Raw genomic sequence first — 111,503 nt, 5'->3', positions numbered from 1 at the left:
CCGCAGGATGGCGGGCCAAGTGGGGCCAGGACCTCGAGACCGGCTGGCGCACCGACGTCAACATCACCTACGCCGACGAGATCTGGGGGTGACGAGCGGGCCGGGTGCGTCCCGGCCGGGGCTGCCCGCGCTCGACCACGAGTCGGCCCCGGTGGGGCGCGTCGTCACCATCGCCGTCCTCGTCGGCGCGGCGTACATGTTTCCGCTCTATCTCGTCGGCGCACTCGGCCCGCAGGTGCGCCGGGACCTCGACCTGGGTCCCACCCAGCTGGGGTCGCTCGTCTCCGTGTTCTTCGGCACGTCCGCGGTCCTGCTCGTCGCCGGTGGTGGCCGCCTCGTCGACCGGATGGGCCCACGCCGGTCCGTGCGCGTGTCGGTCGTCGCCGCGGCGACGTGCCTGATGGCGGTCGCGGTGCTCGGCGGGTCCTATCCCGGCCTGCTCGTCGCCATGGTCCTCGGCGGGGTGGCCTCGATGGTGGCCGCGCCGGTCGGCGGGATGGTCATCAGCCGCGTCGTGCCGACGGCCCGCCGCTCGATGGCGTTCGCGGTCGAGCGCTCGTCGATCCCGGCAGCCACGCTCGTGGCCGGACTCTGCGTGCCGACCCTGGCCGTCGTGATGCCGTGGCGCGCGGTCTTCGCGCTCGCGGCGGTACTCGCCCTCTCGATCCTCTTGGTGCCCGTGCCGGACCTCGCAGAACCGGCCTCGGCCGCCTACGACGGCCGGCTCCGTCCGCTCCTGCCGATCCTTCTCGTCACCTCGATGTTCGTGCTGGGCTCGGCGGCGGCCATCTCGATGAGCACCTTCCTCGTCGACTACGGCGTGAGCACAGGAATCTCTGCGGGGGCCGCCGGACTGTTGCTCGCGCTGACCAGTGCGGCGACGATCGGCGTACGGCTGGCGCTCGGTGTGATTGGTCAGCGTGCACCCGGACGTGCCACGGGCGCAGTGCTGCTCATCGGCGGCGTTGCCGGGTTCCTGCTCCTGGCGGTGCCGGGCCACACGACGACCATCGTCGGCGCGGTGCTCGCAGGTGCCGCCGGATGGGGCTGGACCGGGATCATCGGGGTCGCGGTGGTGCAGTCGCACCCCACGGCGCCCGGGGCGGCGACCGCGCTCGTCCAGGCCGGCGGATGCGTCGGGGGCATCGTGGGGCCACTCACCTTCGGGTTGCTCGTCGAGGGCCCGGGCTTCCGTGCCGCGTGGTGGTGCATGGCGGGGCTCGTGGCCGTGGCGGCTGCGGTGGCCATCGTCAACCGCGGCATCTGGGCGTGGCTGGACGTGGAGGGTGTTGACCCTCGCGCCTCGGCGGAACTATCCTCTGAGCGGACCGCCGTTACGGACAGCGGAACGCAAACTGAAGGGCGGTGGCGCAGCGCATGACCGACGGACCTCTCGCGGGCATCCGGGTCCTGGACGTCTCGACGATCCTGGCGGGGCCCCTGGCCTGCCGGATCCTGGGCGATCACGGGGCGGATGTGGTCAAGATCGAGCACCCGGAGGCCGGTGACGGCATGCGGGGACACGGCGCTGCCAAGGACGGCCAGGGACTGTGGTGGAAGGAGATCTCGCGCAACAAGCGCACGGTCGCGCTCAAGCTCTCCGCGCCCGACGGCGCCGCAGTGCTGCTCAGGCTCGCGGCGACCGCTGACGTGATGGTCGAGAACTTCCGTCCCGGCACCCTCGAGCGCTGGGGCGTCGGGCCCGAGCAGCTGCACGCCGTCAACCCCGGCCTCGTCCTCGTCCGCGTGACAGGCTTCGGCCAGACCGGGCCGTACGCCTCGCGTGCCGGGTTCGGCACACTGGCCGAGGCGATGAGCGGCTTCGCGCACCTGACCGGCGACGCCGACCGCCCGCCCACGCTCCCAGCGTTCGGCCTCGCCGACAGCATCGCCGGGATCGCCGCCGCGTCGGCGGCGTCGATGGCACTGTTCGCCCGGGAGCGCAACGGCGGTCGGGGCGAGGTGATCGACCTCAACCTCCTCGAGCCGATCATGACGGCCGTGGGACCGGGGCCGATGACCTACGACCAGCTCGGGATCGTCGGCACCCGGCACGGCAACCGATCCACCAACAACGCGCCGCGGAACACCTACCAGACCTCGGACGGGCGCTGGCTCGCCGTCTCCACGAGCGCGCAACGGATCGCCGAGCGCGTGATGCACCTGGTCGGGCACCCCGAGGTGGTCGACGAGACCTGGTTCGCGGCCGGCTCCACCCGCGCCGAGCACGCCGACGAGCTCGACGCCCACGTGGGTGGCTGGATCGCCGCACGCACGGCCGACGAGGTCACCCGCGCCTTCGAGGAGGCCGGGGCCGCGATCGCACCCGTCTACGACGCGCGGGACCTCGTCGAGGACCAGCACGTCCGCGAGACCGGGATCCTCACCACGGCGGAGGACGTGGACTTCGGCGACCTCCTGATGCACAACGTGATGTGGCGCGCACAGCACGCGCCCGGGCGGATCCGGTTCACCGGCCGTCCGCTGGGAGCCGACACCGACGTCGTGCTCGCCGAGCTGGGACTCGACGATGACGAACGAGCGCGGCTGCGCGCCGAGGGGGTAGTGGCATGAGCACGACCGATGCATTGCTGAGCGTGGTGCGTGACGGGGTCGAGGTCTTTGACCTCGGCCGCGAGCTGCGGGTGGGCATGCCACAGTCGCCCAACCACCCGGCGTACTGGCACGCGATGCCCCGTCGGCACGGCGACATGGTGCGGGCCGACGGAGGCTCGGCCGCCAACGACATGATCTCGATGGGCACGCACGTCGGCACGCACGTCGACGCCCTGGCCCACGTCTCGCAGGACGGGGTCCTGCACGGTGGCGTCGACGCGGTCGAGGCCGGTCGTGGTGGCAGGTTCGTCGAGCATGGCGTGCACACGATCGAGCCCGTGGTGCGACCGGGAGTCCTGCTCGACGTGCCCACCGCCCTCGGCGTGCCCGAGGGCCTCGCCCCTGGCTACGAGATCACCCCCGACGACCTCGACCGGACGGTCGAGGCCCAGGGCATCGCGATCACCGCGGACAGCGTGCTGCTCATCAGGAGCGGCTGGGGACGGCACTTCGACGACCCCGACCGCACCGTCTACCAGGGCAAGGACAGCGGAGTTCCCGGAGTCGGCGAGGCTGGTGCGCGGTGGCTCGCCGAGCGCACGCCGCACGCCGTCGGTGCGGACACCATCGCGTTCGAGTGCCTCAGGCCCGGCGCCGGGCACGGTCTGCTCCCGGCACACCGGGTGCTGCTGGTCGAGCGCGGGGTCTACATCATCGAGGCGATGGACCTCGACGGCCTCGCCGCGGCCGGCGCGCACGAGTTCACCTTCGTCATGTCGCCCCTCAAGCTCTTCGGCGCCACCGGCTCGCCGGTCCGACCGCTCGCGGTGGTGGCCCGTGGCTGAGCACTCCCTCTCACGCGCGATCGCCGAGCTCGCCGCGGACGTGACGGCCGACCGGCTGCCGGCCGCGGTCGTCTCCAGCACCCGGATGCGGGTCCTCGACACCCTCGGCCTGGCCCTGCGAGCCCGCGACCTGGACACGAGCCAGGCTGTGATCGGCTACGTCGCCGACCAGGGCGGTCGTCCGGAAGCCACCGGGATCGGGCTGCAGCAGCGGGTCCCGGCCGCCCTCGCCGGACTGGTCAACGGCACCCTCGCGCACTCCCTCGACTATGACGACACCCACCTGCCCTCCGTGCTGCACCCCAGCGCGGCTGTCGTCCCAGCCGCCCTGGCAGCGGCCGAAGCAGCCGGCTCCTCGGGGGCTGAGCTGGTGGCGGCGGTCGCGGTCGGACTCGAGACCTGCGTCCGCATCGGCATGGCGGGCTACGACGAGGAGGCGGGCAACTCCACCTATTTCGAGCACGGCCAGCACGCCACCTCCATCTGCGGCGCCCTCGGCGGAGCCGTGTCCGCAGCCATGCTGCTGGGCCTCGACACAGACGGTATCCAGTCCTCGCTCGGCGTGGCGGCCTCCATGGCGTCGGGCATCATCGAGGCCAACCGCACGGGTGGCACCGTCAAGCGCGTGCACTGTGGTTGGGCAGCGCACAGTGCGGTAACCGCGGCCCACCTGGTGCACCGCGGCATCACCGGGCCTCCGACAGCGCTCGAAGGTCGTTTCGGCTTCTTCCAGGCGTTCCTCCACGGGACCTTCGACGGCGAGCAGGTCACGCGCGGGCTCGGGGAGGAGTGGGCAGTTCCGGGCATCTTCTTCAAGCCCTACCCGGCGAACCACTTCACCCACACCACGGTCGACGCCGCCGCCGAGCTGCGCCGGCAGGGCGTCGCGCCGGCCGACGTGGAGTCGATCGTCGTGGGTGTGCCGGCGCCGGTGATCCGGACGATCGGTGAGCCCATCGAGGTCAAGCGCTCGCCCGAGACGGGGTACCAGGCCCAGTTCTCCGCACCCTACGCCGTCACGGTCGGCCTGCTCGGCGGTGGCGGGCTGGGCGCCGGCCTGGATGACTACACCGACGAGCTGGCGCGAGACCCTGGCCGGCGCGACCTGATGGCCAAGGTGAGCGTCGTCCCTGATGACACCTGCACCGGCATCTTCCCCTACCAGTTTCCCGCCGTGCTGACTGCACGACTGCACGACGGCCGCACCCTGACCGTCGACGTCCTCACCAACCGTGGTGGCAACGAGCGGCCGTTGACCGACGACGAAGTGGGCAGCAAGTTCGCCGACAACGCCGGCGCCGTGATCCCGGCGGAGGACGTCGCCGCGTTGCGTTCCGCGGTTCTCGACCTCGATCACCTTGACGACGTCCGCACTCTCCTGGCTCCGCTCGGCGGCAGCTGAGTCCTCCCCGCTCGATCCACTGAATTCCCGCTCGACACAGAAAGCAGGACCATGACGCACTACGACCTGATCGTCCGCAACGTCCGGGTGGCCTCGCACGACTCTCCCGAGCCGGTCCCCGCCGACATCGGCATCGTCGGCGGGCGGATCGTCGCCGTCGGGGAGGGACTCGGCACCACAGATGCGGCGGAGGTCGTCGACGGCGGCGGCAAGGTCGCCTTTCCCGGCGTGGTGGACGCCCACCAGCACTGGGGCATCTACAACCCGCTCGACGTGGACACCGATGTCGAGAGCCGCGCCGCCGCACAGGGCGGCGTCACGACCGGCCTCAACTACATGCGCACGGGGCAGTACTACCTCAACAAGGGAGGTCCGTACGCTCAGGTGTTCCCCGAGGTCCTCGAGCTGTCGGGTGGCAAGGCGTTCATCGACTACGCCTTCCACCTGGCTCCGATGAGCAAGGAGCACATCGAGGAGATCCCGGCGCTCGTCGACGAGCACGGCGTGACGTCGTTCAAGATCTTCATGTTCTACGGCAGCCACGGCCTGCACGGCCGGTCCTCGGACCAGTCGAAGTTCCTGATGACCCCGGAGGGCGAGCGCTACGACATCGCGCACTTCGAGTTCGTGATGCGTGGCATCCAGAAGGCTCGCGAGCTCTACCCCGAGAAGGCCGAGGCGATCTCGCTCAGCCTGCACTGCGAGACCGCCGAGATCATGGCGGCCTACACCCAGCTCGTCGAGGACGAAGGCACCCTGACCGGCCTCGAGGCGTACTCCGCCTCCCGGCCACCGCACTCCGAGGGCCTGGCGATCTCGATCGCCTCCTACCTCGCCCACGAGACCGGTCTGCCCAAGATCAACCTGCTGCACCTGAGCTCGGCCAAGGCGGTGGAGGCGGCCCTTCTGATGGCGAAGACCTTCCCGCACATCGACTTCCGCCGCGAGGTGACCATCGGCCACCTGGTCGCCGACATCCACACCGCATCCGGGATCGGTGGCAAGGTCAACCCGCCGCTGCGACCGCGCGAGGACGTCGAGGCACTGTGGGAGCACCTGCTCGCGGACGAGCTCGACTGGGTGGTCTCCGACCACGCGTGCTGCCGCGACGAGCAGAAGTTCGGCTCGGATCGTGAGGACGTGTTCCTGGCGAAGTCGGGCTTCGGCGGCGCGGAGTACCTGCTGCCCGCACTCGTCACGGAGGGCCAGAAGCGTGGCCTCGGGTGGGACCAGATCGTCCGGCTCACGTCGTGGAACCCGGCCCAGCGCTACGGGCTGCCCAGCAAGGGTGCGATCAAGGAGGGCTACGACGCCGACATCGCGCTCGTCGACCTCGACCACGCGTGGACGATCCGTGCTGCTGACTCCCTCTCCGCGCAGGAGTACACGCCGTTCGAGGGCTTCGACATGACCGCCGCGGTGACCGACACCTTCGTGCGCGGCATGCGCGTGCTCGAGGCCGGACAGGTCGTCGGCGAGCCGCGAGGACAGTACCTCCACCGTCCGACGGGTCGCGCGGAGGCGTGAACGACCGACCGCGCGGCGCGCCCGACCTCGTCGCGCTCTACGTCCCGGGCAACCGGCCGGCGCTCTTCGAGAAGGCGTTGGTCGGCCCGGACGTGGTGATCCTGGACCTCGAGGACGCGGTCCCGCTGGCTGCGAAGGACGACGCGCGCCGCGCCGTCCGCTCCTGGGTCGACGGGCTGGACCAGGCATCCAGGGCACGGATCTCGGTGCGGGTGAACGCCGTCGGGACCCCCCAGCACTCACAGGACCTCGCCGCGGTGGCTGATCTGGGCGGACTCCACTCGGTGCGGGTGCCCAAGGTCGAGTCGCGTGAGGACGTCGCGGCGGTGTCGGCGGTGGTCGGCGACCTCCCGGTCCACGCCCTGCTCGAGACAGCCCGCGGGATCGAGGCCGCAGCCACGGTCGCGGCTTCCCCGGGGGTCGGTGCGCTCGCGATCGGGGAGGCGGACCTCCGCAGCGACCTCGGCGTGACCGCCGAGGACGGCCTGGCCTGGGCGCGTTCCCGGGTGGTCGTGGCGGCTCGTGCCGCCGGCCTGCCCGCGCCGATGATGTCGGCGTGGACCGACCTTGAGGACGACCAGGGTCTGCTCGCGTCATGTCGAGCGGGACGCGGGATGGGCTTCCTGGGCCGCACCGCGGTGCACCCCCGGCAGGTCCCGACGATCCGGGCCGGCTTCGCCCCGAGCGAGGAGGAGGTCGCGCACGCCAGGGCTCTGTTGCGGCACCTCGGCGACGACCACGACGAGCGAGGCATCGCGGTGACCGAGAGCGGCCACATGGTCGACCGGGCGATGGTGCGCAACGCCGAGCAGGTCCTCGCGCTCCACGACGCGTCCCGCTGACCCACGCCCGGCCGCAGCGCCGGGATCCGACATCGACGCTGCGGCGCGGCGGACCGTCGCGACGTCACCGGACAGGGACCGGCGCGCTCAGACGTTGGGTCGTCAGCAGATGAGGGAGCGGACGGGGACGGGTTGGCCGGCTGCATCGAGGTCGACCACACGGGCGGACCAGGCCGACAGGCGCAGGCAGGTCGCTTCAAGTGGTCCGTATCCCCACGAGCCGTTCACGACGTTGAGGTCACGGACGGTTCCTTGGACCCCGAGGCGGAAGGGGTAGCCGCCCCCGTCGACGATCAGTCCATCGATGTCGACGCTCGTGTTTCCCTGCCCGTCTGGGACGAAGAAGGCCGCGGTGCCGCGACATCCGGCGCGCTCGTCGAGGACGAGGACGGAGTTGCGCACCGTGATCTCCGCACCCCAGTACCCCTGTAGTCCGTCGCCGTGCCAGTCGGCGCAGCTGTCCGGCGCGACCACGTTGGCGTACGAGTCGATGATGGTGACGGGCCCGCAGCTCGGCCGTCCACCGGCGCGGAAGCCCTCCGCCGCACCGTCGATGAGGACGTTGCGCGCGGTGTAGCCGCCGTCGCCGAGAGCGGGCGTGCCGCTGTCCGACGTGCGAGGGCCACGGCGGATCGTCGAGTCTTTCACGGTGAGGCCGTTGTGGCACGTCTGTCCCGGCCAGTTGTTGATCTCGCCACCGACCACCTCGACCCTGCGCACGGTGACGTCGGGCGCATCGATGACCAGGCTGCCGTTGATGCGGAGGTCGGACACGGTCGCGCCCGGGGTGCTCACCCGGTAGTCACCATTGATGGTGCGTGCGGGGGACCACCCTGCAGGCAGGCCCGCGGTGGCGATTGTCGGGAAGCCCGTGATGGGGCTGGGAGTCGGCGTCGGGGTCTCGGTGGGGGTCGGGGTCTCCGTCGGGGTCTCCGTGGGCGTCGGCGTGTCGGTGGGGGTCGGGGTCTCCGTCGGGGTCTCCGTGGGCGTCGGCGTGTCGGTGGGGGTCGGGGTCTCCGTCGGGGTGGGGGTCCCGGTGGGGGTGGGCGTGGCGGTGGGGGCCTGCTCCTCGAGTGCGCTCACCCGTCGCTCGAGCTCGCTCACGCGGGTCTCGAGGGTGGGAGCGGTGCCGGGGTCCGACTGCGCGTTGACGGCGACACCGAGGGTGAGGACGACGCCCAGAGCGAGCCCGGCGGGCCCGTATCGGCGTAGGGGGGAGTTCATGGGCGGGGGTCTCCTGGGGGGTGGGGGACGCGCGTCGACGCAGGTCGGATCGGGGGGATCCGTCGAGGACGCGCAGGTCGTGGAGAGGGGCGCCGGACAGCGCGCCTGGTCGCATCTCCTCGACCCTGACCCGCGGGGCGATGCCCTGGCTAGTGCCCAAATTGGTGATCTGGGGAGCCGTGGCCGCTCAACGAGAGAAGGAGAGCGCCCGCCACTCACCCTCGGACACGACCTCGACCCGGTCGCCGTCGACCACGACGGCGGACTGCTCGTCGAGGGCGTACGCCGGGTTGCCGAGGTCGGCGGCCCACTCCTCGGCGGCCTCGAAGGTGTTGGTGGGGAATGCCCCGACGTGCGGGAAGATCGAGAAGTCGACGACGCCGAGCGTGCGGTCGCCCTGCTCGGGCTGCCACTCGACGAAGAGGTCGCCGATCCGCGGGGTCAGCACCATGCTGCCGGCACTGACGCCGACCCAGACGGTGTCGGTCAGGGAGGGCAGCAGCTCTCCGAGCCCGGACTCCTCGATCCAGTGGGCGAGGTACGTCGCCTCGCCGCCGTCGACGAGGAGCACGTCGGCCGCCTGCACCCACGGCACCCAGCGCTCCGGGTCGATCGTCGGGAGGGCGGTGAGCTCGAGCAGGCCGACGGACTGCCAGCCCAGGCCGGTCATGGTCGCGGGGGACCGGTCGGTGGCGAACCGACGCAGCGACTCGGGGCCGCACATCGGATGACCCCACTGCGCCGTGGGGATGGCGAGCGCGGTCGACTCCTCGATCGGCTTGCCGAGCAGCTCGACCAGCGCGGCGCGGATGCTGTCGTTGGTCACGCCGCCGGACGTCAGCAAGAGCCTCATGATCGGCATCGTCGCAGATGCCCTACCGTCGTCTGGTGACCGACTTCCAGCGGATCTTCGTGGTCAGCACGCGGGCCAGTGAGTCGGACGTCGCGCGGCTGCGGGCACGCCTGGGCAGGTCCGCGGTCGTGGCCACCGCCCCGACCGGCGAGGCCAAGCGGGTGGTGACCGGCCTGGGGCTGCCGGCGAGCCCCGAGACGACGCTGGCGCCGGTGCGCTTCCCCGACGTGGACCGTGGCCACCGTCTCGACGAGGTGGTGCGACGCCACGCGGTCGAGGACCGGTTCCGCGACGTCGTCGTGGTGGCCGACTCCGCCACGCTCACCCTCCTGCTCCGCGTGCTCGCCCCCGACCAGCTGCCCGAGCAGGGGCCGGTGACGGAGGTCGGGCTGCGCCGCGGGACCCGGCCAGTGCCGCTCGGCCACGCGGTCGCCGGCGGGGTGGCGCTGGGAGCCGTCTCGGGCCTGCTGTCGGCAGTCCTGCCCGTGTGGGTGCTGCCGGCGCTCGTCGTCCTCGCCGGACTGGTCCTCCTCGTCCCGCCCCGGCACCGCCACCTCGGCCAGACCCTGCTGATCGCGACCGCGGTCGCCGTGCTGGTCGTGTTCTGGGCGATCGCCGGGTCGGCGCGGTTCCCCGGCTCGTGGTGAACGACTGCTGGGGTGAGCGTCAGGACGCCGGTGCGAGCGCGGGCGTGCGCCGCAGCACCACGACCATCGCGCAGGCGGTGAGCAGCAGCGCCGAGGCCAGTCCCACCACTCCGGCCCAACCCGCATGCGTCCAGGCCACGGTGCCGAGGTTGCCGAACACGGACGCGCCGACGTAGTAGGCGAAGAGGTAGAACGACGCGGCCTGCCCGGTGCTGACCCCGGCGAGGTGGGCGCGCGCGGTCACCCACCCGCTGGCCAGGCCGTGGAGGCAGAAGAATCCGATGGTCAGTGCGGCCATGCCGAGGACGACGAAGACCAGGGAGCCGCTGAGCGTCAGCCACACGCCGCCCAGTGCGAAGCCGCAGCCCACGGGGACGGTGGCCCGGCGACCGATGCGGTCCGCGACCCGTCCTGACACCGCCGAGCTGACGCTGCCCAGGGCGTAGACGAGGTAGACCAGGCTGACCGTGCCGGCCGAGAGGCCGTACGGCGCCTCGCTCAGGCGGAAGCCCAGCGCGTTGAAGACCGCGACCATCGTCCCGATGCCGCAGGCGCCGAGGACGTAGAGGGCGAGGAGGGCGCCGTCGCGCACGGCACCCCGGACGCCGTCGACCACGCTGCCGACGCCGGAGGGCCGGGGGACGAAGTGGCGCGACGCCGGCAGCAGCCAGGCGACGAGGGCGGCGCAGGCCAGGGCGAAGCCGGCGGCCGCGGCCAGGCCCCACCGCCACCCGGCGAGGTCGGCGAGCGGCGCCGTCACGAGGCGACCGGCCATCCCGCCCAGGGCGGTGCCGCCGACGTACAGCCCGAACGCCCGGCCGTGAGCGGAGTGGTGCAGCTCCTCGCGCAGGTACGCCGTCGCGACCGCGGGCAGGCCGGCCAGGGTGATGCCCTGGAGCGTCCGCAGCGCCAGCAGCCACTCCCAGCTCGGCGCGACCGCGCAGGCCAGCGCCACGACGGACGACGACCAGAGGGACAGGTGGATCAGGCGCGTGCGCCCGACCACCTCCGACACCGGCCCGGCGACGAGGAGGGCGATCGCGAGCGCACCGGTGGTGAGCGACAGCGCGAGCGTCGCGCGCGCCGGTGTCACGTCGTAGGCCCGGGCCAGGTCCGGGAGCAGCGCCTGGACGTCGTAGAGCACGACGAACGTGGACATGCCCGCGAGGAAGACCGCCACCATGACGCGGCGATAGCCGGCCGATCCCGGCAGGTGGGTCTCCGCGGTGCGCGGCTCGACGGTGGTGCTCACCCCTTCATCGTGGGGTGGTCCGGAACGATACGTCCAATGTCGACATCATCGCCCAGCCATGCGCGAGACGTATGATCGACAGGTGATGATGCGCGACCTCCAGTGGCTCGTGCAGCTCGGCGAGCTCGGCCACGTGACCGAGACGGCGTCGTTCCTCGGCACGAGCCAACCCACGCTGTCCCGGGCGCTCGCCCGGCTCGAGGACGAGCTCGGGGTGCGCATCTTCGAGCGGGTGCCGACCGGGCTCGAGCCGACCGCCGACGGCCGGGTCGTCCTGCGCGCGGCCCGTGAGCTGGTCGACAGGCACGACCTGCTCCGCGCGGAGCTCGCCAACCGGCTCGACCCCGACACCGGGCTGATCCGGCTGGCCTTCCTCGACTCGATGGCGACCACGCTGGTGCCGAGGCTGCTGCGTGCCTTCCATGCGTACGCACCTGGCCTCAAGGTCGCGCTGAGCCAGGAGCCGGACCACGACATCCGCCGAGACCTGGCGCGGGGCACGGTCGAGCTGGGCCTCACCATGGAGCGCTCCGACGACCTGGCCTGGCTGCCGGTCCGGCGCGAGCGACTGGTCGTCGTGGTGCCGCCCTCCCACCGGTTGCGGCACCGCAAGCGGGTCGACCTGGCCGATCTCGCCGACGACGAGCTGGTGACCACGCCCGCCGGCTTCGGGCACAGCGCCATCGTGCAGGGTCTGCTGTCCGAGGCCGGGATCAGCCCGCGCATCTCCTTCGAGAGTGCCGACCTCGCCACGATCGAGGGACTGGTGGCGGCCGGCCTCGGCGTGGCCGTCGTACCGGAGGCGTTCGCCGGCCAGTCCGGCTCGGTCGGGCTCGCGCTCAGCTCGCCGGGCGCGACCCGGACGATCGGGCTGACCTGGCGGACCGACCGTCCGCTGGCGCCGCCGGCAGCGCGCCTCCTCGCCTTCGTGCGCGAGCGCAGCTGGGACGACGACTGACCTGCTCGGCCCCGGCTATGACACAGCCCCGTCCGGTATGGGGCCGGGCGGAGCCGTGTCGGATCGTGGGCGCGGGGTCAGCTGCCCGTGCGTGGGCCGAAGAGCAGGCCCTTGCGCACGATGCGCCTGCGGGGCTGCGGGAGGGCCGGAGCCGGCCACCACTCGAGGGTGAGCCCGCCACCGCGGTTGAAGCCCTCGCGGTAGACGAAGTTGGCCCCGCACGAGCAGATCCAGCGCTCACCTGCCGCGTGCTGGCTCTCGGCGGCGGGCGCCCCCTCGGTCTCCAGACACACGTGGATCATCGTCCCCATGGCGCTACCCCTCTTGTGTCGGCGCTCGACCCCACATCGAGCTGACGCCATGGTGCGTCGCGTCGCGGACGAATGCCATGCCCGACCCGGGAATTGCGGGCGTTCTTGACCAAAACTCGAGGATTCGTGCTAGTGGAGACGAAGTACCGCTGTTCCTTTGCTCGACGCTAATTTCCGCGGGATCCGGCACGTTCGTGCAGTTGCGGTCGCGCTCCGTGAGACGCTGCGTGTGGCTCACTGGAGCACTGGCCCGGTCAGCTTGTCTGTCCCGTGCCCCGACGCCCCGTCGCCTGCTGGCGCGTCTCTTCCGAGGTGGTGATCGGTGCAGCGCACACGCAGAGGCCCCGACCCGGGAAGGGTCGGGGCCGCGTCCGGGCCGCGACTACGCGCAGATGGCGAAGGCGTAGACCTGGACTGCGATCGGGTTGTCGCTGTTGTTGATGACCGTGCGCCACCCGGTCGTGGGAGACGGAGCTGCCGGACCGCTGGACGCCGGGACGGCGATGCTGGCGAAGAAGCCACCGCCGGTGACCTTCTTGCCCGGTGCGCAGTAGGCATCGGCATACCCGATGTCACCGGCAGCGACCGTCACGGTCGGGCCCTGGACGATGGCGTGGGTGGCGTTCGCGCTGGCGCCGGCCGGACCTGTCAGCCCGGTCAGTCCGGCGGGGCCCTGCGGACCCTGGGGACCCTGGGGACCCTGCGGGCCCATCAACTTGCTGCGCTCACTGGCCTTGAAGTCCTTCAGGGTCAGCGTCCCGTTCTTCACCTTGTCGGTGGTGATCGCGTTGTCTGCGATCTGCTTCGTGGTGATGAGCCCAGCCGCGACAGCGGTGCCAGTGCTGGAGAGCGCCGCGACCACTACCACTGCGCCTACGGTGCCCACGATCTTCTTGCTGATGGTCATTGAAGCGTGTCCTCACGTTTCGGCGACATGGATTGCGCCGGTGGCCACAGCGTGGCAGGACGTCGGGGCGCTTGAGGCCGAATTGCAAAGGTTGCCCTGACGGACATTCGGATGCGCTAGATCCAGCGACGGAACCAGATCCGGGCGTCCCACTCCGACTTGGTCAGCAGGACGTCGGTCCAGATCGGCCAGAACCAGGCGAAGGCGACCAGCGCCAGCACGGTGTAGCTGCCGGCGACCACCACCCCGAACGTACGCCGGGGAGTGGGCACGTCGGAGGTGCCGATCAGGTGCCCCATCGCGAGCGCGATCGAGAGCACCATGAAGGGCAGGCAGGCGATCGCGTAGAAGTAGAAGATCGGCCGGTCGTCGTAGAGGAACCACGGCAGCCACGTGCTGGCGATGCCTGCGACCACCACGCCGTGGCGCCAGTCGCGTGCGCCGATCCAGAGCAGCAGGGACGCGATCATCGCCAGGCAGCCGCCCCACCAGATGACGGGGTTGCCCAGGAGCAGGACCTGCCGGATGCAGTCCGAGCCGCTCGGCGCGTCGCACCCCTGCGAGCCGGGCTGGATCTCGGTCTGCGCGTCCACGCCCACCGGCCGCCCCATCACCAGCCAGGTCGTCGGCTTGGAGGCGTAGATGTGGGTCGAGTCGTTGAGGAAGTGGCTGTGGAAGGTGTAGACGTCCTGGTGGTAGTACCAGAGCGATCGCAGCGACTGGGTGACCTCGCCGAGGCCCGTCGCGTCGGGCTCGGTCGCGGTGGGCCACTGCTTCCCGCCGTCGTACGTCGTGTACTGGGTGTTGCTGAGGGTCTCCTCGTAGGAGTCGGCGTGGACGAGCCAGCCGGTCCACGAGGCGACGTAGGTCGCGAACGCGACACCGACCAGGGCGAGGAACGCGGGGACGCCGTCGAGGAAGACCGAGCGGAGCAGCGCTCGCCTCTGGCCGAACGCGCGGCGCGCACCGGCGCTCCAGATCCACGCGAGCAGGCCGAAGACGGCCAGGACGTAGGCCCCTGACCACTTGGTGCCGCACGCCAGCCCGAAGCTGACTCCACCGAGGAGCAGCCAGGGTCGCCACAGGCCCAGTGCGCGGGAGTGCCGTCCCGACGCGAGCCGGTCGCGCAACCACTGCCGGTCGGCGACCACGCAGTGCACGCCGCACAGGACGAAGAAGGCCAGGAAGATGTCGAGCAGCGCCAGCCGGGAGAGCACCAGCTGGAGGCCGTCGACCGCGAGCAGCAGCCCCGCGACCAGGCCGAGCACCGTCGAGCCGGTGACGCGGCGCACGAACCGGCACATCAGCAGCACCATCAGCGATCCGACGATCGCCGAGGCCATGCGCCACCCGGTGGGGTCCATCCCGAAGACCTTGATGCCCAGCGCGATCAGCCACTTGCCGACCTCGGGGTGCACGACCATCGACGGGGTGTCCTGCCACAGGCCGGTGAGGTTGCCGTTGAGGATCGTCTTGTCGGCGTCCTCGACGTAGGTCAGGACGTAGCCGTGGTTGAGCAGCGACCAGGCGTCCTTGGCGTAGTAGGTCTCGTCGAAGGAGAAGGCGTGCGGCGTGCCGAGGTGCCAGCGCCGGAGGAAGAACGCCAGCGACGCCAGGCAGATGGCGCCGACCCAGCCGAGGAGCGGGTCCTCCGAGCGCCAGCGCGGACGGTTCCGCTCGGCGGCAGTCGGAGTCACGCGGGAACTCTAACCAGCGGCCCCCGGCCTCCAGCGCCTCCGCGGGACGACCTCGTGTCCGAGAGCGCGGCGACGACCTTGACGTGACGGTGGCCACAGCCGAGACTGGTCGGGTTGGTTCAGACATGCGAACTGTGTTCGACATGTTGCCCTGAGGGAAAGGTCGTCATGCTCCGATCCGCGTCCGCCGTACGTCCCGCGTCGAGGTGGCAGGTCGTCCTCGCCACCCTCGTGATGGTCGGCTCCGTGCTCACGGGAGTGCTCGTCGCGTCGTCGCCGACCGTGGCGGCTGCCGAGGGACGTACGTGGGTGGTCGACGCGGTCGACGACTCCACCAGCAACCGGTGGGAGTCGGTCGACACCGGCCGCAACGTGGTGACCATCGCGGTGGGTGACACCGTCGTGTGGCGGTTCGACCGGGCCAACCAGGCGCACGACCTGAAGTCCAAGGCTCCCGTCGACCACTGGGACCGGGCGTGGGAGATGCACGAGTCGTGGGCGCCGGGCGACGGTGACAAGACGCTGAGCCACACCTTCACCGAGGCCGGCACCTACAACTACGAGTGCACGCTGCACGCGGGGATGATGGACGGCATCGTGGTGGTCGCCGACGACCCGACCAACACCCCACCCACCGCGAACCCCGTGGTCGAGCTGGACCCCGTCACCACCAACGTCCTGCACGCCACGGCGAACGCGAGCGACGTCGACGATGACCCGCTGAGCATCTCGTGGGACTTCGGCGCCGGTGGTGCCAGGTCGAGCGCGAACCACGCGATGCACGACTACAGCACCCCGGGGCCGTACGTCGTGCGGCTGCGCGTGAGCGACGGCCGCGGCGGGCTGTACGCCCGGGACTTCCCGATCACGGTGACGGGCGGGGACACCACCGAGCCGCCGTCGGACGACGCGCTCCCCGAGATCGACGCGCTCGCCTCGACGGACGCCTCGCTGACCGCGTCCTTCTCCACCGAGGTCACGACCCGAGGCGTGTTCACGCCCTTCGCCGCCTGGACGCCGGCGGACGGCGACCTGGCCGGGAACGCGACGATGGTGCGCCGCCGCGGCCAGACGGTCACCTCTATCAGCGTCACCGGCGCGAAGCCCGCCACCTCCTATGACGAGGTCCACGTCCACGAGCAGCCGTGCACGGTGGGCAACGCAGGTGTGCACTTCCGGTTCGACACCGCTCGCCCCTTCGCCGAGCCCAACGAGATCTGGCCGCTCTTCACCACGGACGCCGGCGGGGCGAGCGGCCCGGTCGAGGTCGTCAAGGCGATGCGCGCTGGTCCGAAGGCCGTCTCCGTCGTCGTCCACGACCCGGAGGACGTCGGCCGTCGCCTCGCCTGCGCCGATCTCACACCGAGGACCGGTGACCTCATCCACGTGTGGAGCTTCGGCGACGGCGCGACCGCCGTGGGCGCCGACCCCGACCACACCTACGCCGCACCCGGCACCTACACCGCCACGGTCACCGTGACGCAGGGGACCGGCGCGCACGCCGGGCACCTGTCGGTGAGCGACAGCGTCCGGGTCGTCGTCGGCGCAGGCGCGCCGACGACGCCCGCGCCGACCGACTCGCCCGCGCCGACCCCCACGCCCGTGCCGCCCGTGCCACCGGTGCAGCCCGTGCCGCCGGTGCCGCCTGTGCCGCCCGTGCCGGTCGTTCCTGTCGTGGACCGCACGCCGCCGCGGGTCTCGCAGGTCGGTCCGGTCCGGACGATCCGGGCCAGGCGACCCTTGATCAGGGCGCGGGTGGTCGACCGGCACTCGTCGGTGCGCAGGAAGTCGATCGTGCTGCGCGTCGACGGTCGCAAGGTCCGGGGACTCACCTACCGCGCGAGGAGCGGGCAGGTGACCTGGCGGCCGGCGAAGGCGCTCGCGCCCGGGCGGCACGTCGTCCGTCTCGTCGCCCGCGACACCGCCGGCAACAAGACGACCAGGACCTGGCGGTTCACCGTCCGGCGCTGAGGTGACGCGGGAGGTCGCCTACGTCCTGGTCGCGACGAGAACGTGGGGGACCATCCCCGGCCGGGCTGCGGCTGCTGACATGATCGGCCGCATGTCTGGCGTCCTGGTCCTCGCGGGCACCCCGATCGGACAGGCCGGCGACGCACCCCCGCGCCTCGCGGCCGAGCTCTCCGGGGCGGACGTGGTCGCGGCGGAGGACACCCGCCGGCTCAAGCGGCTGTGCTCCGACCTCGACATCACCCTGTCCGGCCGGGTCGTCTCCTACTTCGAGGGCAACGAGCAGGCGCGCACGCCCGCGCTCCTCGAGGCGCTCCTCGCCGGTGACCGCGTCGTGCTGGTCACCGACGCCGGGATGCCGAGCGTCTCCGACCCGGGCTACCGCCTCGTCGCCGCGGCGGTCGAGCACGACGTGCGCGTCACCGCCGTGCCCGGCCCGAGCGCCGTCCTCACCGCGCTCGCGGTGAGCGGGCTGCCGGTCGACCGGTTCTGCTTCGAGGGCTTCCTGCCGCGCAAGGCGGGGGAGCGCGGGCGCCGGCTCGCCGCGCTCGCCACCGAGGAGCGCACGATGGTGTTCTTCGAGGCGCCGCACCGCACCGAGGCCGCGCTCGCCGCGATGGCCGAGGCGCTGGGGGACGACCGTCCCGCCGCGGTCTGTCGCGAGCTCACCAAGACCCACGAGGAGGTACGCCGCGGCCCGCTCGTCGAGCTCGTCGCCTGGGCCGCGGACGGCGTACGCGGTGAGGTGACCATCGTCGTCGAGGGCTCCAGCGGCGGGCCCGCGGTGGCCACCGACCCCGGTTCGCTGCGTGCCGCCGTCGCCGAGCTCGAGGCCTCGGGGTCCACGCGCAAGGAGGCGATCGCCGAGGTCGCCAAGCGTGCCGGCCTGCCCAAGCGGGAGGTGTACGACGTTGTCCACCGCTGACCCCGGCTCGGGTCCGACCCGCAGCCGCGCCGCGACCGAGGAGACGTCGGGCGCCCGACGTGACCGCGAGCGCCCGCCGGCGCCCGAGCCCCTCCCGCACCCCGTGGTCGACAACCACTGCCACCTCGACATCGCCGACGGCGACTGGGTCTCCACCGCCGACGCGATCGCCGCGGCGGCCGCGGTCGGCGTACCCCGCATCGTGCAGATCGGGTGCGACCTGCCCGGCGCGCGGTGGGCGGTGCAGGCGGCCGCCGAGCACGACGCCCTGGTCGCCGGGGTGGCGCTGCACCCCAACGAGGCGCCCCGGCTGGCCGAGGTCGGGCGGCTCGACGAGGCGCTCGACGAGATCGAGCAGCTCGCCGCCGCCCACGACAAGGTCCGCGCCGTCGGGGAGACCGGCCTGGACCACTTCCGCACGGGCGAGGACGGGCGCGCGGCGCAGGAGGAGAGCTTCCGGCGCCACATCGACATCGCCAAGCGACTCGGCAAGACCCTGGTGATCCACGACCGCGACGCCCACGACGACGTGCTGCGGATCATCGACGAGGAGGGGGCGCCCGAGCGCTGGGTGATGCACTGCTTCTCCGGCGACGACCGCTTCGCCCGGCAGTGCCTGGACCGCGGCGCGCACCTCAGCTTCGCCGGCACGGTCACGTTCAAGAACGCCGCGCCCCTGCGCAACGCGCTCGCGGTCACCCCGATGGACCGGATGCTCGTCGAGACCGACGCACCCTTCCTGACCCCCACTCCCTACCGCGGCCGACCCAACGCGTCCTACCTCGTCCCGCTCACCGTGCGGGCGATGGCCGAGGTGCTCCGGGCCGATCTCGAGACCCTGTGCCGGGCGATCGATGCCAACACCGAGGCCGCCTTCGGAGGCGTCTGGTAAGCAAAACCGCCCACCAAATTCGGCGTTCGAGTTTGCGTCACCCCCACTCGTCGTTATGGTCGTGTGATTGTCAGCCGGGATCGGGAGCGATTCACGGCAGCGCAGAGGACCGGATCGGGCCGGTCCTGCGAGACCCCCGCTCGCACGTCGTACGGCTCCAGCATGCTTCGTGGCTGCCGTGCACGCCGGTCGGAGGGGTGCTGCCACCCGAGGCCCGGGGAGTACGACGTTCGGAGAATCGTGCGCTCTCGTCTCGCACACCTCAGCAGGTCCAAGGCGGTCCTCGCGACCCTCGCAGCAGTGGTCGTGGCCTCCGTCGCCGGCACGACGGTCGGTTACGCCGCGCTCAGCAAGGACGTGACCCTCACGCTCGACGGCCGGACCACGCAGGTCAGCGCCTTCGGCTCGACCGTCGGTGACGTGCTGGCCGCCGAGGGCATCGAGGTGACCGACAAGGACCTGGTCGCGCCCGGGGTCGAGGAGTCCGTCAAGGACGGGTCGGCGATCGCCGTCCAGTTCGGTCGCCCGCTCGAGCTCTCCGTCGACGGCGACACCGACACCTACTGGGTCAACTCCACCAGCGTCGCGAGCGCGCTCGGCGAGATCGGCCGCCGCTTCGACGGCGCCGACCTCTCCGCCAGCCGCAGCTCCTCGATCGGCCGCAGCGGCCTCACGCTCGAGGTGGTGACACCCAAGGTCCTGAAGATCAAGCTCGGTGCCCAGCAGCTCGAGAAGCACGAGGTCGCCGCCACGACCGTCGCCGACGTCCTCGAGTCGATGGACGTCCAGGTCGGCAAGCGCGACAAGGTCTCACCCTCGCTCGACACCGAGATCTCCGACGGCGACAAGGTCGTCGTCACCAAGATCCGCATCCAGAACAAGCGGGTCGAGCGCGAGGTCATCGACGCCCCGGTCATCGAGCGCGAGGACGGCTCGATGTTCGAGGGTGACGAGGAGGTCGTCCAGCAGGGCAAGGACGGCGTCCGCAACGTCACCTACCGCCTGCGCTTCGTCAACGGCGAGCTCAAGGCCCGCAAGGTCGTGCAGGCGTCGGTGAAGGTCAAGCCCGTCCCCACGATCGTCAAGGTCGGCACCAAGGAGGAGCCCACCTCCAACTTCGCCGACGGCAACACCGTCTGGGACGCCCTGGCGCAGTGCGAGTCCGGCGGCAACTGGGCCATCAACACCGGCAACGGCTACTACGGCGGCCTCCAGTTCAACCTCGGCACCTGGCGCGCCTACGGTGGCACCGGCTACCCGCACCAGGCCTCCCGCGAGACCCAGATCGCCGTGGCCACCCGCCTCCGCGACGCTCGCGGCGGCTACGGCGCCTGGCCCGGCTGCGCGGCGAAGCTCGGCCTGCCCCGCTGACCCGCTCCAGGTGGTCCCCGACGTCCTCGTCGGCGTCCGGATGCCGTCCAGGGCGTGCGGGACCAGCCCACTAGGGTGGCGCCCATGACCACGAACCCGGCCGGCCCGAGGCTCCTCGGGCCGGCCGAGGTGCGCCAGCTCGCGGCCGAGCTCGACCTCCGGCCGACCAAGCAGCGCGGCCAGAACTTCGTCATCGACGCCAACACCGTGCGCCGCATCGTGCGCGAGTCCGCGATCACCGGCGACGACGTGGTCGTCGAGGTCGGCCCCGGGCTCGGATCCCTCACGCTCGCGCTGCTCGAGGTCGCCGATCGCGTCATCGCGATCGAGGTCGACCCGCTCCTCGCCGGGCGGCTGCCGGCCACCATCACGTCGTACGCCCCGGGACAGGCCGACCGCTTCGAGGTCGTGCTCGCCGACGCGATGCGCGTCGAGTCGCTGCCGGGCCCGGCCCCCACCGCCCTCGTGGCCAACCTCCCCTACAACGTCTCGGTCCCGGTCCTGATCCACCTGCTCACCCTGCTGCCGTCCCTCGAGCGCGGGCTGGTGATGGTGCAGGCCGAGGTCGCCGACCGGCTCGCGGCGCCGCCCGGGTCGAAGACCTACGGCGTGCCCAGCGTGAAGGCCGCCTGGTTCGCCGACGTACGCCGGGCCGGTGCCATCGGGCGCAACGTCTTCTGGCCCGCCCCCAACGTCGACTCCGGGCTCGTCGCCTGGACCCGCCAGGACCCACCGGACACCACCGCGACCCGCGAGCAGGTCTTCGCCGTGGTGGACGCCGCGTTCGCCCAGCGTCGCAAGCAGGTGAGGGCCGCGCTGCGGGGTCTCGCCGGGTCGGCCGAGGCCGCGACCGCGGCGTTGGAGCACGCGGGAGTCGACCCGACGGCGCGCGGTGAGGTGCTCGCCGTCGAGGACTTCGCGCGGATCGCCGAAGGGCTCTTCGCGTGACCCACGACCTCACGGTGCGGGCGCCGGCCAAGATCAACCTGCACCTCGGCGTCGGCCGCGTGCGCGACGACGGCTTCCACCCGCTCGACACCGTCTACCAGGCGCTCTCCATCTACGACGACCTCTCCGTCGGGTCCGCCGCCGAGGTCCGGCTGAGCATCAGCGTCGCCGACTACATCGACCGTGCCGGAGTGCCCGACGGCGAGGACAACCTCGTCAGCCGGGCGGTCGCGGCGATGGCGCGCCACCACGGCCGCGAGCTGCCCGTCGACCTGGTGCTTGACAAGTCGATCCCGCTCGCCGGGGGCATGGCCGGCGGGTCCGCCGACGCGGCCGCGGCGCTCCTCGCCGTCGACCGCTGGCACGACCTGCGCACCAGCGACGACGCCCTGCTGGCCCTCGCCGCCGGGCTGGGCAGCGACGTGCCGTTCTCGCTGGTCGGCGGTACGGCGCGGGGCGTGGGTCGTGGTGAGGTCGTGGTCCCGGTCGAGGACACCGGGGCCTGGTGGTGGGTGGCGGTCCCGTCGACCGAGGGCCTGTCCACGCCGACGGTCTATCGCCACTTCGACACGATGCGCCCCGACGCCCCCGAGGTGCCGGCCTCTGCCGAGCCACTGCTGGAGGCGCTCGCGAGCGGGGAGCCGGTGCGGCTGGCCCGGGCCCTGCACAACGACCTGCAGGAGCCCGCGATCGACCTGCGACCCGAGCTCGGCGACCTCATCGTGCGCGGGGAGGCCGAGGGTGCGCTGCGCGGCATCGTCAGCGGCTCCGGGCCGACCGTCGTCTTCCTGTGCGACTCCGCCGACGGCGCCACCGCGACGGGGCGGGCGCTCGCCGGCGCCGGCCACGACGTCGTCCTCACCGCCACGGGGCCCGTGGCCGGGGTGCACGTGGTCTCCTGACCCGTCCCGCGGGATGGGGTGCGCACCCGGTGGCATGAAACACCTCGATCGGGGAAGCATGTGGCAGTGTTCGGCGCGACATCCGCGTCGGGGGACGACGTGTCGATCGGGGGATGACGTGGGGGAGGCATCGTGACCGTGTTCCTGGTGCTCGGCGCCGCCGGCGTCGTGCTGCTGATCGTCGCGCTGATCCTCGGTGACGTGCTCGACGGTGCCTTCGAGGGCCTGAGCGCCGGCTTCTTCTCCACCGAGGCGCTGGCCGGCTTCCTCGGCGCGCTCGGCTTCGGCGGCGCCATCGCCCTGTCCGCGACCGGGTCGACGTCGGTCGCCGTCGTCGTCGGACTCGTGCTCGGCGTGCTGCTCGGCTGGCTCGCGGCCCGGGCCTCGAAGTTCCTCCACGGCGACGGCGAGACCGACACCGTCCGCACCTCCGACATGGTCGAGAAGATCGGGTCGGTCGTCAGCGCCATCCCCGAGGGCGGCTTCGGCGTCGTGTCGATCAGCGTCTCGGGACACCTCACCCGGCTCAACGCCCGCTCCAGCGTGGCCGTGCCCGCCGGCACGCAGGTGAGCGTCACCCAGGTCATCTCGCCCACGGCCGTCCAGGTCGAACCACTCTTCCTTCCCTGAACCCGCCCGCCCCACAAGGAGCACTGCCCATGTTCGATCTGTCCCCGGTCGTCACCTCCGTGATCGGCCTCGTCGTCCTGCTGGTGCTCCTCGCGCTGCTGGTCACCACGCGCTACAAGGTGGCCGGGCCCAACGAGTCGTTCATCGTCACCGGCCGCAAGGGCAAGGGAGAGGTACGCAACCCGGAGACGGGCGAGATCTCCACCGACCTGTCGGGCCAGAAGGTTGTCATGGGCGGCGGCGTGTTCGTCATCCCGTTCGTGCAGCGGCTCGCGACGCTCGACCTGTCCTCGCGCCGGATCTCGGTGCAGATCCGCGGCGCGGTCTCCGGTCAGGGCATCAAGCTCAACCTCGACGGCGTCGCCCTGGTCAAGGTCGGCGGCAACGAGGACTCGATCCGCGCGGCCGGTCAGCGGTTCCTGAGCCAGCAGAGCGAGATCGAGACCTTCACCCAGGAGGTCCTCGCCGGTGCGCTCCGCTCGATCGTCGGCTCGATGTCGGTGGAGCAGATCATCCGCGACCGCGCCGCCTTCGCCCAGCGCGTCGCCGAGGAGTCCGAGTCCTCGCTGACCGGGCAGGGCCTGGTGCTCGACACCTTCCAGATCCAGGACATCACCGACGACGGCTCCTACCTCGCCGACCTCGGTCGGCCCGAGGCCGCCAAGCTCAACCAGCTCGCCTCCATCGCCGAGGCCAACGCCCGCCAGGCCGCCGAGCAGGCTCGCATCGCCGCCGAGCAGGAGATCGCCGTCACCCAGCGCGCGCTGGCGCTCAAGAACGCCGAGATCAAGGCCGAGACCGACGCCGCCAACGCGCAGGCCGCGGCCTCCGGGCCGCTCGCCCAGGCCGACCGCGACCAGGCCGTCCTCCTCGAGCAGGAGAAGGTCGCCGTCCGCCAGGCCGCGCTCAAGGAGCGCCAGCTCGACACCGAGGTCCGCAAGCCGGCCGACGCCGAGCGCTACCGCGTCGAGACCGAGGCCCAGGGCCGCCGCAGCTCGGAGATCCTCGAGGCCGAGGCCCGCAAGGCCTCCTCCATCGCCAACGCCGAGGCGGAGGCCGAGAAGGCGCGCCTGACCGGTGAGGGTGAGAAGTCCCGCCGCTCCGCGCTCGCCGAGGCCGAGGCCATCGAGGGCGCGAAGCGCGGTGAGGCCGAGAAGGCCCGCCGTGTCGCGGAGGCCGACGCGCTCCGTGCCGAGGGTGAGGCGCAGGCCGCCGCGATCCTGGCCGCCGGCCAGGCCGAGGCCGAGGCGATGGACAAGAAGGCTGCGGCCTTCGCGGGCTACAACGAGGCCGCCGTGCTGCAGATGCTCATCGAGGTGATGCCCAAGGTGGCCGCCGAGCTCGCCCGCCCGATGGGCAGCATCGACAAGCTGACCGTGATCTCGGCCGACGGTGCCGGCGAGCTGCCCAAGCAGGTCACCAACAACATGGTCCAGACGATGGAGCTGCTCAAGACCACGACCGGCCTCGACGTCGAGACGCTGATCAAGAAGTACTCCGGCACCACCGGCACCGCGGCGCTCGACGCCAGCACGCCGGCCCCGGCCGAGGAGCAGCCGCTCAGCTGAGTCGTCGTACGAGCGGTGAGTGAGCCACGTTCCGAGGGCTCGGAACGTGTCTCACTCACCGCCACGCCATCCCTCCGAGCCCTGGCGGTGAGTGACGCAGGTTTCGCGCGGCCGGAACGTGTCTCACGCACCGCTCACGGGCACGACGTACGCCGACACGCGACCGCTGGGGCGCACCTGAGAGGATCGGCCGGTCATGGCGAACCTCATCAACCTCGAGCGGGTCTCGAAGTCCTACGGCGTTCGACCGCTGCTCGACGACGTCTCCCTCGGCATCGCGGTCGGCGAGCGGGTCGGGATCGTCGGGCGCAACGGCGACGGCAAGACCACGCTGCTCGAGGTGATGACCGGCATCGAGCAGCCCGACGCCGGCCGCGTCTCGCGCACCCGCGGCATCGAGATCGGCTACCTCCACCAGGGCGACGAGCTGGTCGACAGCCACACGGTCCGCGAGGCCGTGCTCGGAGGCCGGCAGGACCACGAGTGGGCGGCCGACCCGACCACCCGCCAGGTCGTCGAGGAGCTGCTCGCCGGGGTCGCCCTCGACCGGGCGGTCGTCGGGCTCTCCGGTGGCGAGCGGCGCCGCTGTGCCCTCGCCGCGCTGCTCCTCTCGCGCCACGACCTGGTGATCCTCGACGAGCCGACCAACCACCTCGACGTCGAGGCCGTCGCCTGGCTCGCCTCGCACCTGGTCGCGCTGCCGAGCGCGCTGATCGTGGTCACCCACGACCGGTGGTTCCTGGACGCGGTCTGCCAGACCACGTGGGAGGTGCACGACGGTGCGGTCGACTCCTACGAGGGCGGCTACGCGGCGTTCGTGCTGGCGAAGGCCGAGCGGCAGCGCCAGGCCAGCGCCAGCGAGACGCGGCGGCAGAACCTCGCCCGCAAGGAGCTGGCGTGGCTGCGGCGCGGTCCGCCGGCGCGTACGTCGAAGCCGAAGTTCCGCATCGACGCGGCCAACGCCCTCATCGACGACGTACCCCCGCCGCGCGACCGGATGGAGCTCCAGCGCTTCGCCAGCCAGCGTCTCGGCAAGGACGTCATCGACATCGAGGACGTCGACCTCGCGCGCGGCGAGCGGGTGCTGCTCGACCACGCGACGTGGCGGATCGGTCCGGGCGACCGCGTCGGGATCGTCGGCGTCAACGGTGCCGGCAAGACCTCGTTGCTGTCGTTGATCGCCGGCACGCTGGCGCCCGACGTCGGTCGGGTCAAGCAGGGGCGGACCGTCGAGATGCAGCACCTCACGCAGGCGCTCGACGAGATCGACCCGCTCGCCCGGGTGCTGCCGACGGTCGAGTCGATCCGGCGGGTGACCAAGACGCTCGACGGCCAGGAGCTGACCGCCACCTCGATGCTGGAGCGGTTCGGCTTCACCGGCGACCGGCTCACCGCGCGGCTGGGGGACCTGTCCGGTGGCGAGCGGCGACGGTTCCAGCTGCTGAAGCTGCTCCTCCTCGAGCCCAACGTGCTGCTCCTCGACGAGCCCACCAACGATCTCGACATCGACACCCTCACCGTGCTCGAGGACTTCCTGGACTCGTGGCCCGGCACGCTGATCGTGGTCTCGCACGACCGCTACTTCCTCGAGCGGGTCACCGACTCCGTGTGGGCGCTGCTCGGCGACGGCCAGGTCTCGATGCTGCCGCGGGGTGTGGACGAGTACCTCGAGAGGAGGTCGGCGTCCGCCGCCTCCGGATCGCTCGGTGCCGGTCCGTCATCCGGATCGTCACCCATCAGCTCGGCTTCGCATGACGCACCCTCGGCCGCGGTAGATCCGTCATCCCCGTCGGCACCGATGGCGTCGGCTCCGGTTGACGGACCGGGCGCCGGGGGAGGGCCGCCCAAGGCCCGCCCCGGATCCGCGGAGGACCGCGCCGCCCGCAAGGTGCTGGCCCGGGTGGAGAAGCAGCTCGAGCGCATCGCCACCCGTGAGGCCGAGCTGCAGGCCGAGATGGAGGCCAACCTCACCGACTACGACCTGCTCGCGCGAGTCGGCGGCCAGCTCGGTGAGCTCGCCGCCGAGAAGGACGACCTCGAGCTGGAGTGGCTGGAGGCGTCCGAGCTCGTCGAGTAGGTCCCTCGCAGGGTCCCCGCCCGTGCGGGGGTTCCGTCACCTGGAGGCGGTGGCAACCCCCACCAGGTGTCGGTTTCGCCCACCCACCTCAGCTGAAGGGCGCGAGCAGCGAGCGGAGCAGCCCGGCCAGCTGGGTGCGCTGCCGGTCCGGGAGGTCGGCGAGCAGGTCGGCCTCGGCCGCGAGCAGGGCCTCGAACGCCCCGTCGACGGCGGCCTTGCCCTCGACGGTGAGGCGGACGAGCACGCCGCGGCGGTCGTGCGGGTCGGGCAGCCGCTCGACCAGGCCCCGACCGGTGAGCCGGTCGACCCGGTTGGTCATCGTCCCGCTGGTCACGAGGGTCTCGCGGAGCAACCGGCCAGGGGAGAGCTCGTAGGGCTGTCCTGCGCGGCGCAGCGCAGCCAGCACGTCGAACTCCCACGACTCGATGCCGTGCGCGGTGAAGGCGTCGCGGCGGGCGAGGTCGAGGTGGCGGGCCAGTCGGCTGATGCGTGAGAAGACCTCGACCGGAGCCAGGTCCAGGTCGCCGCGCTGACGGCCCCAGGCCTCGACCAGGTCGTCCACCTCGTCACGCATGGCGTCATCCTGCCAGACGACGACCCCGGTCGAGAATCTTGACATCAAGATGAAAGGGGGGCAGGGTGGGAAATGTCTCGACATCAAGATAAATCGTCCGGTAGTCCCCTACGTTTTCGGCAGCGCCAGAACGTAGGGGACTACCCGCCGAGCCGGAGGAGCCGAATCCGATGACCAGCAGCCACACCCCCCACGCCTGGGACCCCGAGCGCTACCTGGCGTACGCCGACGAGCGCGGGCGGCCGTTCGTCGACCTGGTCGCCCGGATCGAGGCCGCCGCGCCCGCGCGGGTGGTCGACCTCGGGTGCGGCCCGGGCAACCTCACGACCCTGCTCAAGGAGCGGTGGCCCGACGCCGACGTCGCGGGCGTCGACAGCAGCCCCGAGATGATCGAGAGGGCCAGTGCCATCGACGGCATCGCCTGGGAGGTCGGCGACCTGCGTGCCTGGGCCACCCCGGACCCGCTCGCCCTGCCCGCGCGCGTCGACGTGCTCGTCTCGAACGCCACCCTCCAGTGGGTGCCCGAGCACCTCGAGCTGCTGCCCGGCCTCCTCGACCGCGTCGCCCCCGGCGGCTGGTTCGCCTTCCAGGTCCCCGGCAACTTCGACGAGCCGAGCCACACCCTGCGCACCGGGCTCGCGGCGCAGGAGCCGTACGCCGAGCACGCCCGCGACGCCCGCGTGCCGAGCAGCCACGGCCCCGCCGACTACGCGCGAGTGCTGCTCGACCTCGGCTGCGAGGTCGACGCGTGGGAGACGACCTACCTCCACGTGCTCACTGGCGACGACCCGGTCTTCGCCTGGGTCTCCGGCACCGGCGCGCGCCCGACGTTGCAGGCGCTGCCCGACGACCTGCGCCCGCGGTTCGAGGAGGAGTTCAAGGCGTCCCTGCGCGAGGCCTACCCCGCCGACGCCGCCGGCCGCGTGGTCCTCCCGTTCCGCCGGATCTTCGTCGTCGCGCGCAAGGGGGCGTGATGCGCCTCCACCACGTCCAGGTCGCCTGCCCGCCCGGCGGCGAGGACGTCGCGCGCCGGTTCTACGCCGACGGGCTCGGCATGACCGAGGTCGACAAGCCCGCCGACCTCGTCGCCCGCGGCGGTTGCTGGTTCCGGGCGTACGACGACTCGGGTGCCGTCGGCGCCGAGCTGCACGTCGGCGTCGAGGACCCGTTCGCGCCGGCCCGCAAGGCGCACCCCGCCTTCGTGGTCGAGCGGCTCGAGGAGACCGCCGATCGTCTGCGCGGGCTCGGCTTCGAGGTCGACGACAGCCAGCGCGACACGTTCCCGGGGTTCGTCCGGTTCCACACCTTCGACGGCCACGGCAACCGGGTCGAGGTCCTGGCCGACATCTGAGGACGTCATGGACGAGATCGCAGGCAGATCACCTCCGTCACGTCCTCAGATAACGAGGTGCGGGAAAGCACGGGCAGCGGCGAGGATCACGGCATGCGCCTGCTGCTGATCCTCGGACCGCCGGCCGTCGGCAAGATGACCGTCGGCCGCGCCGTCGCGGAGCGGTCGTCGTACCGGCTCTTCCACAACCACCACTCGATCGAGATGCTGCTCGACGTCTTCGACTACGGCACGCCGCCCTTCCGGACCCTCAACACCGAGATCCGCACCCGGGTCATCGAGGAGGCCGCCGCCTCAGGGGCCGACCTGGTCTTCACTTTCGTGATGGGGATGGACGAGGACGACGAGGCCGCCTACCTCGAGCGCCTCGCCGCGCCGTACGGCGACCGGGTCGCGGTGGTCGAGCTGGTCGCCGACCTCGACACCCGGCTGGTCCGCAACCGCACCGAGCACCGGCTGGCGGAGAAGAGGTCCAAGCGCGACGTCGAGTGGTCGGACGCCAACGTCCGCGAGCTGGAGGCCGACTACCGGATGACCTCCGAGCCCGGCCGGGACGCCCCCGGGGAGCGGCTGCTCGCGCGATGGCCGCACCTGGTCGTGGACAACACCGACCTCGACGCCGAGGAGGTGGCGGACCGCATCGGCCGCTGGTTGGTTACTCTCGGGTAACCTTCCGGCATGCCTGCCGTCCTCGATCTCTGGAAGAAGGCCTCCGCCCTCCCGCTGGGTGACCGGGTCTTCTCGATCGCCTTCAGCCGGAAGGCGCCCTACTTCGCCAGCATCCGCCCGCGGTTCACCGTCGTCGAGCCGAACCGTGCCGAGCTGGTGATCCGCAAGCGGCGCCGGGTGCACAACCACCTCGGCACCGTCCACGCGATCGCGGTGTGCAACGGTCTCGAGGCGGCGATGGGCGCGCTCGCCGAGTCGAGCGTCCCGCGCGAGCGGCGCTGGATCCCGAAGGGCATGGAGGTGGCCTACACGGCCAAGGCCGACTCCGACATCACGTGCATCGCCGAGACCGACCCCGCACAGTGGACGTCCGACGACCCCGAGCTGCCGGTGCGCGTGCGAGGGGTGCGAATCGACGGCACGGTCGTCGTCGAGGGCGTCATCCGCCTCCACGTGACGGAGCGGCCGACGACCTAGACCGCCCCGGTGCTGCGCTCGGACTGGGCCTCGCCGACCATCGCCACCTGGAGCTGCTTCCTCTCGCCCACGAACCGCTTCTGCACGAACGTCGCGACCGCAGTGAGGAGTAGGTTGATCGCGATGTAGATGGCGGCGAGCACGAGGTAGACCGGGACGTGGTTCTGGAACTCGAGGTAGAGCGGGCGCGCCACCGCGGTCAGGCCGGGCGCCGCGATCGCGTAGCCGAGGCTGGTGTCCTTCAGCGTCACGACCATCTGGCTGATGATGGCCGGGATCATGATCTTGACCGCCTGCGGCAGCAGGATGATCCACACGACCTGGCTCTTGCGCATGCCGATGGCGTACGCCGCCTCCGCCTGCCCCTTCGGCACCGCGAGGATGCCGGCGCGGAAGACCTCGGCGAGGACGGCGCCGTTGTAGAGGCTCAGCGCCCACACCACGCACCAGAACGGGCCGGACGTGCCGTGGTAGATGCCGTAGATCGAGAAGAAGAAGATCATCAGCATCAGCACCGGGATGGCGCGGAAGAGCTCGACGATCGCCCAGCACGGGCGACGTACCCACTGGTGCTCGGAGATCTTGCCGATGCCCAGGACCAGGCCCAGGACGATCGCGCCGAGGATGCCGCAGGCGGCCATCTTCAGCGTCGGGACGACGCCCTTGAAGAAGATGAAGTCGAGGTAGCGCGGGGTCGTGAAGACCTCCCACTTGTCGCCGGCGAACTGGTTGCGGTCGGCCAGGCGCATCACCACGAGCGCCAGCAGCGCCAGCAGCACCAGCACGGTCACGACGGTGTAGACGCGGTGGCGCCGGACGGTCTTCGGGCCGGGGGCGTCGAACAGCACGCTGGTAGCCATCAGGCGATCCTCCATCGACGCTCGAACCGGCTGCTGATGAAGGACAGCAGCTCCACCAGGATCACGAAGATGCCCGCGAAGGCGACCAGCAGCCACCAGCGGTCACCGGGGTTGGCGTCCAGCAGCTGCTTGAGGGCGTACGCCGCCTCCAGCACGAGGACGCTCAGCGCGACCGTCGTGTTCTTGAGCAGCGCGATCTGGGTGCTCGCCAGGGGCGGCAGCCCGGCCCGGATGGCCTGGGGGAGCACCACGTGGCGCATCACCCCGCCGAAGGGGAGGCCGATCGCCCGGGCGGCCTCGGCCTGGCCGAGCGGCACGGCGTTGACGCCGGAGCGCAGCGCCTCGCAGACGAAGCAGGCGGTGTAGAGGGTGAGGCCGACGACGGCGCCGGCGAAGGCGTTGGTCATCCGGATGTCGCCCCAGCCGGTGGGGATGACGATCCTCACGAACTGGAAGTTGACGCCGATCTTGGGTGCGGCGATCGAGAAGAACAGCAGGATCAGCAGCAGCGGGGTGTTGCGCACGACGGTCACGTAGACCGCCGCCGTGCGCCGCATGACCGCGACCGGGCCGACGCGCATCGCCACGAGCAGGGTGCCGAGGAGGAGCGAGCCGATCGAGGCGAAGAGGAAGAGCAGGATGGTGGTGGCGAAGCTGATGGCGATCAGCTGGTAGTTGTCAGCGATGGCGTCCATGCGGCTCCTCTCGGGTGGTCGGCACGCGATGTCTCGGGTGGTGCGGGTGTCTCGGGCGGTGCTGCGCAGTCCGCCGGGGCGAGGCTGGTGCCTCGCCCCGGCGGGTCACTGCGTGGTGCGGTGGCTCAGGCGCAGGCGTCGAGCTCCGGGGGCTCCGGCGTGTCGCTGCCGGAGGCACCGAGGGTCGACTCGAACGATTCGGCCCACGTGCCGTCGTCGAACGACTTCTGGAGCACGTCGCTGATCCACTGGCACATCTCCGGGGCGTCGGGGCTGTAGCCGATGCCGATGCGCTCCTCGGAGAACTCGTCGCCGACGACCTTCAGCTCGCCGTCGTACTGGGCGGCGAGGCCCAGCAGGATCGAGCCGTCGGTCGACATGGCCGGCACGGAGCCGTCCGAGACCTGCTCGGCGCAGATGCTGTAGGTGTCGGCCGGGACGCCGACGGCACCTGCCTTGTTGACGTTCTCCAGGGAGGTCGAGCCCGACGCGGAGCAGACCTCCTCGCCCTTGAGGTCGTCGATCGACTCCACGTCGCTGTCGCTCTTCACCAGGACCTGCTGGCCGGTGATGAAGTAGGGGCCCGCCTGGCCGACCAGCGCGCGGCGCTCGTCGGTGATGGAGTACGACGCCGCGACCAGGTCGACGCGACCGGTCTCGAGGTAGGGCTCGCGGTTGTCGGAGATGGTCTCCTCGTAGTTGACCGCGTCGGTGTCGTTGGGGTCGATGCAGAGGTCGGCGACGAGCAGCTTGGCCATCTCGACGTCGAAGCCCGACGGCATGTCGTCTGTGCCGCCCTTGAAGCCGAGCCCGGGCTGGTCGAAGCGGACGCCCACGTTGATCTTGCCGGCGTCGGCCAGCTCGGCCATGCGCGAGCCGTCCTCGAACTTGCCGTCGCAGTCGCTGGCGGCCTCGACGTCGGAGCCGCCGCCGCTCGCCTCGTCGTTGCCGGCGTCACCGCAGGCGGCGAGTGACAGGGCCAGTCCCGCCGTCGCGATGACCGCCTTGGTCCTGATGAATCTCATCCTTGCTCTCCTTCGTTGGACGACCCGAGGCCGTCATGGGGGTGTCTGGGGATGGTCAGTGCTTGAGGATCTTGCCGAGGAAGTCCTTGGCCCGGTCCGAGCTGGGGTTGGTGAAGAACTCCTCCGGGGTGTTCTCCTCGACGATCGCTCCGTCGGCCATGAACACCACGCGGTGGGCGGCCGTGCGGGCGAAGCCCATCTCGTGCGTCACCACGACCATGGTCATGCCCTGCTCGGCGAGGGAGACCATGACGTCGAGGACCTCCTTGATCATCTCCGGGTCGAGCGCGGAGGTGGGCTCGTCGAAGAGCATCACCTTCGGCTCCATGGCCAGGGCGCGGGCGATGGCCACACGCTGCTGCTGGCCGCCGGAGAGCTGGGCGGGGTACTTGTCGGCCTGATGGCCCACGCCGACGCGGTCGAGGAGCTCGCGCGCCTTCTTCTCCGCCTCGGCCCTGCCGACACCGCGGACCTTGATCGGGCCGAGGGTGACGTTCTCCAGGATCGTCTTGTGGGCGAAGAGGTTGAAGCTCTGGAAGACCATGCCGACCTCGGCGCGGAGCGAGGCGAGCGCCTTGCCCTCCTGCGGCAGCGGCTGGCCGTCGAGGGTGATCGAGCCCTCGTCGATGGTCTCGAGGCGGTTGATCGTGCGGCACAGCGTCGACTTGCCCGACCCGGACGGGCCGATCACCACCACGACCTCGCCGCGCTTGACGGTGAGCTCGATGTCCTTGAGGGCGTGCAGTGCTCCGAAGTGCTTCTGGACGCCGTCCAGCACGACGAGGGGTTCGCCCCGGCCGGCGCTGACGGGGGCCGTTTCCTGCGCGGTCATAGGCGCAACCTATCCGCAGGTGGTCCCCTCGAGCCATGGAGCCTGGCCCCCATGGGCTATTACAAAGTGGTGACGATCTGGGCCTGGGGGTCCCAGCGCCGCAGCGAGGTGACGCTCACCACCACGTCCTCGTGGCCGACCACCTCGAGCGCCCGGCCCACGTCCTCACGCGGGAGCCGTCGCGCGAGCGTGAGGTGCGGCAGCCAGCCGAGGTGCTGCGCGTCGGGCAGCCCGGAGCGGAGCTCGAGCACGGCTCGCACCAGCTCGTCGGGCACGTCGAGCAGCCGCACGAGCGACACCTTCGCGCCACCGAGCAGCGCGAGCCCGGAGGCGCGGAGCTCGACCGGCAGCAGCGGCTCGAGCAGTCCCGCCGCCCGTCGCTCGTCGTCCCGGCTCAGCGCCGGAGCGGCGACCACGGTGACGTGCGGGCTGTTGGTGGCGCCGCGGTGGTCGAGCTGGGAGGGGAGGCCGGCGTCTCGCAGCGCCTGCCAGTCGCGGCGTACGACGTCGCAGCCGGCCTCGTCGGGCAACAGCTCGAGGGCGTGCATGCGGGGCATGCCGCGAGCCTAGGCTCCGCTCGGGCGCCGCGCGGGTCGGCTCAGGCGGCCCGGCGCCCGGAGGAGACCTTCGAGGCCTGGCGCGAGGTGGCGTCGAAGACCCGGACCCAGTCGACCTGGGCGGCGTCGCCGAACTTGTCCGCGGTGAGGTTCTTGAGCTCGTAGTCCGAGGTGAGGTTCGAGAGCACGAGGTACTGCGGGACCTGCGAGACGGCCTTGGCCTCGCGGTAGTACTCGCGCCCGTCGATGCGGAAGATGTACTCGTGGGCGGTCCACTCCACGGAGTAGACGTGGAACTCGTCCCACCAGTTCTTGCCCTCGCCCAGCGAGCGGCGGGCCTCGGGGAAGGTGCTGCCGAGGGTGACCTTCTTCCAGTTCGCCTCGTAGTAGTGCACGTGCGAGCCGATGGTCTCGGTGCCGCGGCCGTTCTCGCCGAAGAACTCCATGACGTCGATCTCGGTGCCGCCCTGGGGGTCGCCGTCGACGTACTTCGTGCCGGTGGGCAGCATCCAGAAGCCGGAGTGCATGCCCTTCGAGCGCTGCGGCTTGATGCGCGCGGCGACGATGCCGTGCCGGAAGGAGCGGGTGTACTCGGTCGCGACCTGGCTGTTGAGCATGTAGGTGCTGGTGCCGGCGACGCCCTTGTTGACGTAGCTGCAGGCCTGGCCGGCGTAGTCGGGGTCGGCGGCGACGCCGAGGTGCAGGACGCCGTCCTGGACGCGCCGGGCGGCCGGCGAGGTGCGGGCGCAGGTGCGGGGGGCGTAGACGCTCTCGTGCTCGCGCTTCTGGTCGTTCCACACGGTGGTGTTGAGCTCGGTGCCGGAGAAGGTGTCCTCGAAGTCGGCGTGCCAGCGCTCGGTGGTGACCGTGCCGGTGACCCACATGCGCTTGTCCGAGGTGGTGAACGCGCGGTAGGTGCCCCGCTTCGGGGCGAAGGCCGCCGAGCCCCAGGCGTCCTCGCGGGCGGTGGCGTACTTGGTCCAGCCGCGCGGGGTCCTCCGCTCCAGGGTCACCTTCTGGCCGGGGTTGGCCGGGGTGAAGGTGGCGAGCAGGCTGCCGGTGTTCTGCGGGTCCGCGGCGGCCGCGCCGGGCTGCACGATCGGCGGCAGCGCGGCCAGGGTGCCGCGGACGACGGTCGGGCGAGCCTTGCCACCGCTCTTGCCACCGTTCTTCCCGCTGTTCTGGCCCGCCTTCGGGCCGCCCGGCTTGCCGGCGGCATGGGCAGTGGTCGGGACCAGCGAGAGCAACAGGACGGTGACGACCAGGACGCACGTGCCCACGAAGACGGCGCGGGTGGCCTTGGAACGATCGATCACGCTGACGAGCTGCACGGAACTTCCCCCACGTTGTGTGTCGCCCCCGAGCGACTGTTGATCCGTAGCCGGTGTGTTGTTACCGGTTTGTTGCTGACGGAGGAGAGTTTGTGTCCTAAACCTAAAGTTTGAGGAACTACTGAGCAGTAACCACCCGAATGGTCTAGTCGGCTACGCCATCCGGACCATGGGGAAGGTCTGTCCACTGTTCCGTTCGTCGTAGCGGGCGCGCTGCGCAGCGGGTCGCGGCGTGCCGTTCGATTGCCGGGGCGCCCGCGCACCGCCGTAGGCTTGACACGTCATGAGCACTGCATCCGACGCCCCCGTGCGCACCTACGAGGTCAAGACCCACGGGTGCCAGATGAACGTCCACGACTCCGAGCGGCTCAGCGGGCTGCTCGAGGACGCGGGCTACGTCAAGGCCCCGGTCGACCAGCAGGCCGACGTCGTGGTCTTCAACACCTGCGCGGTGCGGGAGAACGCGGACAACAAGCTCTACGGCAACCTCGGGCAGCTGGCGTCGGTCAAGGCGGTCACGCCCGGCATGCAGATCGCCGTCGGCGGCTGCCTGGCCCAGAAGGACCGCGACACCGTCACCACGCGCGCTCCGTGGGTCGACGTCGTCTTCGGCACCCACAACATCGGCTCGCTGCCGGTGCTGCTCGAGCGGGCTCGCGTGCAGGAGGAGGCCCAGGTCGAGATCCTGGAGTCCCTCTCGGTGTTCCCCTCGACGCTGCCGACCAAGCGCGAGTCGGCGTACGCCGCCTGGGTGTCGATCTCGGTCGGGTGCAACAACACCTGCACGTTCTGCATCGTGCCGGCGCTGCGCGGCAAGGAGAAGGACCGCCGACCCGGCGACATCCTCGCCGAGGTCGAGGCGCTGGTCGCCGAGGGCGTCACCGAGATCACCCTGCTGGGGCAGAACGTCAACGCCTACGGCGTGGAGTTCGGTGACCGCCAGGCGTTCTCGAAGCTGCTCCGCGCGTGCGGCGCGATCAAGGGCCTCGAGCGGGTCCGCTTCACCTCACCCCACCCGGCGGAGTTCACCGACGACGTGATCGAGGCGATGGCCGAGACGCCCAACGTGATGCCGTCGCTGCACATGCCGCTGCAGTCGGGGTCCGACAAGGTGCTGCGCGACATGCGCCGCTCCTACCGCCAGGCGAAGTACCTCGGGATCATCGAGCGCGTGCGCGCCGCGATCCCCGACGCCGCGATCACCACCGACATCATCGTCGGCTTCCCGGGCGAGACCGAGGAGGACTTCCAGGCCACCCTCGACGTCGTCCGCGCCGCGCGCTTCTCCTCCGCCTTCACCTTCCAGTACTCCAAGCGCCCCGGCACGCCCGCCGCGGTCCTCGAGGACCAGGTCGCGCCGGAGGTCGTCAAGGACCGCTACCTGCGCCTGGTCGAGGTGCTCGACGAGATCTCGTGGTCGGAGAACAAGGCCCTGGTCGGGCGCACCGTCGAGCTGATGGTCGCCGAGGGCCAGGGTCGCAAGGACACCGCCACCCAGCGCCTGTCCGGACGGGCCCCGGACAACCGGCTCGTCCACTTCGCGGCCGACTTCTCCGCCGTCGGTGCCGACTCCGTGCGACCCGGCGACATGGTGGCCGTCGAGATCACCTACGCCGCGCCCCACCACCTCGTCGCGGACGGCGCGATCCGGTCCGTGCGCCGCACCCGCGCCGGCGACGCCTGGGAGCGACGTACGTCGGCTCCCTCCGCCCCTGCCGCGGTCGGCCTCGGCATGCCCGCTGTCGGCGTACCCGCTCCGCTGCCCCCGGCGCCCGCCTGCGGCTGAGGGTCCACCCGCTCGGCTGGAGTCACCGGATATCCGGTGACTCTTCCGACAGCGTGGAATCCCTGATGCACCTGACGGCTCGAGGTCTCCACGATCACGTTGTCCACAGGCCGCCCGGAACGTCTCGCGTGCCCGCACCGCGGTGCGGCATCGTCGAGCCATGGATCGCCTCGCCCCTCTGCTGTCCGCTCAGGGCGGCGTCGTCTCGCGCAGGCAGGCGCTGGAGGTCGGGCTCCTGCCGCACGACCTGCGGAGGCTCGTACGTCGCCGAGAGTTGGCCCCGATCCACCCCGGAGTCTTCGTCGACCACACCGGCAGCCCGACATGGCTCCAGCATGCGTGGGCGGCGGTGCTGTTCTGCGCCGCCAGGGGCGAGGAGCAGGGAGTAGCGGCTGCGCTCGGCGGCGCGTCGGCCATGCGGGCAGCCGACGGACCGGGGCGTGGCAACCACGACGGACCCATCGTGGTCGCGATCCCGCGCGAGCGACGGGTGGTCGCCCCGGTGGGGATCCGGGTCGTCCGGACCTTCGCCCTCGACGAGCGCGTGCTGTGGAACCTCCGCCCACCGCGGATGACGTACGACGAGGCGGCACTCGACGTGGCGCTGGAGACCGTCGGTGAGCTCGACGCCGTCGGGGCAGTGGCCCGGGCCGTCCAGGGGCGGCACACCACGGCGGCGAGGATGCTCACCGCGCTCGGGCGGCGGTCGAGAGCGCCGCGCCGCGACTTCCTGGTGGGCGTGCTGTCGGACGTCGCGTCGGGCGCGTGCTCGGTGCTCGAGCGGGAGTACCTCGAACGGGTCGAGCGACCGCACTTCCTACCGGCTGGTCGACGCCAGCTCAGGGTGGGGACGATCAGCGGGGTGGTCTACCGCGACAACGCGCTCGAGGAGCTGCTGATCGAGCTTGACGGTCGGTTGTTCCACGACACCGCCGAGCAGCGGGACGCCGACCACGAGCGCGACCTCGACGCCGCCGTCACCGGACAGGACTCGGTGCGCCTGACGTGGGGTCAGGTGGTCGGTCGTCCGTGCTCGACCGCCGCGAAGGTGTCGGCGATCCTCGAGTCGCGCGGCCTGCGTGGTGGCCGCCGGTGCGGGCCGGGGTGCGGCTGGGTCGTCGCAGCCTGACGGGATCGTGGAATCCGCGTTCCCTCTGATGACTCAGGAGTTCCACGATCCCGCTGGAGTCGCCGGATATCCGGTGACTCCAGCCGTGGGGCGTCCGGTCAGGCGGGCGGCTCGGGCGACCCGTCCTCGGCCTCCTGGCCGGACGACTGGTCGGTGGTGTCGGACTCCTCGTCGTCCGAGCCGTCGGGCTCCTGCTGCTTGTCGTCGGCCTCGGAGACCTCGTCGGGCAGGACGTCGTCCACGGCCGGGTTGGAGTCGGGATCGAGGTCCCGGGCCAGGCCGTTGTCGGCCTCGTCGGTGTGCAGGGCGTCCGCGTCGACACCGCCGGGCAGCAGCTGCGGGTCCTCGGTCGTCGGCTCCGGGATCGGGCCGAGCTTCTCGTCGCTCATCGTCCGATCCTGACGTGCCGGGCCAAGCCTGACCACCCCCGCGGGGCGGTCCGTGGCTCAGGAGGACCCCGGCGGCCACCCGAACGTGAGGTAGCGGGCGCCCGACGTGAGCTCGGACAGCGCGTACGCCTCGTGCGGCACCATCGGCGTCGGCAGCCCGGAGAGCGCGAACCAGCCCAGGTCGGTCGCCTTGGTGGTCTCGACGATCGTCGGCGTGCCACTCCACGAGCGTGCGGTGAAGAAGAAGTCGACCCGCTCCTCGACGGCCGGCCCGAACTGGCTGCGCTGCATGGTGAACGCGAGCTCCAGGTCGAGGTCGCCGATCGCGAGCTCCTCGACGGCCTCGCGGCGCGCGGCGTCGTACGCCGTCTCGCCGGGCTCGACGTGCCCGGCAGCCGCGGCGGCCCAGTGCCCCGCCATGTAGGGGACGTCGCCGCGTCGCTGGAGCAGCACCTCGGTCCTCGTCCCGGACCCCCGCAGCAGGTAGACGTAGGAGGCCGGGACGAGGGCGAAGTGCGGAGCCGTCACGCCTGGTGGGTCGGCGGTGCCGGCGGGATGTCGTCGTCCTTGCCGTCGAGCTTGTCGAGCGCGTCGCGCGCCTTGCCCGTGGCCTGGTCGATCTTGTCGGCGTGCTTGCCGCCGGTCTTCTCGTTGGCGAAAGCGCCGGCCTTGTCGATGCCCTCGGCGATCTTGTCGCCGTGGTCGTCGACCGCCTTGGTCAGCTTGTCCTTGGCCTTGTCCAGGAACGACATGAGCTCCTCCTCCGAACCGAACCGGTCCGCCCCCACGGGGCGGTGACTCCGGCGAGTCGAAATCCTAGTCCCGCATGGACAATGGCGACATGCCGCAGCCGATCGTCGCCCTCGTCGGCGCCACCGCGTCGGGCAAGACCGGGCTCAGCCTCGACCTCGCCGAGCGGCTGGGCGGAGAGGTGGTCAACACCGACGCGATGCAGGTCTACCGCGGCATGGACGTCGGCACCGCCAAGCTCCCGCCTGATGGTCGTCGCGGCATCCCGCACCACCTGCTCGACCTGATGGAGGTCACCGAGCCCGCGACGGTCGCCCTCTTCCAGCGGTGGGCGCGCGAGGCGGTCGCCGACATCCGCGACCGCGACGCGACCCCGGTCCTCGTCGGTGGCTCCGCGCTCTACACCCGCGCCATCGTGGACCGCTTCGAGTTCCCCGGCACCGACGAGTCGCTGCGACGCGAGCTGGAGGCCGAGCTGGACCGGGTCGGCGCCCACGCCCTCCACGAGCGCCTCCGGGGCGTCGATCCCGAGGCGGCGCGATCGATCGTGCCCGACAACGGCCGCCGGGTCGTCCGCGCGCTGGAGGTGGTCGCCCTCACCGGCCGGCCCTACAGCGCCAGCCTCCCGCGGCTGGAGTACGCCGACTCGCTGACCGTGCAGGTCGGCGTCGACATCGACCGGCCGACACTCGACGCCCGCATCGAGCAGCGGGTCGAGGACATGTTCGCCGGTGGCCTCGTCGAGGAGGTCGAGGCGCTGCTGCGGTCCGGGCTCGCCGACGGGCGTACGGCCGGGCACGCCATCGGCTACCGCGAGGTGATGGGCTTCCTCGCCGGTGACCGCTCGCTGGCCGAGGCGATCGAGCAGACCAAGACGGCCACGCGCCGCTTCGCCCGACGGCAGGACTCCTGGTTCCGCAAGGATCCCCGCATCGTGTGGGTGGCCCACGACGACCCCGACCGCGTCGAACGGGCGGTCGCCGCGATCGAGGCCCTGGCGCCGAGGTAGGGCAATTTCGGTCAAGCGGCCGACCACGGTGCGGTGCGAGGCTGACGGCATGGCGACGCTCTACTACACCGGCTCCACCCTCGACGGCTTCATCGCGACCGACGACCACTCCCTCGACTGGCTGACCTCCCGCGACCTCGACATGGAGGGCCCGATGGCCTATCCCGTGTTCCGCGAGCGGCTCGGCGCCTGCGTCATGGGCGCGACCACCTGGCAGTGGATCCTCGACCACGACGAGGAGCCGTGGGGTCCGCTCCCGACCTGGGTGATGACGCACCGCACCTTCCCCGACGCGCCCGCCAACGTCCGCTTCGACCGCGACGACGTAGGCCGGGTGCATGCCGAGATCACCGAGGTCGCGGACGGCAAGGACATCTGGATCGTGGGCGGGGGAGAGCTGGTCGGCCAGTTCCACGACGCCGGGCTGCTGGACGAGGTGTGGGTGCAGTACGCCCCGGTCACGATCGGCAGCGGCGCTCCGGTGCTTCCGCGCCACGTCGAGCTGAGGCTCGAGGAGGTCGCGCGCAACCGCGACTTCATGTGCGGTCGCTACACGGTGGTGCGCTGACGCGCGGCGGTCATGGACAGCGGGGCCGGTTCGCGGCAGGGTGGGCGGACCATCGCTCTCGGAGGCCCCCATGCTCTCTCGCACGCACCTGCGCACGTCCCTCGCCGCTGTCACCGTGACCGGCGTCCTGGCCGGCCTCGTGGCCGCCACCCCTCTCGCCCAGGGGGCTCCGGCGCCGAGTGGCGTCGACCTCAGGCCGACCGCCAAGAAGCCCACCGCGATCGGCAAGGGTGGCGCCGTCACCACCGTCGACCCCGAGGCCACGGCGGCCGGGCTCAAGGTCCTCAAGGCCGGCGGCAACGCCGTCGACGCCGCGGTCGCCGCGGCCGCCACGCTGGGCGTGACCGAGCCCTACAGCGCCGGCATCGGCGGTGGTGGCTACTTCGTCTACTACAACGCCAAGACCGGCAAGGTCCGCACGATCGACGGTCGCGAGACCGCGCCGCGCAGGATGCCGCAGGACGCGTTCATCGACCCGGCCACCGGCGCGCCCTACAACTTCACGCCCGAGCTGGTGACCAGCGGCGTCAGCGTCGGCACCCCCGGGACGCTCGCGACCTGGGACAAGGCGCTGGGCAACTGGGGCACGCTGTCCCTGGGCGAGGCGCTCGCGCCGGCCACCAAGGTCGCCCGACGCGGCTTCAAGGTCGACGAGACCTTCCGCCAGCAGACGCTCGACAACGTGCAGCGCTTCATGGCGTTCAAGGACACCAAGAAGCTGTTCCTGCCCAAGGGCGACGCCCCGAAGGTCGGCTCGATCTTCCGCAACCCCGAGCTCGCCGACACCTACGACCTGATCGCGCAGAAGGGCACCCGCGCCTTCTACCGCGGGCCGCTCGCCCGGTTGATGGCCGACGTGGTCCGCAAGCCGCGCACCACGAAGAAGACCAAGCTCCCGGTGCCGAAGGGCTACCTCACGCCGCGCGACCTGCGCGACTACAAGGTGCGCTCGCAGAAGGCGACGAGGTCGACCTACCGCGGTCACGACGTCTACGGCATGGCGCCGTCGTCGTCGGGCGGCACCACGATCGGCGAGGCGCTCAACATCCTCGAGCGCTACGACCTGTCGGCGATGACCGTGCCGCAGGCGCTGCACCACTACCTCGAGGCCAGCGCGCTGGCGTTCGCCGACCGCGGCACCTACGTCGGCGACCCGGCGTTCGTCGACGTGCCGGTCAAGCGACTGCTGGACAAGAAGTTCGCGGCCGAGCGCGCCTGCTCGCTCAACCCCGACGCGGCGGCCGCGAAGCCGGTCGCCGCCGGTGACGTGACGTCGTACGACGGCGTGTGCAGCCCGACGAAGGAGCAGGGCGTCACCGACCCCGACACCGAGAACATCTCGACCACCAACCTCACCGTCGCCGACAAGTGGGGCAACGTCGTCGAGTACACCCTCACGATCGAGCAGACCGGTGGTTCGGGCATCACCGTGCCCGGCCACGGCTTCCTGCTCAACAACGAGCTGACCGACTTCTCGACCGTGTACGACGCCGCCGACCCGAATCGCATCCAGCCGGGCAAGCGCCCGCGCAGCTCCATGTCGCCGACGATCGTGCTCAAGGACGGCAAGCCGTTCCTCGCGCTCGGCTCGCCCGGTGGCTCCACGATCATCACGACCGTGCTGCAGATGCTGGTCAACCGGATCGACCTCGGCATGACCATCGAGGAGGCCATCGCCGCCCCGCGCGCCTCGCAGCGCAACACCGCGAGCGTGTCGGCGGAGCCGGCCTTCATCGACGCCTACGGCGTCGCCCTCACCGCGCTGGGCCACACCCTCGCGCCGGCCGGCGACGCGTTCACCAGCGCCGCGGAGATCGGCGCCGCGACAGCGATCGAGTTCGGTCCCAACAAGCTGCTGACCGCGGTGGCCGAGCCCAGCCGCCGGGGCAAGGGGTCGGCCGCGGTGGTCGACAAGAAGTAGTCCCCTGCCTGACACACTGGGACGCGTGAGCTACCCCTTCCTCAAGGGCCACGGCACCGAGAACGACTTCGTGGTCCTGCCCGACCCCGACGGCACGGTTCACGGCGACCTCTCCACCGAGCGGGTGCGGGCGCTGTGCGACCGAAGAGCGGGCCTGGGCGCCGACGGCGTGCTGCGCGCGGTCCGGCGGGCCGAGGGCTGGTTCATGGACTACCGCAACGCCGACGGCTCGGTCAGCGAGATGTGCGGCAACGGCGTCCGGGTCTTCGCTCGCTACCTCCACGACCACCAGGGCGAGCCGTTCCCGATGCGGATCGAGACCCGCGACGGCGTCAAGGTGCTCGACCTGGCCGGCGACGAGCTCACCGCCGACATGGGTACGCCAGTGGTGCTGGGCGAGACCACGGTGTCGGTCGACGGACGCAGCTGGGCCGCGCAGCACGTGTCGATGGGCAACCCGCACGCCGTGGCCTTCGTCGACGACCTCGCCGACGCCGGCACCCTGCGTGAGGCGCCCGACCACGACCCGTCGGTCTACCCCGACGGCGTCAACGTCGAGTTCGTCGTGCGTCGCGGTGAGCACCACGTCGCGATGCGGGTGCACGAGCGGGGTGCGGGCGAGACCCGCTCCTGCGGCACCGGCGCCTGCGCGGTGGCCGTGGCGGCTGCGCTCGCCGACGGCGCGCCCCGCGGGACGGCGTACCGCGTCGACGTCCTCGGCGGCACGCTCACGATCGTGTGGACCGACGACGACCGCATCCTGATGACCGGCCCTGCGGTCCTGGTCGCCGACGGCGTCACCGACCTGTAGTCGACCGACAGCTCGGACGTCCTAGTATCGCGGCCATGGACATCACCGGATCCTCTGCCATCGTCACCGGCGGCGCCAGCGGCATCGGTGCCGCGGTCGCCCGAGCCCTCGCCGCGAGGGGCGCCGTGGTCATGGTCGCCGACCTCAACGACGAGCTGGGCGAGGCCCTCGCCCAGGAGGTCGGGGGAGTCTTCGCCTCCGTCGACGTCACGAAGACCGACCAGGTCGCCGGCGCCGTCGAGGCAGCAGCGGAGATCGCGCCGCTGCGCGCCTGCGTGAACTCCGCCGGCATCGGCTGGGCCCAGCGCACCATCGGCCGCGACGGGCTCCTCGAGCAGGCCCACGACCTCGACGCCTTCCGCAAGGTCGTGGAGATCAACCTGATCGGCACCTTCGACATGACCCGCCAGGCCGCGACCGTGATGAGTCGCAACGAGCCCGACGCCGACGGCCAGCGCGGCGCGATCGTCAACCTCGCCTCGGTCGCCGCCTTCGACGGCCAGATCGGCCAGGCGTCGTACTCCGCCTCCAAGGGCGGCGTGGTCGGCATGACGCTCCCGGTCGCGCGCGACCTCTCCGCCGCCGGCATCCGGCTCAACACCGTGGCGCCGGGGCTGATCGACACCCCGATCTACGACGCGTTCCCCGACCCCGACGAGTTCAAGGCCAACCTCGGCGCCAACGTGCTCTTCCCCAAGCGCCTCGGCCAGGCCGCCGAGCTGGCCAGCATGGTCGTGGAGTGCCTGACCAACTCCTACATGAACGGCGAGACCATCCGCGTCGACGGCGGCATCCGGATGCCTCCCAAGTGACCCGCGACCGGCGCATGGACCGCCGCGCGGTGGTCTAGCCCGACGCGGTCAGTTCTGCCGATTCCGGCGTGTTCGCTATACGAACGCGGCATGGTCATCCTGGGGAGTGCTGAGGAATCAGCCAGGAAGTGGGGATGATCGACATGATGCAGTCGCGTGGGGCGACTCTGGACAACGATTCAGGTGACGGGTCCGGCACAGGCGGCGAGAGCGAGCTGACCGCGCTCGTGCGCCGCTGGATGTCCGTCGGCCGCCACCAGGAGCGCCTGCGTCGCGACAGCGTGCTGCAGGTCGCGCCGCGCGTGGACGACGTACGCCCAGCGCCTGAGCCGACCGAGCCCGACGAGCCGGTCGAGGCGGTCACCGCCGGGCCCGCCACCCCCTGGCCGGCACCTGCCGAGTCGTCGCCGGCCGAGCCGGTGCCGGTCGTCGTCACCCGGGCGAACATCGCCACCACTCCGCCCCCGAGCCCGCGCGCCTTCCAGCCTGCGACGCCGCGCATCCCCGCGCTCCCGCACCGCCCGACGGCCGACGAGGTCGAGCACGCCCCGCGCATCGCCGTGCTGATCGACGCGCGCCGGGTCACCGAGGACATCGCCTCCGGCCTGCTGACGATGGTGGCCGAGCGCGGCGCGGTCAACGTGTGCCGGGCCTACGCCGACTGGACCCGCTCCGACCTCGGCGGATGGGTGGGCCGGATGCGCCGCCAGGGACTGCACTCCTTCCACCAGTTCGCCGACGACGACGACCAGGCGCTGGTCGCGCTGGCCATCGACGCGGTCGACATCGCCCGCGACGCCGCGATCGACGAGATCGTCATCGCCGGCGACATGACCTCGATGCTCCCGCTGGTCCACCGGCTCCACGCGGCCGGTGTGCGGGTGGTCGTCGTGGGACCGGCCCACACGCCCCACGACGTACGCGCTGCGTGCGACGAGTTCCTCGACGCGGGCTCCGTCGGCTCGGAGCAGGTCGCGCCCGCCGGGAAGCACCGCGCCTGACGCAGGACGGGTGAGCGTGGGCAAAGCGTTCGCGCAGGTCGGGTCGCGCGACCTACGCTGGTGGGCATATGACGAACGCACCTGACTCCCCGGCCGCCGACTTCACGCTGCGCGACGCGCTCGACGCCACCCGCGGCTGGGACGACGACACGATCCAGCTCGACGACGAGCTGCTCGAGGACACGCTCGACGACGACACGGACGACTTCGAGTCCGGCTACGCCGACGACACCGACTACGACGACGCCGATCCCGAGGAGGCCTCGGTCGGCGCCCAGGACCTCGCCGAGCGTCACGCGCTGCGGCGCGTGGCGGGCCTGCGCACCGAGCTCGAGGACATCACCGAGGTCGAGTACCGCCAGCTCCGCCTGGAGAAGGTCGTGCTCGTCGGCGTGTGGACCGGCGGCACCGTCACCGACGCCGAGAACTCCATGGCCGAGCTCGCGCTGCTCGCCGAGACCGCCGGCTCCGAGGTGCTCGAGGCCGTCTTCCAGCGACGCCAGTCACCCGACCCGGCGACCTACATCGGGCGCGGCAAGGTCGAGGGGATCCGAGAGATCGTGCAGGCCACCGGCGCCGACACGGTGATCTGCGACGGCGAGCTCGCGCCCAGCCAGCTGCGCAACCTCGAGGACAGGATCAAGGTCAAGGTCGTCGACCGCACCGCGCTGATCCTCGACATCTTCGCCCAGCACGCGAAGAGCAAGGAGGGCCAGGCGCAGGTCGAGCTGGCCCAGCTGCAGTACATGAAGCAGCGCCTGCGCGGCTGGGGCGGCAACCTGTCGCGCCAGGCCGGCGGCCGAGCCGCCGGCGGTGACGGCATCGGTGGCCGTGGCCCCGGTGAGACCAAGATCGAGACCGACCGCCGGCGGATCAACACCAAGATCGCCAAGCTGCGGCGCGAGCTCAAGGAGATGCGCGGCACCCGCGACGTCAAGCGTCAGTCCCGCCGCCGCAACCACATCCCCAGCGTGGCCATCGCCGGCTACACCAACGCCGGCAAGTCCTCCCTCCTCAACCGCCTGACCGACGCCGGGGTGCTCGTGGAGGACTCGCTCTTCGCGACGCTCGACCCCACCACGCGTCGTACGACGACCGCGGACGGGCGCATCTACACGATGTCCGACACCGTCGGGTTCGTGCGCCACCTCCCGCACGGCCTGGTCGAGGCGTTCCGCTCGACGCTGGAGGAGGTCGCCGACTCCGACCTGCTGCTCCACGTCGTCGACGGCTCGCACCCCGACCCCGAGGGCCAGATCGCCGCGGTGCGGGTGGTGCTCGCCGAGATCGGCGCGAACAAGGTCCCCGAGATCATCGTGATCAACAAGTCCGACGCCGCCGACCCGCTCGTGATCAGTCGGCTGCTCGTCCGTGAGCCGCACAGCGTGGTGGTCAGCGCGAAGACCGGCGACGGCATCGAGGCGGCCTTGGCGGCCATCGAGTCCGAGCTGCCCCGCCCGCAGGTGGAGTTCGACGTGCTGCTGCCCTACGAGCGCGGCGACCTGGTCAACCGGATCCACCAGGAGGCCGAGATCGGGTCGTTGGAGCACACCGGCGACGGCACGCTCGTGGTCGGTCGCGCCAATGCCGACCTGGCAGGGGAGCTGGCGGCGTACAGTCGCTGACGTTTTGCGTCTCGCGCGAGCCGGAACCAACGGTGCCGGCCACGCGTTGAGCCGTCCGAGCCCGGATTCGGGCGAACGTCGACCTTGAGGAAGTATGTCGCGCATGTCCCGTGGTGTCTGGATCCGCTTCCTCCTCGTGCTGGGCCTGCTGGTCGGGTGCGCGGCGCTGGCGATCAACGTCAAGCCCAACCTCGGCCTCGACCTCAAGGGCGGCGCGCAGTTCGTCTTCGAGGCGGAGGGCACCGAGGCGACACCCGCCTCCTCGGAGAACGTCGACAAGACCCTGCAGGTCCTGCGCGGCCGGGTCGACGCCCTCGGTGTCGCCGAGTCGACCCTCGTGCGCCAGGGCCAGAACCGCATCCTCGTCGAGCTGCCCGGCGTCACCAGCGACGAGGAGGCGCAGCAGGCCGAGGAGCGCATCGGCACCACGGCCAAGCTGACCATCCACGAGGTGCTCCGCACCGCGCAGCCCGACGAGGCGACCGACCCCGATCAGGCCCAGGACCAGCAGGACGAGACCGCCGCGCCGGACGAGAGCGGCGACACCCAGGGTGACGGCAACGGCCAGGGTGACGGCCAGGGCAACGGGAAGAACGGCAACGGCCAGAACGGCGGCCAGAACGACGGCCAGGACGACGGCCAGGGCAACGGCAACGGCAACGGCGACGGGGACAGCGCGGGCGACCTCGTGCTGCCGTCCGACCAGGGCGACTACCTCGCGGTCGGCCCCACGGTCATCCAGGGTGACGAGATCACCGGGGCCAGCGCGCAGCAGCCGCAGAACAGCGTCAACTGGGTCGTCGCGATCGACTTCAACCGCCAGGGTGGCAACACCTGGGCCGACATCACCGGCAAGGCGGCCTGCAACCCCGACGGCGACCCCAAGCGCCGGATCGCGATCGTCCTCGACGGCGAGATCATCTCCTCGCCCCAGGTCGAGACCAGCGTCGGCTGCGACGTCGGCATCCGCGGCGGCGGCACGCAGATCACCGGTGACTACACCGCCAAGTCGGCCGGCGAGCTCGCCGCGCTGATCGAGGGCGGCTCGCTGCCCCTCGAGCTCAAGCCGATCTCCGACCGCCTCGTCGGCCCCTCGCTCGGTGCCGCGGCGATCGACCAGTCGATCGAGGCCGGCCTCATCGGCATCCTGCTGACCGGACTGTTCATCGTCGCCGTCTACCGCCTCGTCGGACTCATGGCGACCCTCGCGCTGGCGTCGTACGCCCTGCTCGCCTACGCCATGCTCGTCGGGCTGGGGTCCACGCTGACCCTGCCCGGCCTCGCCGGCTTCGTCCTCGCGATCGGCATGGCCATCGATGCCAATGTGCTTGTCTTCGAGAGAGCCAGGGAGGAGTACGAGGCCAATCCCTCCGCGGGTCTGAGGCGGGCACTCACGATCGGGTTCAACAAGGCGTGGACCGCGATCATCGACTCGAACGTCACCACGCTCCTGGCGGCCGGGCTGCTCTTCTTCCTGGGCTCCGGCCCGATCAAGGGCTTCGGTGTCACGCTCACCATCGGTGTCATCGCCTCGATGATCTCCGCGCTGATCATCGCCCGCGTGCTGTGCGACGTCGCCGTCTCGCCGAAGTCGGTCGCGCGCCGGCCGATGGTCAGCGGTCTGGGCGACATCGGCCGCGTGCGCCGCTGGCTCGAGCGCAAGAACCCGCAGCTGATGAAGCGCCGCAACACCTGGCTCGGCATCTCCGCGGCGGCGCTCGTCGTCGCCGTCGCTGGCATCGCGACCCAGGGCCTCAACCTCGGTGTCGAGTTCACCGGTGGCCGGCAGCTCGACTACACCGTCTCGAAGGAGATCTCCGTCGACCAGGCGCGTGATGCCGTCGCCGAGGCCGGGTTCCCCGAGGCCGTCGTCCAGACGGCCGACACGGCCGACTTCACCGTCCGGACCGGCGAGATCAGCAACGACCAGGAGCGCCAGATCGAGGCTGAGCTGTCGAAGATCGGCGGTACGGTCGACAAGGTCGACGACCAGACGATCGGCTCGTCCCTCGGCAAGGAGCTGCGCAACAACGCGCTCATCGCCTTCGGCGTCGCGTTCCTGGCCCAGCTCATCTACCTCGCCATCCGGTTCAAGTGGACCTTCGGCCTCTCCGCGGTGCTCGCGATGGCGCACGACGTGATCATCGTCGTCGGCCTGTTCGCCTGGCTCGGCAAGCCGATCGACGGCATCTTCCTGGCCGCCGCCATGACCATCGTGGGTCTGTCGGTCAACGACAGCGTCGTCGTCTTCGACCGCATCCGAGAACGCTGGTGGGGCTCGCGGCCCGACCAGGACTTCATGGAGCTGGCCAACACGGCGTCGGTCGAGACCCTGCCCCGCACGGTCAACACCGGCCTCGGCGCCATGTTCATCCTGGCCGCGCTCGCCGTCATCGGCGGCGACTCGCTGCGCGACTTCTCCATCGCCCTGCTCGTCGGCCTCGGCATCGGCACGCTGTCGTCGGTCTTCGTCGCCACGCCGATCCTGACCTACTTGCAGGAGAGGTATCCGATGAGCCGGGTGAAGAAGGAGAAGGTCGTCCGGACGGCCGACGACTCCGGCGCGGTCGTCTGACCTCCGCTTGCCTCCGGGTCTGGGATCTCTGGGATCTCTGGGCCTCCGGGCCTGGGTCCTGGAGTCACCGGATATCCGGTGACCACCCCGCTTGTCACACCAGATCTGGGGTGACAAGCGGGAGACTCGGGTACGAAGGTCGCCCTCGAGCCGCTCGCTGGACCCGCCGGCCCTTGCCGGGTTGCCGTAGGCTCACCGCATGCTCTGGCTCCTGCTGATCGTCGTGCTCGGCGTCGTCGCCTACAAGTACCGCGTCAAGATCCTGTCGCGGGTCCTCGGCCAGCCCGAGCGGCGCATCGAGCGTCACATGAACCGCAAGCAGATCGGTCGCAAGAAGAACTACTGAGCGCGCCAGCCATTCCTCGGCGGCGCGCTGTGGATGGCGTACGACGTCGTGTCGGCGCCGCCCCGTAAGGTTCTGGGGTGCCTGAGACCGACACCGCCACCACCTCCGTCGCGACGGTCCTGGCCCAGGCGGTCACCGCGCTCGGCGGGCAGCAGCGCGACGGCCAGGTCCAGATGGCCACCGAGGTCGCCGACGCCATGGAGGAGGGCCGCCACCTGCTCGTGCAGGCCGGCACCGGCACCGGCAAGTCGCTGGGCTACCTCGTCCCGGCGATGCTCCACGACAAGCGCGTCGTCGTCGCCACCGCGACCCTCGCGCTCCAGCACCAGCTCGTCGAGCGCGACCTGCCGCGGCTGGTCGAGGCGGTCAAGGACGTGCCCGGTCTCGACACGTCGTACGCCGTGCTCAAGGGCCGCTCCAACTACGCCTGCCTGCACCGGATCCGAGCCGGCGTCCCGGACGACCAGGGCACCCTGGTCGACGTCCCGATGGGGTCGATGGCCGAGAAGGTCCTCGAGCTGCGCGCGTGGGCCGAGGAGGAGTCCGAGCAGAGCGGCAGCGGCGAGCGCGACAACGCCCCGCGCCACACCGACCGCGAGTGGCGTCAGGTCTCGGTCAACCACCGCGAGTGCCTCGGTGCCGCGAAGTGCCCCTTCGGCGCGGAGTGCTTCGCCGAGCTGGCCAAGGAGAAGGCGCAGCGCAGCCACCTGGTCGTCACCAACCACTCCCTCCTCGCGATCGACGCGATCGAGGAGGTGCCGATGATCCCCGACTACGACACGGTGGTCATCGACGAGGCTCACGAGCTCACCGCGCGCGTCACCCAGGCAGCCACCGACGAGCTCGCGGTGTCCGACATCGAGCGTGCCGCCCGTCGCTCGACGCGCTGGACCGAGTCGGCGTCGGGCGACCCGGCAGGCGACCTCGAGGACGCTGCGGGCGCCCTGGCCGAGGCCTTCGAGGCGACCCCTCCCGGGCGGATCGACCAGGTCTCGCAGCAGCTGTCCGACGCCCTGGTGCTCGTGCGCGACGCGGCGCGTGCCTGCGTCTCGGCGTATCCCCGCGAGTCCGGCGGCGAGGGTGAGGGCGACGCCGGGCGCACCCAGTCGAAGGGGATGGTGCAGGAGGTCTTCGTCAACGCCGAGCGGATGGCGGCCGGATCGCAGGCTGACGTGCTCTGGCTCGGCGAGGCGCGCGACCGGTTCCCCGCGCGGCTGCACGTCGCACCGCTCCAGGTGTGGGGGCCGATGCGAGACAAGCTCCTCACCGACAAGACGGTGATCTTCACCAGCGCGACGCTGATGCTCGGTGGCGAGTTCGGCGCCGTGGCCACCTCGCTGGGGCTCAAGCCCGCCGAGCGGATCGGCTCCCAGGTCGCGAGCAGCGATCCGGAGAACGCACTGCCGTGGAAGGGCATCGACGTCGGCTCGCCGTTCGACTACGGCCAGCAGTCCATCCTCTACGTCGCCCGTCACCTCCCGCAGCCCGGCCGCGACGGTCTCGGCCAGGCCCAGCTCGACGAGATCTGCGACCTCGTCGACGCGCTCGACGGCCGTACGCTCGGTCTGTTCTCGTCCCGTCGGGCGGCGGAGACGGCGGCGGAGGCGGTCCGCGCGAGGCTGCCGCACCTCACCACGCTCGCGCAGGGCGACGCCCAGCTGCCCGAGCTCGCCAAGCAGTTCGTGGAGGACCCGCACACGTGCCTGTTCGGCACGCTCTCGCTCTGGCAGGGCCTCGACGTCCCCGGCGACACCTGCCAGCTGGTGATCATCGACCGGATCCCGTTCCCGCGGCCCGACGACCCGCTGATGTCGGCACGGCAGAAGGCCGCGGACCAGGCCGGCGGCAACGGCTTCATGCAGGTCGCGGCCACCCACGCCGCGCTGCTGATGGCGCAGGGAGCCGGACGGCTGATCCGGACGACCACCGACCGCGGCATCGTCGCTGTGCTCGACCCGCGGCTGGAGACCGCCCGCTACGGCCGGTTCCTCAAGGCGTCGCTGCCGCCGATGTGGTCGACGGTCGATCCGGGGCTCGTGCGCCAGGCGCTCAAGCGGCTGGGCGAGGCGTAGCCCGCGCGCTCGTCAGCGGAAGAGGACGTAGGCCGCCACGGCCAGCACCACGAGCGCGACCACGAGGAGGACGGTGCGGTTCGTGCCGCCGCCCACCTCGACGATCGCGTCGGAGCGGGTGGGAGAGCCGGCCGGGGTCGCCGGGGGAGTGGCGTACGCCGTCGCACCGGCCGCGCTCGGGCCCGCTCCCGGCTTGCGCCGGTGATCGGCGAGTGCGACGACGGCCTCGTCGAGCCACTGGTCGACCTCGCCCATGTCGTAGCCGTCACGGAGCCGCGTCGGGGTGAATCGGTAGTTCTCGACCGAGCTGGGGGACAGGTTCGCCTCGCCGTGCGCCAGGACCAGGAAGACGAGGTCGACGAGCGAGTCGACCTCTCCCGTGTCATAGCCCTCGCGGAGCTTGGTCGTGGTGAAGCGGGGGCGTTCGAGCGTCATCGGGGTCCTTCGTCAGGGTCGGTCGGGGGAGTAGCCGAAGACCTGGTAGTCGCGGCGGTACATGGTCGCGACCAGCTCCCGCAGCTCGTCCGAGACCTGCCGGTCCCGCCCGCCGGGCGCGGTCTGGTTCTTCGGCGCGGTCGGCACGGCCGGCGCACCGACTCGCTGGCACACCTCGGCGAAGTCGCGGTCGAAGGTCTCCAGCCGTCCCAGCAGGTCGACGCGGTTGAGGTCGATCATCCGGCTCTGGAGCGTCAGGTGCTGGTCGGTCCCCGGCACCGCCGCGAGGTCCTGCGCCGCGGTCCAGCGGGCGAACTCCTCGATCGTCTGCATCCGCTCCAGCTGATCGGGCTCGAAGCGGTAGTAGTTGTTGTCCACGACCTTGTCGTGCCACGCCGACACGAAGCGGTCGAGCGGGTCGCGGACGAAGGCGAACGTGAGGTAGTCGGCGTACGCCGCCAGCGGGTAGCGGATCCGCATCGCGTGGTCGACGTCCATCGTGACGTCGTGGCTCTCGAAGTGGTGGCGGATCGTCCGGGTCGCGACCTTGGCCACGCGGTACCAGACGAACCGGTGGCTGTGGCTGATCGTGAGGTTGTACGCCAGCGGGCTGAGCCAGCCTGACCGCTCACCCGCGGCGGCCAGGCGCTCGACCTCCGCCTCGCCGGCCGGTGTCAGCCTGCGTCGGTTGCCCGGGCGGGTGCGGAACAGCGTGGGGTCGGACATCGCCGCGAGGCTACCGCGCCCGCCTCGTCGGTCGAGGAAGGCGCCCTGGCGCCTGTCACGAGACCCGGTACCCCTCGGCACCACACCTCACTCGAACGCGATGCGCCCCCGCAGCGTCTCCGGGTCGGCCACCGGCGCGTCCGACGTCTCGGCGATGACCTCACGCGCCTGGTCCGCGCTGTCCCAGACGTTCCACAGCAGCACGCCGCGCACGTGGCCGGACCTCAGGTAGTAGACGACGCCCGTCCCGATCTCGCCGTCCTTCCAGTCCTCGACCATGTCGAGGTCGCTCCTCGTCTCCCCGACGGCCTCGTAGCCGTAGTCGAAGATGTCGGACCAGAACATCGGCGTGTAGTCGTACGTCGCGTCGGCACCGGCCATCGCCCGGCCGGCGAGCTCGCCGGACTTCTCGGCGTGGTCGACGTGCTCGACGCGACGGCGGCCGAGGAGCGCGTCGGGGTAGGCCGCCACGTCGCCCGCGGCGTACACGTCCTCGACGCTGGTGCGCAGGTGCGCGTCGACCACGATGCCGTTGTCGACGTCGAGTCCGGCTGCCTCTGCGAGGCCCGTGCGGGGGAGCACGCCGACGCCGATGACCGCGCCGTCCGCGGTGATGTCGGTGCCGTCTTCGAGGCGGATCCGGACGCCACCGTCCTGCTCCTGTCCGCCCTCGACCGAGCCGTGCACGATCGTCACGCCGCGGTCGTCGAACGCCTTGGTCAGCGTGGCGGCCAGAGCCCGCGGGAACATCTGCTCCTGCACGTCCTCCAGGTCCAGCACGAGGGTGACGTCGACGCCGTTCTGCACGAGCGCGGAGGCGATCTCGGAGCCGATGTAGCCGCCGCCCACGACCACCACGTGGCTGCCCGTCGCAGCGATGGCGCGCAGCCGCTCGTAGTCGGCGGCGGTGCGGTAGTAGACGACCTTCGGGCCGGGGTCGACCGCGAGGGTGCGCGGCTCGGCACCGGTGGCCAGCAGGAGCCTGCCGTAGCCGATGCTCGTGCCGTCCGCGAGGCGTACGACGTGTGCGCCGGGGTCGATCTCGGTCACGGTCGTGTCGGTGACGAGGTCGACGCCGTCGTCACCGTCGAGGTCACCGGCGAGGGAGGAGTCCTCGAGGCTCTTGTCGTCGTCGAGCCAGAGGTCCTTGGACAGGTCCGGTCGGTAGACGGGCTTCACCGGCTCCGAGCCGAGGATCCCGATCGTGCCGCTGCTGTCCTCGGAGCGGATGCCCTTCACCGCGCTGGCGGCCGTGACACCCCCGCCGACGATGACGTAGTCGTAGGACTGCTCGACGATGCTCATGCAGCCATCGTGGACCGTGGGTGGTGACCTTTCAACGCACCCACGGGTGGTCGTGCGCCGGTCGAGCAGGTCGCCCAGCGTCAGCTCCCGCCGGTCGAGCAGGGCGCCCAGCGCCCGTGTCGAGACCCAGGGCGCCGGGCGACCCCGGGGTCAGAGGCTGCGCAGCACCGCCGTCACGACCCCGAGGATCGTGGCGTTGTCGCCGGGGATCGGGTCGTACGACTCGTTGTGCGGCAGCAGCCAGACGTGTCCGTCCTTGCGCTGGAGCGTCTTGACCGTGGCCTCGCCGTCGATCAGGGCGGCGACGATCTGGCCGTTCTCGGCCGTCTGCTCCTGGCGGATGACGACGTAGTCGCCGTTGCAGATGGCTGCGTCGACCATCGAGTCGCCGGAGACCTCGAGCAGGAAGAGCGTGCCGTCGCCGACGAGCTGCTTGGGCAGCGGGAAGACGTCGGTGACCTGCTCCTCGGCCAGGATCGGGCCACCGGCGGCGATGCGACCGACCACGGGGATGTTGACCGCGGTCGGGGCGACGTCACCGATGCCGGTCTCGTCGACGCTGGACTCGTCGCCGTGGGAGATCGAGCGGCGCGCGGCCATCACCTCGGGCAGGAACACCTCGAGGGCGCGGGGCCGGTTGGGGTCACGCTTGAGGAAGCCCTTGCCCTCGAGCACGCGGAGCTGGTGGGCGACGCTCGAGGACGACGTGAGGCCGACGGCCTGGCCGATCTCGCGCATCGAGGGCGGGTAGCCCTTGGTCTCGATCGAGTCCTTGATCGTGGCGAGCACCCGCTGCTGACGCGGGGTCAGTCCGGTCGCGTCCGGGGGACCGTCGGGCATCTCGATGACGTTCTTGTCGTCTGACTTGGCCATCTCTTCAGAACCTCTCGACGCGGTGGCTGTTGGCTCACCGTAGCCGCCGGTGCGCCGGGGTATCAAACATCTGTTCGAAGCGCGCGTGTCGCGAGTTCGGGCAGCAGTCCGCCGAACAATTGTTCGACCGGGTGCTTGACGAGGTTCGAACACGTGCTCTAACGTCGTACACCTGTTCGATCGAACGCCTGATCGACTCAGGCCCGCTGTCGGTGGTCGTCACTAGACATTCCTCGACAGACACGATCCGGCTGACACTTCCCCAGGAGGCCACCATGAGCACCCTCAGCCTTGCACCTGCTTTCACTCCCACCGCCCGCCCGAGCTCCACCGTTCGGCTGACGCGTCGCGGGCGGCTCGTGGTCTTCGTGACATCGCTCTTCCTGGTGCTCGGCGTGGCGATGATGCTCGCCGGTGGCGCCGTCGGCACCGACTCGGCCGGTCAGGCCGCGCCGACGGAGGTCGTCCAGGTCACGCCCGGCGACACCCTGTGGGGGATCGCCAGCGACCTGGCCACCGACGGTGACGTCCGCGGCATGATGAGCCAGATCGAGCGCCTCAATGCGCTCGAGTCCGCCAGCCTCGACGCTGGCCAGAAGCTCCGCGTCCCGGTCGTCACCGACTAGGCGCGTAGACCTCCACCAGTCGCTTCGACCCCGGCTGGTGGACCAAGGGGAAGACGAGGGGCGGGCCCCGTGGCCCGCCCCTCGGCGTATTTCGGCACGGTCCGGCGGCGGTGCAACGCCAGCGCAGTGGGCTCGGAGATCGCCGCCACCCGGGCTGTGGGTTGTCCACAGGCTTTGCCGTGGGTCTGGTTCAAGCGATGCCGTCATGGGTAACTTGACGGTGCTGACGTTCCCGGGAAGGCCACCGAATCCATGCACGTACGCCGCGCGCTGGCGCTCGCCTCCGCTCTTCTCCTGCTCGCTGGTTGCTCGGGTGGGGGAGGCGACCCCGAGCCCACGCCCGACATCCCCGACCCGACGAGGTCCTCTCCGACCGAGGACGTGACGGAGACCGAGACGCCGGAGCCCGAGGCGGAGAGTCCGGAGGACTTCATCCGGCGCTGGCAAGCCGCAGCCGACAGCATGGTCGTGACTGGCGACGCTTCGACGTTTCTTGCTATCTCGAAAGGCTGCCAGGCGTGCAGGACCTACGCACAACAGGTCCTCGACGTTTACGCGGACGGCGGGGCAGTCGACTTCGAAGGCTCGGAGGTGCTGGACATGGTTCGGGACTCAGCTGAGCCTCCGACGTATGTAGTAGATGTGCGGGCTGCGCGGTTGCGCATCGTCACCCCGGGGGAGCCGGATCAGACCTTTCCCGCGGCCACCCAGCGTTATCGGATGATTCTGCGGGCAAAGGCAGGCAGCTTCATCATGCGCAACTACGCGGTGATCTGATGCAGCGACTGGTCGTTGTCTCCATCTTCAGCCTCCTAGGTCTGGGGGCGGGCCCTATCGCCCAGTCAAGTGCAGCTGATCCAGCCTCGTGCATCCAAGTGACTTGGCAGGCGGTGGCATCTGACTGTTCTTGGTCGTATTCCGAGTACTCGTCTGCTGCCAGTTCAGGCGACGGACACACCTGGGTCGTCAACATCCAGTGCGGCAACGGTGGAATCTGCACGGAGTACGTCGAGTGCATCGAGAACGGTCAGACGGGCTTCGTCCACGACGTCTACATGGACGGCACCGACGTCGGCGACGTCTGCGTGCCGGAGGAAGAGGTCGAGCAGATCGACATCGGCGCCCTGGCGATTGAGGAGTTCAAGCGGATCGCCTGGCCCGAGTCGGCACTCGTCGTCCAGCCGCCAGACGGCAAGACGCTGGTGAACTTCAAGACGAACTTCTACACGCTCGACAACAAGACGGTGTCCCAGAGCCTGACCATCGTCGGTCGGTCGGTGACGATCCGCGCGACGCCGACGACGTACGCCTTCCACTTCGGTGATGGCGACAGCACCTCGACCGCCAGCCCCGGCCGGCCGCACCCTGACCTCGACGTCACCCACGAGTACGCACGCAAGGGCGACGTGGTCGTCAGTCTCGACACGACCTACACCGGCGAGTACCGCATCGGGAACGGCGACTGGGTCTCCATCCCCGACGCGCTCACCGTCCCGGGCGCGGGCCTTGACCTGCAGGTCGTCGAGGCGCTCCCACAGCTCGTCCTGCGATGACAGTGGAGTCCCCGAGTCACCAGATGGCTCAGAGGCTCCGCCATCTGAAGACGATGGCGGCTAGGTCGAGGATCGCTCGCAGCATCGACGAGCAGACCTCGACCTAGCGAGCCGCGCGCTTCCCGCCGACCGGGCGAGGCGGCCGGTCCGGGGAGTCCGAGGACCCGGTGGAGGGCGCCGAGGTGATGCCCAGCGCCCGCACGAGCCGCGCGACCAGCAGCAGGCCGACGAAGAGGCAGGCGATCGCGCCGAGGCAGGCCAGGGCCATGAACGACCAGGCCGACGAGCTGCCCCCGCGGGCCGCCGTACCGAAGTCGATGGCGGCGTAGACGAGGTAGCCCCAGGCGATCACGCAGACCGTGATCGCAGCTCCGAGCAGGAGCGCGGCTCGGTTCAGGCTGCGGGGCGCCGGAGTGCCGCGACGCGACGCTGCTCTCTTCCCCGTGGCCACGGGATCATTGTGGCGGATGTGGCCTGAGTGGGACACCGGAACGGGCCACAATTCGATCTCGACACGCCGCTCTCGGTGGGTCCCGAAGGCCGCTGACCTGCACGTTTGAGGGTCCTGCCAAATTGATCGGCCGGGCTGCCGCATTCGCTTGCCAACGGTTGTGGTCGGGGCGTACGGTTACCACTACATCTAGTACTTACACCGCTGTAGTTATCCACATCTGGTGCACAAGCTAGAGGCCGAAGCGCACAGCCTGAGGGCAGTTCTCCACAGGAACATCCCCAGGCGACACCCTGTTGAGAGGGGTGTGTGAAGCGTGCCCTGACGACGCGAGAGGAGGACCAGCATGCACTGTCCCTACTGCAAGAACGAGGACACCAAGGTCCTCGATTCCCGCGTCGCCGACGACGGTGGCTCGATCCGTCGCCGACGCAGCTGCGCGCAGTGCGACCGCCGCTTCACCACGGTGGAGAAGATGCAGCTCACGGTGCTCAAGCGCTCCGGCGCGACCGAGCCGTTCAACCGCGACAAGGCGATCGCCGGCGTCCGCAAGGCCTGCAAGGGCCGTCCGGTCACCGACGCCCAGCTCGCCTGCCTCGGCCAGGAGGTCGAGGACGCCCTGCGCCTGAGCGGTCAGGCCGAGTTCGACGCCAACAACGTCGGCCTCGCGATCCTGGCGCCGCTGCGCGCCCTCGACGAGGTGGCCTATCTCCGGTTCGCCTCCGTCTACCGCGCGTTCGAGTCGGTCGACGACTTCGACGCCGAGATCAAGATGCTGCGGCTCGAACGAGCCGCGGACGATCAGCCCGTCACGTCGGGCTGACCCACGATCGGCCCGGCAGGGAGTGGGGAAGCTGCCTGCCGGGCCTACCAAGCAGCCGCGAGAAGACTCGCGAAGTTGAAGAAGAACTAGGGAACCAGGAGCCCACATGACCGAGACGGTGAGCACCCGCGGCAAGGCGGCCAAGGGCAAGGGCCTCAAGCTGGAGCGCGTCTTCAGCACCGAGGGCACGCATCCCTACGACGCGATCACGTGGGAGCGTCGCGACGTCGTCCAGCAGAACTGGAAGACGGGCGAGACCGTGTTCGAGCAGCGTGGCGTGGAGTACCCCGACTTCTGGTCGGTGAACGCCTCGACCATCGTCACGACCAAGTACTTCCGCGGCGCGGTCGGCACCGAGGCCCGCGAGTGGAGCCTCAAGCAGCTGATCGACCGGATCGTGAAGACGTACACGAAGGCGGGCGCCGACCACGGCTACTTCGCCTCCGGCGCCGACGCCGAGATCTTCGAGCACGAGCTGACCTGGCTCCTGGTCAACCAGTACTTCTCCTTCAACAGCCCCGTGTGGTTCAACGTCGGCACCGCCTCGCCGCAGCAGGTCTCGGCCTGCTTCATCCTCTCGGTCGACGACTCGATGGACTCGATCCTCAACTGGTACAAGGAGGAGGGCTTCATCTTCAAGGGCGGCTCCGGTGCCGGCCTCAACCTCTCCCGCATCCGCTCGTCCAAGGAGCTGCTCTCCAGCGGCGGTACGGCGTCGGGCCCGGTCTCCTTCATGCGCGGCGCCGACGCCTCCGCCGGCACCATCAAGTCGGGCGGCGCGACGCGTCGTGCGGCCAAGATGGTCGTCCTCGACGTCGACCACCCCGACATCGAGGAGTTCGTGATGACGAAGGCGAAGGAGGAGGACAAGATCCGCGCCCTCCGCGACGCCGGGTTCGACATGGACCTCGGTGGCGCCGACATCACCTCCGTGCAGTACCAGAACGCCAACAACTCCGTGCGCGTCAACGACGAGTTCATGCGCGCCGTCGAGGACGGCACCGAGTTCGGCCTGCGTGCGCGCGGCACCGGCGAGGTCATCGAGACCGTCGACGCCCGGGGCCTGTTCCGCAAGATCAGCGAGGCCGCTTGGGCCTGCGCCGACCCGGGCCTGCAGTACGACGACACGATCAACGACTGGCACACCAACCCCGAGACCGGTCGCATCACCGCGTCCAACCCCTGCTCGGAATACATGTCGCTCGACAACTCGTCCTGCAACCTCGCGAGCCTCAACCTGCTGAAGTTCCTCAAGGACGACGACACCTTCGACGCCGCCCTGTTCGCCAAGGCCGTCGAGTTCATCATCACCGCGATGGACATCTCGATCTGCTTCGCCGACTTCCCGACCGAGGCGATCGGCGACACCACCCGCGACTACCGCCAGCTCGGCATCGGCTACGCCAACCTCGGCGCGCTGCTCATGGCGATGGGCCTGGGCTACGACTCCGAGGGTGGCCGCTCGATGGCCGCCGCGATCACCTCGCTCATGACCGGTACGTCCTACCGGCGCAGCGCCGAGCTCGCCGGGATCGTCGGCCCGTATGCCGGTTACGCCCGCAACGCCGAGGCCCACAAGCGCGTGATGCGCAAGCACCAGGCCGCCAACGACGTCGTGCGCGTGCTGCACACCGAGGACGGACGCACCCACAAGCTCGCCACCCAGGCGTGGGCCGACGTGGTCAAGCTGGGCGAGAAGTTCGGCTTCCGCAACGCGCAGGCCTCCGTGCTCGCGCCGACCGGCACCATCGGCTTCATGATGGACTGCGACACCACCGGCATCGAGCCCGACTTCTCGCTGGTGAAGTTCAAGAAGCTCGTCGGCGGCGGCTCCATGCAGATCGTCAACCAGACGATCCCGCGGGCCCTGAAGAAGATGGGCTACCAGCCCGAGCAGATCGAGGCGATCGTCGCCTACATCGCCGAGCACGGCCACGTCATCGACGCCCCGTCGCTCAAGCTCGAGCACTACGAGATCTTCGACACCGCCATGGGCGCGCGCTCGCTCAAGCCGATGGGCCACGTGCGGATGATGGCTGCCGCGCAGCCGTTCCTCTCCGGCGCGATCTCCAAGACGGTCAACCTGCCCGAGTCGGCCACGGTCGAGGAGATCGAGGACGTCTACCTACAGTCGTGGAAGCTCGGCCTCAAGGCGACCGCGATCTACCGCGACAACTGCAAGGTCGGCCAGCCCCTGTCCGACGGTGGCGGCAAGGCCAAGAAGGACGCCGCCGACAAGGCTGCGGCCGACTCGGCCGTCGAGACCAAGGTCGTCGAGAAGGTCGTCTACGCCCCGGTCCGCAAGCGCCTGCCGAAGTCGCGCGTCTCCCGCACCACGTCGTTCACCGTCGGCGGTGCCGAGGGCTACATGACCTCCGGCGCCCACGAGGACGGCCAGCTCGGCGAGGTGTTCCTCAAGCTCGGCAAGCAGGGCTCGACCCTCGCCGGCGTGATGGACGCCTTCTCGATCGCGGTGTCGATCGGCCTGCAGTACGGCGTCCCGCTGGAGACCTACGTCTCGAAGTTCACCAACCTGCGCTTCGAGCCCGCCGGCCTCACCGACGACCCGGACGTCCGCATGGCGCAGTCGCTCATGGACTACGTGTGGCGTCGCCTGGCCCTGGACTACCTGTCCTTCGAGGAGCGCTCGGCCCTCGGCATCTACTCGGCCGACGAGCGCCAGCGTCACCTCGAGACGGGCTCCTACGAGCCGCTCGTGGAGGAGACCGGCAACGCCTCCGAGCTCGTCGAGCTCGCCGCGCCGGTCGAGTCCGTCGAGACCAGGGACGCAGACATCGTCGAGGCCTCCGCCAAGCCGGCCCCGGCCGAGGCGAAGACCACCGCCGAGCTCTTCGAGCAGCTCACCGGCACGGCCGTCGACTCGCCGCTCTGCATGACCTGCGGCACGAAGATGCGGCCTGCTGGCTCGTGCTACGTGTGCGAGGGCTGCGGAAGCACCAGCGGCTGCAGCTGATCTGAGAAACACGTCGAAGGCCCGTCCCGATCTGGGGCGGGCCTTTCGTCTCATGCCTGGAGGTTCAGTCCGCCTCGTGACGTCGCAGGGCGGATCGGCATCTGCCGGGCAGTCACAAGTCAATCTTGACGACGTACGCATCGTGGTCGGAGAGCCGCTTACTGCCGGACGCCGCGACGACCCGTGCCGCGGTAGCGGACAACCCTGTCGGCACGGCGATGTGGTCGATGCTCAACAGGTGATCGAGTGCGTGCGGTAGCTCGGTGGTCGGGACGTCGAGCTCCAGCTCGTCCAGCGCCGCGAGGACCGACTCCCGACCGGCCTTCGACCCGGCGGACTCCCTTCCGACCAGCGCGTGATTCCAGTCACCACCCCACACCAGAGTGTCGGCAGCACGGAGGCGAAGGAGCAGGTCATCGATCGCGTGAGCCGTCTTGGTCGCATGCCGGTCGCCGACCCAAGGGGGGGCCGAGCGCGCGCCCTTCCACGGCAGGATCGAGCTCACGAGCGTGAGCCCACCGACCTGCACCTGCGCGCTCGCGGCGTGCGGGTCAGGGCACGACGACATCGGCAGTCGGCTGGCAACGCCTGCCCATCGACGCCGTGCTGTCATCCGTGCCTGGGACAGGTGCAACGCATGGCCGGCCAGACTGGTCCGTTCGCTCACCTCGGTGAGCAGCCAGACGTCGCAGTCGGCCTCCTCCATCAGTGAGAGGTGATCGCTCGACCACCGGCCAGCGAGATTCCAGGTTCCGATCCGCACGGAAGGATCCTCACAGGTCGCGAAGCTGGGTAGTGGGTCACGCGGTGGTCCGAAAGTCTGCTCCTCGCTGGATCCGCAGACACGTTGAGGCTCCGAGTGGTGAAGTTTGCGGTTGCTGTGACCATCCATTCGATCGGAGTCTCCACCGTGCCGCACCTGGGCTCGTCCCGCGCCTCTTCCCATGGCCGTTCGGCGAGAGCTATGACTTGTGCCGCTGCCGTGCTGGTCGTTCTTCTCCTCCCTCTCGTCTCCGTGCCTGCCGTTGCTGCGCCTGCGGAGGAAGGGGCGGTCGTGCGTGTGGTGGATGGAGACACGATCGTGGCGTCGGTCGGCGTGACGCAGGAGCGGGTGCGATTTCTGAACATCGACACTCCTGAGGTTGGGACCTGCATGGCAGCCCAGGCCACCGCCCACACCCGGCGCGCACTGCCGAGCGGGCAGGTCATCGCGTTGCGATACGACCGAGAGCTCCGCGATCCATATGACCGGCTGCTTGCCCTGGTGAAACCAGATGGCGGGGAGTGGCTGTCTGTGTCCCTCGCTGAGCGCGGACTCGGATTTCCCCTGAGCATCGCACCCAACGGCACCTACTACGGACGAGTCGCCAGCGCGGCCGCAAAGGCGAAGCGTGCAGGTGTCGGCATGTTCAGCCCACGGCGCTCATGCACCCCGGTGTCCCGTGTGCGCCGGGCCGACGCGATGGTGTCGCAGGCCCAGTCGATGCCCGTGCGCTCCCGTGCCCAGTACGACTCCGCGAACAGGAAGCTCAACCAGGCTGTCGCGCTCATCACCGCAGCGTCGGCGGCTCGCTACGGGATCAAGTCCGGCTTCTTCACCACCTACACCAAGACCCTCCGGGCACCTGCCCTCCGCCGGGTGAAGTCAGTGCGAGCATCGAAGACGCGCCAGTGGAACATCATCCGCAACCAGTCAGGAGGCAACAGCGGAGACAACAGTGGCGGTTCGAGCACGAACAGTGGTGGCAGTTGGTGGCCGCCGGGCGTCCCGCACAGCTACACCGGTCCGCGCTGCTATCGCCCGGGCGGCGTGATCTGGTACCCCTGCTGACGCTTGAGCATGCGCCGCGCGGCCTTCATCCTTTGGGATCGTTCCGCTGATTCGCTGGCGAGCTGAGTGAGTCGAGGCCTACCCTCACCGCCGGGGGTGGTCGAGATGGCATCGGCAGGAGAGTCCGCGTACGAGATGGCGCGGCGACAGCGCGAGCAGGCCGAGCGGCTGCAACGGTCCGCCGCGCTCTGGGAGCGTGGCGCCGACGGTGAGGCCGCGGTGGCACGGGCGCTCGAGGCGCTGCCCGAGGGATGGGTCGTCCTGCACGACCTTGCCTGGCCGTGCCGGCAGCGCGCCAACCTCGACCACGTCGTGGTCGGGCCAAGTGGCGTGTTCGTCGTGGACGCCAAGAACTGGTCGGGCCGGATCGAGGTCCGCGACCAGGTGCTGCGCCAGAACGGTCGTCAGCGCGAGCAGACCGTCTCCTCGGTGACGGCAGCGGCGATCGCCGTCGGAGAGCTCGTCGAGCCTGTTCCCTGCGTCGGTGTCCTGTGCTTCGTGCGGGACGAGCCTGTGGCGACGAAGTCGTGGAGCGTCGAGGTCTGCTCGACCGCCACGCTGACCACCATGCTGACGGCGCGCCCGCACCTGCTCGGCGACGACGATGTACGCCGCTGCGCCGAGGCGATCGCGGCAGGCGCTGTTCGGCACCCGGTCGCGGCAGTGCCGAAGACAGCCGCCCAGCGGAGGGCAGGACGTTCGCCCAAGCGTCGGCGTAGCAATCCTCTTGCCGGCCTGGCAGTGGCCGCCGCCCTGATGGTCGCGCTCCTGACCGGTGGCTTCGAGAAGGCGACGGGATGGCTCAGCGAACAGGTCTCGGCCGTGATCGTCCCGCCATCACCCGCCGAGCCGGCACAGACCAAGCCGGCCAGGGAGCAGCGGCAGCAGCAGAAGGAGGAGCGACGGGAGGGTCAGGGTCGGTCGTAGAGTCCGGGTCGACCCGGTTCCGCCGTTCGCCGGACAGGACGATGCCACTCGACGCATGCTGGCCCCTCGTCGCTCAAGGGGGATCCACCATGCGCAAGAAGTACGTCGGCGCCATCGCCAGCGTCGTCCTCGGAGCACCTGTCCTGGTGCTGACCGTTCCGGCTGAGGCAGCCGTGCCGTCGCAGTGGCAGAACTGCACGACCGTCAACCAGCGCCTGCCGCACGGCGTCGGTCGGGCCAACGCCCGCGACCGTACGTCCGGCACGCCGGTCACCAACTTCCGCCGTGACACCGCGCTCTACAACACCGCGATGCGCGCCAACCGCGGGCTCGACCGCGACGGCGACGGGATCGCGTGCGAGAAGGCCTGACCTGACCGACGCCACACGTGTCCGTGAAGTGGCCCTCACAACGTGCGATCTAGGGCGACATCTCGGACACGTGTGGAGCGGCGGGGACGCCACGGGTCAGAGCGTGTCACCGATCAGCCGGAGCACCGCGGCCTGGGCGTCGTTGAGGCGCCGGTCGAGGTCGACGGCGGGCACGTCCTGCTCGCGCAGCCGACGGAGCCGTCCGCCCATCGCCGTGTCGGCGTGCTGCGTCAGCGACGGGCCGAACGCGGCGACGAAGGCCCCCGCGACCTCGCGGACGTCGGCCTCGGAGGCGTCCGAAGGCAGTGCCTCGAAGCGGGCGGCGAAGTCGTCGTACTCCCCGCGGCTGCGTACGTCGTTGAGCACCGCTGCGAGCTCGTGCAGGTCCTCGGGCGTCCCACCGGCCTCGTAGAGGCGGGCCAGCAGGACCGAGGCGTCGTGCTCGAGGTCGGCGAGACCCGACTCCTCCACCCCGCCCACCGCCTCGAGGAACTCGGCCAGCGCCGGAGTCAGGTCCGGCCGCGCGCGGGAGGTGCGCAGCTCGCTCACCCGCCGCAGCTGGCCCTCGAGGTGCGCGATGCGCTCGCGCAGCTGGGTCTCGAGGTCGGCGAGCAGGCCCGCGCTGGCGGTGTCGGCGGGATCGTCGAGGACGGCGGCCATCCGCTCGAGGGGTACGCCGAGCTCGGCGAGCGTCCGGATGCGGAGGAGCCGGGCGACGTGCGAGAGCTCGTAGGTGCGATAGCCGTTCGTGCCGCGGCCGGGCTCGGGGAGCACGCCGACCTGGTGGTAGTGCCGGAGCGTGCGGACCGAGACGCCGGCGAGCTCGGCGACCTCCTTGCTCCTCATGCCACGAGCTCCGGGGACTGCGAAGACTCCGGCGAGGAGAGGTCGCGCAGCGAGGGGAGGAACAGGGCGGCGACGGCCACGACGGCCCACAGCCCGCCGATCGCGAGGCCGGCCGCCCCCAGCGAGACCTGGTCGACGAGGACGGCGGTCGCGAGGATGCCGAGGGACGGCGCCACGGTGAGCAGGGCGTTCTGGGTGCCGGTCACCCGACCGCGCAGCTGCTCGGGGATGCGCTCGGTCATGAGGACGCCGAGCACGGTGCTCACCATGCCCCCGAACGTACCGACGATCGCGGCTCCGCCGAAGACCAGCCACACCGCCGGCAGGGAGCCGATCACGAGCAGCCCGGCCGCGGAGCCGAGCAGGCCGACGACCAGCCAGACCCGTCGCGACAGCCGTGTGCCGACGGCGGCGTACACGCCCGCGCCGACCAGCATGCCGACGGCCAGCGAGCTGAGGACGAGGCCGAGCCGCCCCTCGTCGCCCGTGATCGTGAAGTGCACCGGGAGCAGGAGGCCCTGCACGGCCGCGAGGCAGGACGCGAGGACCAGCGTGAGCACCGTGACGGTCAGCAGGAAGGGGCTGCGCAGGAAGAGGAGCGACCACCCCTCGGCCAGGTGGGCCAGCACCGCGCGCGGCGACGACCCGACCGGCGACACCTCGATGACGCCGACGTCGCGAGGCAGGACGAGGGTGATGAGCGCGGCCACCAGGGACATGGTGGCGGTCGCCCAGAGTGCCTCGGTCTCGTCCAGCGCGGTGACCAGGCCGGCAGCGATCGCCGGGCCGACGATCATCGTGATCGCGGCCGTTCCCTCGCGGAGCCCGACCAGCCGGTCCACGGACCACGAGCTGCGACGCGCGACGGGCAGGAGGAGCGCTTCGCGGGCGGTCAGCCCAGGCACGTCGCCGAACGACCCGAGGATGCCGAACAGCACGAACCAGCCGAGTCCGAGATCGGTGAACAGCGCGGTGATCGGCAGCGCCGCGACGGCCGCGCCCGAGATGACGTCGGTCAGCACGGACACCCAGCGTCGGTCGTACCGGTCCACGACGCTGCCCATGAACAACCCGGCCACGAACGCCGGGAGCGCGGTGGCGGCGGCGACGAGCCCGGCGTCGAGCGCGCTTCCGGTGGTCTGCAGCACGACGAGCGGCAGGACGACAGCCGCGACCGAGTTGCCGAGGAAGGAGATCCCGTAGGACGTGAGGTAGGCGAGCACCGAGCGGTTCATGCGCCCAGTCGAAACCATGACGCTACGTCGGACTCAAGCCGAGGCGACCACGTAGGCGTCGTGGTCCGAGAGCCGCTTGCCGTCGTACGACGCCTCGATCCGCGTGGCGACCGCACTCGAACCACGCGGCACGGCGATGTGGTCGATGCTGACCAGGCCGTCGATCACGTGCTCCGTCTCGTCGACGTGATGCGCACCGGCCCACGGCGACCGCGAGCCGCAACCCTTCCACGGCAAGATCGAGCTGACGTACGTCGTCGTGCCGATCCTCGCGGTCGGGCGACTGGCGTCGATGCTCGTGGATGCGCACGCAGCGGCACTCCGCGACCTCGAGCTCCTGCTTCCCTCGCCTGACGACGTGCTGGTTCTCGACGAGATGGACGCCGAGCTGGGGACTCCCGACGAGGACGCCAGGGCTCGTGCTGAGCGGGTGCTCGACGTGCTCGGCCGATGAGCGGAGTCAGCCTCGACGCGGGCGCTCTCGTCGCGACCGAGCGGGGTGATGCGAACGTTCGCGCGTTGCTGCGAGAGGCGGTACGACGCGGACTGGAGGTGCACGTCGTCCCTGAGGTCGTCGCTCAGGTCTGGCGCGGCGGTCCGCGACAGGCGCGACTTGCTGCGCTGCTCGCGGCGCGCGGGGTCGAGACGCCGGCGTACGACGTCCACGCCGCGCGCGAAGTGGGCCGGCTCTGCGGAGCCTCGGCCACTTCGGACGTGGTCGACGCGCACGTCGTGTGGCACGCCCGCCTTCACGGACATCTCGTCGTGACGTCCGACGCAGGCGACCTGCTGGCGATCGACCCTGACCTGCGAGTCGTCGGGGTGTAGCCGACGAGTTCGGAGCGGCACGGCTGTGGTCCTGTGCGAACCCGGCCCGGACGTGGGTGGCAGCGTGCGTGGATCCCGAGGCGCTGTCTGAGCGTGAACGAACGTTCTCGTTCGGCGCCGAAGTGGCGCGGACGAGCCGCTAGGACCACTGCCGACGCATGACCGTGGTCGCGGCGAACGGATCCTCGCCCGACACCGCGGCCACGACACCGGCGCCGTCGGGGTGCGCGGTCGCCAGCAGCCGCCCCTCGCCGACCCACGGGCGCCACGCGTCGAGGTAGTGGCCGGCGAGGGCGGCGTTGCGGCCGAGGACACCGGGGACCGGGTGCCAAGCCTCGCCGGACGGGCTGGCGGTGGCCAGTGCCGACCGGGCGCCGGCACGGGTGCGGATGCGGCGGCCCGGGTGCGCGAGCCGGGCATCGGTCCACCGCGACACGAGGTAGCGAGGAGCACCGACCGGTGCGATGGCCTCGTCGAAGGCGGCCGCGAACACGTCGGCGTCGGCCTCGGAGCCGACGAGTCGGAAGCGGTACTCCCCGTCCGGGTGGACGTCGGCGGCGAGGGCCGATGCCCCCACGCCGGTGAGGCCGGCGGCGAGGAGGGCGTCCGCGACGGCGGCGGCGACGGCCTCGAGCGGTGGTACGCCGGACGTGAGGGCGAGCTGCGAATGCACCCACTCAGTGAGCATCTCCGCGTTCCGGTGACCGGCCAGGACGGCCCCGCCGACGGCCAGGACGCCGAGCGCGCCGGCGCCCACCAGTGTCCCCACGCCCGGGAGCGCAGCGGCGAGACCGCCGGCCCCGGCCGTGCCGGCGGCCAGGGAGAGCGGCGTACGCCAGCTGGTGTCCGCGACCTCGACGTCGGTCGCCAGACCGTCCGCTGTCAGCCGCCACGTCGGCGCGGCCGGGACGAGGGCGATGACCTCGTCCGGTCGCACGGCGACCGGAGAGGTGGCGCGGCGGACGCGCAGGGATGCCAAGGTGATGTCCTCGTAGGGCTCGCCGACCGCCCACAGGTCGCGGATCGCGTCGCGGTCGGCCGCCGCGACGAGCATCCGCGCGTTGTAGCCGTCGAACGAGGCGACCGGCGGGGGAGCGAAGGGGGAGAAGGACGCGTCGATGTGGGCGACCCCGTCCACGATGTCGCCGTCGGCGTCGACCCCGTGGAACCCCTGGTGCTTGCGGACCAGCCGGAACCAGTCGTTGTCGCCCTTCGGGTGCGCCTCCGACACGCACACCACCGTCCAGTTGGTGGCCACCTTCTCCGGCCACGTCGGGTCGGTGCGCAGCGCCCGCCCCCGCGTCTGGACGACCGCCGTCAGCGTCGTGGCGGTGGTGAGGTCGATCAGGGTGGAGACGCCGCGGGCATTCCACCCCTCGCCGAGCAGGCCACGGGTGCCGACGAGGACCTGCGTGCCACCGGACTCGAAGAAGGCGGTGACGTGGCCGACCCAGGTGCGCGAGCTCCACCCGGCCGTGCACGTCGCCACCGGACCCTCGCCCGGCTCGACGACCAGCCGACTCCCGAGATCGGGGTCGCGCGTCGTGACGAAGGCGACGAGCTCGCGCAACGTCGCCCCGGATCCCGCGACGACCGACCCCGTCACCAGCATCGGGCGCAGCAGCGCGGTGTCCGGGGACGACAGGAGCGCCTCCAGAGATGCGAGCGCCGAGCCGGCCTCCGCGTCCTGCACCCCGTCGAGGGTGATCGGCACGGTCGCCGACGCGCGCTCGTGGTCGCACAGCACGAGGACGCGGGTGCGTACGCCGATGGCCGCGTGCTCCGCGGCGATGATCTCGACGGCCGCGCCCGGCTTGGCATACGACCGGGCCAGCACCCGGTCGACCGTGGACCGCCCACGACGTACGCCTCGACGGGTCCACGCGTAGCCGACCGACGGCAGTGCTGCCTTCACCGTCGCGAGCACCTCCGCGTCCCGCGCGTCGGAGGAGACGGCGACGTGGTGCAGGAGCCAGTCGCCGAGGAGGCCGACCCAGTCCTCGGCGGACGGAGGGTGGCGGTGCTCCTCGCGCAGCCGCGCGCCGACGGGCAGCTCGAGCAAGCCTGCGTGGTGCATGCGCAGGGCGGCGTCGCACAGGTCGGGCTCCCGCTCGGCGAGCGCCGCCCACGTGGTGGTGCCCGGGACCGGATCGACGTAGCGCGCGGTGAGCCACTCGTAGAACCCGACCGATCCGAAGCCCGGGGTGGTGAGCAAGGTGGTGAGCTCGGTGAAGCGGAGCGCCTCGCCGGTGAGCCAGTCCTCCTCGGTCGGGGTCGGCGTGGTCAGCCACACGAGCTCCTCGAACGGCGCGAGGTGGCCCTCCTTGACGACCGCCGGCACGGACACGCGGTAGCGGATGCTCCCGAAGAGCTCGTCGACCAGGGCGCGCTGCTCGCCCGTGAGGCTCTCGGGCGGGGTGGCGGTGAGGGCCAGGACGTGAGCGCTGTCCACGGCGTCGAGCAGCTCGGCCAGCAGCCGACCCCACACCTCCATCAGGTGGTGGCACTCGTCGAGGACCAGCGTCAGGTCGGGCTCGCTCCGGATCCGGTCGAAGAGCGCCACGCCGTTGGGGTGCAGCCGGTCGACGACCGCAGCCGCGTCCTCGCTGGCCTCGGAGTCGAAGACGGCGAGGGACTGGTAGGTCAGGCAGCTGACGGCGCCGGTCAGGGACGTGTCGTCGTCCGCGTCGAGACCCATCGCGCGCGCCTCGGCGATCCACTGGGACTGGATGGCGGTGTTGGGGGCGAGCACGACGGCCTTCGCGTCCGGGTCGACCCGGAGCCGGCCGGCGACCGCCTCGAGGCCCACGCGGGTCTTGCCCGCACCCGGCGGCAGGACGACCCACGCCCGCGGGCGGTCCGAGCCGTCCCACGCACGCGCGAGCGCCTCGAGCGCCTCACGCTGGTGGATGCGCAGCGCCGGCGGACTGCTGATCGTCACCCTGCCCCCTCGCCCTGCGTGCCGGCGGAATCGTCGCACGTCGCGCCACGCCCCGGCCGTTCGGCGTAGGGTTTACTCATGCAGGTAACACGGTCGCCCGCGTCCGAGTCGCGACGGGCACAGATCCTCGATGCGACCATCGCCGTGGTCGCCGAGGAGGGATTCGCGCGCGCCACCTTCGCGCGCATCGCCGCACGCGGCGGCCTGTCCAGCACCCGGCTGATCAGCTATCACTTCGCCGGCAAGGGCGAGCTCGTCGCGGCACTGGTCGAGCACGTCGTCACGGGCATCGGGGCGCACGTCGGCGAACGGGTGACGGCCGCGTCGACCGCGCGCGGGCGGCTCGCGGCATACATCGAGGGCGTCGTGTCCTACGCCGACGCCCACCGGGCACCGATGACGGCGCTGCTCCGGGTGGCGATGGCCGGCGCCGGCGGCGCGTCGATGCAGGACGCCGGCGATCTCAGCCACCTCGAGCGGATCCTGCGCGAGGGCCAGGAGGCCGGCGAGATGCGCGACTTCGACGCCAGCATCCTGGCGACGACCGTGCAGCGCGCCGTCGAGGTCGTGCCGTTCCGGTTGCAGGCCGAGTCCGACCTCGACTGCCGGGCGTACGCCGCCGAGCTCGTCGAGCTGTTCGACCGTGCGACGAGGGCCGAGGCGTGAGCCTCCTGCGGCCGGTGATCGGCATCGCCGGCTCCACCGGGCTGTACTACCTGCTGCGACACCTCGGCGTCAGCGTGTACGCCGCGCTGGTCGTCGGCGCCGTGGTGTGGCTGCTGCCGGCGTGCGTCTCGCTGCTGCGCGGGCAGCGGCCCGGCGGGCTCGAGGCGTTCTTCACCGTGCTGCTCTTCGCGAGCTTCGCCGTCGCGCTGCTGCCCGGCGACGAGCGGTTCCTGCTGGCCAAGGACGCGGTGGTCACCGGCGGCGTCGGCTTCTGGTTCCTCGCCAGCCTCCGCTGGTCCGACCGTCCGCTGGCCTACCAGTTCGCGAAGCCGATGGTCGAGGGCCGTGGTGCCTGGGTCGGCGACTGGGAGCGGCGCTGGCGCGAGGACGCCTGGTTCCGCAGGATGTGGAAGACCTCGTCCGTGTGGTGGGCAGCCGGCACGCTGCTCGACGCGGTCGCGCGGGTCGTGCTGGCCTACACCCTTCCCGCCGACGTCGTGCCCGGCCTGAACCTCGCGATGTACGTCGTCACGCTGGTCGTGGTCAACGTCGTGACGACCGTCGTCTACGTCCGTGCCGGAGCGATCCGAGGGCGACGACGCGTCGGGTCCTGACCTCAGGACCGGTCGAGGTCGATCACCAGGTCCGCCGCGTCCCTCGTCGCCGCCACGAGCCGTGCGTTGGCCTCGTCGCTGCGCGACACCCACTCGCGCGCCGCGGCCGGCGACTTGCCGAACTGCTCGTGCCGACGCACCAACCGTTCGCGTCGGAGGTCGTCGTCGACGGACACGAACCACACCTCGGTCAGCAGCGGACGTACGTGTTTCCACCCGCCGTCGGGCAGCAGCAGGTAGTTGCCCTCCGTCAGCACGAGCCGCGCGGACGGTGGGATCGCGAGGGCAGCGGCGACCGGCTGCTCGAGCCCACGCTCGAAGCCCGGGACGTAGAGCGTCCGGTCAGGGGCGTCGTGGAGGCGCTGGAGGGCCGAGACGTAGCCGTCGACGTCGAAGGTGTCCGGCGCCCCCTTGCGGTCGCGGCGTCCGAGCCGGTCGAGCTGGACGTCGGCGAGGTGGAAGCCGTCCATCGGCAGGTGCCCCGGGGCAGACCCGAGGCGCTCCAGCAGCGACGTCGTCAGCGTCGTCTTGCCCGCACCCGGTGGCCCGGTGATGCCGAGCACCACCCGGCCGGGACGGGAGAGCAGGGCGCCGAGCCGGTCGAGCAGCGGCTCCAGGGAGGCGACAGGGGTGCTCACGGCTGCGATCGTAGGGCCATGGCTGGTCTCGAGGCGGTCCTCCGTCCCTACGTCGATTCCGGAGCGATCCCCGGGCTGGTCGCGCTGGTGGCCCGCGGGGGCGAGGTCGAGGTCGTGGCGCTGGGCAGCCAGGGCACGAGCGGAGTGCCGATGCGACGTGACTCGATCGCGCGCGGCGCGTCGATCACCAAGCCGCTGATGGCGGCTCTGGCGATGATCCTCGTCGAGGACGGGCGCCTCGACCTCGACGCCCCGGTCGACGACCTCCTGCCCGAGCTCGCCGAGCCCAGGGTGCTGCGGACGCCGACGAGCGAGCTCGACGACACCGTCGCGGCCGATCGCCCGATCACCGCCCGCCACCTGCTGACGTCGACGTCCGGGCACGGGTTCACCACCGTCGACTGCCCGGTCGTGCCGCTGCTGATCGAGCGGCTGCACCAGGCCTCGATGGAGCTCGACCGGGTGCCGGCGCCCGACGAGTGGATGCGCCGCCTCTCCGGCATCCCGCTGATCCACCAGCCCGGCGACGGCTGGACCTACAACGCGTCCTACGACGTGCTCGGCGTCCTGCTGGCGCGCGTGGCCGGGCAGGACCTCGCGACCCTGATGGCCGAGCGGCTGCTCGACCCGCTCGGGATGGTCGACTCCGGCTTCCGCGTCCCGGCCGGGAAGCGCGACCGGTTCACCACGCTTCACGGCCACGACGACCGTGGCGACCTCACCGTCAGCGACGAGCCCGACGGCAGCTTCGCCGAGCCGCCGGCCTTCGCCTCGGGCGCCGGCGGGATCGTGACCACCGTCGACGACATGCTGGCGTTCGGCCGGATGCTGCTCGCCGGGGGAGGCGACCTGCTGAGCCCGGAGTCGGTCGTCTCGATGACGACCGACCACACCACCGCGCGGCAGCGGGAGATGGGCGGCTTCTTCCTCGACGGCCAGGGATGGGGCTACGGCGGCGGGGTCGACACCTCGGCCCGCGAGCCGTGGAACGTCGTCGGCCGCTACGGATGGGTCGGCGGCACCGGCACGTCGGCGTACGTCGTCCCGCGCGACGGGTCGGTCGACGTGCTGCTCACCCAGGTGGAGCTCGGCGGACCTGACTCGAACGCCGTGCTCGAGGCGTTCTGGACCTACGCGGCCACGGCCTGAGGCGCCAGCCACCCGGAAGGACGTGGTGCCGCCTGCTCGCGTCGCTACCGTGGACGGCATGAGCGACGAGACGAAGCAGGCAGCGATCGAGGCGGCGCAGGCCGTGGTCGACCAGGTGAGCTCCTACCAGTACAGCGCCGAGGACGCCACCATCGCCGACCAGCTCGACGAGGGGCTGCGCAAGGCGCAGGTCTCGCTCAGCGACGACGAGCGTGCCCGCGTCCTCGACGAGATCGACGGCATGAAGGACGAGCAGTCGAGCGCACCCCAGGTCCGCTCCGCCGAGCCGGTGGAGTGACGACATGGACGTCCGCGGACTGCTGACCGAGGGCTTCGGGCGGATCACCGAGCTCTACGCCGGCACCGCCGAGGGGCTCGACCAGGAGGCCCTGAGCCACCGGCCGGGCGGCACTGGCAACCCCATCGGCTGGCTGCTGTGGCACCTCGCGCGGGTGCAGGACGACCACGTCGCCGACCTCGCCGGTCAGCCGCAGGTCTGGAAGAGGTTCCAGGAGCGGTTCGGCCTGCCCAACGGCACCGACGACATCGGCTACGGCCACAGCAGCGAGCAGGTCGACGCGATCCGGATCGAGGACCCCGACCTGCTGGTGGAGTACCACCACGAGGTGACCCTGGCCACGGCTCGCTACCTCGAGACCGTCGACGAGGCCGAGCTCGAGCGGGAGGTCGACCAGGACTGGGACCCGCCCGTCACCGCCGGCCAGCGGCTCGTCAGCATCCAGGGCGACTGCCTCCAGCACCTCGGCCAGGCGGCCTACGTCAAGGGTCTGCTCGAGGCCTGATCCCGTCCGCGCACGCGGTTTCAGCACCGACCCACCGGGTAGGAAGGTCGCGCCACACCGGCGACGACGGAGCGAGACTGGGACATGCAGACCAAGCGGGCCGTGACCACGGCCATGGCCCTGGCCGTCGTGCTGCTGGCTCCGGGTTGCGGGGGCGGCGACGACGGGTCTGTCGGTGACCTCGTCGGCGGAAGCCTGGGCGAGGTCGAGGGCATCGAGCACGTCGTCGTGGTGCCGAACGGTCCGCTGACGATCGTCGTCGGTGAGGCGAAGGGCCTCCTCACCGGCTCCGAGGCTGCCGACGGTCGCGAGCACGTCGCGCCCGAGGGGACCGAGTGGGTGCCCCTCGACTGGCGGCTCGGCATCGACGACGACCTCGACCCCCTGCAGCGGACGCTGATGGGGGACCCGTCCCAGCGCACCACCCTCGAGCTGGTCGCCGGCGTCGTCACCACCACGCTCGGTGACGCACCCGGTTCCACGTCGACGCCGGCCGAGAGCCGCACCGGCGGGCCGGTGTACGTCATCGTCGCGACCGACTCGGCCCGGGTCGTCGAGGTGACCTTCGACGGCGTGACCGCCAGTCTCGACCTCGGCACGGGCCAGGTGGCCGGCGAACGGGCCGAGGCGCTCACCGACCTGGCCCCGCCGGTCTCGGCGGTCTGCCCGCCCCTCGCCGGCAAACGGGTCACGGCGGACGTCGCGTGCACCTACACGGTGGCCACGGTCCCCTACCTCAGCGGCGAGGGTTGGGCCGAGGACGGCTGGACGGTGGGCCAGGTCGAGACCCGGATCGACTCGTTCGAGCGCGCCGGGGCGACGTACGACGTCCGCGCGGCGACGGACTCCTCGGGGTTCGACGGATCGACGACCGGGTCGACCGTCGTCGACGAACGCCTGACCAGCCTCGTCACGCGCTTCTTCGTCGACGGCACGCCGACCAGGCTCGACATCGCCCGCACGCTGACCGGCCTGCGAGCCGACGGCCGCGGGCCGGAGGACGCGACCGCCGAGCTGAGCACCACTGTGGAGCTCGACTGAGCGACCGTTCGGACTAGTCCGAAGTGGCCATTGTGCCGCCCCGATCGCTACGCCTACCGTGCGGACGCTGGCTGACCGGTCGGCACTGGGACACACCCCGACTCGGAGTGCCGCACGTGAATCGACCCTTCCTGCTGCCTGCTCGCACCCGCGCGCGATCAGCGACTCGCAGGTCCATCTCGGCCGCCGTGGTCGTGACGCTCGCCGCCACCGCTCAGGTGGGCTTCGCCGCGGAGCGCGCCGCGGCAGCTGTCACCTACGTCGTCACCACCACGGCCGACTCCGGCGCCGGCGCTGGCGCGTGCGGGAACTCGTCGACGACGGCACCGGCCGCGGTGACGCTTCGCGAGGCCACGTGCCTGGCCAACAACGCCGCGAGCTCCGGCAACCCCGTGACGGTCACCGTGCCTGCCGGCACCTACACCCTCGCCAACGGCGAGCTCGCGCTCGGCCGACGCAGCGGCCAGGCGATCACCCTCGCCGGCTCGGGATCCGCGAGCACGATCATCGACGCCGACGGCGTGAGCCGGGTCCTCAGCATCGACCCCGACGTCGTCGGAGGCGTCAGCGTGACGCTCAGTGGGTTGACCGTGAGATCGGGCACCGACGCCGTCGACGGCTTCGGAGGCGCCGGCATCATCGCCGGGTCCGGCAACGCGACGACCCTCGACGACCTCACGCTCGACGACGTGAGGGTCACCGCCAACCAAGCCGGCGCGAACGGCGCGACCAGCGCCGACCGGCCGGGCGGGGGTCTGCAGTTCATCGGCGGTCGACTCACGGTGCGCAACTCGACCTTCGCCAGCAACCAGACCCGCAGCAGCGACGGCTCGGCGATCCTGTACGCCGCCCAGGGCGCGACGAGCGGCGAGTCGCTCACGATCACCGGATCGAGGTTCGACCAGAACACGACCTCCAACTCCCGCAGCGGCGCCTCCTCGCTCAGCGGCGGCGCGCTGGCCGTCCGGGGCCCGGCAACCGCCAGCGTGAGCGGCTCCGTGTTCACGAGCAACACCGCGGCCCAGCTGGCCAGCGGCCCGGCTGCGGGTGGAGCCATCCTCGCCCGGGGCGGCACCCTGGACGTCCAGCGCTCGGTCTTCCGGGACAACCGCGTGACCTCCTCCAGCGCGGGGGGAGCGGTGCACGTCACCTCCACCGTCACGTCGGCAACCGTGCGGTTCAACCGGTTCGTCGGCAACTCGAGCGACGGTGGCGCCGGAGCGTTCGCCGTGTCGTCGGCGGCCAGCACCCTCACTGACAACTGGTTCGGCTGCAACGCCGGCCCGAACGGCGGCAGCGGCTGCGACACCACGTCCGGTGGTACGCCGACGCCGTACCTGCAGCTGAGGGCGACCGCCTCGCCCGCGACCGTCTCCGGACCCAATGCCACCTCCACCATCGCCGCCCGGCTCACCCCGGACAGCGCCGGCAACGCGATCGCGCCGGCCGACCTCGCAGCGTTCTCGGGTGCACCGGTCGTCTTCTCCGACCCGACGGGCGATGCCACGGTCGGCGGCTCGGCGGGCAACAAGACCGTCACCATCAGCGGTGGCGAGGCCAGCACCAGCTACCAGTCCGGCACCGTGACCGGCACCAGCCAGGTCGAGGCCAGCCTCGACAACGCGACGTCGACCGCCACCGTCACCGTCAACCAGCCCCCAGCGATCACCACCAACCCGAGCGACCTGACGGTCGCGCCGGGTGCGACCGCGACCTTCACGGCGGCGGCCACCGGGGCACCGACTCCCACGGTGCAGTGGCAGCGGTCCACCGACGGCGGGACGACCTTCACCAGCATCTCGGGAGCGACGTCGACGGCGTACTCCTTCACCGCCGCGACCGGCGACGACAACCACCGCTACCGAGCTGTCTTCACCAGCTCCGCCGGCACCGCCACCACCACGGCCGCCCTTCTGCGGGTGCGGACCGCCCCCGCGATCACGAGTGCCAGCTCCACCACCTTCGCTCGTGGATCGGCCGGCTCCTTCCAGGTCACGGCGTCGGGAAGCCCGGCCGCGACCTTCATCGCGACCGGAACCCTGCCCGCGGGTGTGAGCCTCACCTCGGCCGGTCTGCTGTCCGGCACGCCGACCCAGTCCGGTGTCTTCCCCTTCGAGATCACGGCCACCAACGGCGTCAACCCGGACGCGACCCAGGAGTTCACCCTCACCGTGACAGCGCCTCCTGCGGTCACCTCGAACCCCGGCGACCAGGTGGCCGCACCAGGTGCCACGGTGACCTTCACCGCCGCCGCGTCGGGTGTGCCGGGCCCGACCGTGCAGTGGCAGCGCTCGATCGACGGGGCCACGTTCGCCAACGTCGCGGGAGCCACGAGCCCGTCGTACGCGTTCACCGCCTCGCTCGGTGACAACGGGAACCTCTACCGCGCCGTCTTCACCAACACTCGTGGCACGGCCACGACCACGGCCGCCCGGCTGTCGGTTCGCTCCGCGCCGGCGTTCACCAGCTCCGACAGCGTGACCTTCGTGGCCGGCACGGCCGGCAGCCACACGATCACGACGTCCGGGCAGCCCGCTGCCACCGTCACGACCACCTCCACGCTCCCTGCCTGGCTCACGCTCACCCCCGGCTCCGGCGGCACCGCGACCCTGTCCGGCACGCCTCCGCTGGGCTCCGGCGGCGTCAGCACGATCACCCTGAGGGCCTCCAACGGGGTGAACCCCGACGCCACCCAGACCCTGACGCTGCGGATCGACGAGGCCCCCTCGGTCGTGTCCGGGCCGGACGACCTCACGGTCGTCGCCGGTGACACGGCGACGCTGTCGGTCCAGGCGCGCGGCTACCCTGCGCCGTCCTACCAGTGGCAGCGCGACACCGGCTCCGGGTTCGCGCCCGTCGCGGGCGCCACCGAGGCGTCGTACGCCGTCACGGCCCGCGCCGGTGACGACGGCGCTCGCTACCGCGTGACACTGACGAACTCGGTCGGGCAGTCGGTCAGCCGCGTCGCGATCCTGACCGTCAACGCGCCCCCGACCTTCACCAGCGCCGCGACCACCACCTTCACCAGGCTCGACGCGAGCACGTTCCAGGTCCGGGCCACTGGCAAGCCGGCGCCGACGTTCACCACGACCGGACCCTTGCCCTCCGGAGTCGCCCTCGCCCCCAACGGGGTCCTCTCCGGCACCCCGACGGAGGACGGCGCCTTCGCGTTCACCATCGTCGCGACCAACGGCATCGGCGCAGACGCCACACAGCAGTTCACCCTCAGGGTCGAGTCCTCCCCACGTCTCACCGCGCAGCCCGAGGATCAGACGGTCGAGCCAGGAGACACCGCGTCCTTCACCGCCACCGCCGCCGGCTTCCCCGCTCCGAGCGTGCAGTGGCAGCGCAGCACCGGCGGCGCCTTCACCGACATCCAGGGCGCCACCTCCGCGACGTACTCCCTCACGGCCGCAGCCGCGGACAACGGCTCCAGCTATCGCGCCGTGTTCGACAACGGCTCGGGCGCCACGGCCACCTCGCGCGCGGCCCGGCTGCGTGTCGGCGCCGCTCCGACGTTCACCAGCGCAGCCGGCACGCGGTTCGTCCTCGGTGACGACGACTGGTTCACGGTGCGAGCCTCCGGTCCGCCGACCCCCTCGCTGGCCCTCGTCGGCACGCTGCCCGACGGTGTCACCTTCGTCGACAACGCAGACGGCACGGCGACCCTGTCCGGCACAGCGCGCGAGAGCGGCCCGTACGCGTTGCGGATCGTCGCTGACAACGGCTTCGGCACTCGTGAGCAGGTCTTCACCCTCCAGGTGGATGCTCCGCCCACCATCACCAACCGTGACGCAGCGACCTTCACGGCACTGACCGCGGGTTCCTTCACCTTCACCGCCACCCGCGGCCACCCTGCACCGACGGCCTGGACAGTCGCTGGTGCGCTGCCCGGCGGAGTGCGGTTCACCGACGGCGGCGACGGATCGGCGACGCTTTCCGGGACCCCTGCCGCCGGCACGACCGGGACCTACACGTTGACCGTGAGCGCCAGCAGCGGCGGCTCGGCCCCCGCGGCCCGACAGACCTTCACCCTGTCGGTCGTCAAGGCGCAGCAGACGATCACGGTCACGAGCGCGACGCCTGTCGGTGCGGCGGTCGGCGGCACCTACCAGCCGCGCGCCACCAGCGACTCCGGCCTCGAAGTGGCGATCAGCATCGACCCGGCCTCCACCGCGTGCAGCCTGTCGAGTGGCACGGTGCGGTTCGACCGAGCCGGCACCTGTGTCGTCGGCTTCGGCCAGGACGGCGACGCCGACCACCGAGCCGCACCTCAGGTGCAGCAGTCGTTCGTGGTCGCTGCAGCGGCCACCGCGACCACCGTGAGCACCGCGCCCTCGCCGTCGGTCCACGGTCAGGAGATCACGGGGTCGGCCCGGATCAGCTCGACCTTCGGCGCCCCCGCAGGCACTGTGCAGTTCAGCCTGGACGGCGCTCCCTTCGGCGCCCCGATCGTGGTGGTCGACGGCACGGCATCGGCCGGCGTCCTGACCGGCCCGAGCGGCGCGACCCTCCCCGCTGGGGCGCACGAGCTCTCCGCCGTCTTCACCCCGGCGGACGCGAAGGCACAGGCCCCGTCGTCGGGCACGACGACCCACGTGGTCGACCGGGCCGCCACCACGACGAGGCTCGACGTCCGTGCCGATCGCCTCGTCGCGACTGTTGCGACGGCGCCGCCCGCCCGCGGTGTCGCTACCGGAGACGTGCTCTTCGCGGTCGGCGGCCACCCGATCGGCAGTGCGTCGCTCGTCGACGGCGTCGCCACGCTCGCCCAGACCGTGCCCACCGGTCGCGCCCAGCAGGTGTCGGCGTCGTACGCCGGGGACGGCAACCACACCGGGTCGTCGGCGTCCACCAGCCGTCTGGACCCGGTCATCACCGCGGCGGTGACGAGCAAGAAGCCCCGAAGCCGGTCGGGCTGGTATCGCACCCCCGTGACGATCACCTTCACCTGCACCCCGAAGGGCGCTCCGCTGGCCGAGCCGTGCCCGGCACCGGTGAGGCTCACCGGCAACGGAGCCGGCCGGTCCGTCACCCGCACGGTGTCAGCCACCGACGGTGGTGTCGCCACGGTCGTCGTCAGCGGGATCGACATCGACCGCGTCAGGCCCACGGTGCGCATCGCCGGTGTCCGCGACGGTGCGACGTACGCCGGAGGAGTTCCGCGCGCCCGGTGCGTCGCTCGCGACCGGGTCTCCGGCATCGCCTCGTGCCGCATCACGACGAGGAAGCGGGGTGACCGCGTCGTCGTCACCGCGACCGCGGTCGACGAGGCCGGCAACCGCCGGCGCACGTCGGTGTCGGTGCGTACGCTCTCGGTCTATCTCGAGGCGCCCAGCAGCAACGGCGCGTACGACGTCGAGCTGGGTCGGACCTACACGCTCGTGGTCGCCGGCTCGTCGGTGCGTCCGGTCTACTACGACGCCGAGATCGCCCCTCGGCGTCCCCACCGGCGCTCGCTCGCGCTGCGTCCAGCCGGCCCTGGCCGGTGGACGATCGGCGTGACCATGGATCGCGGGCTCTCCGGCCACCGGCTGTGGAACCTGGGCGTCAAGGTCGGCCCCACCATGCGGCTGGTCAAGGTCCGCGTCTCGTGACCGACCACCCGACCCGCACCTCGAGAGGAGACATCAGATGAGAGAGATCTCGCGACGCACGCTGCTCGGCGTGGGTGCGGGCACGGTCGGCGTCGCCGTGGTCGACGGCGGAGCCGCGCACGCGGCTGGTCGGGGGGTGAGCCCCACGAACATCCGGCGCTCGCACTACACCGGATCCCTGGGCAAGACGTTCACCATCCGCCACGAGGGCCGCACGATCCGCCTGGTCCTCAAGCGCATCGACGACCTGGGTGCGGGGACCACCAAGCCCGAGCGGCAGTTCGCGCTCAGCCTGGAGAACCCCCGCGGCAAGGTCGTGCCCGACGGCATCTACGTGCTCCGTCGTCGCGGTGTCCCGCGGCACAGGCTCCTCCTGTCCGGGTGCGGGCAGGACGGCCGGATGCAGGTCGTGGTGAACCGGCTGTGACGGCCGTCCTCGCCGCCCGCGTCGCCCTGCGCCGCACGGTCGACGCCGATCGCGACTTCCTCCGCGAGCTCTTCCTCGACGCGCGGCCCGACCTGCGCCTCCTGCCGGACGACCTGCGAGCCGGTCTCGTCGACCTGCAGGTGCGGGCGCAAGTCCGGCAGTACTCCACCGACCACCCCGGGGCAGTCGACCACGTCGTGGAGACCTCGACGCCGTCGGGCGTCGAGCCTGTCGGCCGGTGCTGGATCGACGTGTCCGTGTCGAGCACCCACCTGCTCGACCTCGCCGTCCACAGCACAGCACGTCGTCAGGGAGTGGCGCGTGCTGCCCTCAGCCTGCTGACGGATCGACCGGTGACGCTCAACGTGTGGTCCGGCAACCAGGCGGCTCTGGCGCTCTACGCCAGCTGCGGCTTCGAGGTGTCGGGGACGAGCGGCGATCATCTGACGATGCGGCGGGATGCCCGATGAGCGTCCAGCACGCCGACTACGCGCCCCGGGTGGGCGAACGGTTCACGCTGCGTCGACTCGACGTTCAGCAACCGGACGTCGAGGCCACCTTGACCGAGGTCGCCGACGAGCGTCGATGCGGGGGCTGGCTCGCGTGGTCGATGACCTTCGATGCCCCGGTGGGTTGCGAGCAGGGTGTGTTCGAGGTGAGCGCACCCGATGTCGACGCACGCGACCTGATGCTCGTCCCGCTCGCTGCGAGCCCGGGCGGGACGCTGCTGCACGCCACCTTGACCTCGACGTACGAGAGTGAGAACGACCATGTCTGACCCGTTCATCGGAGAGGTCCGGATGTTCGGCGGCAACTTCGCGCCCGTCGGATGGTTGTTCTGCCAAGGACAGCTGGTGTCCATCTCCGACTACGACGCCCTCTTCAGCCTCCTCGGCACCGTCTACGGCGGTGACGGGGTGAACACCTTCGCCTTGCCCAACCTGCAGAGCCGCAGCCCGCTGCACGCGGGCGTCGGCGGGCAGGCGAGCTACGTGCTTGGGCAGACGGGTGGTCTGGAGGCTGTCACCATCACGGCGGCGAACCTCCCACCCCACACCCACCTGCTCAACGCGGGATCGCTCCCAGGCACGACCACCTCGCCCAGCGGTGCGGTCTGGGCGGGCAGCGATCACACGCAGTACGCCGCCGGAGCGCCCGACACCACCATGTCGAACGCCGCGCTCGTCCCGACAGGAGGCAACCAGCCGCGCCCCAACATCGCGCCGGTGCTGGCCATCTCCTTCATCATCTCGTGCTTCGGCGTCTATCCGACCCCGAGCTGAACGGAGGACATCGTGTCCGAGCCCTACATCGGCGAGCTCAAGATCCTCGCCTTCAGCTACGCCCCTCGTGGGTGGGCGCTCTGCAATGGCCAGATGCTCCCGATCAACCAGAACCAGGCACTCTTCGCAGTGCTCGGCGTGCAGTACGGAGGCAACGGCGTCACCACGTTCGCGCTGCCCGATCTCCGCGGCCGCGTTCCTGTGCACCCAGGAGCCGGGCTGTTCGTCGGCCAGTCCGGCGGTGAGGCGGCCCACCAGCTGACAGTGAACGAGATGCCGGCGCACACCCACGCGGCGCAAGGTTCATCCGCGGTCACCAACCCCGGAGGGTCGCCCACGGGAGCGGTGTGGGCGGCTGGAGTCGCGAACTCCTTCGGCTCAGCGACCGGCAGAGCGATGAGCCCGGCGGCGGTGGCGACGTCGGGCTCGGGAGCTCCGTTCGACAACAGGCCCCCCTTCCTCGCCCTCAACTGGGCGATCGCCCTCACCGGCATCTACCCGTCGCGCAGCTGACGTCGACACCCCAGGAGCTCACACATGACCGATCCGTTCCTCGCCGAGATCCGAGCGTTCGCCGGCGGCTACGCCCCGCAGGGCTGGGCCTTGTGCAACGGCCAGCTCATGCCCATCTCACAGAACACGGCGCTCTTCTCGCTGCTCGGCATCACCTACGGCGGCGACGGCAGGTCGACCTTCGCCCTGCCGAACCTGCAGGGCCGAGCGCCGGTACAGCACGGCCAGGGGCCAGGCCTGTCCCAATACGTCCTCGGTCAGCAGGCAGGGTCGGCGACGCACACGCTCGTGCAGGCCGAGATGCCCGCCCACTCGCACGCGGTCCAGGCGACGACTGGGGCGGGCACGTCGTCCGATCCGGCCGACGCGATCTTCGCAACGTCGCGCTACGGGCGAGTCGCGACGAATCTGTACTCCACGACCGGCTCGCCGGCCGCGACGATGCGGCCCGACGCGGTCGTCCCGACCGGAGGCGGTCAGCCGCACAACAACCGTCCGCCCTACCTGGTCCTCTCCTTCATCATCGCGCTGCAGGGCATCTTCCCCCAGCGACCGTGATCTGATGCCTTAACCACACGTTGAGGTGCGCGGGAAGCGGGCTTAGCGAGCCTCGCGGCAGTGTGGTCGTCGTACGCAACCAGACGATCACAGGAGCACTGACGATGAACCGCACCAGCCGCCGCACCCGCCTCGCGACCGCCGCCCTGCTGGCCCCGCTCGCACTCGGGCTCGTCGCCTGCGGAGGTGACGACGACGCCGACGACGCGCCGGTCACCACGACGTCCGGCAGCACGGCGCCCGACTCCTCATCCGAGGACGGCACCAGCACGGACGCCGGCACCAGCGCGGACACCGGCACCGCCGTGATCGAGGGCGACGTGGAGACCGCCGCCGAGACCGCCCTGGCCGAGGTCGACGGGACCGTCTTCTCCGTCGACCACGACGGCGCGGGCTGGGACGTCACCATCGTCGACGCCGACGGGGTCGAGCAGGACCTCGAGCTGAGCGCCGACGGGACCTCGGTGGCTCGCGGGCCGGTCGCCGACAACGACTCCGACGCCGACGATGCGGCCGAGCGCGACCTGCTCCTCGGCGCATCTCTCGACCACCTGGCTGCGATCGAGGCCGCGTCCGCAGACGTGCAGGGCACGGTCACCGGAGTCGACCTCTCCGAGGACAACGGCACGGCGGTCTGGGAGGTCACCTTCAACGAGGACACCCCCGACGAGACGACCGTTGACGTCGACGCGAACACCGGCGAGGTGCTGCGCATCGAGCTCGACGACTGATCCCCGCGGAAGCGGCCTGCGAGACTGGCCGCATGCCCGCCGAGCTGTTGGTCCGCACCGCGGGCTTCTCGCCGGTCAAGGGCATGCGGCACCTCGCCCGCGAGCGGGTGGAGCTCGACGCGCACGGCCCGGTCGGTGACCGCGCGTGGTGCGTGGTCGACGTACGCGCTCGGCGGGTGCTGCGCACGGTTCAGCACCCCTCCCTCCTCGCGGTCCTCGCAAGCGCCGACGGCGACGAGCTGACTCTGACGCTGCCGTCGGGAGAGACCGTCGCGGCGCCGCCCATCGTGTCGGCCGAGAGCGTCACCTGCGACTACTGGGGCCGACCGGTCGAGCTCGCGCTGACCGGTGGACCGCACGCCGCGCTGCTGTCGGACCACCTCGCCCGGGACGTACGACTCGCCGCCGCGCCGCGAGGCGGGGTGGTGTTCGGCTCCCCTGTCACCGTCATCGGCACCGCGTCGCTCCGCGAGCTCGCCGAGCGGGTCGGGGAACCAGTGGATTCGGCCCGGTTCCGGGCGAACCTCGTCGTCGAGACCGAGGAGCCGTGGGTCGAGGACTCCTGGACCAGCACCGAGGTCCGGGTCGGGACGGCGGTCCTGCGGGTCGGAGGACAGGTGCCCCGATGTGCGGTGGTCGACCACCACCCCGAGACCGGGGTGCGCGACCTGCGGCTGCTGAAGGCCCTGGTCGCGAGCAGGCCCACCAACCGCGCGGGGGAGCCGATGCTCGGGGTGTACGCCGACGTGGTCCAGCCCGGAGCCGCAGGTGACGGTGGCATTCGCGCAGGTAGGGCGCATACTGGAGTCAAATGACGACTCCGCGCGGCTCACGGCCGAGACACCTCTCCAGCAGCCCGTTCAAGCAGGCCGTCGAGCCGGAGCTCGAGGTGTTCGAGGTCGGCGACCGCATCACCCACGACCTCTACGGGCTGGGGAAGGTCACCCACGTGGACAGCCACGCCGTGACCGTCGACTGCGGATCGCAGTCGGTGCGGATCCGTCCGCCGTTCGCCAAGCTGCACCACCTCTGACCACAGGGTCCGGTTGCCCGGACCAGTGCCCGGAGTGGTCCGGTGGACCACGCGCGCCGGAACGTGCGCGCCGCTGGACAGTGATGGAAGCGCTCTCATAGCGTGACTGGGGTCACAATCTCTCGGGAAAGAGGTTCCCTCATGCGCTTCCTCCGCGCCCTCATCGGGTTGCTGGCCGCACTGGCCGTCAGCATCACCCTCGCCACTCCCATCGCCCCCGCGTCCGCGGCCGGGCCGGACCGGCTGCCCTTCAACATCACCAACCAGTCCCAGCGCGGCGAGGACGTCTTCCTTTACGTCGTCGGTGTCGACCTCAGTTCCGGCCGCCTCGGGTCGGTCAGCCAGGACGGCACCTTCACCCCGTGGCCGGCCGGCAGCAACCCACCCAGCCCCGCCCCGGACGTGTCGATCCAGATGGGCGGCTCGGGCTCGAGCACCACGCTGAACGTCCCGCGAGGCTTCTCTGGCCGCGTCTACATGTCCTTCGGCGAGAAGCTGCCGTTCGCGCTCACCCCGGACGGCCTCGTCCAGCCGGCCCCCTGGGCACCCGGCGACTCCAGCGAGGACATCCTCTTCGACTGGAGCGAGTTCACCTACAACGACGCCGGCCTCTGGCTCAACAGCTCGCAGGTCGACATGTTCGCCGTCCCGCACGCTGTGTCGGTGACCGAGGCGAACGGCAACTACCTCGAGACCGGCGAGCTCAAGCCCGGCGGTCGCGACGCGGTCATCGACGGCCTGCGCGACCAGGGCGGCTGGGACGGCCTGATCCGCACCCGCGAAGACGGCACCGTGCTGCGCGTGTTGGCTCCCGGCAAGGGGGCGGACTCGGGCTCCTTCGACCCCACCTACCTCGACCCCTACATCGACGAGGCGTGGGCGGCGTACGGCACCAAGACGCTGACCGTGCAGCCCTTCGGTGACCGCCCCGACGTGAAGTTCTTCGGCACCACCTCGGGCGACACGATGAGCTTCACCGACACGACCGGCGCGCAGGTGGCGTCGTTCCAGAAGCCGTCGACCAGCAACGTGTGGGGCTGCGACGGCAACCTCGGCGCGCCCAACGACCAGGTCGTCGGCCCCATCGCCCGTACGCTCTGCGCCGCGCTGCACCGCTCGACCCTCGGCCGGATCGACACCCAGCCGAGCGGCACCGCCGCGGACTTCTACCAGGGTGGGATCACCAACCACTACTCGCGCCTGATCCACCAGAACATGGTCGACGGGCGGGCCTACGGATTCGCCTTCGACGACGTGCAGGCGCAGGAGTCGCTGGTCCACAGCGGCGACCCCCGCGAGGCCGGGATCACGCTGAACCCGTTCTGAGGCGTACGCCGTCCACTGCCGGGAGGCGGGCCCGCAGGGGTCCGCCTCTCGCCGCGTGGGCGGTGGGTAGGTCAGCCTCTCCTTGCTGGAATCGTTCAAGAAAAGACGGTTAAGTGGGTGGTGTCCCACAGATCCGAGCACGAGGAAGTGTCATGACCCAGACTGCCGCCCCCACCCGCACGACCCACACCGCGCACCCGGCCTTCCAGGCCTCCGAGCGACTCGCCGACCACCTCCAGCAGCTGCTCGTCGACCTGACCGACCTGCACCTCCAGGGCAAGCAGGCCCACTGGAACGTCGTCGGCAAGAACTTCCGCGACATGCACCTCGTCCTCGACGAGGTCGTCGACGCCGCCCGCACCTTCTCCGACGACGTGGCCGAGCGGATGCGTGCGGTCTACGTGACTCCCGACGCCCGCGCCGCGTCGGTCGCCGAGCAGACCTCGCTGCCGGAGTTCCCCGCCGACGAGGTCAACACCGGCGACTGCGTGAACCTCATCGTGGCCGCGCTGTACGCCGTCGCCGGCACCGGTCGCCGCATCCACGACGAGGTCGACGCCGAGGACCCGACCTCGGCCGACATGATCCACGCGATCCTCGAGCGCCTCGAGCAGCTCGCCTGGATGATCGACGCCGAGAACCGCGTCGCCAACAGCAGCCTGCCGCGCTCCTGGAGCGAGTGAGCGGCTGACGCACTCCGTCGGCGGACGCTCGTCCGCTGACTTCGTGGAGTCCTCGGGTCACCAGATGGCTCGAGGACTCCACGCTCCTGCGCTCGGTCAGGCCAGGAGCGTGGGCATCAGCGAGTCGACGCGATCGCTGAGGGCAGCGAGCGCTTCCTCGCGCCCGTCCTCGGGGCCGATCGCCCAGGCGAGGAGCGCCTGGAGGAAGAGTCCGTCGAGCATGGCGTACGCCGCCGGGGCGTCGAGGGCGGGCTCGCGCCCCGCCAGGTCGGCGTACGTGCAGACGATCCGCCAGACCATCGCCTCGAGCTGGCCGTCGATCTCGAGCACGACCTCGTGCAGCGCCGGGTCGAACATCGACTGGTTGCGCAGGTCGTACCAGAGCTGGTGCATCGGCGCCTCCTCGCGGATCGTCGCCGCGAGCTTCGCGACGAACCCTGACCGCAGCTCGTCGGCCGAGACGGACGTCTCCAGGACCGCGTCGTAGCGCGTCACGCAGGTGCGCATGTAGTGGCGCACGCAGTAGAGGATCAGCTCCTCCTTGTCGGAGAAGTAGTAGTGCAGGACGCCGTGCGAGAACGGTGAGCTCTGGGCGATCTCACGCAGGGACGTCCTGGCGTAGCCGAGCCGGCCCAGGGTCGCGAGCGCCGACTCCGCGAGCAGATCGCGGCGCTGGTCGTGCCTGCTCGCCCGCGCCGCTTCGGACGCCGCGGTGGACGCCGCGGGGTCGGGGGCGGCGGGGGCGGCCATGAGGCGATCCTATGTCGCTGCCCGGCGGCTCGCGGTGCCTCCGACGGCCCGTTCGGGGTGCCGTCTGGCCCATGTGCGGGCTTCGCCGTCGTACGTCATGCGCTGCTGCAGGCAGGCGACTGGCCGCCTCGTATGACCTCGTCAGCTCGACACGAACATCGCAATGTCGTCAAGCGCGTCGGAGGCAGGACCGGACAGCTCGGGATCGTCGGCCATAGACTCGAGATGGCGGACGACCCGCTCCTTGTCGATGGTGCGGTGGATGCGGGCGACGTGCCCCAGTGTCGTGACTGCTGCGCGCCTCACCTCTGTTGAGGGATGGCGCAGGAGGTCGATGGAGACGGTCGTGAGCCACGCGGGATCTTCTCCACCGAGGGCAAGTCCGATCAGGCACTCGCAGATCTGCTCAGGGTCATCGGCTGTGATCGCGATCTGCAGGTCGGCGCGTGTGGCTGATGGCGGCTCTAGGTAACGGTTCACATGGCACCTCTCGTGATGGCCCTGCCCTTGCGATCCACGACACCCGACTCGATCAGCGCGCGCTGCATGGCATGGGTGAGTTCGCGCCACGTGCGCACGTGGCCATGAAACACTCCGTTGCCCGTCTCGTCGAACACCACGAACTCGTCGGCCTTGGCGTCGTACGCGATTCTCCTGGTTGTCGTTGCTGGATTGATCGGAACACTGTCGTCGAGGGCTGCCTGCCCGTGTCGCGGTCCTTGAGACGCTCGGCCCGCCGGCCTGGACGGATGCTTGGGACTAGCCTCGAAGCTTCTTCCCCACCCCGCACCCGGCGCCTTCAGCGTCCCCGCCTCGTTCCGAGCGGGGACCCGGAGGAATCCCTCGACCCGCTGGCGGATCCGCGCGAGCTCGTCGATGACGCGCTCGATGCGGGCCGCGGCGGCTGCGGCGCCGGCGCGGAGGGTGGCGAGGAGGGCCATGAAGCGGGGGAGCTTCTCGCGGATGCGGGCGGCGGCGGCCGCGACGGACGCCCCGCCTCCGAAGCCACCGGACACGGCGGTGAGGAAGGCGGAGAGAGCGACGCCCTCCACGATCATCGTGCCGATCTCCTCGAGCAGCGCCCGGGTGCGCTCGCGGGTGTCCTCCACCGCGTCGGCGTAGTCCTCGCACGCGCTGGCCAGCGACGACAGCTGCCAGGCGAGGTCACCGACGAGGGTGCCCAGCCCGGTCATCGCGTCGATGGCGACCGGGATCTCGGGCGAGCGCTGGGGCTCGAGGAAGGCGACGGCGGCGTCGACGTGGTCGGCGAGGCCGGCGGTGGACGACGCGGCGCGTCGCCAGTCGGAGGCGGCCGCGCGCAGCTCGCCGACGTCGGCCCCGGGCCAGACGAAACCCTCGACCTGGTCGAGGATCCAGCGGTCCACCGTGCCGAGCGAGGGCTCCTGCCCGCCGAGGCTGGACGGCGGAGCGGGAGGGCGGATCCGGACGTAGGAGTCGTCGAGGTCGCGGCCGGAGTAGCCCAGCACGGAGTAGCCGGCCGCCGCCTCGGCCCGCTCGTGCTCCGACCCCGTCGCCGCGAGGAGCCGGCCGGCACCGATGAGGGCGTGCGTGAGGTCGGCCAGGGCGTCGAGCGCGTCACCCGCCCCGGCGTCGTACGCCCGGGCGAACGATGCCGACGTCGCGTCGTTGCCCGCCATGCCGGCGTGCCCGAGCAACCTCGTCGCGAGCGACTGGGTGAGCACCGCCGAGGTCTGGTTGGCCGTCAGGCAGGCATCGGCCGCCCGGGTGAACCCTCCGCACTCCACACTGATCCGCACCCCTCCACCCTCGCCAGATCGGCAGCGTCGCCACCACCCGTCATCGGCGATCTGTGGACAACGCGTGGAGCGGCTCGACACACACACGTGTGACGGACCGGTCGTCGCCGCGACCGGTCCGCCACACGTCTCCAGGGGTGGCCGCTGGCCTCAGGCGGTGACCTGACGCCAGCTGGCGAGGTTGCGTGCCACGGCACGCGAGTAGTGGTCGTCGGCGGCGAGCGCGATGGCGCGCAGGGCGGACAGGGCGGCGGCCATGTCGTCGCGCCCGCTCCGCCACCTGGCGTACGTCGCCTCCTCGGCGTCGGCGGCCGCACCGCGCCAGCCGTCGCGGAGATCGCCCTGGGCCCGGTCGATCTCCGCGGCCAGCGAGATCAGCTCGCGGTGGCAGGTCGCGAGCGAGTGGACGGCTGCGCGGAGCTCGTCGAGGTCCACGTCGAAGGACGTCACGTGAGCCGGCTCCGGACCTGGCGGGGCACCGCGACCGCGTGCTCGTCGGCGTCCTCGAGCTCCCGGCGAGCGATGTCGACCGCACCGAGGAGCGCGGAGAGGGAGTCGATGACCTCCATGGCCGCTGAGTCCCACTCGTGGGCACGGGCGGCGAAGTGGGAGGCGGCGTTGCCGCGCCACGACACGAGGAGCGCATCGATGGCCTGCTCGGCGTCGCGCCGGCGCTCGTCGAGCTCGGAGAGCCGGACGGCGAACTCAGCGGCAGCGGCGGCCTGCACCGCCCGGTCGAGGGCGAGGGTTCCCGAGACGATCATGCAACGACCTTCGCCCGCGCGCCCGGTCCTCCGACACCCCCTTGACGGGATCTGTGGAGAACCGAGACGGGCTCTTTCCGGAGTGGCGCGCTGTCGCCTGCGAGGTCACCCGCTGGTCGCGCACCCTAGGGTGGGCACCCCGTCCCGGAGGTAACTCGTGGATCCCATGACCCCCGTCCATGGCACCGGCACGCTCCTGGTGATCGCCGCGCTCGCGGTCGCCGTGCTGCTGGTGCTCATCATCGCCCTGCGCATGCACGCCTTCGTGGCGCTCGTGCTGGTCAGCATGGTCACCGCCATCGTCGCCGGCGTGCCGGTGGGCGACGTGCCGACCGTGGCGATCGACGCCTTCGGCTCCACGCTCGGGCAAGTCGCGCTGCTCGTCGGGCTGGGGGTGATGATCGGGAGGATCCTGGAGGTGACCGGTGGTGCGCAGGTGCTCGCCGACACGCTCATCAGCCGCTTCGGGGAGAAGCGCGCGCCGATGGCGCTGGGCGTCGCGGCACTCCTCTTCGGCCTGCCGATCTTCTTCGACGCCGGCCTGGTGGTCTTCTTGCCGATCATCTTCTCGGTCGCGCGCCGCTTCGGCGGCTCGGTGCTGCTCTACGCACTCCCGGCCGCGGGTGCGTTCGCCGCGATGCACGCGATCGTCCCGCCCCACCCGGGCCCCGTCACCGCCGCCACCGCGCTCGGCGCCAGCATCGGGTTGACGCTGGTCATCGGCGTCGTGGCCGCGGTGGTCGCGTGGGCGGTCGGTGTGTACGCCGTCACGATCGGCTGGCTCGGCAAGGTGCACGTCCCGATCGACGACTCGGTCCTGACCGGGGGACGCGAGACCGACGAGTCGCGCCGGCCCGCCTTCGGGCACGTGCTCGCGATCCTGCTGCTGCCGCTGGTGCTGATCGGCCTCAACACAGTCTTCACGACTCTGCGCACCAACGGCTCGATCTCCGAGGACGGCGGGCTCGTGGACGCTCTGGTGTTCGTCGGGCAGACGCCCGTGGCGCTGCTCATCGCGCTGCTGGTGGCGACGTACACCCTCGCGGTGCGCCACCACTCGCGCGCCGAGGTCGAGGACCTCCTCAACGACGCCCTCGGCCCGATCTGCGCGATCATCCTGATCACCGGCGCCGGTGGGATGTTCGGCGGCGTGCTGCGCTACAGCGGCATCGGCGGGGCGCTGTCGGACTCGCTCGCCGACCTCGGTCTCCCGCTGATCGTGTCGGCCTTCGTCATCGCCACGATCCTGCGGGTGGCGCAGGGCTCGGCGACCGTCGCGCTCACCACCACCGCCGGTCTGCTCTCCGCCGCGGTGGTCGAGGCCGATCCGTCGTCGGTGCAGCTCGTCGCCCTGGTCCTCGCGATCGCTGCCGGTGCCACGGTGCTGTCCCACGTCAACGACTCGGGGTTCTGGCTGGTCAGCCGCTTCTTCGGGATGGACGTGAAGACGACGCTCAAGACCTGGACGGTCCTCGAGACCACGCTGGGTGTGAGCATCTTCGTGCTCGCCCTCGGCGTGTGGGCCGTGGGATGAGGCCGCTGCACCTGGTCCTCATGGGCGTGTCCGGCTCCGGCAAGTCGACGGTCGCCGAGGCCGTACGACAGCGGCTGGGCTGGGAGTTCGCCGAGGGCGACGACTTCCACCCGCCGGCCAACGTCGCGAAGATGCGCGAGGGCATCGCGCTCACCGACGCCGACCGGTGGGGCTGGCTGGAGTCGCTGGCGGAGTGGACCGCGGAGCGCGACGGCCGCGACGAGCCGACGATCATCACGTGCAGCGCGCTGCGCCGTGCCTACCGAGACGTGCTGCGGCGCGGTGGCGACGGCACGTTCTTCGTGCACTGCACCGGCGACAAGCACCTGATCCTCGACCGGATGAACGCCCGCGACCACTTCATGCCGCCCAGCCTGCTGGAGTCGCAGCTCGACACGCTCGAGCCGCTCGGGTCCGACGAGCCCGGCATGGACGTCGACGTCGCACTCCCGGTGGACCGCGCCGCCGCGATGGTCCTGGCGCGGTTGAACCTGGCGGCCAACCCATGACTCGAGCGGCCCGTGGTCCGCTCGACCACCGGCATGCCGGTGTCCCAGCGGCCACGGCGCTCGCTCAGTTGAGGACGACGATCCCGGCGTTGAGCGCGGTCGCGAAGCAGACCCACGCGAGGTAGGGGACCAGCAGCCACGCCGCGACCCGGGAGCGACGCCAGGACCAGGCGATGAGCAGCCCGACCGAGGCGGCGAGCACGACGATCTCGACCAGGGCCACGGTGTAGAGGTCGGCGGCGAAGAACAGCGGCGTCCACGCCAGGTTGAGCACGAGCTGCACCGTCCAGAGCCACATCACCCGGTCCCAGCCGCCGGCGCGCCACAGCAGCCAGCCGGCCACGCCAATCGTCAGGTAGAGCACCGACCACACCGGCCCGAAGAGCCACGACGGTGGCGCGAAGGGCGGCAGGTCCAGCGCGCGGTAGGTCGCCTGCGAGCCGGCCGCGGCCAAGCCGCCGACGCCGGCGACCGCGATCACCGCGACGAGGAACGGGATGAGCGTCCACCACTGGCGGGCGGGCGGCACGACGGAGACGTCCGAGGAGGTCATGGCTCCATCATGCCCACCCGCCCCAGCTCGGCCGTCAGCCCCTGCGGCGGGCCCTCAGCGTCGCGTCGGCGATCTCGACGTCCTCACCGGTCTCGGGGTGCCTCTGGGTGCGCGGTCGCGACTCGCACACCTCGATCTCCCACTGGTCGTCCAGCGCGGGGAGCAGCTGGTCGGCGGTGTGCATGAAGTTGACGTGCCCGTGCCGGAGGCCGGTGTGGATGTCGTCCGGGGCGTGCCCGACCACCAGCAGCGTGCCGCCCGGCGCGACCGCGGTGGCGAGTCGGCGTACGACGTCCACCATGCCGCCGTCGGGCAGGTGCACGAAGTGCGCGGTGACCAGGTCCCAGGTCGTGCCGGCGGGCTCGAAGGTCCGCACGTCCATGAGCAGGGTCTCGACGCGGTCGGCGAGGCCGGCCTCCGCGGCGTGCTCGGCCACGCGGGCCAGCGCCGCCTCGGCGAAGTCGGACGCGGTGACCTGCCAGCCCCGCTCGGCCAGCCACAGCACGTCGCCGCCCTCGCCGCAGCCGACGTCGAGCGCGCGTCCGGGCGCGAGGTCGGCCGCCTCGGCCGCGAGCTGGGCGTTGACCTTGCCGCTCCACACCTTGTCCCCGGAGTAGCGCTCCTCCCACGCCGGTCGCTCGAAGAAGTCGCTGCGCCGCTGGGCGACCGCGGCAGCCGCGTCCTCGCCGGCGAGCTCGGCGTTGATCCAGGCGCCGACGCGGACACCGTGGGCCGCGGAGGCGATGAGGATCATCGACACGTCGGTGATGTTGCCGGCGGCGAAGATGCCCGGCACGGAGGTGGCGCCGGTGGGCTCGACCGCGATGGTCGAGCCGAAGGCGACGCCGTTCATCTCGAACGGGGTCGGCTCGATGCCGAGCGGGGCCAGGTAGTCGGCCCGGGCGTGCACCTTCGACGCCACCACGATCGCGTCGCTCTCGAGCACGGTGCCGTCGCCGAGCCGCAGCCCGACCAGGTCGTCACCGTCCGTGACGACCTCCTGCGGGGTGCCGTGCACCACGCTCACCCCGATCGCGCCCATCTTCTCGAGCTCCTCGTCGGGCAGCTCGACGCCGTCGAAGACCACGAGCGTGACGTCGTCGGAGAGCTGACGGAACAGCAGGCCCTGGTGGCCGGCCATCGGGGTGCTGCCGAGGATGACGAGCCGCTGGTCGCGCACCTCCCAGCCGTGGCAGTAGGGGCAGTGCAGGACGTCCTTGCCCCACCGCGCGGCGAGGCCGGGCACGTCGGGCAGCTCGTCGGTGCCGCCGCCGGTCACGAGCACGCGACGGGCGGTGACGCGGCGTCCTCCCGCCGTCGTGACGAGGAACGACCCCGCCTCACCGGACAGCCCGACGACGCGGTCGTCGAGCACCTCGACGCCGTAGGCCGCGACCTCCGCGCGGCCGACCTCGAGCAGCTCGAGAGGGTTGACGCCCTCGCGGCCGAGGTAGTTGTGGGCGTGGTCGGCGGGCGAGTTGCGGGGCTCGCCGGCGTCGATGACCAGCACCGACCTCCTGGACCTGCCGAGGGCCATCGCCCCGCTCAGGCCGGCCGCGCCGCCGCCGATGACCACCACGTCGAAGTCTGTGTTCTCGCTCATGCCGACGATCATGCACAGGCCCTCGCGGTATTGACAAACATTCTTGCTGAAATGACAAACTGGTCCGCATGGACGATGAATCAGTGCTGCGCGGGGTCGGCCCGCGGCTGCGCCAGCTCAGGCTCGAGCGCGAGGCGACGCTGGGTGACCTGGCCGAGGAGACCGGCATCTCGCTGAGCACGCTGTCGCGGCTGGAGTCGGGGCAGCGCAAGCCCACCCTCGAGCTGCTGCTGCCGCTGGCGCGCGCCCACCGGGTCGCCCTCGACGAGCTGGTGGATGCCCCCGAGACCGGAGACCCGCGCATCCGCTCGAAGCCGGTGGTCCGGCACGGGCGCACGTTCATCTCGCTCACCCGGCGTCCGGGCGGGCTGCAGTCCTACAAGATCCTGATGCCGGTCGAGGACGAGCCGTCGCCGGCGCTGCGCACCCACGAGGGCTACGAGTGGCTCTACGTCCTCAGCGGCAGGGTGCGCCTCCTCCTCGGCACCCGCGACCTGACGTTGGGCCCGGGCGAGGTGGTCGAGTTCGACACCCGCACCCCGCACTGGCTGGGCAACCCCGGCCCGACCGTGACCGAGGCGCTCGCGATCTTCGGGCCGCAGGGGGAGCGGATGCACGTGCGTTCCTGAGGGTGGTGCGTCCTGTCCGGCGGCGGTGGCACCGTGGGGCGCATGGCGATCCGCACCGGCACGAACGTGAAGTGGAAGTGGGGCTCCTCGTGGGCCGAGGGCACGGTCACCGAGGTCCATCACGACGAGGTGAGCCGCACGATCAAGGGCGAGAAGATCACCCGCAAGGGCAGCGACGACGACCCGGCGTACGTCATCGAGCAGGAGGACGGCACCACCGTGCTCAAGCTGCAGAGCGAGGTCGAGCGGGCCTGAGAGGCTGGCAGGCATGACCACCCGCTGGCTCTTCGGCGACCAGCTCGGACCGCACTTCGTCGGCGACCACCGGGGTCCGCTGCTGATGGTGGAGTCGCTGGGGGTGTTCCGGCGTCGCCGATTCCACCGTGCCAAGGCGCACCTGGTGCTCAGTGCGATGCGCCACCGCGCCGCCGAGCTCGGTGACCGGCTGGCCTACGTGCGCGCGGAGACGTACGCCGAGGTGGTGGCCGCGCACGACCACGTCGAGGTCGTGCACCCGACGTCGTTCGCCGCCCTCGGGTTGGTCGAGCGGCTCGGCGCGACCGTGCTGCCGCCGCGCGGGTTCGCCACGCCGCGCGAGGACTTCGAGCGCTGGGCCGAGGGGCGGGGGGCCACGCGGCTGGTCATGGAGGACTTCTACCGTCGGTCGCGGCTCGCCCACGGCGTGCTCCTCGACGGCGGGGAGCCGGCCGGCGGTCGGTGGAACTTCGACCACGACAACCGCGAGCCACCGCCGAAGGGCGCCGCGACGCTGGGCGTCACCGAGCCGTGGTGGCCGGCCGAGGACGAGATCGACGCCCAGGTGCGCGAGGACCTCGACCGCTGGGAGCGTGACGAGGGCATCTCGTTCCTGGGGCGGGACGGTGAGCGCCGCTTCCCGGCGACGCGGCGCGAGGCCTTGGCCGCGCTCGACCACTTCGTCGAGCACCGGCTGCCGGAGTTCGGCGCGCACGAGGACGCGATCCTCGAGGGCGACCCGTGGATGGCACACAGCCTCATCAGCGCACCGATGAACCTCGGGCTGCTCGACCCGCTCGAGGTCGCCGAGCGCGCCGAGGCGGCGTACCGCGCCGGGGCCGCGCCGATCGCGAGCGTCGAGGGCTTCGTGCGCCAGGTCATCGGGTGGCGCGACTACGTCTGGCACACCTACTGGCACCAGGGCGACGGCTATCGCCGGGAGAACGGGCTGCGGGCGACCGAGCGGCTGCCGCGGTGGTTCGCCGAGCTGGACGCCGGGGCCACCGACGCGCGCTGCCTCTCCCACACGCTGGAACAGGTCGCCGAGCACGGCTGGGTGCACCACATCCCGCGGCTGATGGTGCTGGGGTCCTACGCCCTGCAACGCGGCTGGTCGCCCCGTCAGGTCACCGACTGGTTCCACCGCGCCTTCGTCGACGGCTACGACTGGGTGATGGTGCCCAACGTGGTCGGCATGTCGCAGCACGCCGACGGCGGGGTGATGATGACCAAGCCCTACACGTCCGGCGGGGCGTACATCTCGAAGATGTCGGACCACTGCGGCTCGTGCCGCTTCGACCCGAAGGTGCGGGTGGGCGACGACGCCTGCCCGTTCACCGCCGGCTACTGGTGGTTCCTCGACCGGCACCGCGAGACCTTCGCCGGCAACCACCGGATGTCGCGCGCGGTCAACGGTCTCGACCGGCTCAAGGACCTCGACGCCCTCGTCGAGCAGGAGGATGCCCGGGGCAACCGCGCTCCCTGAGCAACGGAGGCAGCTCGCTCACGCTGAGCTCGTGCTGAGCGGGGGAACGGGCCAACACTGGAGGAACTGCCTACGGAAGGCTGGTTTGGGCGGATCGAAACTGGTGAGGATGTCTGTCATGCGCAGCGAGCTCTTCGACCAGGCCAACCAGGAGAACCCGACCACCGAGAGGTGGAGCCTGCACCACCGCAAGACCTTGCGGACGGTGCTCGGCGAGCCGGTGCTCGCGGCCAAGGGGTCGATGGTCGCCTTCCAGGGCCAGGTGTCCTTCGAGCACAAGGCGGCCGGCTCGGTCGGCAAGATGATGCGCCGGCTGGTGACGTCGGAGGACACGCCGCTGATGACGGTCTCCGGCCAGGGCGAGGTCTTCTTCGCCGACACCGCGAAGGACATCTTCCTCGTGCGCCTCGAAGGCGACGGGCTGTCGGTCAACGGCACGTCCCTGCTCGCGATGGACGCGACGCTGGACTACGACGTCCACCGGGTGAAGGGCGCCGGGATGATGACCGGCGGGATGTTCAACACCCTCATCCAGGGCCACGGCACCGTCGCGTTGACCAGCGACGGCCAGCCCCTGATCCTCGACTGCTCCGGTCCTCCGACCTATGTCGACATGAATGCCGCCGTGTGCTGGTCGGCCAACCTGGTGCCGCAGGTGGTCAGCTCCATGAACATGCGCTCGATGCTGCGCGGTGGCACGGGCGAGGCGTTCCAGTACGCCTTCCAGGGGCCGGGCTTCGTGGTGGTCCAGCCGTCTGAGGGCCCGGTCGTCCCGCCGCACAGCCACTGATCCTGGCGAGCGTCCTCACTCCCAGGAGCTGAGGTCGGGCGGCACGTCGACGGAGTGCGCCCGGAGCACCTCGAGCGGTACGACGTCCAGTGCACGCTCGGAGGTCGCCGCCAGGACGACCGGTGCCGCGAGGCCGTCGGCGTACGCGTCGAGCCAGCGCGCGGCCACGACGCACCAGCGGTCGCCGGGCACCAGCCCGGGGAAGCTCCATTCCGGGCGAGGTGTCGACAGGTCGTTGCCGACGGCCCTCTGGTGGGCGAGGAACTCCTCGGTCATCACCGCGCAGATGGCGTGCAGGCCGACGTCCTGCGGGCCGACGGTGCAGGTGCCGTCGCGGTAGTAGCCCGTCACCGGGTCGGTGCCGCACGGCTCGAGCTCACCACCGAGGACGTTGCGCTCGCTCATGGGAGAAGCATGACGGCCGGACCCTCAGGACTGACGGGCAGCCCGCTTCGCCTCGGCCTCCGCGCGGCGCTCCACGAAGCGGGTCGCCTCGGCGTCCAGGGCCGACACCGCGGCGGCGAGCACCTCGCGCGCCTTCTCGCCGTCCTCGTCGAGCCCCTCGAGGTCCCACACCCCCCACTGCCGCAGCAGCGGGGTGACGATGTCGTCGTGGTGGATGCGCAGGTCGTAGATCCCGGCCTTCGCCATCTGCACCGCCTTGCGCGAGAAGCCCGGGATGACGCTGCCCGGCATCTGGAAGCCGACGACCTCCTCGGTGATCGCCTGCATCGTCTGGCTCGGCGCGAGCTGGAGGGCCGCGCTGACGAGGTTGCGGTAGAAGATCATGTGCAGGTTCTCGTCCTTGGCGACCCGGCTCAGCAGCTTCTCGGCGATCGGCTCCGCTGTGTAGCGCCCGGTGTTGCGGTGCGAGATCCGGGTGGCGAGCTCCTGGAACGAGACGTAGGCGCACACGTTGAGCAGTGACTTGTCGAGCGCCTCGTAGCCGGTCTCCATCGTCTCCATCCGGGCCCGCTCCAGCTCGACGGGATCGACGCCGCGGGTGACGAGCAGGTAGTCGCGGATGCAGAAGGCGTGGCGACCCTCCTCGGCGGTCCAGCGGTTGACCCAGGTGCCCCAGGCGCTGTCCCTGCCGAACGCGCGGTCGATCTCGCGGTGATAGCTCGGCAGGTTGTCCTCGGTGAGCAGGTTGACCTCCAGCGCCGTGCGCGCGATCGGCGACAGCTGGGACTGCGCCACCTCCCACGGGTCGCCGCCCAGGTCGGCGAAGTCGCGTCCCAGGCTCCAGGGCACGTACTCGTGGGGCATCCACTCGTCGGCGGTGTCGAGGTGGCGGTTGAGGTTCTGCTCCACCACCGGCTCCAGCTCCGTCAGCAGCTGGGTGGTGTCGAGAGCGGCCATGTCGGACTCCTCGCGGGTCGGGAGGCGGTGCGCCTCCCGACCCTGCCTACACCCGCAGGGTCGGGGTGAGAAGAGGTTCGGACGTCGGAGTCGTCAGTTCCAGATCGCGTTCGCCCACTCGGGGTGGTCGACGAACGGGTTGCGGTTGCCCTGCCACTGCGCGTGGATCCGGTCGTTGCGGCGCATCTCGAACGCGTCGACCGGGTCGGCGGCGTTCCACGCCAGCAGGACGTCGAGGTCACCGATCCTCGGGACGGCGCTGCCGACGACCTCGCTCATCTCGAGGTCCTGGAAGCCGTCGTCGCCGTTGTAGCGCACCGCCATGTAGAGGAGCATCCGGGCGACGTCACCCTTGACCGCGTCGCGTGGCTCGAACGAGTCGGAGTCGGCGAAGCAGCCCGAGCAGCCGGAGACGGCCGAGCCACCGTCGTCGAAGTCCTTGTTGCCGCGGGTGCCGTTGACCTGGACGTCCTCGGCGCGCAGGTGGTGCAGGTCGGTGCCCGGTCCGGCGCTGGTGGAGAACCCGCCACGGGACTGCGCCCACACGTGCTCACGGTTCCACTGGCCGGTCCCGCCTCCGAAGCTGTTCTTCGAGATCGACCTGCCGGTGTAGAGCTCGAGGACGTTGCTCGTGTTGTTCGGGTCCTGGTCGGTGTCCTTGAGCGCGGTCCAGACCTGGTCGTAGGACAGCCGGGTGTTGTCGTCGATGATCTCGTGCAGCGAGCTCTTGAGTGCGGACCCGGTCTTGCCGACCGCGGGCGCGTAGTAGGTGTCGTCCCACGGGCTGTCCGTCCCGCCCGGTGGCGTGGTCGGGTCGGTCGTCGGCGGGTCCGTCGGCGTGCTGCCGCCATCGGCGTCCGCGAAGGCGGACGTGCCTGTCATGCCGGGGTGGGAGAAGTACGCCGCCAGCGCACCGGTCACGTCGATCTGCCGGCCCATCAGCGACGGGTGCGACTTCAAGCCCCACTGCGCGCGGAAGGCCGAGGGGATCTGCACGTAGAGCATCGACGAGGTGCTGGTCTGCGACGGCGAGTCGGCGATCGCGAGCGCGTAGTCGTTGGGGAAGCCGGAGCGTACGACGGTGCTGGTCGCCGTCGGCTGCCCGACGACGTAGCCGCGCACGGTCTGCGTGGCGCCCGTCTGCTGGCCGATCGCCTGGCTGACGGTGATCGGGGCGGCGGCCTGCGCGGGGGCCGTGACGGCCGGCAGGACGACCGCGGAGATGGTCAGGACGAGGGTGGACACCAGGGCAGCCGCGAGCGAGCGGCCCCTCCCGAGATGAAGGGTCATGGCGAGCACCCTGCCCGAACTCGCACGCGGGCGGAAGGTCTGTCCGATGAACCGGTCTGGGCCACATACACCCTCGATCACCAGTTCTGCGAAAACGCCACGGAATGTCGCCGGATTCCTTAGGTTGAGCCTGCTCGGGATCGCCGGAGCACGTTCGTCGTTCGCAGTCGCCCACCAAACGCGAGGCACACATGACTCAGGATGCAGCCCGGCCCGGGAAGGGCATGGGTCTCACGGTCGCCGGTTGGCCGTTGCGGCGCAAGATCGCCCTCGCCCTGGCCATCCCACTGGTCCTCGCCGGTGTCCTCGGCGGCCTGCGGGTGGCCGGAGACTACGGCGACTCGCGTCAGGCGTCGACGAGCGCCGAGCAGGTCACGATCATCCAGCCCGCGGTCGACTACCTGACCTCCGCGGAGTCGGCGATGGTCGCCGCGCAGTCCGACAGCGCCGCGAGCCAGGGCGACCTGATCGACGCGATCTCCGACGTCGTGGCCAACGCCGAGACGCTGACCGAGGTCCGCGACAGCGCCGGGCTCGACGACCTGCAGACCGCCCACGTCGACGCGCTGCTCGACCTCAGCCAGGCCATGCGCGGTGAGGGCGCCGAGAACCTCGGCCCGGCCACCTGGATCGCCCTGGTCCGCCAGCTCGAGTCGAGCACCTCTCAGCTGATCACCAGCGTGAACGCCGCGCAGGAGACGCCGGAGCCACGGCTGGAGCAGATCTCCCAGGCCATGAGCGGGCGCCTCTCGCTCGCCATGCAGCAGGGTCTGCTCGCCTCGACGCTGGCGCAGTCCACCTCGCAGGAGCTGTTCTCGGAGATCGGCGTGGAGGCGGCGGCCATCGACCGGCTCGCCGGTGCCGTCGAGGGCGCCGAGGCCCAGACCGCCGAGCTCCGCACGCAGAACACCCGCCACGCCGGTGAGATCCGCGACAACTCCGCCACGAACCTCGACGGCCGTGACGCCTACGCGCCCTACGACCAGATCACCGAGACGCTGATCTCCGGTGTGACCACCTCGCTCGCCGACGCGGCCTCCGCCGCCCAGCGCAACGCGCTCCTCGGCGCGCTCCTCACGCTGCTCGCCCTCGGCGCTGCCGTGTTCTTGGCCTTCGTGGTGGCCCGCAGCCTCCTCGAGCCGATCGGCAGGGTCCGTGACGGCGCCCTCGCGGTGGCCCGCCACCGCCTGCCCGACGCGGTCGCGCGGATCCGGGCCGGCCAGGAGCCGGAGCCGATCCGCACCATCGACGTGACCACCAACGAGGAGATCGGCCAGGTCGCGCGTGCGGTCGACGACCTCCACCGCCAGGCCATCCACCTCGCCTCCGGTGAGGCGCAGCTGCGCCAGACCGTCAACGCGATGTTCGTGACGCTCTCGCGTCGCTCCACCTCGCTGGTCAACCAGCAGCTGGCCCAGATCGAGCGCCTCGAGCACGACGAGGAGGACCCGCGTCGCCTCGAGTCCCTCTTCCGCCTCGACCACCTCGCCTCGCGGATGCGTCGCACGGCCGACTCCCTGCTGATCCTCGCGGACGCGCCCAACCGGGCCGCCGGCCAGTTCAGCCTCACGGTCGGCGAGGCACTCCAGGCCGCGACGTCCGGCGTGCAGGACTACCAGCGCGTGCAGATCCTGTCGCACCTCGGCACCCGGGTCGGCGACGACGCGGCCGCCGACGTGGTCCACCTGCTCACCGAGCTGGTCGACAACGCCCTGACCTACTCGCCGCCCGCCGAGCCGGTCCGGCTCGCGGCCAAGCAGGGCGCCGACGGCGTCACCATCACCATCACCGACTCCGGCCTCGGCGTGCCCCAGGCCGAGCTCGAGCAGCTCAACAGCGACCTGCAGCACGGTGCCGAGGCCACGCCCGACACCGCCCGCCGGATGGGCCTGTTCGTGGTCTCCCGCCTGGCCGAGCGCCACGGCATCGTCGCCTCGCTCTCCCGCAACCCCGGTGGTGGCATGACCGCCTCCGTCCTGCTCCCTCCGTCCGTGCTGCCCGACGTGGCCCAGGTCGGTACGCCGACGTCGTCCGCGCTGCCGACCGTGGCCGCCGAGCCGGTCCCGGCCGTCGACGTGCTCGACCTCCGGTCCGCCGAGACGCCCGAGCCCGTCCCGGCCGGAGCCCAGGTGCACGAGTCGCGGCGCGAGGCCCGCAACCGCTCGCGTGCGGAGAAGGCCGCGGGCAAGGCCGCCGAGAAGGCCGCCAAGAAGGAGGCCGCCGCCGAGGCGAAGGCCGCCAAGAAGCAGCCGGTCCACGAGCCGGTCGACGAGCCGGCCGTCCAGGAGCCGGTGGCCGAGGTCGTCGAGACCGCGCCCACCACCGCCACCGCCACCGCCACTGCCGCCGCCACTGCCGCCGCCACTGAGGGACGTCCCTCGCTGGAGAGCCTCCTGCCGCGTCGCGAGCCGGGCGCCAACATGCCTCGCACCGGTGCCGACGCGTTCCTGCCGCCCGAGACCTCCGGAGCCACGGGGCCGCTGTTCGGCAAGCGCGAGCCCGCGCCGAGCGAGGAGACGCCGGCCGCGAGCACGGCCGACAAGGTCGCTCCCGTCGTCCCGATCACCGCCCTCGCCGCCCGTCAGCGCGCACAGGCCGAGGAGGAGGCGCGGGCCGCGGGGTCCTCGACGTCCGAGCCGGCTGACCAGCCCACGGTCGAGGAGCCCTCGGCTGAGCTGGCCGCGGAGCAGGCAGAGGCGCCCGTCGCCGACGAGCCGAGGCTCGACACCGTCCGCGTCTCCGACCCGCTCTCCGACCCCCTGCCCGCCGACGCCTTCGACGACCACCCGGTGGCGCACGTCGAGGCCGAGCCCGAGCCCGAGCCGGCTGTCGAGGCCGAGCCTGAGCCTGAGTCCGCGCTCGAGTCCGAGCCGGCCGTCGACGCCGAGCCGCGGCCCGAGGTCGACCACGACGACCCGCTGGGCCTGGGCGCGACGTCTGCTCCCGCCGAGCAGGAGCCGGCCTGGAAGCAGGCTCCCGCCTGGCAGCCTCCGGCAGCCGAGCAGCCCGTCGCCGAGCCCGTCACCGAGCCCGAGACAGCGCCCGTGTCCGAGGAGCCGGCCCACGAGCCGATCGCCGAGGAGACCGTCGAGCCCACCGTCGAGCCCACCGTCGAGGAGACGCCGGCCGCCGCCGCGCCGACGTACGACCTGCCCGCAGCGGCCTTCGGCGCCCACGGCGTGGACCACGGCACCCACGGCACCGACGGGTTCGACGAGCTCCTCGCGAGCAACGGCCTCGGTGGCCCGATCGACCCTCACGGCTCGGCTCCGGCCCGCATCGGCGGCGACTCGCCGATCTTCAAGTCGATGCGCTCGGGCTGGCTCGCGGGCGACGGCAACGGTGAGTTCCACCAGACCGAGGTCGACCGCGGATGGGAGATCGCCGAGCACGTCGCGGAGGAGGCTCCGGCCGCCGAGCCGACCGTCGCCGGACTCCCTCGACGAGCCCCCGGAGAGCGCCTCGTCCCCGGTAGCGTGACCGCGCCCACGGCCGCCAAGACGCGCGACCCCGAAGCGATCCGCCGCCGACTCTCGGCCCACAAGGCCGGAGTCAGCCGCGGTCGACAAGCAGCCAAGAGTTCCACACAGCACACGGAAGCAGGCCCCGCATGAGCTACGAATCCGCCGCCCCCGCCGGTGACGACCGCGACCTCGACTGGGTCATGTCGCGCTTCGTCGACGACGTGACCGACGCGGCCCACGCCATCCTGGTCTCGGCCGACGGCCTCCTGATGGCCTCGAGCACGAGCATCCCCGGTGAGCGCGCCGAGCAGGTCGCCGCCGTGTCCTCCGGTCTGGCCAGCCTCGCGGTGGGTGCCGCGCGCCTCTTCGAGGGTGGCTCGGTCATGCAGACCATCGTGGAGATGGAGATGGGCTTCCTGATGCTGATGAGCGTCGGTGACGGGTCCAACCTCACCGTCCTCACGACCGAGGAGGCCGACATCGGCCAGGTGGGCTACGAGATGGCTCTGCTGGTGGACCGCGTGGGACGTACCGTCGAGGCCCAGGCCCGCGTCGGTACGGGCGGCTGACCGGCCACACGCCATGACGCCCCCACTCGAGCCGGACGACGAGAGCTACACACCTCGCCTGATCCGCTCCTACACCATCACCGCTGGCCGGACGGCGACCACCGTCGACCTGGCCATGGAGGCGACCCTTCGTCTCCAGGCTGGTGCGGAGGCGCCCGTCCTCACCCCCTCAGCCGCGCAGGTTCTCGAGGTCTGCGATCGCCGTTCCGTCGCCGAGGTGTCGGCGCTGACCAAGATGCCGATCGGCGTCACCCGGGTGCTGCTGGGCGACCTGATCGAACAGGGACTGGTCAGGATCCAGGCCACCATCACCGAGAAGACGTCGACAGATGAGCGTCTCGAGCTCATCGAAAGGACCCTCCGTGGACTTCGAAACTACTAAGGCACAGCGAGCGGCTGCGTCGACGAAGATCGTCATCGCCGGCGGCTTCGGCGTCGGCAAGTCGACGCTCGTCGGCGCCGTCTCCGAGATCGACCCGCTGCGCACCGAGGCACTCGTCACCAACGAGTCCGAAGGCGTCGACGACCTCGCGGCCGTGCCCACCAAGGCCACCACGACCGTCGCCATGGACTTCGGCCGCCTGACGCTGGCGGAGGACCTTGTCCTCTACCTGTTCGGCACGCCCGGGCAGCGCCGCTTCTGGTTCATGTGGGACGACCTGTGCCGTGGCGCCATCGGTGCCATCGTGCTGGTCGACGTCGCCCGACTCGACGAGTCCTTCTCCCCGCTGGACTACTTCGAGTCCAAGGGCATCCCCTTCATCGTCGCCGTCAACGAGTTCGACGGCGTCCCGCGCTACCCCGCCGAGGAGATCGCCGCCGCGCTGGCCCTGCCCGCCGACGTCCCGATCATCAGCCTCGACGCCCGCGACCGCGAGCAGGCCAAGGGTGCGCTCGTGAAGATCACCGAATACGCCCTCATGCGACTGCGCGAGTCGCTCACCGTGAATGCGAACTGAGATGACCTCCGCCACCCGCCACCTCGTCCGTACGCCCGTCCGCACCACCGTCGCGGCCCTGTCGGGCGCCGTCCTGATGGCCGCGCTCAGTGCCTGCGGCGGCAGCGCGAGCGGCCAGACCGCTGCGTCGCTGAGCGAGCCGTCGCTGGTCTTCGAGGGCGCGCTCACCGTGTGCACCGACGCGCCGTACGCGCCCTTCGCCTTCAAGCAGAAGGGCCAGTTCACCGGCTTCGACGTCGACCTCGCCCAGGCCGTCGCCGACGACCTGGGTGCCGACCTCGACGTCCTCGACGTGGACTTCGACTCCATCACCTCGGGTCAGGCCCTCAACGACGACGTGTGCGACGTGGCCGTCGCAGCCATGACGATCACCGGTGAGCGCGCGCGTGTGCTCGACTTCTCCAGCCCCTACTTCGACGCCAAGCAGGCGCTCGTCACCCCGCGCGGTTCGGGTGTGGACACGCTCGAGGAGCTCGCGAACCTGCGCGTCGGCGTGCAGAAGGAGACCACGGGCGAGACCTACATGAGTGACTTCGCCCCCGACACCACCCAGGTCATCACCTTCAAGGACGCCGCCGGCCTCCAGGCCGCGCTGTCCGCGGGCGAGATCGACGCCGCGGTGCTCGACAACACGGTCTCCGGCCAGTTCGTCTCGACCAACCGCGGCCTCAAGGTCGCTCGCGAGTTCGACACCGGCGAGCAGTACGGCATGGCGGTGAAGAAGGACGGCAACGTCGCCCTCCTCCGCGCCATCAACAGCACGCTCGCCGACCTCCAGGACGACGGCAGCTACGACACGATCTACGAGAAGTACTTCGGCTGATCTCACCACGCGCGGCGGCCCGGCAGGCTCTCCTGCCGGGCGGCTGCGCGTCCGGGAGGCGCCGGCTACGGCGCGATGGTCAGGAACAGGAACGACGCGAGCAGCACGAGGTGCACCCCGCCCTGGAGCGGCTTGGTGCGACCGGGGACCACGGTGAGGATCGCCACCGCGGCGGTGAGCAGCAGCAGCACCGTTTGGAGCTGGTTGAGGCCGAGCTTGAGCGGGCCGTCGAGCCAGATGCTCGCGATCGCGATGGCCGGGATGGTGAGGCCGATCGAGGCCATCGCCGAGCCGAGGGCGAGGTTGAGGCTGACCTGCACGCGATTGCGGGCGGCGGCGCGGACTGCGGCGATGGTCTCCGGGGCCAGGACGAGCATCGCGATGATAACGCCGACGACGGCCTGCGGGAAGCCGAGCGCGGCGACACCGGACTCGATGGCGGGCGACTCGATCTTCGCCAGGCCGACCACGGCGACCAGGGAGACCACCAGCAGTCCGAGGCTCGCCAGCGCGGCCCGGTCGGTGGGCGGGTCGGCGTGTCCGTCCTCGTCGAGGTCGACCGGCTCGTGCTCGAAGGAGTCGCCACCGCCCGAGGAGAGCACGGTGGGGGTGTGCTGCCCGTGCTCGACCGGCAGGAAGAAGTCGCGGTGCCGGATGGTCTGGGTGAACACGAACATCCCGTAGAGCGTCAGCGACGCGATCGCGGCGTACGCCAGCTGGACCCCGGAGAACTCCGGCCCCGGCTGGGAGGTGGTGACCGAGGGCACGACCAGGCAGAGCACGGCCAGCGCGATGACGGTCGCCAGGGCGGCCCCGGTGCCCTCGGGGTTGAAGACCGCCAGGTGGTGCTTGAGCGCGCCGACGAGCAGGGAGATGCCGACGATGCCGTTGACGGTGATCATCACGGCGGCGAAGACGGTGTCGCGGGCCAGTCCGGAGGCGTCCTTGTCGGCGGTGACCATGAGCGTGACGATGAGGCCGACCTCGATGATCGTCACCGCGACCGCGAGCACCAGCGAGCCGTAGGGCTCACCGACGCGGTGGGCGACGACCTCCGCGTGGTGGACGGCCGCCAGGACCGCCCCGACCAGCAGCACGGCCAGCAGCCCGAGGACGACCCCCTCGGGGTGCGCGAACCACGCCGGCACCAGCGCCACGATGGCCACGATGGGGGCAAGAGTCGTCCACGACGGCCTGTTCACGGACCAACTCTAGGCGTCGCCGCCCACGGCCCGGCTCAGGTCTCGGAGGTGGTCAGCTTCTCGAGCCTCGCCCGCAGCAGCGGAACGCGGTGGCTGTTGCCCTCGAGGGTGACGTACTGCTCGCCGAAGATCGCCAGGAGCGCGTCGTCGAGGCGGCGTACGGCGCCCGCGGGGTAGCGGTAGCCCATCCGCCGGATCACGGCATCGGCGTCGACGGAGGTGAGCAGGTCGGCGAGGTCGTCGACGGTGTCGATGCCGAGCTGGCCGAGCAACCCGGCGATCCAGTCGTAGTGGTCGGTGTGCGACCAGCCGGCGTCGCTGTAGTGGCCGGCGAGGAACGTGGCGAGCTCCTGCCCGACGACGTGGTCGGCCTCCGCCTCGGTGGTGCTGTCCGGGGCGGCCGCCTGGATCCGCCGACGGATGGTGGAGAACTCCCGGTCGGCGAGCTCGATCAGGCCGGCGGCGAGCGTGAAGCGACGGTCCAGGTCGGCGGCGGCGTCCTCGGGCACGTTGCCCTTGTAGCGGATGTCGTGCTCGAACTCGGCCCACGCGTGCTGCAGGACCGTCCGCACCTGGACGCTGGCGCGTTCGCCGGCGAGGTCGGGGTGCTCGTCGTCGGCGCGCACCAGCAGGTGGCGGCTGGCGTAGCCGAAGCGGCCGGACCGGGCCATCTCCTCGCCGAGGTCGCGGTCGTCGAGGATCGCGAGCTCGTCGTCGAGCAGCTCGGCGACCGCCGCCACGTCGCTGTGGACGTAGGTGATGACGCGGACGCCGATCTGGTCGGTGATCTGCTCGAGGGGGTCCGGGTAGAGCGCCGCGCCGCCCTCGGTGCGGTTGGCCTTCGCGGAGAACGACGCGACGCTCTTGGTGCGACCGGTCACGCTGAGGTAGTCGATGCCGGCGTCGTCGAGCAGCGTCCGGACCAGCGTCACCCAGCCGGCCGTCGCGGCCACGAGCCGCGGCTGCCGGGCGGCGTACGCGCGCACCGCCTCGCGCACCGGCGCGGCCGGACCAGATTCCTCGCTCACGTCGCACAGCCTGCCAGTGACGGTGGTACGCCGTCGACGCACCCGCCCCGACCCGCTTCCTCCCAGCGGTCCCGCCTGACGGGGGAGCCGGACGCGGGCCGCTATCGTCGAACGACCATGAACACCTCACCGCGCCGCCACCGCTCCGCTGCCGCCCTCGTCGCCTGTCTCGCCCTCGCGGCGGGCCTCACCGCCTGCGGCTCCGACGGTGGCGACGACACCGCGACCGACCCGGGCTCCTCGAGCACGCCGTCGCCCAGCGAGACCCCGACCGAGACCCCGACCGAGACCCCGACTGACACCCCGACCGAGACGCCGGACTCGGGAAGCGGATCCAACGGCACGATCGAGGCGATCGGGTCGGCCGGCATCACCGAGGCGCAGATGGTGAGCCAGAGCGACGCCGGCGGCTCGGTGTCGGAGATGGCGTTCGCGCTCGACACCGAGCAGGCGGTCGCCGACTTCGTGGTCGGTCTGGACAACGGGTTCGACGCCGTGGTCACCGACGCCGTCGCGCAGCTCGCGCAGCAGTCGCCGGACGCGACGCCCTACGGAGCGGTCGTGACCATCGGCTGCGAGGCTCCGCGCAACGTGTCGATCGATGCCGGCGAGGCCGGCTTCCAGGTCCTGCCGAAGCTGCCGAAGAGCAACATCCAGTGCCTCGTGCCGGAGACCTTCGTGGTGCTCTTCGCCGCGCCTGACGCCTGAGCCTGGATCCAGGCTGAGCGCTCAGCTCGTCGGCGTCGGGGGCACGGTCGGCGGCACCGTCGGGGTCGGAGCAGGCGTCGGCACGATCGGCGTCACCGGCGGCAGCACACCTTCGTAGACCACGCCGAAGGCGTTGGCCACCTGGCGCTCGCCGCCGTCCGAGGGCACGTTGACGATGCCCATCGCCCCCGCCCCGTCGCGGCTGTACATCGCCGAGGACCCACCGCCGTCGAGGTTGATGGCGTTCTCCGCGCCGAGCGCCGTCATCATGTCGGCGAGCTCGACCATCGTGTAGCCGCGGCTGACGGACGAGCGGCCGTCGGCGACGAGGATCAGCAGCTTGCGGCCGTCGGCGTCGATGCCCACCGCCGTGCGGGGGTGGGCGATGGTGTTGTTGATGACGGTGCGCACGCCGTTGACGAGCAGGGAGCGGTCGCCGCTGATGGCGACCTTCGGCTTGCCGCCCTCGATCCGCTTGGCCAGCGTGACCCGCTGGCCCTTCTTGAGCGTGCTGAGCTTGCCTGCGGCCGGACCGGTGCCGATGAGCACGCGGTCCTTCTTGCCGATCTTCTTGCCGCTCGACAGCTTCGGGCGGTTCGAGATGACGCGGTTCTTGCGCACGATCACCTCGCGCGCCCGCTTCTTGCCCGACGTCACCTTGTAGCCCGAGGTGCGGTGCCAGTCGACGTCGTAGACGCCGACCTGGCCCGGCGTGATCGCGGGGTGGTTGATGCCGCTGACCGTGACGTCCGGTCGCTGGCGGATCGTGTACTGCATGCTCAGCGGTCCGACGTGGGGGCCCGCGTTGTCGAACCACAGGGTCGAGTTCACACCCGGGATCCAGCCGTCGCGCGAGCCGCCCAGGATCCCGCGGTTCGCGTCGATGGTGATGCCGAGGGGCGCGTTGGTGCCGCCGATGTCGAAGAAGTCGCCGTTGACCGCGACCAGCGCGTTGTTCCACCGGCCGAACTGGCTGACCTTCTTGCGGCTGGTGACATAGCTGGGGGAGAGCGACTGGAAGCTCAGCCCAGGCGTGTCGAGGTCGACGCTCACCAGGTTCATCCGGACCTGACCGACCGGCTGGCGGCCGTCGACCTGGTCCCACTGGCGCAGGACGACGCCGGGCGCGATCTGGTAGCTGAGGTCGTTCTTCGCCTGCACGGCGCGGCCGCGGAGGTTCACCGGCGGACCGACGACGGTGCCGGGCTTGCCGTCCGAGGTCTGGTTGCGCCCCCGGTAGCCGTCCTGGCTGCCGGACGTGGCGCCCACGCGAGCCGAGGTCGCACTGCGATCGTCGGCGACGGACGGTCCGACACCGAGAGTGGCGACGAGGCCGGTCACCAGGACGCCGGCGGTCGCCAGCGTCAGGGCGCGCTGGCGGACGGGCTTGGCGGGCAGCGAGGTGCGGGGGAAGGCAGACACGCGCTCCAGGGTAAAGGACGCAATGGTGCTGGTGGGAAAATTGGGATCAGCAGATCCCGGCACGCCGTCGTACGCCCTAGGCTGCGAGCGTGCCCACCGAGCCGACGAGTCCCGTGTGGAACACCTTCCACGCCGGTGACAACCTCGACGTGCTGCCCCGGCTCGCCCCCGCCTCGGTCGACGTCGTCTACACCGACCCGCCCTACAACACCGGCAACGACTTCGCCTACGCCGACACCTTCCGCGACGGTTCCCACGCGGACCGCCACGCCGGCCGCCACGCCGCGTGGACCGCGATGATGCGTCCTCGGCTCGAGGCCGTTCGCACGCTCCTCGCTCCGCACGGTGCCGTGTTCGTCAGCATCGACGACAACGAGGCCGCCCACCTGCGGCTGCTGATGGACGAGGTCTTCGGCGAACCCAACTTCATGGCCCAGATCGTGGTCAACCTCAACCCCAAGGGCCGGCAGCTCGGCCGCGGGTTCGCGACCAGCCACGAGTACGTCCTGGCGTACGCCCGCGACCTCTCGACCTGCGCGGTCGACGGGAGCTCGGCCGAGGCCGTCGACGAGGCCGACTTCCCGCTGACGACCGACGACGGGCGCCGCTTCCGCTACCTCCCGCTGCGCAACACCAACAAGAAGTTCAACCCGATCACCGCGCCCACGCTGCACTTCGAGCTGTACGCCGACCCGGTGACCGGCCGCGTGTCCACCACCGAGTTCCCCGGCAGCCGGGCGCTCGCCCCGGT

115 protein-coding genes (2 of these 115 running past the window's edge) are annotated in these 111,503 nt (G+C 71.2%); 75 read left to right on the top strand and 40 right to left on the bottom strand.

Going from position 1 to position 111,503, the window contains the following annotated elements:
- The 7 genes in view from IEZ25_RS12350 to IEZ25_RS12320 are tightly spaced (at most 51 nt apart) and all read left to right on the top strand, a layout consistent with a single transcriptional unit that may run on beyond the window.
- Positions 1–92 carry the 3' end of a hypothetical protein gene (locus IEZ25_RS12350; RefSeq protein WP_191199712.1) on the top strand. 262 nt of this gene lie to the left of the window's left edge, so only the last 92 of its 354 coding nucleotides appear in the window; the start codon falls outside the window, past its left edge; its stop codon occupies positions 90–92.
- Positions 89–1,381, top strand: a complete 1,293-nt coding sequence (locus IEZ25_RS12345) for an MFS transporter (RefSeq protein WP_191199711.1) — start codon at positions 89–91, stop codon at positions 1,379–1,381. The genes IEZ25_RS12350 and IEZ25_RS12345 overlap by 4 nt, the downstream gene beginning before the upstream one ends.
- The gene (locus IEZ25_RS12340; RefSeq protein WP_191199710.1) at positions 1,378–2,574 is read left to right on the top strand and encodes a CaiB/BaiF CoA transferase family protein; all 1,197 of its coding nucleotides are present in this window, start codon (positions 1,378–1,380) and stop codon (positions 2,572–2,574) included. Before IEZ25_RS12345 ends, IEZ25_RS12340 begins: the two co-directional genes overlap by 4 nt.
- Positions 2,571–3,401 (top strand): cyclase family protein, encoded by an 831-nt coding sequence (locus tag IEZ25_RS12335; protein WP_191199709.1) that lies wholly within the window; start codon positions 2,571–2,573, stop codon positions 3,399–3,401. The genes IEZ25_RS12340 and IEZ25_RS12335 overlap by 4 nt, the downstream gene beginning before the upstream one ends.
- On the top strand, positions 3,394–4,803 hold the full coding sequence (locus tag IEZ25_RS12330; protein ID WP_191199708.1) for an MmgE/PrpD family protein: 1,410 nt from the start codon (positions 3,394–3,396) through the stop codon (positions 4,801–4,803). The genes IEZ25_RS12335 and IEZ25_RS12330 overlap by 8 nt, the downstream gene beginning before the upstream one ends.
- Before the next feature lie 51 nt (positions 4,804–4,854).
- Positions 4,855–6,330: a dihydroorotase gene (locus IEZ25_RS12325; protein WP_191199707.1), complete on the top strand. Its 1,476-nt coding sequence runs from the start codon at positions 4,855–4,857 to the stop codon at positions 6,328–6,330.
- On the top strand, positions 6,327–7,172 hold the full coding sequence (locus IEZ25_RS12320; protein WP_191199706.1) for an HpcH/HpaI aldolase/citrate lyase family protein: 846 nt from the start codon (positions 6,327–6,329) through the stop codon (positions 7,170–7,172). Before IEZ25_RS12325 ends, IEZ25_RS12320 begins: the two co-directional genes overlap by 4 nt.
- 102 nt (positions 7,173–7,274) lie before the next feature.
- On the opposite strand, the gene IEZ25_RS21490 is transcribed toward IEZ25_RS12320, so the two are convergent.
- Entirely contained in the window at positions 7,275–8,396 is a 1,122-nt protein-coding gene (locus IEZ25_RS21490; protein WP_224748858.1) for a hypothetical protein, read from the bottom strand.
- 187 nt (positions 8,397–8,583) lie between these two features.
- Positions 8,584–9,249: a Type 1 glutamine amidotransferase-like domain-containing protein gene (locus IEZ25_RS12310; protein ID WP_191199705.1), complete on the bottom strand. Its 666-nt coding sequence runs from the start codon at positions 9,247–9,249 to the stop codon at positions 8,584–8,586.
- A 35-nt stretch (positions 9,250–9,284) separates the two neighbouring features.
- Between IEZ25_RS12310 and IEZ25_RS12305 the strand changes: the two genes are divergently transcribed.
- Entirely contained in the window at positions 9,285–9,896 is a 612-nt protein-coding gene (locus tag IEZ25_RS12305) for a hypothetical protein (protein WP_191199704.1), read from the top strand.
- A gap of 19 nt (positions 9,897–9,915) precedes the next feature.
- Here the strand turns inward: IEZ25_RS12305 and IEZ25_RS12300 are convergent, their stop codons facing one another.
- Positions 9,916–11,148 (bottom strand): MFS transporter, encoded by a 1,233-nt coding sequence (locus IEZ25_RS12300; protein WP_318152196.1) that lies wholly within the window; start codon positions 11,146–11,148, stop codon positions 9,916–9,918.
- Between the two features lie 58 nt (positions 11,149–11,206).
- Here IEZ25_RS12300 and IEZ25_RS12295 point away from each other — a divergent pair, with 58 nt between their 5' ends.
- Entirely contained in the window at positions 11,207–12,106 is a 900-nt protein-coding gene (locus IEZ25_RS12295; protein ID WP_191199703.1) for a LysR family transcriptional regulator, read from the top strand.
- A gap of 77 nt (positions 12,107–12,183) precedes the next feature.
- Here the strand turns inward: IEZ25_RS12295 and IEZ25_RS12290 are convergent, their stop codons facing one another.
- From IEZ25_RS12290 to IEZ25_RS12280, 3 genes are all read right to left on the bottom strand, one after another.
- Positions 12,184–12,417, bottom strand: coding sequence for a hypothetical protein (locus IEZ25_RS12290; RefSeq protein WP_191199702.1), 234 nt, complete (start codon positions 12,415–12,417; stop codon positions 12,184–12,186).
- 382 nt (positions 12,418–12,799) lie between these two features.
- Positions 12,800–13,324, bottom strand: a complete 525-nt coding sequence (locus tag IEZ25_RS21485) for a hypothetical protein (RefSeq protein ID WP_224748857.1) — start codon at positions 13,322–13,324, stop codon at positions 12,800–12,802.
- Positions 13,325–13,440: 116 nt separating this feature from the next.
- Entirely contained in the window at positions 13,441–15,021 is a 1,581-nt protein-coding gene (locus IEZ25_RS12280; protein WP_191199701.1) for a dolichyl-phosphate-mannose--protein mannosyltransferase, read from the bottom strand.
- Positions 15,022–15,189: 168 nt separating this feature from the next.
- Between IEZ25_RS12280 and IEZ25_RS12275 the strand changes: the two genes are divergently transcribed.
- The 9 genes from IEZ25_RS12275 (at position 15,190) to IEZ25_RS12235 (ending at position 26,302) form a co-directional block, all read left to right on the top strand.
- Entirely contained in the window at positions 15,190–16,992 is a 1,803-nt protein-coding gene (locus IEZ25_RS12275) for a PKD domain-containing protein (RefSeq protein ID WP_191199700.1), read from the top strand.
- Between the two features lie 91 nt (positions 16,993–17,083).
- Positions 17,084–17,914 carry a 16S rRNA (cytidine(1402)-2'-O)-methyltransferase gene (gene rsmI / locus IEZ25_RS12270; protein WP_191199699.1) on the top strand — a complete coding sequence of 277 codons (831 nt, stop codon included), beginning with the start codon at positions 17,084–17,086 and terminating at the stop codon, positions 17,912–17,914.
- Positions 17,901–18,806, top strand: a complete 906-nt coding sequence (locus IEZ25_RS12265; protein WP_191199698.1) for a TatD family hydrolase — start codon at positions 17,901–17,903, stop codon at positions 18,804–18,806. The genes rsmI and IEZ25_RS12265 overlap by 14 nt, the downstream gene beginning before the upstream one ends.
- A gap of 240 nt (positions 18,807–19,046) precedes the next feature.
- On the top strand, positions 19,047–20,177 hold the full coding sequence (locus IEZ25_RS12260; protein WP_318152195.1) for a transglycosylase family protein: 1,131 nt from the start codon (positions 19,047–19,049) through the stop codon (positions 20,175–20,177).
- Positions 20,178–20,261: 84 nt separating this feature from the next.
- On the top strand, positions 20,262–21,125 hold the full coding sequence (gene rsmA / locus IEZ25_RS12255; protein WP_191199696.1) for a 16S rRNA (adenine(1518)-N(6)/adenine(1519)-N(6))-dimethyltransferase RsmA: 864 nt from the start codon (positions 20,262–20,264) through the stop codon (positions 21,123–21,125).
- Positions 21,122–22,027 (top strand): 4-(cytidine 5'-diphospho)-2-C-methyl-D-erythritol kinase, encoded by a 906-nt coding sequence (locus tag IEZ25_RS12250; protein WP_191199695.1) that lies wholly within the window; start codon positions 21,122–21,124, stop codon positions 22,025–22,027. Before rsmA ends, IEZ25_RS12250 begins: the two co-directional genes overlap by 4 nt.
- Before the next feature lie 132 nt (positions 22,028–22,159).
- Positions 22,160–22,657, top strand: coding sequence for a hypothetical protein (locus IEZ25_RS12245; protein WP_191199694.1), 498 nt, complete (start codon positions 22,160–22,162; stop codon positions 22,655–22,657).
- A gap of 29 nt (positions 22,658–22,686) precedes the next feature.
- Positions 22,687–24,225, top strand: a complete 1,539-nt coding sequence (locus IEZ25_RS12240) for a flotillin family protein (protein ID WP_191199693.1) — start codon at positions 22,687–22,689, stop codon at positions 24,223–24,225.
- Positions 24,226–24,421: 196 nt separating this feature from the next.
- A complete protein-coding gene (locus IEZ25_RS12235) occupies positions 24,422–26,302 on the top strand; it encodes an ABC-F family ATP-binding cassette domain-containing protein (RefSeq protein WP_191199692.1) in 1,881 nt (626 codons plus the stop codon).
- 88 nt (positions 26,303–26,390) lie between these two features.
- Here IEZ25_RS12235 and IEZ25_RS12230 read toward each other — a convergent pair whose 3' ends face one another.
- Positions 26,391–26,876 carry a MarR family winged helix-turn-helix transcriptional regulator gene (locus IEZ25_RS12230; RefSeq protein ID WP_191199691.1) on the bottom strand — a complete coding sequence of 162 codons (486 nt, stop codon included), beginning with the start codon at positions 26,874–26,876 and terminating at the stop codon, positions 26,391–26,393.
- 170 nt (positions 26,877–27,046) lie between these two features.
- On the opposite strand from IEZ25_RS12230, the gene IEZ25_RS12225 reads away from it, so the two are divergent.
- From IEZ25_RS12225 to IEZ25_RS12210, 4 genes are all read left to right on the top strand, one after another.
- Positions 27,047–27,850, top strand: coding sequence for a trans-aconitate 2-methyltransferase (locus tag IEZ25_RS12225; protein ID WP_191199690.1), 804 nt, complete (start codon positions 27,047–27,049; stop codon positions 27,848–27,850).
- Positions 27,850–28,227: a VOC family protein gene (locus IEZ25_RS12220; RefSeq protein WP_191199689.1), complete on the top strand. Its 378-nt coding sequence runs from the start codon at positions 27,850–27,852 to the stop codon at positions 28,225–28,227. The genes IEZ25_RS12225 and IEZ25_RS12220 overlap by 1 nt, the downstream gene beginning before the upstream one ends.
- 93 nt (positions 28,228–28,320) lie before the next feature.
- Positions 28,321–28,896: an ATP-binding protein gene (locus tag IEZ25_RS12215; protein WP_191199688.1), complete on the top strand. Its 576-nt coding sequence runs from the start codon at positions 28,321–28,323 to the stop codon at positions 28,894–28,896.
- 9 nt (positions 28,897–28,905) lie between these two features.
- Complete coding sequence (locus IEZ25_RS12210; RefSeq protein ID WP_191199687.1) at positions 28,906–29,373, top strand: hotdog fold domain-containing protein; 468 nt, start codon at positions 28,906–28,908, stop codon at positions 29,371–29,373.
- On the opposite strand, the gene IEZ25_RS12205 is transcribed toward IEZ25_RS12210, so the two are convergent.
- From IEZ25_RS12205 to IEZ25_RS12180, 6 genes are all read right to left on the bottom strand, one after another.
- Positions 29,370–30,233: an amino acid ABC transporter permease gene (locus IEZ25_RS12205; RefSeq protein ID WP_191199686.1), complete on the bottom strand. Its 864-nt coding sequence runs from the start codon at positions 30,231–30,233 to the stop codon at positions 29,370–29,372. The genes IEZ25_RS12210 and IEZ25_RS12205 overlap by 4 nt on opposite strands.
- On the bottom strand, positions 30,233–30,928 hold the full coding sequence (locus tag IEZ25_RS12200) for an amino acid ABC transporter permease (protein ID WP_191199685.1): 696 nt from the start codon (positions 30,926–30,928) through the stop codon (positions 30,233–30,235). The genes IEZ25_RS12205 and IEZ25_RS12200 overlap by 1 nt, the downstream gene beginning before the upstream one ends.
- 125 nt (positions 30,929–31,053) lie before the next feature.
- The gene (locus IEZ25_RS12195; RefSeq protein WP_191199684.1) at positions 31,054–31,953 is read right to left on the bottom strand and encodes a transporter substrate-binding domain-containing protein; all 900 of its coding nucleotides are present in this window, start codon (positions 31,951–31,953) and stop codon (positions 31,054–31,056) included.
- Between the two features lie 55 nt (positions 31,954–32,008).
- Positions 32,009–32,785: an amino acid ABC transporter ATP-binding protein gene (locus IEZ25_RS12190; RefSeq protein WP_191199683.1), complete on the bottom strand. Its 777-nt coding sequence runs from the start codon at positions 32,783–32,785 to the stop codon at positions 32,009–32,011.
- A gap of 59 nt (positions 32,786–32,844) precedes the next feature.
- A complete protein-coding gene (locus IEZ25_RS12185; protein WP_191199682.1) occupies positions 32,845–33,342 on the bottom strand; it encodes a 2'-5' RNA ligase family protein in 498 nt (165 codons plus the stop codon).
- Between the two features lie 41 nt (positions 33,343–33,383).
- The gene (locus IEZ25_RS12180) at positions 33,384–34,658 is read right to left on the bottom strand and encodes a glycoside hydrolase family 16 protein (RefSeq protein ID WP_191199681.1); all 1,275 of its coding nucleotides are present in this window, start codon (positions 34,656–34,658) and stop codon (positions 33,384–33,386) included.
- A gap of 298 nt (positions 34,659–34,956) precedes the next feature.
- Here IEZ25_RS12180 and miaB point away from each other — a divergent pair, with 298 nt between their 5' ends.
- Together miaB and IEZ25_RS12170 are read left to right on the top strand one after the other, a co-directional pair.
- Positions 34,957–36,459 carry a tRNA (N6-isopentenyl adenosine(37)-C2)-methylthiotransferase MiaB gene (miaB, locus tag IEZ25_RS12175; RefSeq protein ID WP_191199680.1) on the top strand — a complete coding sequence of 501 codons (1,503 nt, stop codon included), beginning with the start codon at positions 34,957–34,959 and terminating at the stop codon, positions 36,457–36,459.
- Positions 36,460–36,619: 160 nt separating this feature from the next.
- Positions 36,620–37,588 (top strand): type IV toxin-antitoxin system AbiEi family antitoxin domain-containing protein, encoded by a 969-nt coding sequence (locus IEZ25_RS12170; protein WP_191199679.1) that lies wholly within the window; start codon positions 36,620–36,622, stop codon positions 37,586–37,588.
- Between the two features lie 98 nt (positions 37,589–37,686).
- On the opposite strand, the gene IEZ25_RS12165 is transcribed toward IEZ25_RS12170, so the two are convergent.
- From IEZ25_RS12165 to IEZ25_RS12155, 3 genes are read right to left on the bottom strand one after another with little or no spacing between them, the layout of a single operon-like run.
- Positions 37,687–37,977 carry a hypothetical protein gene (locus IEZ25_RS12165; protein WP_191199678.1) on the bottom strand — a complete coding sequence of 97 codons (291 nt, stop codon included), beginning with the start codon at positions 37,975–37,977 and terminating at the stop codon, positions 37,687–37,689.
- A gap of 57 nt (positions 37,978–38,034) precedes the next feature.
- Positions 38,035–38,505 carry an NUDIX domain-containing protein gene (locus IEZ25_RS12160; protein ID WP_191199677.1) on the bottom strand — a complete coding sequence of 157 codons (471 nt, stop codon included), beginning with the start codon at positions 38,503–38,505 and terminating at the stop codon, positions 38,035–38,037.
- Positions 38,502–38,729, bottom strand: coding sequence for an antitoxin (locus tag IEZ25_RS12155; RefSeq protein ID WP_191199676.1), 228 nt, complete (start codon positions 38,727–38,729; stop codon positions 38,502–38,504). The genes IEZ25_RS12160 and IEZ25_RS12155 overlap by 4 nt, the downstream gene beginning before the upstream one ends.
- Before the next feature lie 89 nt (positions 38,730–38,818).
- On the opposite strand from IEZ25_RS12155, the gene miaA reads away from it, so the two are divergent.
- From miaA to IEZ25_RS12105, 10 genes are all read left to right on the top strand, one after another.
- A complete protein-coding gene (miaA, locus tag IEZ25_RS12150; protein ID WP_191199675.1) occupies positions 38,819–39,736 on the top strand; it encodes a tRNA (adenosine(37)-N6)-dimethylallyltransferase MiaA in 918 nt (305 codons plus the stop codon).
- A 49-nt stretch (positions 39,737–39,785) separates the two neighbouring features.
- The gene (locus IEZ25_RS12145; RefSeq protein WP_191199674.1) at positions 39,786–40,304 is read left to right on the top strand and encodes a dihydrofolate reductase family protein; all 519 of its coding nucleotides are present in this window, start codon (positions 39,786–39,788) and stop codon (positions 40,302–40,304) included.
- Positions 40,305–40,374: 70 nt separating this feature from the next.
- Positions 40,375–42,225, top strand: a complete 1,851-nt coding sequence (gene ggt, locus IEZ25_RS12140; RefSeq protein ID WP_191199673.1) for a gamma-glutamyltransferase — start codon at positions 40,375–40,377, stop codon at positions 42,223–42,225.
- Positions 42,226–42,250: 25 nt separating this feature from the next.
- Complete coding sequence (gene dapF / locus IEZ25_RS12135; RefSeq protein WP_191199672.1) at positions 42,251–43,036, top strand: diaminopimelate epimerase; 786 nt, start codon at positions 42,251–42,253, stop codon at positions 43,034–43,036.
- Positions 43,037–43,071: 35 nt separating this feature from the next.
- Positions 43,072–43,848, top strand: coding sequence for an SDR family oxidoreductase (locus tag IEZ25_RS12130; protein WP_191199671.1), 777 nt, complete (start codon positions 43,072–43,074; stop codon positions 43,846–43,848).
- A 134-nt stretch (positions 43,849–43,982) separates the two neighbouring features.
- Positions 43,983–44,849, top strand: coding sequence for an NYN domain-containing protein (locus IEZ25_RS12125; protein WP_191199670.1), 867 nt, complete (start codon positions 43,983–43,985; stop codon positions 44,847–44,849).
- A gap of 68 nt (positions 44,850–44,917) precedes the next feature.
- Positions 44,918–46,474 carry a GTPase HflX gene (hflX, locus tag IEZ25_RS12120; protein WP_224748856.1) on the top strand — a complete coding sequence of 519 codons (1,557 nt, stop codon included), beginning with the start codon at positions 44,918–44,920 and terminating at the stop codon, positions 46,472–46,474.
- A gap of 103 nt (positions 46,475–46,577) precedes the next feature.
- On the top strand, positions 46,578–49,049 hold the full coding sequence (secD, locus tag IEZ25_RS12115; RefSeq protein WP_191199669.1) for a protein translocase subunit SecD: 2,472 nt from the start codon (positions 46,578–46,580) through the stop codon (positions 49,047–49,049).
- A 199-nt stretch (positions 49,050–49,248) separates the two neighbouring features.
- On the top strand, positions 49,249–49,395 hold the full coding sequence (locus IEZ25_RS12110; RefSeq protein ID WP_191199668.1) for a hypothetical protein: 147 nt from the start codon (positions 49,249–49,251) through the stop codon (positions 49,393–49,395).
- Positions 49,396–49,472: 77 nt separating this feature from the next.
- On the top strand, positions 49,473–51,467 hold the full coding sequence (locus IEZ25_RS12105) for an ATP-dependent DNA helicase (RefSeq protein ID WP_318152194.1): 1,995 nt from the start codon (positions 49,473–49,475) through the stop codon (positions 51,465–51,467).
- Positions 51,468–51,479: 12 nt separating this feature from the next.
- On the opposite strand, the gene IEZ25_RS12100 is transcribed toward IEZ25_RS12105, so the two are convergent.
- The 4 genes from IEZ25_RS12100 to lexA all read right to left on the bottom strand — a co-directional run bounded on the left by IEZ25_RS12100 (position 51,480) and on the right by lexA (position 54,806).
- Positions 51,480–51,902: a DivIVA domain-containing protein gene (locus tag IEZ25_RS12100; protein ID WP_191199667.1), complete on the bottom strand. Its 423-nt coding sequence runs from the start codon at positions 51,900–51,902 to the stop codon at positions 51,480–51,482.
- Positions 51,903–51,914: 12 nt separating this feature from the next.
- Positions 51,915–52,628 carry a sulfotransferase family 2 domain-containing protein gene (locus IEZ25_RS12095; protein WP_191199666.1) on the bottom strand — a complete coding sequence of 238 codons (714 nt, stop codon included), beginning with the start codon at positions 52,626–52,628 and terminating at the stop codon, positions 51,915–51,917.
- An 87-nt stretch (positions 52,629–52,715) separates the two neighbouring features.
- Entirely contained in the window at positions 52,716–53,933 is a 1,218-nt protein-coding gene (locus tag IEZ25_RS12090) for an NAD(P)/FAD-dependent oxidoreductase (protein ID WP_191199665.1), read from the bottom strand.
- Positions 53,934–54,083: 150 nt separating this feature from the next.
- Positions 54,084–54,806, bottom strand: coding sequence for a transcriptional repressor LexA (gene lexA, locus IEZ25_RS12085; protein WP_191199664.1), 723 nt, complete (start codon positions 54,804–54,806; stop codon positions 54,084–54,086).
- Between the two features lie 275 nt (positions 54,807–55,081).
- On the opposite strand from lexA, the gene IEZ25_RS12080 reads away from it, so the two are divergent.
- The 3 genes from IEZ25_RS12080 to IEZ25_RS12070 all read left to right on the top strand — a co-directional run bounded on the left by IEZ25_RS12080 (position 55,082) and on the right by IEZ25_RS12070 (position 56,985).
- A complete protein-coding gene (locus IEZ25_RS12080) occupies positions 55,082–55,432 on the top strand; it encodes a LysM peptidoglycan-binding domain-containing protein (protein ID WP_191199663.1) in 351 nt (116 codons plus the stop codon).
- Positions 55,433–55,813: 381 nt separating this feature from the next.
- The gene (locus IEZ25_RS12075; RefSeq protein WP_191199662.1) at positions 55,814–56,209 is read left to right on the top strand and encodes a hypothetical protein; all 396 of its coding nucleotides are present in this window, start codon (positions 55,814–55,816) and stop codon (positions 56,207–56,209) included.
- On the top strand, positions 56,209–56,985 hold the full coding sequence (locus tag IEZ25_RS12070; RefSeq protein ID WP_191199661.1) for a hypothetical protein: 777 nt from the start codon (positions 56,209–56,211) through the stop codon (positions 56,983–56,985). The genes IEZ25_RS12075 and IEZ25_RS12070 overlap by 1 nt, the downstream gene beginning before the upstream one ends.
- Before the next feature lie 103 nt (positions 56,986–57,088).
- On the opposite strand, the gene IEZ25_RS12065 is transcribed toward IEZ25_RS12070, so the two are convergent.
- Positions 57,089–57,436 carry a hypothetical protein gene (locus IEZ25_RS12065; RefSeq protein WP_191199660.1) on the bottom strand — a complete coding sequence of 116 codons (348 nt, stop codon included), beginning with the start codon at positions 57,434–57,436 and terminating at the stop codon, positions 57,089–57,091.
- Between the two features lie 346 nt (positions 57,437–57,782).
- Between IEZ25_RS12065 and nrdR the strand changes: the two genes are divergently transcribed.
- Complete coding sequence (gene nrdR, locus IEZ25_RS12060; RefSeq protein ID WP_191199659.1) at positions 57,783–58,259, top strand: transcriptional regulator NrdR; 477 nt, start codon at positions 57,783–57,785, stop codon at positions 58,257–58,259.
- A gap of 106 nt (positions 58,260–58,365) precedes the next feature.
- Positions 58,366–61,233, top strand: coding sequence for a vitamin B12-dependent ribonucleotide reductase (locus tag IEZ25_RS12055; RefSeq protein ID WP_191199658.1), 2,868 nt, complete (start codon positions 58,366–58,368; stop codon positions 61,231–61,233).
- Between the two features lie 112 nt (positions 61,234–61,345).
- Here the strand turns inward: IEZ25_RS12055 and IEZ25_RS12050 are convergent, their stop codons facing one another.
- Positions 61,346–61,996, bottom strand: coding sequence for an endonuclease/exonuclease/phosphatase family protein (locus IEZ25_RS12050; RefSeq protein ID WP_191199657.1), 651 nt, complete (start codon positions 61,994–61,996; stop codon positions 61,346–61,348).
- Between the two features lie 99 nt (positions 61,997–62,095).
- Between IEZ25_RS12050 and IEZ25_RS12045 the strand changes: the two genes are divergently transcribed.
- The 3 genes from IEZ25_RS12045 to IEZ25_RS12035 all read left to right on the top strand — a co-directional run bounded on the left by IEZ25_RS12045 (position 62,096) and on the right by IEZ25_RS12035 (position 64,362).
- Entirely contained in the window at positions 62,096–63,064 is a 969-nt protein-coding gene (locus IEZ25_RS12045; RefSeq protein ID WP_191199656.1) for a thermonuclease family protein, read from the top strand.
- 105 nt (positions 63,065–63,169) lie between these two features.
- Complete coding sequence (locus tag IEZ25_RS12040) at positions 63,170–63,991, top strand: nuclease-related domain-containing protein (RefSeq protein ID WP_191199655.1); 822 nt, start codon at positions 63,170–63,172, stop codon at positions 63,989–63,991.
- Positions 63,992–64,080: 89 nt separating this feature from the next.
- Entirely contained in the window at positions 64,081–64,362 is a 282-nt protein-coding gene (locus IEZ25_RS12035) for an excalibur calcium-binding domain-containing protein (protein WP_191199654.1), read from the top strand.
- Positions 64,363–64,458: 96 nt separating this feature from the next.
- On the opposite strand, the gene IEZ25_RS12030 is transcribed toward IEZ25_RS12035, so the two are convergent.
- The 3 genes from IEZ25_RS12030 to IEZ25_RS21855 are packed head-to-tail and all read right to left on the bottom strand — an operon-like array spanning position 64,459 to position 66,611.
- On the bottom strand, positions 64,459–65,208 hold the full coding sequence (locus IEZ25_RS12030; protein ID WP_191199653.1) for a MerR family transcriptional regulator: 750 nt from the start codon (positions 65,206–65,208) through the stop codon (positions 64,459–64,461).
- Positions 65,205–66,443: an MFS transporter gene (locus tag IEZ25_RS12025; RefSeq protein ID WP_191199652.1), complete on the bottom strand. Its 1,239-nt coding sequence runs from the start codon at positions 66,441–66,443 to the stop codon at positions 65,205–65,207. The genes IEZ25_RS12030 and IEZ25_RS12025 overlap by 4 nt, the downstream gene beginning before the upstream one ends.
- Positions 66,444–66,476: 33 nt before the next feature.
- A complete protein-coding gene (locus tag IEZ25_RS21855; protein WP_263575216.1) occupies positions 66,477–66,611 on the bottom strand; it encodes a hypothetical protein in 135 nt (44 codons plus the stop codon).
- 91 nt (positions 66,612–66,702) lie between these two features.
- Between IEZ25_RS21855 and IEZ25_RS12020 the strand changes: the two genes are divergently transcribed.
- Entirely contained in the window at positions 66,703–66,897 is a 195-nt protein-coding gene (locus IEZ25_RS12020) for a hypothetical protein (RefSeq protein ID WP_191199651.1), read from the top strand.
- Positions 66,894–67,271: a PIN domain-containing protein gene (locus IEZ25_RS12015; RefSeq protein WP_191199650.1), complete on the top strand. Its 378-nt coding sequence runs from the start codon at positions 66,894–66,896 to the stop codon at positions 67,269–67,271. The genes IEZ25_RS12020 and IEZ25_RS12015 overlap by 4 nt, the downstream gene beginning before the upstream one ends.
- 139 nt (positions 67,272–67,410) lie before the next feature.
- Here IEZ25_RS12015 and IEZ25_RS12010 read toward each other — a convergent pair whose 3' ends face one another.
- A complete protein-coding gene (locus IEZ25_RS12010) occupies positions 67,411–70,212 on the bottom strand; it encodes a DEAD/DEAH box helicase family protein (RefSeq protein ID WP_318152193.1) in 2,802 nt (933 codons plus the stop codon).
- Positions 70,213–70,290: 78 nt separating this feature from the next.
- On the opposite strand from IEZ25_RS12010, the gene IEZ25_RS12005 reads away from it, so the two are divergent.
- Together IEZ25_RS12005 and IEZ25_RS12000 are read left to right on the top strand one after the other, a co-directional pair.
- Complete coding sequence (locus IEZ25_RS12005) at positions 70,291–70,878, top strand: TetR/AcrR family transcriptional regulator (protein WP_191199649.1); 588 nt, start codon at positions 70,291–70,293, stop codon at positions 70,876–70,878.
- Positions 70,875–71,492: a VC0807 family protein gene (locus IEZ25_RS12000; RefSeq protein WP_191199648.1), complete on the top strand. Its 618-nt coding sequence runs from the start codon at positions 70,875–70,877 to the stop codon at positions 71,490–71,492. Before IEZ25_RS12005 ends, IEZ25_RS12000 begins: the two co-directional genes overlap by 4 nt.
- A 2-nt stretch (positions 71,493–71,494) precedes the next feature.
- Here the strand turns inward: IEZ25_RS12000 and IEZ25_RS11995 are convergent, their stop codons facing one another.
- The gene (locus tag IEZ25_RS11995; RefSeq protein ID WP_191199647.1) at positions 71,495–72,130 is read right to left on the bottom strand and encodes a nucleoside/nucleotide kinase family protein; all 636 of its coding nucleotides are present in this window, start codon (positions 72,128–72,130) and stop codon (positions 71,495–71,497) included.
- A gap of 18 nt (positions 72,131–72,148) precedes the next feature.
- Between IEZ25_RS11995 and IEZ25_RS11990 the strand changes: the two genes are divergently transcribed.
- The 16 genes from IEZ25_RS11990 to IEZ25_RS11915 all read left to right on the top strand — a co-directional run bounded on the left by IEZ25_RS11990 (position 72,149) and on the right by IEZ25_RS11915 (position 87,274).
- Entirely contained in the window at positions 72,149–73,279 is a 1,131-nt protein-coding gene (locus IEZ25_RS11990; RefSeq protein ID WP_191199646.1) for a serine hydrolase domain-containing protein, read from the top strand.
- Positions 73,280–73,337: 58 nt separating this feature from the next.
- Entirely contained in the window at positions 73,338–73,577 is a 240-nt protein-coding gene (locus tag IEZ25_RS11985) for a hypothetical protein (protein ID WP_191199645.1), read from the top strand.
- 4 nt (positions 73,578–73,581) lie between these two features.
- Positions 73,582–74,082, top strand: coding sequence for a mycothiol transferase (locus IEZ25_RS11980; protein WP_191199644.1), 501 nt, complete (start codon positions 73,582–73,584; stop codon positions 74,080–74,082).
- 84 nt (positions 74,083–74,166) lie between these two features.
- Positions 74,167–75,123, top strand: a complete 957-nt coding sequence (locus IEZ25_RS11975) for a hypothetical protein (RefSeq protein WP_191199643.1) — start codon at positions 74,167–74,169, stop codon at positions 75,121–75,123.
- Between the two features lie 116 nt (positions 75,124–75,239).
- The gene (locus tag IEZ25_RS11970) at positions 75,240–80,720 is read left to right on the top strand and encodes a beta strand repeat-containing protein (protein ID WP_191199642.1); all 5,481 of its coding nucleotides are present in this window, start codon (positions 75,240–75,242) and stop codon (positions 80,718–80,720) included.
- Positions 80,721–80,757: 37 nt separating this feature from the next.
- Entirely contained in the window at positions 80,758–81,147 is a 390-nt protein-coding gene (locus IEZ25_RS11965; protein ID WP_191199641.1) for a DUF6916 family protein, read from the top strand.
- Complete coding sequence (locus IEZ25_RS22265) at positions 81,144–81,617, top strand: GNAT family N-acetyltransferase (RefSeq protein WP_191199640.1); 474 nt, start codon at positions 81,144–81,146, stop codon at positions 81,615–81,617. Before IEZ25_RS11965 ends, IEZ25_RS22265 begins: the two co-directional genes overlap by 4 nt.
- On the top strand, positions 81,614–81,925 hold the full coding sequence (locus IEZ25_RS11955) for a DUF6916 family protein (protein WP_191199639.1): 312 nt from the start codon (positions 81,614–81,616) through the stop codon (positions 81,923–81,925). Before IEZ25_RS22265 ends, IEZ25_RS11955 begins: the two co-directional genes overlap by 4 nt.
- On the top strand, positions 81,918–82,430 hold the full coding sequence (locus IEZ25_RS11950) for a phage tail protein (RefSeq protein WP_191199638.1): 513 nt from the start codon (positions 81,918–81,920) through the stop codon (positions 82,428–82,430). Before IEZ25_RS11955 ends, IEZ25_RS11950 begins: the two co-directional genes overlap by 8 nt.
- 12 nt (positions 82,431–82,442) lie before the next feature.
- Complete coding sequence (locus IEZ25_RS11945) at positions 82,443–82,943, top strand: phage tail protein (protein WP_191199637.1); 501 nt, start codon at positions 82,443–82,445, stop codon at positions 82,941–82,943.
- A 24-nt stretch (positions 82,944–82,967) separates the two neighbouring features.
- A complete protein-coding gene (locus tag IEZ25_RS11940; RefSeq protein WP_191199636.1) occupies positions 82,968–83,501 on the top strand; it encodes a phage tail protein in 534 nt (177 codons plus the stop codon).
- 104 nt (positions 83,502–83,605) lie between these two features.
- On the top strand, positions 83,606–84,232 hold the full coding sequence (locus tag IEZ25_RS11935; RefSeq protein ID WP_191199635.1) for a PepSY domain-containing protein: 627 nt from the start codon (positions 83,606–83,608) through the stop codon (positions 84,230–84,232).
- A 32-nt stretch (positions 84,233–84,264) separates the two neighbouring features.
- Positions 84,265–85,047, top strand: a complete 783-nt coding sequence (locus IEZ25_RS11930; protein ID WP_191199634.1) for an MOSC domain-containing protein — start codon at positions 84,265–84,267, stop codon at positions 85,045–85,047.
- A complete protein-coding gene (locus tag IEZ25_RS11925) occupies positions 85,044–85,265 on the top strand; it encodes a hypothetical protein (protein WP_191199633.1) in 222 nt (73 codons plus the stop codon). Before IEZ25_RS11930 ends, IEZ25_RS11925 begins: the two co-directional genes overlap by 4 nt.
- A 141-nt stretch (positions 85,266–85,406) precedes the next feature.
- The gene (locus IEZ25_RS11920) at positions 85,407–86,591 is read left to right on the top strand and encodes a beta-1,3-glucanase family protein (protein WP_191199632.1); all 1,185 of its coding nucleotides are present in this window, start codon (positions 85,407–85,409) and stop codon (positions 86,589–86,591) included.
- A 152-nt stretch (positions 86,592–86,743) separates the two neighbouring features.
- Positions 86,744–87,274 (top strand): Dps family protein, encoded by a 531-nt coding sequence (locus IEZ25_RS11915; RefSeq protein WP_191199631.1) that lies wholly within the window; start codon positions 86,744–86,746, stop codon positions 87,272–87,274.
- Positions 87,275–87,370: 96 nt separating this feature from the next.
- On the opposite strand, the gene IEZ25_RS11910 is transcribed toward IEZ25_RS11915, so the two are convergent.
- From IEZ25_RS11910 to IEZ25_RS11890, 5 genes are all read right to left on the bottom strand, one after another.
- Positions 87,371–88,024, bottom strand: a complete 654-nt coding sequence (locus tag IEZ25_RS11910) for a TetR/AcrR family transcriptional regulator (protein ID WP_191199630.1) — start codon at positions 88,022–88,024, stop codon at positions 87,371–87,373.
- A gap of 141 nt (positions 88,025–88,165) precedes the next feature.
- On the bottom strand, positions 88,166–88,504 hold the full coding sequence (locus tag IEZ25_RS11905; protein ID WP_191199629.1) for a hypothetical protein: 339 nt from the start codon (positions 88,502–88,504) through the stop codon (positions 88,166–88,168).
- Entirely contained in the window at positions 88,501–89,802 is a 1,302-nt protein-coding gene (locus tag IEZ25_RS11900) for a WXG100-like domain-containing protein (protein WP_191199628.1), read from the bottom strand. Before IEZ25_RS11900 ends, IEZ25_RS11905 begins: the two co-directional genes overlap by 4 nt.
- Positions 89,803–89,952: 150 nt before the next feature.
- Positions 89,953–90,252, bottom strand: coding sequence for a WXG100 family type VII secretion target (locus tag IEZ25_RS11895; protein WP_191199627.1), 300 nt, complete (start codon positions 90,250–90,252; stop codon positions 89,953–89,955).
- Positions 90,249–90,566: a WXG100 family type VII secretion target gene (locus IEZ25_RS11890; protein ID WP_191199626.1), complete on the bottom strand. Its 318-nt coding sequence runs from the start codon at positions 90,564–90,566 to the stop codon at positions 90,249–90,251. Before IEZ25_RS11890 ends, IEZ25_RS11895 begins: the two co-directional genes overlap by 4 nt.
- A gap of 166 nt (positions 90,567–90,732) precedes the next feature.
- Between IEZ25_RS11890 and IEZ25_RS11885 the strand changes: the two genes are divergently transcribed.
- A complete protein-coding gene (locus tag IEZ25_RS11885) occupies positions 90,733–92,100 on the top strand; it encodes a GntP family permease (protein ID WP_224748855.1) in 1,368 nt (455 codons plus the stop codon).
- A complete protein-coding gene (locus IEZ25_RS11880) occupies positions 92,097–92,609 on the top strand; it encodes a gluconokinase (RefSeq protein ID WP_191199624.1) in 513 nt (170 codons plus the stop codon). The genes IEZ25_RS11885 and IEZ25_RS11880 overlap by 4 nt, the downstream gene beginning before the upstream one ends.
- Positions 92,610–92,673: 64 nt before the next feature.
- Here the strand turns inward: IEZ25_RS11880 and IEZ25_RS11875 are convergent, their stop codons facing one another.
- Together IEZ25_RS11875 and IEZ25_RS11870 are read right to left on the bottom strand one after the other, a co-directional pair.
- A complete protein-coding gene (locus IEZ25_RS11875; protein WP_191199623.1) occupies positions 92,674–93,162 on the bottom strand; it encodes a TspO/MBR family protein in 489 nt (162 codons plus the stop codon).
- Positions 93,163–93,196: 34 nt separating this feature from the next.
- A complete protein-coding gene (locus IEZ25_RS11870; RefSeq protein ID WP_191199622.1) occupies positions 93,197–94,765 on the bottom strand; it encodes a bifunctional NAD(P)/FAD-dependent oxidoreductase/class I SAM-dependent methyltransferase in 1,569 nt (522 codons plus the stop codon).
- Positions 94,766–94,833: 68 nt separating this feature from the next.
- Between IEZ25_RS11870 and IEZ25_RS11865 the strand changes: the two genes are divergently transcribed.
- The 4 genes from IEZ25_RS11865 to IEZ25_RS11850 all read left to right on the top strand — a co-directional run bounded on the left by IEZ25_RS11865 (position 94,834) and on the right by IEZ25_RS11850 (position 97,925).
- Complete coding sequence (locus tag IEZ25_RS11865; RefSeq protein ID WP_191199621.1) at positions 94,834–95,394, top strand: helix-turn-helix domain-containing protein; 561 nt, start codon at positions 94,834–94,836, stop codon at positions 95,392–95,394.
- A gap of 42 nt (positions 95,395–95,436) precedes the next feature.
- Entirely contained in the window at positions 95,437–95,649 is a 213-nt protein-coding gene (locus IEZ25_RS11860) for a hypervirulence associated TUDOR domain-containing protein (protein ID WP_191199620.1), read from the top strand.
- Positions 95,650–95,662: 13 nt separating this feature from the next.
- Positions 95,663–97,135 (top strand): cryptochrome/photolyase family protein, encoded by a 1,473-nt coding sequence (locus IEZ25_RS11855; protein ID WP_191199619.1) that lies wholly within the window; start codon positions 95,663–95,665, stop codon positions 97,133–97,135.
- Between the two features lie 118 nt (positions 97,136–97,253).
- Positions 97,254–97,925 carry an AIM24 family protein gene (locus IEZ25_RS11850; RefSeq protein ID WP_191199618.1) on the top strand — a complete coding sequence of 224 codons (672 nt, stop codon included), beginning with the start codon at positions 97,254–97,256 and terminating at the stop codon, positions 97,923–97,925.
- 15 nt (positions 97,926–97,940) lie between these two features.
- Here IEZ25_RS11850 and IEZ25_RS11845 read toward each other — a convergent pair whose 3' ends face one another.
- The 3 genes from IEZ25_RS11845 to IEZ25_RS11835 form a co-directional block, all read right to left on the bottom strand.
- Positions 97,941–98,330: a DUF2237 family protein gene (locus tag IEZ25_RS11845; protein WP_191199617.1), complete on the bottom strand. Its 390-nt coding sequence runs from the start codon at positions 98,328–98,330 to the stop codon at positions 97,941–97,943.
- Positions 98,331–98,354: 24 nt separating this feature from the next.
- Positions 98,355–99,287, bottom strand: coding sequence for an acyl-ACP desaturase (locus IEZ25_RS11840; protein WP_191199616.1), 933 nt, complete (start codon positions 99,285–99,287; stop codon positions 98,355–98,357).
- A 93-nt stretch (positions 99,288–99,380) separates the two neighbouring features.
- Positions 99,381–100,577 carry an endonuclease gene (locus tag IEZ25_RS11835; RefSeq protein WP_191199615.1) on the bottom strand — a complete coding sequence of 399 codons (1,197 nt, stop codon included), beginning with the start codon at positions 100,575–100,577 and terminating at the stop codon, positions 99,381–99,383.
- A gap of 191 nt (positions 100,578–100,768) precedes the next feature.
- On the opposite strand from IEZ25_RS11835, the gene IEZ25_RS11830 reads away from it, so the two are divergent.
- Genes IEZ25_RS11830 through IEZ25_RS11810 form a run of 5 tightly spaced genes read left to right on the top strand, consistent with a single transcriptional unit; the run spans position 100,769 to position 106,392 of the window.
- The gene (locus tag IEZ25_RS11830) at positions 100,769–104,191 is read left to right on the top strand and encodes an ATP-binding protein (protein ID WP_191199614.1); all 3,423 of its coding nucleotides are present in this window, start codon (positions 100,769–100,771) and stop codon (positions 104,189–104,191) included.
- Entirely contained in the window at positions 104,188–104,610 is a 423-nt protein-coding gene (locus tag IEZ25_RS11825) for a roadblock/LC7 domain-containing protein (protein WP_191199613.1), read from the top strand. The genes IEZ25_RS11830 and IEZ25_RS11825 overlap by 4 nt, the downstream gene beginning before the upstream one ends.
- A 13-nt stretch (positions 104,611–104,623) precedes the next feature.
- On the top strand, positions 104,624–104,992 hold the full coding sequence (locus IEZ25_RS11820; RefSeq protein WP_191199612.1) for a DUF742 domain-containing protein: 369 nt from the start codon (positions 104,624–104,626) through the stop codon (positions 104,990–104,992).
- Complete coding sequence (locus IEZ25_RS11815; RefSeq protein WP_056906137.1) at positions 104,973–105,569, top strand: GTP-binding protein; 597 nt, start codon at positions 104,973–104,975, stop codon at positions 105,567–105,569. Before IEZ25_RS11820 ends, IEZ25_RS11815 begins: the two co-directional genes overlap by 20 nt.
- A 1-nt stretch (position 105,570) precedes the next feature.
- Positions 105,571–106,392: an ABC transporter substrate-binding protein gene (locus tag IEZ25_RS11810; RefSeq protein WP_191199611.1), complete on the top strand. Its 822-nt coding sequence runs from the start codon at positions 105,571–105,573 to the stop codon at positions 106,390–106,392.
- Positions 106,393–106,457: 65 nt separating this feature from the next.
- On the opposite strand, the gene IEZ25_RS11805 is transcribed toward IEZ25_RS11810, so the two are convergent.
- Positions 106,458–107,594: a calcium:proton antiporter gene (locus tag IEZ25_RS11805; protein WP_191199610.1), complete on the bottom strand. Its 1,137-nt coding sequence runs from the start codon at positions 107,592–107,594 to the stop codon at positions 106,458–106,460.
- A 35-nt stretch (positions 107,595–107,629) separates the two neighbouring features.
- Complete coding sequence (locus IEZ25_RS11800; RefSeq protein WP_318152192.1) at positions 107,630–108,622, bottom strand: GTP pyrophosphokinase; 993 nt, start codon at positions 108,620–108,622, stop codon at positions 107,630–107,632.
- A gap of 117 nt (positions 108,623–108,739) precedes the next feature.
- On the opposite strand from IEZ25_RS11800, the gene IEZ25_RS11795 reads away from it, so the two are divergent.
- Positions 108,740–109,330 (top strand): hypothetical protein, encoded by a 591-nt coding sequence (locus tag IEZ25_RS11795; RefSeq protein ID WP_191199609.1) that lies wholly within the window; start codon positions 108,740–108,742, stop codon positions 109,328–109,330.
- A gap of 21 nt (positions 109,331–109,351) precedes the next feature.
- Here IEZ25_RS11795 and IEZ25_RS22260 read toward each other — a convergent pair whose 3' ends face one another.
- Positions 109,352–110,752, bottom strand: a complete 1,401-nt coding sequence (locus IEZ25_RS22260; protein WP_191199608.1) for a phosphodiester glycosidase family protein — start codon at positions 110,750–110,752, stop codon at positions 109,352–109,354.
- Between the two features lie 89 nt (positions 110,753–110,841).
- On the opposite strand from IEZ25_RS22260, the gene IEZ25_RS11785 reads away from it, so the two are divergent.
- Positions 110,842–111,503, top strand: partial view of a site-specific DNA-methyltransferase gene (locus tag IEZ25_RS11785; protein ID WP_318152191.1) — the 5' portion only. 550 nt of this gene lie beyond the right edge of the window; only the first 662 of its 1,212 coding nucleotides appear in the window; its start codon is at positions 110,842–110,844; its stop codon lies beyond the right edge, outside the window.

Origin of the sequence: Nocardioides hwasunensis (assembly GCF_014779665.1) — a bacterium.
GTDB lineage: Bacteria > Actinomycetota > Actinomycetes > Propionibacteriales > Nocardioidaceae > Nocardioides > Nocardioides hwasunensis.
This window is presented reverse-complemented; position numbering and strand designations above follow the sequence as displayed.

Coding starts and splice junctions, on each gene's coding strand:
- IEZ25_RS11965 (WP_191199641.1), top strand. CDS start 80,758: ATGAGAGAGATCTCGCGACGCACGCTGCTCGGCGTGGGTGCGGGCACG.
- IEZ25_RS11880 (WP_191199624.1), top strand. CDS start 92,097: ATGAGGCCGCTGCACCTGGTCCTCATGGGCGTGTCCGGCTCCGGCAAG.
- IEZ25_RS11920 (WP_191199632.1), top strand. CDS start 85,407: ATGCGCTTCCTCCGCGCCCTCATCGGGTTGCTGGCCGCACTGGCCGTC.
- IEZ25_RS12055 (WP_191199658.1), top strand. CDS start 58,366: ATGACCGAGACGGTGAGCACCCGCGGCAAGGCGGCCAAGGGCAAGGGC.
- IEZ25_RS12240 (WP_191199693.1), top strand. CDS start 22,687: ATGTTCGATCTGTCCCCGGTCGTCACCTCCGTGATCGGCCTCGTCGTC.
- IEZ25_RS21490 (WP_224748858.1), bottom strand. CDS start 8,396: ATGAACTCCCCCCTACGCCGATACGGGCCCGCCGGGCTCGCTCTGGGC.
- IEZ25_RS12195 (WP_191199684.1), bottom strand. CDS start 31,953: ATGAGATTCATCAGGACCAAGGCGGTCATCGCGACGGCGGGACTGGCC.
- IEZ25_RS11925 (WP_191199633.1), top strand. CDS start 85,044: ATGACGACTCCGCGCGGCTCACGGCCGAGACACCTCTCCAGCAGCCCG.
- IEZ25_RS12190 (WP_191199683.1), bottom strand. CDS start 32,785: ATGACCGCGCAGGAAACGGCCCCCGTCAGCGCCGGCCGGGGCGAACCC.
- rsmI (WP_191199699.1), top strand. CDS start 17,084: ATGTCTGGCGTCCTGGTCCTCGCGGGCACCCCGATCGGACAGGCCGGC.
- IEZ25_RS12220 (WP_191199689.1), top strand. CDS start 27,850: ATGCGCCTCCACCACGTCCAGGTCGCCTGCCCGCCCGGCGGCGAGGAC.
- IEZ25_RS11860 (WP_191199620.1), top strand. CDS start 95,437: ATGGCGATCCGCACCGGCACGAACGTGAAGTGGAAGTGGGGCTCCTCG.
- IEZ25_RS11985 (WP_191199645.1), top strand. CDS start 73,338: ATGAGCGACGAGACGAAGCAGGCAGCGATCGAGGCGGCGCAGGCCGTG.
- IEZ25_RS11840 (WP_191199616.1), bottom strand. CDS start 99,287: ATGGCCGCTCTCGACACCACCCAGCTGCTGACGGAGCTGGAGCCGGTG.
- IEZ25_RS12005 (WP_191199649.1), top strand. CDS start 70,291: ATGCAGGTAACACGGTCGCCCGCGTCCGAGTCGCGACGGGCACAGATC.
- IEZ25_RS12225 (WP_191199690.1), top strand. CDS start 27,047: ATGACCAGCAGCCACACCCCCCACGCCTGGGACCCCGAGCGCTACCTG.
- IEZ25_RS12200 (WP_191199685.1), bottom strand. CDS start 30,928: ATGGACGCCATCGCTGACAACTACCAGCTGATCGCCATCAGCTTCGCC.
- IEZ25_RS11875 (WP_191199623.1), bottom strand. CDS start 93,162: ATGACCTCCTCGGACGTCTCCGTCGTGCCGCCCGCCCGCCAGTGGTGG.
- IEZ25_RS11910 (WP_191199630.1), bottom strand. CDS start 88,024: ATGGCCGCCCCCGCCGCCCCCGACCCCGCGGCGTCCACCGCGGCGTCC.
- IEZ25_RS11930 (WP_191199634.1), top strand. CDS start 84,265: ATGCCCGCCGAGCTGTTGGTCCGCACCGCGGGCTTCTCGCCGGTCAAG.
- IEZ25_RS12235 (WP_191199692.1), top strand. CDS start 24,422: ATGGCGAACCTCATCAACCTCGAGCGGGTCTCGAAGTCCTACGGCGTT.
- IEZ25_RS11980 (WP_191199644.1), top strand. CDS start 73,582: ATGGACGTCCGCGGACTGCTGACCGAGGGCTTCGGGCGGATCACCGAG.
- IEZ25_RS11820 (WP_191199612.1), top strand. CDS start 104,624: ATGACGCCCCCACTCGAGCCGGACGACGAGAGCTACACACCTCGCCTG.
- IEZ25_RS12295 (WP_191199703.1), top strand. CDS start 11,207: ATGCGCGAGACGTATGATCGACAGGTGATGATGCGCGACCTCCAGTGG.
- secD (WP_191199669.1), top strand. CDS start 46,578: ATGTCCCGTGGTGTCTGGATCCGCTTCCTCCTCGTGCTGGGCCTGCTG.
- IEZ25_RS12015 (WP_191199650.1), top strand. CDS start 66,894: ATGAGCGGAGTCAGCCTCGACGCGGGCGCTCTCGTCGCGACCGAGCGG.
- IEZ25_RS12165 (WP_191199678.1), bottom strand. CDS start 37,977: ATGAGCGACGAGAAGCTCGGCCCGATCCCGGAGCCGACGACCGAGGAC.
- hflX (WP_224748856.1), top strand. CDS start 44,918: ATGACGAACGCACCTGACTCCCCGGCCGCCGACTTCACGCTGCGCGAC.
- IEZ25_RS12335 (WP_191199709.1), top strand. CDS start 2,571: ATGAGCACGACCGATGCATTGCTGAGCGTGGTGCGTGACGGGGTCGAG.
- IEZ25_RS12035 (WP_191199654.1), top strand. CDS start 64,081: ATGCGCAAGAAGTACGTCGGCGCCATCGCCAGCGTCGTCCTCGGAGCA.
- IEZ25_RS11855 (WP_191199619.1), top strand. CDS start 95,663: ATGACCACCCGCTGGCTCTTCGGCGACCAGCTCGGACCGCACTTCGTC.
- IEZ25_RS12040 (WP_191199655.1), top strand. CDS start 63,170: ATGGCATCGGCAGGAGAGTCCGCGTACGAGATGGCGCGGCGACAGCGC.
- IEZ25_RS12070 (WP_191199661.1), top strand. CDS start 56,209: ATGCAGCGACTGGTCGTTGTCTCCATCTTCAGCCTCCTAGGTCTGGGG.
- IEZ25_RS11935 (WP_191199635.1), top strand. CDS start 83,606: ATGAACCGCACCAGCCGCCGCACCCGCCTCGCGACCGCCGCCCTGCTG.
- IEZ25_RS11825 (WP_191199613.1), top strand. CDS start 104,188: ATGAGCTACGAATCCGCCGCCCCCGCCGGTGACGACCGCGACCTCGAC.
- IEZ25_RS11915 (WP_191199631.1), top strand. CDS start 86,744: ATGACCCAGACTGCCGCCCCCACCCGCACGACCCACACCGCGCACCCG.
- IEZ25_RS21485 (WP_224748857.1), bottom strand. CDS start 13,324: ATGACCATCAGCAAGAAGATCGTGGGCACCGTAGGCGCAGTGGTAGTG.
- IEZ25_RS11870 (WP_191199622.1), bottom strand. CDS start 94,765: ATGAGCGAGAACACAGACTTCGACGTGGTGGTCATCGGCGGCGGCGCG.
- IEZ25_RS11830 (WP_191199614.1), top strand. CDS start 100,769: ATGACTCAGGATGCAGCCCGGCCCGGGAAGGGCATGGGTCTCACGGTC.
- IEZ25_RS12185 (WP_191199682.1), bottom strand. CDS start 33,342: ATGCCCCGCATGCACGCCCTCGAGCTGTTGCCCGACGAGGCCGGCTGC.
- miaB (WP_191199680.1), top strand. CDS start 34,957: ATGAGCACTGCATCCGACGCCCCCGTGCGCACCTACGAGGTCAAGACC.
- IEZ25_RS12130 (WP_191199671.1), top strand. CDS start 43,072: ATGGACATCACCGGATCCTCTGCCATCGTCACCGGCGGCGCCAGCGGC.
- IEZ25_RS12210 (WP_191199687.1), top strand. CDS start 28,906: ATGCCTGCCGTCCTCGATCTCTGGAAGAAGGCCTCCGCCCTCCCGCTG.
- IEZ25_RS12310 (WP_191199705.1), bottom strand. CDS start 9,249: ATGAGGCTCTTGCTGACGTCCGGCGGCGTGACCAACGACAGCATCCGC.
- IEZ25_RS12170 (WP_191199679.1), top strand. CDS start 36,620: ATGGATCGCCTCGCCCCTCTGCTGTCCGCTCAGGGCGGCGTCGTCTCG.
- miaA (WP_191199675.1), top strand. CDS start 38,819: ATGCCGCAGCCGATCGTCGCCCTCGTCGGCGCCACCGCGTCGGGCAAG.
- IEZ25_RS11795 (WP_191199609.1), top strand. CDS start 108,740: ATGAACACCTCACCGCGCCGCCACCGCTCCGCTGCCGCCCTCGTCGCC.
- nrdR (WP_191199659.1), top strand. CDS start 57,783: ATGCACTGTCCCTACTGCAAGAACGAGGACACCAAGGTCCTCGATTCC.
- lexA (WP_191199664.1), bottom strand. CDS start 54,806: ATGGCCAAGTCAGACGACAAGAACGTCATCGAGATGCCCGACGGTCCC.
- IEZ25_RS12080 (WP_191199663.1), top strand. CDS start 55,082: ATGAGCACCCTCAGCCTTGCACCTGCTTTCACTCCCACCGCCCGCCCG.
- rsmA (WP_191199696.1), top strand. CDS start 20,262: ATGACCACGAACCCGGCCGGCCCGAGGCTCCTCGGGCCGGCCGAGGTG.
- IEZ25_RS12275 (WP_191199700.1), top strand. CDS start 15,190: ATGCTCCGATCCGCGTCCGCCGTACGTCCCGCGTCGAGGTGGCAGGTC.
- IEZ25_RS11885 (WP_224748855.1), top strand. CDS start 90,733: ATGACCCCCGTCCATGGCACCGGCACGCTCCTGGTGATCGCCGCGCTC.
- IEZ25_RS11940 (WP_191199636.1), top strand. CDS start 82,968: ATGACCGATCCGTTCCTCGCCGAGATCCGAGCGTTCGCCGGCGGCTAC.
- IEZ25_RS11950 (WP_191199638.1), top strand. CDS start 81,918: ATGTCTGACCCGTTCATCGGAGAGGTCCGGATGTTCGGCGGCAACTTC.
- IEZ25_RS11890 (WP_191199626.1), bottom strand. CDS start 90,566: ATGATCGTCTCGGGAACCCTCGCCCTCGACCGGGCGGTGCAGGCCGCC.
- IEZ25_RS11810 (WP_191199611.1), top strand. CDS start 105,571: ATGACCTCCGCCACCCGCCACCTCGTCCGTACGCCCGTCCGCACCACC.
- IEZ25_RS12095 (WP_191199666.1), bottom strand. CDS start 52,628: ATGTCCGACCCCACGCTGTTCCGCACCCGCCCGGGCAACCGACGCAGG.
- IEZ25_RS12110 (WP_191199668.1), top strand. CDS start 49,249: ATGCTCTGGCTCCTGCTGATCGTCGTGCTCGGCGTCGTCGCCTACAAG.
- IEZ25_RS11990 (WP_191199646.1), top strand. CDS start 72,149: ATGGCTGGTCTCGAGGCGGTCCTCCGTCCCTACGTCGATTCCGGAGCG.
- IEZ25_RS11955 (WP_191199639.1), top strand. CDS start 81,614: ATGAGCGTCCAGCACGCCGACTACGCGCCCCGGGTGGGCGAACGGTTC.
- IEZ25_RS11975 (WP_191199643.1), top strand. CDS start 74,167: ATGCAGACCAAGCGGGCCGTGACCACGGCCATGGCCCTGGCCGTCGTG.
- IEZ25_RS11865 (WP_191199621.1), top strand. CDS start 94,834: ATGGACGATGAATCAGTGCTGCGCGGGGTCGGCCCGCGGCTGCGCCAG.
- IEZ25_RS12100 (WP_191199667.1), bottom strand. CDS start 51,902: ATGACGCTCGAACGCCCCCGCTTCACCACGACCAAGCTCCGCGAGGGC.
- IEZ25_RS11835 (WP_191199615.1), bottom strand. CDS start 100,577: ATGACCCTTCATCTCGGGAGGGGCCGCTCGCTCGCGGCTGCCCTGGTG.
- IEZ25_RS12230 (WP_191199691.1), bottom strand. CDS start 26,876: ATGCGTGACGAGGTGGACGACCTGGTCGAGGCCTGGGGCCGTCAGCGC.
- IEZ25_RS12155 (WP_191199676.1), bottom strand. CDS start 38,729: ATGTCGTTCCTGGACAAGGCCAAGGACAAGCTGACCAAGGCGGTCGAC.
- IEZ25_RS12090 (WP_191199665.1), bottom strand. CDS start 53,933: ATGAGCATCGTCGAGCAGTCCTACGACTACGTCATCGTCGGCGGGGGT.
- IEZ25_RS11845 (WP_191199617.1), bottom strand. CDS start 98,330: ATGAGCGAGCGCAACGTCCTCGGTGGTGAGCTCGAGCCGTGCGGCACC.
- IEZ25_RS12290 (WP_191199702.1), bottom strand. CDS start 12,417: ATGGGGACGATGATCCACGTGTGTCTGGAGACCGAGGGGGCGCCCGCC.
- ggt (WP_191199673.1), top strand. CDS start 40,375: ATGCTCTCTCGCACGCACCTGCGCACGTCCCTCGCCGCTGTCACCGTG.
- IEZ25_RS12025 (WP_191199652.1), bottom strand. CDS start 66,443: ATGAACCGCTCGGTGCTCGCCTACCTCACGTCCTACGGGATCTCCTTC.
- IEZ25_RS12340 (WP_191199710.1), top strand. CDS start 1,378: ATGACCGACGGACCTCTCGCGGGCATCCGGGTCCTGGACGTCTCGACG.
- IEZ25_RS12325 (WP_191199707.1), top strand. CDS start 4,855: ATGACGCACTACGACCTGATCGTCCGCAACGTCCGGGTGGCCTCGCAC.
- IEZ25_RS12205 (WP_191199686.1), bottom strand. CDS start 30,233: ATGGCTACCAGCGTGCTGTTCGACGCCCCCGGCCCGAAGACCGTCCGG.
- IEZ25_RS12125 (WP_191199670.1), top strand. CDS start 43,983: ATGATCGACATGATGCAGTCGCGTGGGGCGACTCTGGACAACGATTCA.
- IEZ25_RS11850 (WP_191199618.1), top strand. CDS start 97,254: ATGCGCAGCGAGCTCTTCGACCAGGCCAACCAGGAGAACCCGACCACC.
- IEZ25_RS12215 (WP_191199688.1), top strand. CDS start 28,321: ATGCGCCTGCTGCTGATCCTCGGACCGCCGGCCGTCGGCAAGATGACC.
- IEZ25_RS12145 (WP_191199674.1), top strand. CDS start 39,786: ATGGCGACGCTCTACTACACCGGCTCCACCCTCGACGGCTTCATCGCG.
- IEZ25_RS12030 (WP_191199653.1), bottom strand. CDS start 65,208: ATGAGGAGCAAGGAGGTCGCCGAGCTCGCCGGCGTCTCGGTCCGCACG.